Genomic DNA, 110190 nt, shown 5'->3' with positions numbered 1-110190 from the left:
GATGTGGCTCGACCTCAACGGCAAGCGCATGCAGACCGGAAACACCAAGACCATGATCTTCAGCGTCGCCAAGATCGTGAGCTATCTCAGCCAGTTCATGACCCTGATGCCGGGCGACGTGATCACGACCGGCACGCCGCCGGGCGTCGGCCTCGGCATGAAGCCGCCGCTCTTCCTGAAGAAGGGCGACGTCATGACGTTGGGGATCGAGGGTCTCGGAGAGCAACGGCAGGAAGTCGTCCCCTTCAAGCTCTGAACGTCTGAACGCGCGACGTATGGCGACGGCCTACTGATAAATCAGAAAGGTCGCGCTCCTGTCGAGAACAGGTCGCTGGTTCTATCGACGAGACTTGAAATTCCGCTCCAACCGCGTCTGTCGCGCTTGCGGGATTCCAAGTCTCTTCGGTCAGGATCAGCGCTCAAATGTTCTATTCCCATCGGCTCGCATTGGCGGGCCTCATCGCATTCAGCTCGGCAATGGCGCTGAGCGGGTGTGGTTCGCTGCTGAGCGAAAGCGCTTCGGCCGGAGCCGGTATTGCCGGCGGCGCAATCGCCGGTGCGCTCACGGACAACGCTGGCGTCGCAGCTGGCATTGGCATCGGCGTACAGGCGATCGCGCGCTCCGGCGTTCAGTACGGACAGCGAAAGATCCACGCAGAGGCGCAGCACCAGATTGCGCAGATCGCCGGGCCGCTCAAGATCGGCCAGGTCAAGCCTTGGAAGACGAAGCTTTCGCTCCCGCTCGAACCCGAAGAAGCCGGCCGCGTCACGGTCAGCCGTGTCATCAGTACCGGCGAGCTCGACTGCAAGGAGATCGTCGTTTCGGTAGAGCAGAGCGGCAGGAACGCGCTGCCGGCCAGTGAGTTCTATGTGGCGTCCATCTGCCGCAACGGCAGCCGCTGGGCCTGGGCATCAGCCGAGCCCGCGACAGAGCGCTGGGGATCGTTGCAGTGACCATCGATGTCCTTGCGCGTGGGGGATTGAAGCTGGCCGCCGTGATGGCGTGTCTTGCGGCTTTGAGTGCCTGCAAATCTGTCGGCGGCATTGCCGGCGCGGTCACAGGCGTGGCGTCCGGCGCTGCGGCTTCGAATCCGGCTGTGGGCGTGGCCGTCGGTATTGGCGTGCAGGCGGGCGTGAATGAATCCATCAACAGGTTCATGCGCCACTTGAGCCAGGAAGAGCAGGCGCAGATTGCGTCCGTGGTCGGCCAGATGGAAATCGGAGAGCGCCGTCCCTGGGAGATTCGGCACTCCGTGCCTTATGGCAATGCGCAAGGCGAGGTCACCGTCGCCCGAGCTTTCAAGACACCTCTGGCTGCTTGCAAGGAGGCGGTGTTTTCGGTCGACGACGCGGACGCAAAGAGCGCCGGAATCCCGCAGCCCCGCTTCGTGACCTTTGCTTGCCAAGGCGCGAATGGCTGGAAATGGGCAACTGCCGAGCCGGCGGTTTCGCGTTGGGGAACGCTGCAATAGGCCAAGCAGCAGGATGGGATGGGGCGGGATGAGAAAAAGACCCGCGACCATTGCGGGTCTTTGCACTTTCGGAGGACAGAAAAGTCCTGCAAAATAGAACGATCGTTCGTTTTATTTTGCAAGCCACGCAATGCCCGTGTCCTCCGCTTCCGCCAAGTCCGCCCGTGCGCCCCAGAAGGGACAGCAGACCAAGGCCGTCATCATCGATGCGGCGTTGAATCTCGCCGCCCAGATCGGCCTCGAAGGGCTTTCGATCGGCGCTCTTGCCGAAGTGACGCAGATGAGTAAGTCGGGCGTTTTCGCCCACTTCGGCTCGCGCGAGGAACTCCAGATTTCTGTCGTCCGTGAATATCACTCGCGCTTTGAACAGGAAGTTTTCTACCCAGCACTGCATGCTCCGCGCGGACTGCCGCGCCTGCGCGCCCTGTTCGCCAACTGGATGAAGCGCACGTCTGCCGAGATCGACTCGGGCTGCATCTACATCAGCGGCGCGGTCGAATTCGACGATCGGCCCGGACCGGTGCGCGACGCTCTCGCTGATTCGGTCAACACGTGGCTTGGCGCGATGTACCGAGCGGTCGTGCAGGCCAAGTCCGAAGGCCACCTGCGCGAGGACGCTGACGAGAAGCAGATCGCATTCGAGATCCACGCACTGATCCTGGCGCTGCACTACGAAGCGCGCTTTCTGCGCTCTCCCGATTCGCTCGCGCGAGCCAACGTCGGTTTCGACAACATCCTGGCACGCTGCGCATCGTCCGACGCTCCGACTGCCGCCGCGAACGCCCGCCCGGCGCGGCGTCGCTTGAAGACGGTTCCCTGAGCCGAAGGCTCGGCATCGTTTTTTCAGTTCCTGTTTCTCTCAATTCCTTCTTTCAATCCTTCTTTCAAATCCGGAGATCTCTACATGCCCGCCTACACCCCACCTCTTCGCGACATGCAATTCGTCATGCACGAGGTGCTGAAAGTCACCGAGGAATTCAAGGCGATGCCCAAGCATGCGGAAGTCGATGCGGACACCATCAACGCAGTGCTCGAAGAAGGCGGCAAATTTGCGTCCGAAGTGACCTTCCCGCTCAACATCAGCGGCGACGAAGAGGGTTGTGTGCTCGACAAGACCACGCACGAAGTGAGGACGCCCAAGGGATTCAAGGACGCCTACGCGAAGTACGTCGAAGGCGGCTGGGCGGCACTGTCCTGCGATCCGGCCTACGGCGGCCAGGGCCTGCCTTTCGTGGTGAACCAGTGCATCTACGAAATGCTCAATTCGGCCAACCAGGCGTGGACGATGTACCCCGGCCTGTCGCACGGCGCTTACGAAGCCCTCGTGGCGCACGGCACTGAATCGCAGAAAAAGACCTACCTGCCCAAGCTCACGACCGGCGAATGGACCGGCACCATGTGCCTGACCGAACCGCATTGCGGCACCGACCTCGGCATGCTGCGCACCAAGGCCGAGCCGCAGGCCGATGGCACCTACAAGCTGACCGGCAACAAGATTTTCATCTCGGCCGGCGAACACGACATGGCCGAGAACATCATCCACCTCGTGCTTGCCCGCCTGCCGGACGCGCCCAAGGGCAGCAAGGGCATCAGCCTTTTCGTGGTGCCGAAGTTCAACGTGAACGCCGACGGCTCGCTCGGCAGCCGCAACGGTATCTACTGCGGCGGCCTCGAACACAAGATGGGCATCCACGGCAATGCGACGGCGCAGATGGTGCTCGAAGCCGCCAGCGGCACGCTCGTCGGCGAACCCAACAAAGGGTTGGCCGCGATGTTCGTGATGATGAACGCAGCGCGCCTGGGTGTGGGTAACCAGTCGCTCGGCCTGACCGAAGTGGCTTTCCAGAACGCGCTGGCTTATGCCAAGGACCGCATCCAGATGCGCTCGCTCTCAGGCGTCAAGGCCAAGGACAAGGAAGCCGATCCGATCATCGTGCATCCGGACGTGCGCAAGATGCTGATGACTGCCAAGGCCTATGCCGAAGGCGGCCGCGCGCTGGCCATCTACTGCACGTTGCTGCTCGACAAGGAGCACAACCATCCCGACGAGAAGGTGCGCAAGGACTCGGGCGAAATCGTCGCGTTGCTCACGCCCATCGTGAAGGCCTTCATCACCGACAACGGCCACATCTCCACCAACGCCTGCATGCAGGTCTTCGGCGGCCACGGCTTCATCAAGGAATGGGGCATGGAGCAGTTCGTGCGCGACAACCGCATCAACATGATCTATGAAGGCACCAACACCATCCAGTCGCTCGACTTGCTTGGCCGCAAGGTGCTGGGCAACAACGGCGCGACCTTGAAGAAGTTCGGCAAGCTCGTGGGCAAGCTGGTGGAAGAAGAGGGCGTCAATGAGAAGATGAGCGAGTTCATCACGCCGGTGGCCGTGCTGGGTGAGCAGCTCACCAAGTTCACGACCGAGATCGGCTTCAAGGGCTTCCAGAACCCGGACGAAGTCGGTGCGGCGGCTGTCGACTACCTGCGCGTTGCCGGCCACTTCGTCTTCGGCTACCTCTTCGCGCTGATGGCGCGCACGGCGCTGCGCGAGATCGCCGCCGGCAACACCGACCCGTTCTACCAGGCCAAGCTGCAGACGGCGCGCTTCTACTTCGCCAAGCTCTTCCCCGAGACAGCGTCCCTGATGCGTACCGCGCGCGCCGGCGCCGCATCGCTCATGAACACGGACGCCGCACTGGCTTGAACGCCATGAGATCCCTGCTCGCAGTGATTTTCCTCGTGGCCGGCAGTGCGTCGGCATTGGCGCAGGTCAGCCCGGTCGGGCTCTGGCGCAGCGTCGACGACAAGACCGGCGAGGCGAAGGCGGAAATCCGCATCAGCGAATCAGGCGGCGCACTGCAAGGCCGCATCGAAAAGACGCTTAGGAAGGATGCAAAGCCTGACGCCGTGTGCGAGGAGTGCACCGATGACCGCAAGGGCAAGCCGATTGCTGGTCTGGAGATCATCCGGGGCGGCAAGAAAGCCGAGGGCAAGGACGTGTGGGAAGGCGGAAAAATCCTCGACCCCGAAAACGGCAAGGAATACCGCGCGAGCTTCACGCCGATCGACGGCGGGAAGAAGCTGGAAGTGCGCGGCTACCTCGGACCGTTCTGGCGCACGCAAACCTGGAACCGCATGTGAGGAGCCCACCGCCGTTGCTTGCTCACTTCGTGTAGCCGCCTTCCCCCTCGAGGGGGCAACACCGGTGGCCCGGCGGAGCCGGTTCCACGGTGTTCCACCAACCAATCGATCCTTTTTTTAGGTCCAGCTATGTCCAGATTCCAAGTGAAAAAGGTCGCCGTGCTCGGCGCCGGTGTCATGGGGGCGCAGATCGCCGCCCACCTCGTCAACGTACGCGTGCCCGTCGTTCTGTTCGACCTGCCTGCCAAGGAAGGCCCGAAGAACGGCATCGTCTCTCGTGCGATCGACAACCTCAAGAAGCTCAAGCCTGCGCCGCTCGGCGACGTGGCCGATGCTGGCCTGATCGAGCAGGCCAACTACGAGGACGATCTTGCCAAGCTCGGCGAATGCGACCTGGTGATCGAAGCCATTGCCGAGCGCATGGACTGGAAGCTGGATCTCTACAAGAAGATCGCGCCGCACGTGGCAAAGCACGCCATCCTTGCTTCGAACACATCGGGCCTGTCGATCACGAAGCTCAGCGAAGCGCTGCCGGAAGCGCTCAAGCCGCATTTCTGCGGCATTCACTTCTTCAATCCGCCGCGCTACATGTTCCTGGTCGAGCTGATCAACACACCGACCACAGAGCCGAGGGTGCTCGATGAGCTCGAAGCCTTTGTCACCAGCACGCTCGGCAAGGGCGTGGTGCGCGCGCACGACACGCCCAACTTCATCGCCAATCGCGTCGGCATCGCCGGCATGTTGGCCACGCTGAAGGAAGTCGAGAAGTTCGGCCTCACGTCCGACGTGGTGGACGACCTCACCGGCAAGAAACTCGGCCGCGCCAGCTCGGGTACCTTCCGCACGGCGGACGTGGTGGGCCTCGACACGATGGCGCACGTGGTCAAGACGCTGCAAGACAACCTCGACGAAAAGAGCGATCCGTTCTATGGAAACTTCGCGACACCGCCGGTGCTTGCCAAGCTGCTCGAACTCGGCAATCTCGGCCAGAAGACCAAGGCCGGCTTCTTCAAGAAGGTCGGTCGCGACATCCTGCGCTTCGATCTTGCCAAGGGCGAATACGTGCCTTCGGGCGACAAGGCGGACGAAGTCTACGGACGCATGCTCAAAAAGCCCGCGCCCGAGCGACTGAAGCTCCTGCGCGAGAGCGAAGGCGCCCAGGGCCAGTTCCTGTGGGCGATTTTGCGCGACAGCTTTCACTATGTGGCGGTTCACCTCGCGACCATCGCCGAAAGCGCGCGCGACATCGACTTCGCGATGCGCTGGGGCTTCGGCATGAAGCAGGGGCCCTTCGAGCTCTGGCAGGAAGCGGGCTGGAAGCAGGTCGCCACTTGGATTCAGGAAGACATCGATGCAGGCAAGGCGCTGTCGACCGCGCCGCTGCCGAAGTGGGTCTTCGAAGGCCCGGTGGCCGAAGCCGGCGGCGTGCATACGCCCGAAGGCTCGTGGAGTGCCTCGCAGAGCCGCTTCGTCGCACCGCGCCGCTTGCCTGTGCACGCGCGGCAGCTGTTCCCCGAGAGCGTCCTCGGCGCGAATGCTCCGGACGCGAAGCAGGCCGGCACGACCATCCAGGACGAAGGCGACGTGCGCCTCTGGACGCTCGATGGCGAAGTGCTCATCGTCAGCATCCATTCGAAGATGCACGCCATCAGCCCGGACGTCGCCGAAGCTTTGGCCGCGGGCGTCGAGCTTGCCGAGAAGGAATACAAGGCGATGGTCATCTGGTCGCCCGACGAGGTCTTCTCTGTCGGCGCCGATCTGCAAGCCATGCTCCCCGCCTTTGTGGTCGCAGGCATCGGTGCGGTCGAATCGGCCGAGCAAGAACTCCAGAACGTCATGCTCAAGATTCGCTACGCCAGCGTGCCGGTGATCTCCGCCGTTCGCGGCATGGCACTGGGCGGCGGCTGCGAACTCGCGGTCCACTCGGCAAAGCGCGTCGCAGCGATGGAAAGCTACATCGGGCTCGTGGAAGTGGGTGTCGGCCTCATCCCGGGCGCGGGCGGTCTGACCTACATCGCACGCCGCGCCGCAGAAAACGCGGCAGCCTCGACCGGCACCGACTTGCTGCCCTTCCTGACGGAAGGCTTCACAGCAGCGGCCATGGCGAAGGTCGGCACGGGCGCGCTCGATTCGAAGAAGCTCGGCTATCTGCTGGACAGCGACATCATCGTGCCGAACAAGGATGAGCTGCTCTACGTCGCCTTGCAGCAGGCCAGGTCCATGGCCGACGCCGGATGGCGCCCGCCGCTGCGCCGCACCTTCAAGGTAGCGGGCCGCAGTGGAGCAGCCACCATCAAGGGCCAGTTGGTCAACATGCGCGACGGCGGGTTCATCAGCGCGCACGACTTCCACATCGCCAGCCTGATCGCCGAAGTGGTGACGGGCGGCGACGTCGACGCCGGCTCGCTCGTGACCGAGGAATACCTGATGACGCTCGAGCGCAAGGCTTTCTGCTCGCTCATCGTGCATCCCAAGACGCAAGAGCGAATCATGGGCATGCTCAGCACCGGCAAGCCCGTGCGGAACTAAGGACAGACATCATGAGCAAACAAATTCAAGACGCCTACATCGTCTCCGCCACCCGCACGCCAATCGGTAAATCGCATCGCGGGTACTTTCGCAACTACCGTCCCGATGACCTGCTCGCGACCACGCTGAAGGCAGCGCTCGCCGCCGTGCCGGGGCTCGATCCGAAGGCGATCGAGGACATCATCTGCGGTTGCGCGATTCCCGAGGCGCAGCAAGGCCTGAACGTGGCGCGCATCGGCGCGGTGCTCGCGGGCCTGCCCAACAGCATCGGCGGGATCACGGTCAACCGTTTCTGCGCATCCGGCCTCTCGGCCGTGCAGATGGCGGCGGATCGCATCCGCGTCGGCGAAGCGGAGCTGATGATCGCGGCCGGCGTCGAAAGCATGAGCATGGTGCCGATGATGGGCAACTCGCCCTCGCTGTCGCCGTCGATCTTCGAGCGCGACGGCGACGTGGGCATCGCCTACGGGATGGGCCTCACGGCTGAAAAGGTGGCGCAGCAATGGAAGGTCAGCCGCGAGGCGCAGGACGCCTTCGCGCTGCAATCGCACCAGCGCGCGTTGGCCGCGCAGAAGGCTGGCGATTTCAGCGCCGAGATCACCCCGATCGAAGTGACCGACCGCATGCCCAACCTCGAGACGGGCGAAGTCATCTCGAAGGCCCGCACGGTCAGCCTCGACGAAGGTCCGCGTCTCGACACGTCGATCGAAGGCCTTGCCAGGCTGCGAACCGTGTTTGCTGCACGCGGCACGGTGACGGCTGGCAACAGTTCGCAGACTTCCGATGGCGCCGGCGCGCTCATCCTGGCCAGCGAGAAGGCTTGCAAGCAGTTCGACCTGAAGCCGCTCGCCCGCTTCGTGAGCTTTGCGAGCAAGGGCGTGCCGCCGCACATCATGGGCATCGGCCCGATCGAGGCCATCCCTGCGGCATTGCGCTACGCCGGGCTGACGCAGGACGCCATCGACTGGATCGAACTCAATGAAGCCTTCGCGGCGCAGTCCATTGCCGTGATGAACACGCTGGGCCTCGACCCGGCCAAGGTCAACCCGATGGGCGGCGCCATTGCGCTCGGGCATCCGCTGGGCGCGACCGGCGCCATCCGCTCCGCGACCGTGGTGCACGCGCTGCAGCGCAACAAACTGAAGTACGGCATGGTCACGATGTGCGTGGGCATGGGGCAGGGCGCGGCAGGGATCTTCGAGCGCGTCTGATGCCTGAGGGTTTGTGAGCAGTAGCAGGCGTCTCCCACACGACTGCACGACTCGTCGACACGGAGGCAAACTCGCGCCATGAACACACATCCCCTCGACAAGGCCCTCGCGCTGACGCACAGCGACATCCGCGCGGGGCTCTTCACCGGCGCGACCAGCCAGGACTACTGGAACATGGTCGGGCCATTCGGCGGCACGACCGCAGCGGTGATGCTGCAGGCCGTGTTGCGGCATCCCGAGTTGCTCGGCGAGCCCGTCGCGCTGACGGTGAACTATGCCGCCGCGTCAGGTGCGGGCGAGTTCGAGGTGCTTGCCATTCCAGTGCGCACCAATCGCTCGACGCAGCACTGGACCGTCGAGATGACCCAGGCCGACGCGGACGGCAGGCGGCACGTCACGACGACAGGGACGGTGGTCACGGCAGTGCGCCGCGAGACTTGGGGTGCCAACGACTTGCCGATGCCCGACGTGCCTTCTCCGGAGGCGGTGCCGCGCCTCACCATCGGTCCAGCCAAGGTGGAATGGCTCCAGCGGTATGAGATGCGCCCCATCAAGGGCGTCATCCCCACGAAATGGGACGGTACCGGTGACCATAGTGAAACGCTGATGTGGCTGCGCGACGATGCACCGCGCCCGCTGGATTTCGCATCGCTCGCCGCATTGAGCGATACGTTCTATCCTCGAGTCTGGCTTCGGCGTGCCACGCCGGTGCCGATCGGCACGGTATCGATCACGACCTATTTCCACACCGATTCCGCGTTGCTCGACCAGGTCGGCAGCGGCTACCTGCTGGGGCGCGCCACCGGACAGCAGTTTCGCAATGGCTACTTCGATCAGGCCGCCCAACTCTGGAGCGAAACGGGCGCCTTGCTGGCTACCAGCAACCAGATCGTCTACTTCAAGGAGTGATCGAACATGACCGCGCGATCCGTCGACTTCTATTTCGACTTCGGCAGCCCGGCCTCTTACCTCGGGGCCACGCAGTTGCCGAAAATTTGCGCCGATGCAGGTGCGGAACTGGTCTGGAAGCCGATGCTGCTGGGTGGCGTGTTCCAGGCCACGGGCAATCATTCGCCGGCAACGATCCCGGCCAAGGCGCCCTACATCTTCACTGACTTTGCGCGCTTTGCGCGTCGCTACAAGGTGCCGATCAAGTTCAACCCTCACTTCCCCATCAACACGCTCGTGTTGATGCGGGGCGCCACGGGCATGCAGATGCATGAGCCGGAACGCTTCCAGGCCTATGTCGATGCGGTCTATCGCGCCATGTGGGTCGAGCCGCGCAACCTGAACGACGCTGCAATCGTCGGCGCCGTGTTGCAGGAGGCGGGCTTCGACGCTGCGAAACTGCTCGCGCTGACCAACGCGCAGGACGTGAAGGACCGTCTCAAGGCGGTCACCCAGGAGGCGGTGGAGCGCGGCGTGTTCGGCGCGCCCACCATGTTCGTCGGCGACCAGATGTTCTGGGGCCAGGACAGGCTCGATTTCGTGCGCGAGGCGCTCGCCGCCTGACCCATTTTTTTGCAAGGACCCATCATGAGCGACATCCTCGTCCACACCGAAGCCGGTGTGATGACACTCACTTTCAATCGCCTCGACAAGAAAAATTCGATCACCAGCGCGATGTATGGCGAACTCGCCGACGCGCTGGCCAAGGCCGAGCAGGACAGCGCGGTGCGCGCCGTGCTGATCCAGGGCGATGCCACCATCTTCAGTGCCGGCAACGACATCGGCGACTTTCTCAATGCGCCGCCTTCGACGCAGGACTCGCCGGTGTTCCGCTTCCTGCGCGGCATCGTGGCTTTCCCGAAGCCGATCGTGGCCGCCGTCTGCGGTCCGGCAGTGGGCATCGGTACGACGATGCTGTTCCATTGCGACCTCGTCTATGCCGGCGACAACGCGGCGTTCTCGATGCCGTTCGTCAACCTCGGCTTGTGCCCCGAAGCGGCATCGAGCTTGCTGGTGCCGCAGATGTTCGGATATCACCGCGCCGCCGAGGCATTGCTGCTGGGAGAGCCTTTCATGGCCGAAGCGGCGCTCGAGGTCGGCTTGGTCAACCGCGTCGTGCCGCCGACCGAAGCCAACAGCATTGCCCAGGCACAGGCGCGCAAACTGGCGGCGAAGCCTCTGAGCGCGTTGATCGAAACCAAGCGCCTGATGAAGAAGTCGCAGCAGGCCGTACTGCTGGAGCGCATCGGTGAGGAAGCCCAGAGCTTCGGCCGCATGCTGCGCGAACCCGCGGCGCGCGAGGCGTTCAGCGCCTTCATGGAAAAGCGCCGCCCTGATTTCAAGGACCTTTGATCAGTCCGTGGCGATAGGCCGTGGGCGGCCGTTGTCGTCGATGGCGACATAGGTAAAGGTGGCCTCGGTCACCTTGATGTATTCGCCCTGCGCCTTGAAGCGCTCGGCGAAGACTTCGACCGTCACTGTGACGGACGTGCGTCCGATGCGGTCCAGCTTCGAATAGAACGAGAGGATGTCGCCCAGCCGCACCGGCTGCTTGAAGACGAATTCATTGACGGCGACGGTCGCCATCCGGCCTTTGGCATAGCGGGCCGGGATGACCGAACCCGCCAGGTCGCACTGGGCCATGACCCAGCCGCCGAAGATGTCGCCGTTGGCGTTGCAGTCGGCTGGCATCGGGATGACCTTGAGCACGAGCTCCATGTCGGCCGGAAGGCTTTTGAGCTTGGCGGCCACATTGGCACTGGAAGAAGCGGACATGGGCACAATCTGGATCAAATAACAGCCACGATTGTCTCCCATGCGCCGCAGCGGCGAAGCCATTTCTTCACACCACCACGTCTCGGCCAGCCAGCCGGCCCGCAGCGATCGCTCTGACTGGGCGACCCTGCGAAGGCTCTTTCCTTACCTGTGGAATTACAAATGGCGGGTCATGGCGGCGCTTGCCTTCATGGTCGGTGCCAAGGTCGCCAATGTCGGCGTGCCGGTGCTGCTCAAGAACCTGGTCGACGCGATGTCGATCAAGCCCGGCAGCGCCGCTTCGATGCTGGTGGTGCCCATGGGGCTCCTCCTGGCGTATGGGCTGCTGCGGCTCTCGACGGCAGTCTTCAATGAACTGCGCGAGTTGGTCTTCGCCAAGGCCACCGAGGGCGCGGCGCGCAGCATTTCGCTCGAAGTCTTTCGCCATCTTCATGCGCTGAGCCTGCGCTTTCACCTGGAGCGCCAGACCGGCGGCATGACGCGCGACATCGAGCGAGGTACGCGCGGCGTGCATTCGCTGATCTCGATGTCGCTCTACAGCATCGTGCCGACCATCATCGAACTGACGCTCGTGCTGTCGGTGCTGGGCGTGAAGTTCGACTCCGGCTTCGTCTGGATCACGCTGGCCGCACTGGTGGTCTACATCGGCTTCACTGTCACGGTGACCGAGTGGCGGACCAAGTTCCGCAAGACGATGAACGAACTCGACTCGAAAGCGCAAAGCCATGCGGTCGATTCGCTGCTCAACTACGAGACCGTCAAGTACTTCAACAACGAAGACTTCGAAGCCGGACGCTACGACGAGAGTCTGGAGCGCTACCGCAAGGCGGCGGTCAAGAGCCAGACCACCCTGAGCATGCTCAATGCAGGGCAGCAGTGCCTGATTGCCGTCAGCCTCGTCGCGATGCTCTACCGTGCGACGCAGGGCGTGGTCGACGGACGCATGACGCTGGGCGACCTGGTGATGGTCAATGCCTTCATGATCCAGCTCTACATCCCGCTGAACTTCTTGGGCGTGATCTATCGCGAGATCAAGCAGAGCCTGACCGATCTCGACAAGATGTTCGTGCTGCTTGAAAAAGAGCGCGAAGTGCGCGATGCGCCCGGGGCGAAGCCGCTGGCGGGCCTCGATTCGACCGTGCGCTTCGAAAACGTGAGCTTTGCCTACGAGCCCGCGCGGCCGATCCTCAAGAACGTCAGCTTCGAAATTCCGGCGGGGCAGACCGTGGCGGTGGTCGGACCTTCGGGATCGGGCAAGTCGACGATGGCACGGCTGCTCTATCGCTTCTATGACGTGCAGCAGGGCCGCATCACGATAGGCGGAGAGGACATTCGCCAGGTGACCCAGGCGAGCGTTCGGCATTCGATCGGCATCGTCCCGCAGGACACGGTGCTCTTCAATGACACGGTCGAATACAACATCGCCTATGGCCGGCCGGGCGCCGGTCGCGAGGAGGTGGAAGAAGCCGCGCGCGCCGCACGGATCCACGACTTCATCGTGCACACGCCCAAGGGCTATGAAACGACCGTGGGCGAACGCGGGCTCAAGCTCTCGGGTGGCGAAAAGCAGCGCGTTGCGATCGCGCGCACGCTGCTGAAGAATCCGCCGATCGTGATCTTTGACGAGGCGACCTCCGCGCTGGATTCGGCCAACGAGCGGGCGATCCAGTCCGAACTCAAGAGCACCGCGCGCAACAAGACCACGCTCGTGATTGCGCACCGGCTTTCGACAGTGGTCGATGCGCATGAGATTCTCGTGCTCGAAAGCGGCGTGATCGTCGAGCGCGGCACGCATGCCGACTTGCTGGCAAAGCAGGGCAAGTACGCGCAGATGTGGAGATTGCAAAAAATCGAGGCGGCGGAGCCCGTGCTGTGATTTGTTTTCAGGAGTGATTTGAATGTCCGGGAAGATTCCTCTTTTGGTGCTCAACAGCCTTTCGAGTGCCCACCAAGCGCAGATTGGAGCCGTCTACGACCTGACCTACGCGCCCACTCCGGAGCAGCGCGCCGCGGCCATCGCATCGCACGGCAGCAAGTTCCGCGCATTGCTGACCATCGGCGTCATCGGCATCACGCCCGAGGAAATTGCGGCGATGCCGAAGCTCGAACTCGTCTGTTGCATGGGCGCGGGCTACGAAGGCGTCCCACTCGAAGTCACGCGCGCACGCGGTATCGCAACCGCCAACGGCGCCGGCACCAACGACGACTGTGTGGCGGACCACGCGTTCGGGCTGCTCATCGGCATCGTGCGCCGCATCCGCACCCTGGATCGGCTGTGCCGCGAAGGCGTCTGGCGCGAGGTGATTCCGCATCCACCCAATGTGTCGGGCAAGAAGCTGGGCATCCTCGGCCTCGGCACCATCGGCCAGAAGATCGCCAAGCGCGCCGCGGGCTTCGACATGGAGATCGGCTATCACAACCGCAAGCCGAGAGAAGGCGCGGACCACCGCTACTTCGATAGCCTTCAGGCTTTGGCCGAATGGGCGGACATGCTGGTGGTCGCCACCCCCGGCGGCCCGGGTACGCGGCATCTGGTCAATGACCGGATCCTCGATGCGATCGGCCCGCAAGGCTTCCTGGTGAACGTCTCGCGTGGGAGCGTGGTCGACACCGAAGCCCTAGCGGCGGCGCTGCGGGACAACCGCATAGCCGGCGCCGGTCTGGATGTCTATGAGAGCGAGCCGCAGCGCCCGGAACCGCTTGTCGGGCTCGAGAACGTCCTGCTGACGCCGCACATGGCCGGCTGGTCGCCGGAGGCGACGCAAGCATCGGTCAACCGCTTCATGGAAAACGCCGAAGGGCACTTCGCCGGGCGGGGCGTCGTTTCGCCGATCTAAGTCGGCAGCTCGTCCAGGGCGGAGGGCCGGATGGCGCCCCAGCCGCATGCCTTGTCATAGGCGTCGCCCAGCCGCAGCACCGCGAGGTCGCGGTGGATCGGCCCGGCAATCTGCAGGCCCATCGGCAGACCGCCTTCGCCAAAACCTGCGCGGACATTGAGCGTGGGCAGCCCGGCGAGCGTGAAAGGCGTGACGATTTCCATCCAGCGGTGGTAGGTATCGCTCTGCACGTTGCCGACCTGGGCGGGCCACGCAAGCTTGGCGTCAAAGGGAAAGACCTGTGCTGTCGGTGCCACCACGAAATCGAAACTCTCGAAGGCGCGGACGAACGCGCGGTAGACGTTCGATCGATACAACGACGCCTGGTACAGCGCCGCAGCATCGAGCTGAAAGCTCTGCTCGACTTCCCATTGCGCTTCGGGCTTGAGCTTTTCGCGCAACGCCGGGTCGGCGAACGCCGCGCCCAGCTTGCCGCCCACCAGCAACTGGCGAAGGCGCAGCCATGCGGTCCAGTTCTGGTCGCGCGCCACATCCAGTTGGTGCGGCTCGACGGTGCAGCCAAGGTCATGGAAGGTCTGCAGCGCATGCTCGCAGAGTTCGCGTACGCCGGGAGCGAGTGGCAGATCGGGCCAGACGCTGCCTAGCCAGCCGATGCGAAGACCCTTCACTTCTCCTTCGAGCTGCAGAGTGTCTGGTGAAGGGAGCTTGTCTTGCAATGACAGCGGAACGCGATTATCAAAGCCCGCCTGCACGGCGAGAAGGCGCGCGGCGTCTTCCACAGTGCGCGCCATTGGCCCTTCGCAGCCGAGTTGCTGCATGAACAGTTCGTCGTCGGGCGACCCCGGCACACGCCCGCGGGAGGGCCGGAAGCCGATCACATTGTTAAAGGCCGCTGGGTTGCGAAGAGAGCCGCCCATGTCGCTGCCATCAGCCACCGGCAGCATGCCCAGCGCCAGCGCCACGGCCGCGCCGCCGCTGCTGCCGCCGGCGGACAGCGTGGGTTGATAGGCGTTGAGCGTTGTTCCGAAAACTGTGTTGTAGGTGTGCGAGCCCAACCCGAATTCCGGCGTGTTCGTCTTGGCGATCACGATGGCGCCGGCGCTGCGGGCGCGTGCCACGTGCAGGCTGTCCACTCGCGATGGCGAACGCGGCGCCAACGGCGAGCCCATGGAGGTCGGCAGCCCCGCTGCGTGGCTCAGGTCCTTCACGGCGAGCGGAAATCCGTGCATCCAGCCGAGCCGTTCGCCGCGCGCGAGTTGGGCATCCCGCTCGTTCGCTTCGGCAAGCAACTGCTCCGGATCGCGCAGCGAAACGATGGCGTTGAAGCGCGGATTCAAAGCGTCGATTCGCGCCAGGGAGGCCGCCATCAACTCGCGGCACGACACCTCTCGCGCTGCTATCCGACGCGAGAGACTCGTCGCATCGACTTCGAGGATCTCGTTGGGTTTCATGGCAAGCGTGATAGGAGTGGAGCGCCGAAGTATGTCGCAGCGCTCGCATAATGGAATCATGGAAACCAAGTGGCTTGAAGACTTCGTCAGCCTGGCCGAGACGCGCAGTTTCAGCCGCTCGGCGCAGTTGCGCCACGTGACACAGCCTGCCTTTTCCCGCCGCATCCAGGCGCTGGAAGGTTGGGCCGGCACCGACCTCGTCGATCGGAGTTCCTATCCGACGCGCCTGACGCCCGCAGGGCAGACGCTGTACGGACAAGCCATCGAGATGCTGCAGGCTTTGCAGAGCACGCGCGCCATGTTGCGAGGCCATTCGGCGGCGGGCCAGGATGTGATCGAGTTCGCCGTTCCGCACACGTTGGCCTTCACTTTTTTTCCGTCCTGGGTCACGAGCCTGCGCGAACAGTTCGGGCCGATGAAGAGCCGGCTGATCGCTCTGAATGTGCACGACGCCGTTCTGCGGCTGGTGGAGGGCAGCTGCGATCTGCTGATCGCCTATCACCATCCCTCGCAACCCCTGCCGCTCGATGCCACGCGCTATGAAATGGTGAGCCTTGGTGAGGAGGTGGTCGCGCCATGGGTCAAGCCGGACGCTGACGGCGCACCGCGTTTTCGCCTGCCGGGGCGTGCCGGGCAGCCGCTGCCGTATCTCGGCTATGCGCCGGGTGCGTACCTGGGCCGCGTGGTCGACCAGTTGCTCAAGGAATCCGGCACGGCCATTCATCTCGATCGGGTGTACGAAACCGACATGGCCGAAGGGCTCAAGGTCATGGCGCTGGAAGGTCACGGCATTGCCTTCCTGCCGCAGAGTGCGGTCCGGAAAGAAGCCCGTGCCCGCACGTTGGTGAGTGCGCTGCCGCCTGAAATCGATCGGCTCGAAGCCACCATGGAGATCCGTGCCTATCGCGAGCGCCCCGCCGCACCTGCCAAGGCCGTCGGCCGCAACGGCAAGAATGACGCGCCTTCGCCGCAGGCCAAGGGCACGGTCGAAGCGCTCTGGGCTTACCTGGTCGGTACGCAGCCGCGTTGAGACCTGCCCCAGGGGCCCGTCGGTTGTGCACGGCTGTGCGTTGTTGTGCGCTGCACAAATCTATAAGCCCGAGGCATGTCGGCAGCCGCATACGGCATTGGCGCGAGATATCCGGCTCCATTACAGTCCCGGCGCAGAACTGGGCACAAAGGCTGCTTAAGCAAGAGTGCCGATGCGCGACGCGTTGGGCGCACCAACGCGGCACTCCTGCACGCTGGAAGCGTTCGACGCCGGTGCGTCGCGCACCGGGTTGGTCCCGGTATCCCGCAGAATGTGAATGTCTAGAATCCCGACCTACCTTTAAGCACTCAGGAGTATTTCTATGAAGAAGCAGGTATTGGCATTGGCCGCATTGGCGCTCGCCATGAGCGGAGCGTTCGCACAGGCCAATGACACCCTCGCGAAGATCAAGTCGACCGGCACTGTCACCATGGGCGTGCGCGACTCGTCCGGTGCGCTGGCCTACACGATCGGCGACGGCAAGTTCGTCGGCTTCCACACCGAGATGTCCGAACGCATCCTGGCCGACATCCAGAAGCAGTTGGGCCTGCCCAAGCTGGACATCAAGCGCCAACTGGTCACTTCGCAGAACCGCATCCCCCTGGTGCAGAACGGCACGGTCGATCTCGAATGCGGCTCGACCACCAACAACGCGACCCGCCAGAAGGACGTGGCTTTCGCCGTGACCACCTACGTCGAGGAAGTGCGGATCGCCGTCAAGGCCAACTCCGGCATCAACTCGATCAAGGACCTGAACGGCAAGAACGTGGCCACCACCACCGGCACAACGTCGGTGCAGACGCTGCGCAAGAACGAACGCGCACAGGGCATCGACTTCAAGGAAGTGATGGGCAAGGACCACGCGGACAGCTTCCTGCTGCTCGAATCCGGCCGCGCCGACGCCTTCGTGATGGATGGCCAGATCCTCGCCGGCAACATTTCCAAGTCGAAGAACCCAGCCGATTTCAAGATCGTTGGCGAAGCGCTGTCGGTCGAGCCGATCGCGTGCATGGTCCGCAAGGATGATCCGGCCTTCCTGAAGGCGGTCGACGACAGCATCAAGCGCCAGATCGCCGACGGCTCGCTGGCCAAGCTGTACGACAAGTGGTTCATGCAGCCGATCCCGCCGACCAACACCAAGGTCGGCCTCCCGATGTCGGAAGCGACCAAGAACGCTTGGGCGAACCCGAACAACAAGCCGATGGAAGCGTACGTCGCCAAGTGATCGGCATGCACTGACATCAGACGCCCGCCCCTTGCGGCGGGCGTTTGTTTTCAAGAATCAAATTGGCAATAAAGGCCTGAGGAGGTCCGATGGGAAATTGGGATTGGCAAGTATTCCTGGAAGACCCGGGCGGCAAGATTCCGACGTATTGGCAATGGCTGGTCTCCGCCTGGGGCTGGACGGTCGCAGTGTCGCTTTGCTCCTTGGTCGTGGCCTTGGTGATCGGCTCCATCGTGGGCGTGATTCGCACGCTGCCGAACAGCCCTTGGCTGGTCCGCATCGGCAACGCCTGGGTCGAACTGTTTCGCAATATTCCACTGCTGGTGCAGATCTTTCTCTGGTACCACGTGGTGCCGAAGATCTTTCCGGTCTTTGCGGGCGTACCGCCATTTCTGCTGGTGGTCTTCGCGCTTGGCTTCTTCACGTCGTCGCGCATCGCCGAGCAGTTGCGCTCGGGCATCCAGGCGCTGCCGAAGGGGCAGCGCTACGCGGGCATGGCGATGGGCTTTACCACGCCGCAGTACTACCGCTACGTGATTCTGCCGATGGCATATCGCATCATCATTCCGCCGCTCACCAGCGAATCGATGAACATCTTCAAGAATTCGTCGGTCGCTTTCGCGGTGTCGATTCCCGAGATGATCCAGTTTGCGATGCAGGCCGGCGAAGAGACTTCGCGCGTGTCCGAGATGTACCTGGCGGTGACGGTGCTCTACATCATCTCGGCAATGATCATCAACCGGATCATGGCCTGGGTCGAGAAGAGGGTCCGCGTGCCTGGCTTCGTGGTGGCCGGCGGAACGGGAGGCCACTGAGATGAATCTCGATCTTTCATTCTTTACGTGGGCCACCGTCAGCAGCTATTTGCTCAAGGGCTTCTACTTCAGCGTGTTCCTGACGGTCGTTTCGACTGCCGGGGGCATCGTCTTCGGCACCTTGCTGGCGCTGATGCGGCTTTCGGGCAAGAAATGGCTGGACGTCCCCGCAGCCATCTACGTCAACGGCATGCGCAGCATTCCGCTGGTGATGATGATCCTGTGGTTCTTCCTGCTGGTGCCGAACATGATCGGACGACCGGTCGGTGCCGAATATTCGGCCATCATCACGTTCATTGCGTTCGAGGCTGCTTACTTCAGCGAAATCATGCGCGCCGGCATACAGTCGATTCCGCGCGGCCAAGTCTTCGCAGGCCAGGCCGTGGGCATGACCTACAGCCAGAACATGAAGCTGGTGATCCTGCCGCAGGCCTTCCGCAACATGCTGCCGGTGCTGCTGACGCAAACGATCATCCTGTTCCAGGACACCTCGCTCGTCTATGCCATCGGCGCCTACGATCTGTTCAAGGGCTTCGACACCGTCGCGAAGAATTTCGGGCGGCCCGTGGAGTCTTATCTGTTGGCCGCGGTCGTCTATTTCGTGCTCTGCTATTCGCTCTCGCGTCTGGTCAAGATGCTCCACAAGAAGATCGCCATCATCCGCTGAAGGAGAAAAAAGATGCCCGACAAAATGATTGAAATCAAGAACGTCTCTAAGTGGTATGGGCCCGTGCAGGTGCTCAACGACTGCTCCGTGAGCATCGCCAAGGGCGACGTGGTGGTGGTGTGCGGCCCTTCGGGCTCCGGCAAGTCCACGCTGATCAAAACCGTGAATGCGCTGGAGCCTTTCCAGAAGGGCGAGATCACGGTCAATGGCATTCCGCTTCATGACCCCAAGACCAATCTTCCGCAACTGCGCTCGAAGGTCGGCATGGTGTTCCAGCACTTCGAACTCTTTCCCCACCTTTCGGTGACCGAGAACCTGACGATCGCGCAGATCAAGGTGCTCGGCCGAAGCGCCGACGAAGCAAAGACCCGCGGCCTCAAGATGCTGGACCGCGTGGGCCTGATGGCGCACAAGGACAAATTTCCGGGTCAGCTTTCCGGCGGTCAGCAGCAGCGCGTGGCGATCGCCCGCGCGCTGAGCATGGATCCGATCGTGATGCTGTTCGACGAGCCGACCTCCGCGCTCGACCCGGAGATGGTGGGCGAGGTGCTCGACGTCATGGTCGCGCTCGCCAAGGAAGGCATGACCATGATGGTGGTCACGCACGAAATGGGATTCGCCCGCAAGGTTGCGAGCCGCGTGATCTTCATCGACGTGGGTGGCAGGATCCTTGAGGACTGCTCGAAGGACGAGTTCTTCGGGCATCCGGAAAACAGGCAGTCGCGAACGAAGGACTTCTTGAACAAGATCCTGGCGCATTGAGCTCGCCCCCAGGCTGCGCGCACTTCGTGTCGCTTCGCCTACCCCCTACCGGGGGCGCCGCTGGCGGCCCGGCGGAGCCGGTTCCGCGGCGGCTCTGGGATGGGGCTGTGCCTCCAGAGGGGGCGGAGCGCTTGAGATTTCAGGTCCAATGGCGGAATGGAAAATTTGCGCGATGCGGACCGCCGGCTGGACGAGTTGGAGATCAAGGCCAGCTTTACTGAGGATTTGCTGGATCAGCTGAATCTGACTATTTATCGGCAACAGCAACAGATCGATGCGCTATTGCTGCAGGTGGCGCAGCTTCGGCAACAGATTCCGGAGGGGAGCGCAGGGGGTGGATCGCGCAACCTGCGGGACGAGTTACCGCCGCACTACTGAAGGGTGGTGTCGCGCGCGCTGAGCACTGCGGCCGCGGCTTCTGCGAAGCCGGCGCCTCGCTCGTGAGTTGCGACGTAGCGGGGGAGATGCGGCAATGCGGCCTCGAAGCGTCGGACGTTGGCGACGCCGATGCTGTGTTCAAAGTGTTGGAACATGAGTGCGTCGTTGGTTGAGTCGCCGACATAGGCCCAGCGAGACATCTCCAGGTCCAGGCTGCGGTTCCAGAGTTCGCGCACGATCCAGCGGGCGCCGGCCAGTTTGTTGTGGTCGCCATACCAGCCGTTGACGTGAATGCTGCTCACCGTCGCGTGCATGCCCTCGCTTTGCATCAGTGCGACGACCGAGGCAATTTGCGAATCGCTGAGACTTGTGAATTCGCTGTGGTCTATGGCAATGTCGCATTCGCGTCCGGCGGAGTCCGTGGCTCGTTGCGCGCCCGGAATTTCACGCTCGATGCGCGCCAGCACGTCCTGCATGCGCTTGAAGTTGCGCTCGCGCGTGGCCGCGTCTTGCTGGTAGCGCTTTTCAAGTTCGCCAGTGGCAGACGGCACGAGAGCGACCGCGCCGTTCTCAGCAACGATCGCATCGATGGGCCATGCAGTGGCGAAAGGCTCACTCCAGCCGACGGGGCGGCCCGTCACCGCCACCACATGCAATCCTGCGGCCTTCAGTGCGGCCATGGACCGCAAGGCGTCTTGCGTGATCGCGCCTTCCGTTGTCAGCGTGTCGTCGATGTCAGTGAACACGCCAACCAACTGTCGCCGCGGTTGCCGGGGCCATTGATTCAGTGGCTGCATCCGCTGCTGGGCAGCATCCAATGTGGGCGTGCGCATCAGCCCGCCGTCTGCAGCGCGAGGCCGGCATGCTCCCGCAAGGGGTGGAAATGAATTTTCGGAAAGCGTTCCTGCGCGAGCCGAACGTCATAAGGCGAAGTGCACAGGAAGGCGAGCGTGTCGGCCGCGTCGCGCGCCATGCGTGCCGGATAGGCATCGACGAAGGTGCGCAGTTCGGCAGGCGTATCGGCGGTGATCCATCGCGCGCCGGTGTACTGGCAGCCTTCGAGGCGAATGTCGGCGTCGTACTCGGTCTTCAGGCGGTGCTGCACGACCTCGAACTGCAGTTGGCCGACCGCACCGAGCAGCATCGGGCCGCCGATTTCTGGCCGGAACACCTGGATCGCGCCTTCCTCGCCTAACTGCGCCAGGCCTTGCTGCAGTTGCTTGGTGCGAAGCGGGTTCTTCAGGATCACGGTCATGAACAACTCGGGCGCGAAGAAGGGCAGGCCGGTGAACTGCAGCGAAGCGCCATCAGTGATGGTGTCGCCCAACTGCACGCCGCCATGGGTCGTGAAACCGACGATGTCGCCTGCATAGGCTTCTTCGACGGCCTCGCGCCGCTGGCTCATGAAGGTCACCACGCTGGTCGGCCGCAGTTCCTTGGCGGTGCGCTGCACCTTGAGCTTCATGCCCGGCGTGTATCGGCCGGAAGCCATGCGCACGAAAGCGATGCGATCGCGGTGGTTGGCATCCATGTTGGCCTGGACCTTGAAGACCACGCCGGCGAAATCCTTGTCGTCCGGCAGGATCTCTTTCGTGACCGGTTGGCGGTTGACCATCGTCGTGCTGATGCGCGGTTGCGGCGGCGGCGCGAGGTCGACCAAGGCGTCGAGCACTTCCATCACGCCGAAGTTGTTGACCCCGGAGCCGAAGAACACAGGCGTCTGCTTGCCGGCGAGGAAGGCCTCGCGGTCCCAGGCGGGCGACGCGCCAGTGGCGAGTTCCATGCTTTCCATGGCGGTGTCGAATTCATGGCCGAAGCGCTTCTGCAGCGCCTCGCGGTCGGTCAATGGAATGGTTTCGAAATCCTGGGGAAGGCGCTCACTGCCGGATTCGAAAACGGTCATTGCGTGCGTTCGCAGGTTGACGATGCCGCCGAAGGACTTGCCCTGGCCGACTGGCCACGTCATCGGCACGCAAGGCATGCCCAGTTCGCGTTCGATCTCGTCGAGCAGCTCGAGCGGCTCGCGCACCTCTCGGTCCATCTTGTTGACGAACGTGATGATGGGCGTGTCGCGCTGGCGGCACACTTCGATCAGGCGGCGCGTCTGCGCTTCGACGCCGTTGGCAGCGTCGATCACCATGAGCGCGGAGTCGACCGCGGTAAGCACGCGGTAGGTGTCTTCGGAAAAGTCCTTGTGCCCGGGCGTGTCGAGCAAGTTGATGACGTGCTCGCGATACGCCATCTGCATCACAGAAGAAGCGACCGAGATGCCGCGTTGCTTCTCGATCTCCATCCAGTCGGAGGTGGCATGCCGGGTCGCCTTCCGCGCCTTGACCGAACCGGCGATCTGGATCGCGCCGGAGAACAGCAGCAGCTTTTCGGTCAGCGTGGTCTTGCCGGCATCGGGGTGGGAGATGATCGCAAAAGTGCGGCGGCGGCGGGTTTCGGAGGCGAATGTCATGGAGTGAACGCGATGCGCGCTCACGGGCGCGGGCGGCAGAAGGCAAAGCCCGCAATTTTACCGAGCGGCCCGCCTGCGCGCCGCTCGGTCTTGCATTTACATCGGTGGCGTAAAGCCGTTTCGGCCTACCAACAGGCTCGAGGCGGTCGGTTGTCCGTCCTTGAGCTGGGCGGTAACGACGACCTTCGCGCCCTGGACCAGCAATGCCGACTGATCATCCTGGGCGGGCTTGAACGTGACGATCGGCGTGCCGGGTGGGACGATCACGGTCTTTTCGCCCTCCGGGTATTTGAGGCTCAGCTTGAGTCCGCCGCGGCCTGACGAGGGTGCCGCGCCCAGCGACGAAACAGTGGCGTTGGTCATGGTGCCATTGGGCATGTAGTCCCAGGGACGGAAGCCTTCGCCGGTCCCGCGCATGGATTCGGGGAACACCAGGACTTCAATGGCCCGCTGGGTGCCATCGGGTTGCGGCAGCGAACCCGCTCCGACAAAGCTGTTGGCCTTGATCGCGGCCGGGGTCAAGGGGAGCACTTCCAGGACCCGCAGGTTGGCAGGGCGCACCATGGTGACCACTTCGCCGCTGCGGTCCTTGACGGTCAGCGACTTTGCATCGACATGCACGATGACGCCTCGTACGCGAACTGCCTGATTGGCTGAAGGCGCCGACGTCTGCGCCGAGGAGGCCGCCGGCAGCGCGCCAATGGCGGCAGAGGCGGCAATCACGAACGAAGTGGCAAGAGCTCGAGCTTTGGACATGTTGTAGACGCCTGTCGGCGACGTTGATGGTTGCAGGGGCGTGTTGGAGGTATTGGAGTCTAGGACGGATCAAAAAAGGCTGTTGGCGAGGTTTTGCGAGCAAGCGCTAAAATCCGCCGTTCCGAGGAGCGTTGCAGCGCCGCCAGGCGTGAGGCTCGGACCACCATCGCAACCACGCTCACCCGCTGTCTCGCGGTGAGTCCTTTTCCCCGAACGCAGTGGCATCTTTCAAACTCGCTTTGGAGCCAACATGAGCGCCGTTCTCAAGACCCCGTCTTCCTCCGACCAGGCCATTGCCGACATTTCCCTCGCCGCCTGGGGCCGCAAGGAAATCCGCATCGCCGAAACCGAAATGCCCGGCCTGATGGCCATCCGCGAAGAGTTCGCCAAGAGCCAACCGCTGAAGGGCGCCCGCATCACCGGATCGCTGCACATGACGATCCAGACGGCCGTGCTGATCGAGACCCTGCAGGCGTTGGGTGCCAACGTGCGCTGGGCTTCGTGCAACATTTTCTCGACGCAGGACCACGCCGCCGCCGCCATTGCCGCTGCTGGCACGCCCGTGTTTGCGATCAAGGGCGAATCGCTCGAAGACTACTGGGACTACACCCATCGCATTTTCGACTTCGGCCCCAAGGGTTCGGCCGGCGAAGGCCCCAACATGATCCTGGACGACGGCGGCGACGCAACGCTGCTGATGCATCTCGGCCAACGCGCCGAGAAGGACCAGAGCGTCCTGGCCAACCCGACCAGCGACGAAGAGCGCATTCTCTATGCGGCCATCAAGGCGAAGCTGGCGGTGGATGCCACCTGGTACACCCGCAAGTCGGCTGAAATCATCGGCGTGACCGAGGAAACCACCACCGGCGTTCATCGCCTGAACGAGATGAGCGCCAAGGGCACGCTGCTGTTCCGCGCGATCAACGTCAACGATTCGGTCACCAAGAGCAAGTTCGACAATCTCTACGGTTGCCGTGAATCGCTGGTGGACGGTATCAAGCGCGCCACCGACGTGATGATCGCAGGCAAGGTGGCGTGCGTGGCCGGCTACGGCGACGTGGGCAAGGGTTCGGCCCAGGCACTGCGCGCATTGAGCGCCCAGGTGTGGGTCACCGAAATCGACCCCATCAATGCACTGCAGGCCGCCATGGAAGGGTACAAAGTCGTCACCATGGAATACGCCGCTGACAAGGCCGACATTTTCGTGACCACCACGGGCAACCGCGACGTGATCCGCCACGAGCACATGCAGGCGATGAAGGATCAGGCGATCGTCTGCAACATTGGGCACTTCGACAACGAGATCGAAGTGGCGTCGCTGGACAAGTACGAGTGGGAAGAAATCAAGCCGCAGGTCGACCACATCACCTTCCCTGATGGCAAGAAGATCATCCTGCTGGCCAAGGGCCGACTGGTGAACCTGGGCTGCGGCACGGGTCACCCGAGCTTCGTGATGTCTTCGTCTTTCGCGAACCAGACCATCGCGCAGATCGAACTCTTCACCAAGCCGGACGCCTACAAGGCAGGCAAGGTTTATGTGCTGCCCAAGCACCTCGACGAAAAGGTCGCACGCCTTCACCTGAAGAAGGTCGGCGCCATGCTGACCGAGTTGACCGACGCTCAGGCCGCCTACATCGGCGTCGACAAGAACGGCCCTTACAAGCCGGACACCTACCGCTATTGAGCGGGCACGGACGTAGCGGTTTGCGCGCGGATCAGTTGCTCGTCGAACGCGGACTTGCCGCGTCGCGCTCGCAAGCAGTTCGGCTCATCGCGGGCGGGTTGCGGTGGCGCGACGGCACGACCTGGCGCGTGGTCGGCAAGAACCGGGACGAAATCCCCGATACGGCGGAGCTTGAACTGCTCGATCCGGCCGAGGCACGCTACGTTTCCCGAGGCGGGCTCAAGCTCGAAGGAGCGCTGGTCTCGACGGGGATCCAGCCTCGCGGCAAGCGCTGTCTCGATGTCGGGCAATCGACCGGTGGCTTTACGGACTGCCTGTTGCAGCAAGGCGCCGAACACGTGGTCGGAGTCGACGTAGGACACGGTCAGCTTCATCCACGCATTCGTGAGGATGCGCGTGTGACTGCAGTCGAAGGCGTCAACGCTCGCGCGCTTTGTGCCGAAGACTGGGAATCGCCTGAATCAGCTGAATCGTCCGAAGATTCGGCGTTCGACCTGATCGTGGGCGATTTGTCTTTCATTTCGCTCACTCTCGTACTGCCTGCTTTGACGCCATTGCTCAAGGCCGATGGCGACTTGCTGATGTTGGCAAAGCCACAGTTCGAGCTGCAGCCCGGCCAGGTTGGCAAGGGCGGGATCGTGCGCGATCCCTTGCTGTACGGCGTTGTCGAGCAGCGGCTTCGCGATGCTTGCGCAGCGCTCGGCCTGCGAGTGGAGCGCTGGCTCGACAGCCCAATTGCGGGTGGCGACGGCAATCGCGAATTTTTCATCCATGCCGTTCATGCGAATGGCAAACAGGGAGCCGGCCGTGCGCCTTCCGCTGAGTTTTGAATTCTTTCCACCCAAGACGCCCGAAGGCGCGATCAAGCTGAGAGCCGTTCGGCAGCAGCTCTATGCGCGCGAGCCCCAGTTCTGCTCGGTCACCTACGGTGCGGGTGGGTCCACGCACGAGGGCACGTTCGGCACGGTTCGCGAGATCCTGGGCGAAGGCGTCGACGCCGCTTGCCATTTCTCGTGCATCGGGGCGACGAAGTCGACCATTCGCACGCAACTGGCGGAACTGAAGGCGATGGGCGTCAAGCGCCTCGTCGCTCTGAGGGGCGACCTGCCCAGTGGCTACGGCATCGGCGGCGAGTTTCTCTACGCGAGTGATCTCGTCGCCTTCATTCGTGCCGAGACCGGCCGCGATTTCCACATCGAAGTGGCTTGCTATCCCGAAGTGCATCCGCAGGCCCGTTCGCCCGAGGCGGATCTGCAGGCTTTTGCGGCCAAGGTGCATGCTGGTGCGGATTCAGCCATCACGCAGTATTTCTTCAGCGCCGACGCTTACTGGCGCTTCGTCGACGATGCACGTGCCATGGGCCTGGACACGCCGATCGTGCCGGGCATCATGCCGATCACGAGTTCGACGCAACTGATGCGTTTCTCGGACGCTTGCGGCGCCGAAATCCCACGCTGGGTCCGCCTTCGGCTGCAAAGCTACGGCGACGACCTCGCGTCGATCAAATCTTTTGGCCTGGACGTGGTTGCGGCCTTGTGCGAGCGCCTGCGCGTAGGTGGCGCTCCCGCGCTGCACTTCTACACAATGAATCAGTCGGTCGCGACGCTGGGCGTTCTGCAGCGTCTCGGTTGGAGCGAATGAGGGCCAGCGTCCGCTTTGCAAGACAAGCGGCGGCGGTGATCGCGGCAGTGTTGCTTGCAGCCTGCTCGACCCAGAGCGCCGCGCCAGACGTCGATGGCGCCCCGAGCAAGCTACGGCCGCTGGCGAAGCAGCCCGCGCTGCCGGCTGGCGCACCACCTCGGTCGCAGGTGCCGTCCGTGCGCTACGACCTGGCAGTGTCCGGCGCGGGCGAACTGGCACCGGACGATGGCATTCCGGGCGACCGCGAGATCTTCGAGCGAGGCGGGGCATCGTGGTACGGCATTCAGTTTCATCAACGCAAGACTGCGAACGGCGAGCGCTTCGACATGACCGCAATGACGGCAGCGCACAAGACCTTGCCGTTCAATACGCGCGTGTGCGTCCGCAGTCTTGTGAATGGGCGCGAGGTGCTGGTCCGAATCAACGATCGGGGCCCGTATGCGTCCGGACGAATCATCGACCTGAGCCGCGCCGCAGCCGAGTCGATTGGCTTGCTGGGGCTTGGAATCAAGCAGGTCGCCCTGTCGATCATGGACAAGGAAACCGGCAGCTGCGGCGGCGCGGCAGTCGGCGCCAGCGACCCGCCGCCAAGTACATCGGAGAACGCGGCACCCAGGGCAACACGTAAGGTCGCCCCGCGCAAGCGGCGCTAAAGGCGGAAGGGCGGAAGGGGTGGCTCGAGCGCGAGGAAGTCAGCCGCCGCTGTCCAGCGAAGAGCCCGCGTGACGATCTTGCGCAAGGCGCTCCGCCATCTCGGGCAAGGCCGCTGCCAGCAAGGGCTTCAGCGTGTACGGCGGGTTGATGAGGAACATTCCGCTGGCGGGCAGCCCCGGACGATGTTTTGCGCCCGAATCGTCGGTCAAGATCTTGCTCGACTTGACGGTCAAAGTGGCGTGCAGCCACGATTTGCCGGCCTTCGTGGCCAGCGTCTTCAGCCGCCGCGGCAGGTCGTGCGCCTCCGGGCGCGGGATGATCGGATACCAGACGGCATAGGTGCCGGTCGCGAAACGCTTGAGCGCTTCGGCCACGAAATCGAGAACGCGCCCGTAGTCGCTCTTGATTTCATAGCTGGGGTCGCAAAGCACCAGCGCGCGGCGCGACGGCGGCGGCAGGAACTTCGTCGCGCTGCCGAAACCATCGTCGCGCAGAACGGTGATCTGGCGCCCAGCTTCGAGTTGGGCGATGTTGGCGTCGAGCGTGCGTGCGTCCGTCGGATGCAGTTCGAACAGCTTCAGCTTGTCGTAATCGCGCAGCAGATGGTGCGTGATGAACGGAGAACCTGGGTAGATGCGCGCCCCGCCCTTGGGATTGAAATCGCGCACCACTTCAAGATAGCGGGCGAGCGCATCGCTGACGGGAGAGGCGCTCGCAGCGCCTGGTGTTGCTGGCGCGGAAAGCAGTCGAAGGACCCCGTCGACAGCTTCGCCGCTGGTGCCGGCGTAGTCCCCGTCCAGGCGGTAAAGTCCGGCGCCGGCATGAGTGTCGACGACGGTGAGCGCGGCCTCTTTTTCGAGGAGGTGGTCGAGCGTGGCAATCAGCACCGTGTGCTTGAGCACGTCCGCGTGATTACCGGCGTGAAAGGCGTGGCGGTAGCTGAACATCCCCCGATGGTAATGGGCCGGCTCTGAAACTGCGCCAATATTGCTGCTTGACAGCAATATTTCATATAATCGCGGGCTTCGCAGCGTTTTGTGGCCCCGCGGCGAAGGCGAAACTCCCCACCTAAGAGATTCCCACCAGAGGAACACCGACCGTGGAAAAGGGCCTGCCAAACCCTCTTCAAAGAGAAACTCATGACCAAAACGTTCAGCGCGAAGCCCGCTGACGTGACGCACGAGTGGTTTGTGATTGACGCGACCGACAAGGTCCTCGGACGAGTAGCCAGCGAAGTTGCTCTCCGTTTGCGCGGCAAACACAAGGCCATTTACACGCCTCACGTCGATACCGGCGACTTCATCGTCATCATCAATGCAGCCCAGCTGCGTGTCACCGGCGCCAAGCCGCTCGACAAGGTGTACTACCGCCACTCGGGCTACCCGGGCGGCATCACGGCCACCAACTTCCGCGACATGCAAGCCAAGCACCCTGGCCGCGCCCTGGAAAAGGCCGTCAAGGGCATGCTGCCCAAGGGCCCCCTCGGCTACGCGATGATCAAGAAACTCAAGGTGTACGGTGGCGCAGAGCACCCGCATACCGCCCAACAGCCCAAAGTGCTGGAACTGTAAGGAGCCTTGAGAATGATTGGTGAATGGAACAATGGCACCGGCCGTCGCAAATCGAGCGTCGCCCGTGTGTTTCTGAAAAAAGGCAGCGGCAAGATCACGGTCAACGGCAAGGACATCCAAGAGTTCTTTGGCCGCGAAACCTCGATCATGATCGCCAAGCAACCCCTCTTCTTGACGAACAATGTCGAAACCTTCGACATCATGGTCAATGTGGCTGGCGGCGGTGAGTCGGGCCAAGCTGGCGCGACGCGCCATGGCATCACCCGCGCCCTGATCGACTACGACGCGTCGCTCAAGCCGGCGCTGAGCCAAGCTGGCTTCGTGACGCGTGACGCGCGCGAAGTGGAACGCAAGAAGGTCGGTCTGCATTCCGCACGCCGCCGCAAGCAGTTCTCCAAGCGTTAAACCACAGCGCTTTTGGGCTTGTTGCCCGAACAGTCAAAAAACCGCCTTCGGGCGGTTTTTTATTGGTTGAAGTAGCATCCACCGATCGGCCGCGTGTTCGGCCCCATAGGAGTCCTCTCAAATGAGCGCCGTTGCAGAAAATATTCAAACCCAGATGCCTGAGCCGATCGTCTTCACTGATAGCGCGGCTGCCAAGGTTGCCGACCTGATCGCCGAAGAAGGCAATCCCGACCTCAAGCTGCGCGTGTTCGTGCAAGGCGGGGGTTGTTCCGGCTTCCAGTATGGCTTCACATTCGACGAAATCACGAACGAAGACGACACCACGATGACCAAGAACGGGGTGTCCTTGCTGATCGACGCGATGAGCTACCAGTACCTCGTGGGCGCCGAGATCGACTACAAGGAAGATCTCCAGGGTGCGCAATTCGTCATCAAGAATCCGAATGCCACCAGCACTTGCGGCTGCGGATCGAGCTTCACTGCTTGACCAAGTGACCGGACATGTGACCGGAACTTCAGCAACTTTCTCAAAGCCGCCTTCAGGCGGCTTTTTGCTGCCTGTCCTTCCGTAGGCCAATGACCGCATCGGAATCCCCGCCCAAGAGCCTGCTTTGGCTGGTGGCCATCGGCTTTTTCATGCAGACGCTCGATGCCACCATCATCAACACTGCGCTGCCGGCCATGGCGGCCAGCCTTGGGGAAAGTCCGTTGCGCATGCAGTCCGTGGTAGTGGCCTACGCGCTCACGATGGCCATGTTGATTCCCGCTTCGGGTTGGCTGGCGGATCGCTTTGGAACGCGGCGGATTTTCTTTTTCGCGATCGTGCTGTTCGTCGCGGGCTCGGTGCTATGCGCCTTTTCGCGCGACATTGCGCAACTGGTGGCTTCACGCGTGGTTCAGGGGATGGGGGGTGCGCTCCTGCTGCCTGTGGGGCGATTGGCATTGCTTCGATCCGTGCCCCGCGCGCAATTCCTGGCGGCCATGAGCTTCGTGGCGATCCCTGGCCTCATCGGCCCGCTCCTGGGGCCAACCTTGGGCGGCTGGCTCGTGCAATACGCGTCATGGCACTGGATTTTCCTCATCAACGTTCCTGTGGGCCTGATCGGGTGTTTTGCGACGGTGCGGGTCATGCCGGACCTCCGTGCGGCCGATCGGCGCCGTTTTGACATGGTCGGTTACGCGCTCCTGGCTTTTGGCATGGTCGCGATTTCGCTTGCGATCGATGGAGTGTCCGGCCTCGGATTGCGACAGGTGGGGGTGCTGGTGCTTCTGGTGTTCGGATTCGCGAGCATCACCGCCTATTGGCTGCATGCTGTGCGGCGTCCATATCCGCTGTTCGAGCCGGCTCTGTTCGGCATTCCGACGCTCAGCATCGGTTTGCTGGGCAACCTTTTTTCGCGTCTGGGCAGTGGCTGCATGCCGTTTCTGATCCCGCTGCTGCTCCAGGTGTCGATGGGCTATTCACCCTTGGGGGCCGGGCTCATGATGCTGCCAATCGCGCTTGCCGGCATGGCGATGAAGCGGTTCGCGACGCCGCTGATCACGCGCTATGGCTACCGGACCGTTCTGGTCGTCAACACGTCGCTCGTGGGCCTCACGATGGCGAGCTTCGGCCTTGCGACGCCGAATCAGCCGGTTGCGCTCCACATCTTTCAATTGATTGCGTTCGGAGCAGTCAATTCACTGCAGTTCACGGCCATGAACACCATCACGCTCAAGGATCTGGACGGAAGCATGGCCAGCGCCGGCAACAGTCTCTTGTCCATGGTGCAGATGCTGGCGATGAGCATGGGCGTGGCCGCCGCCAGTGCGGTCCTGTCGGGCTACAGCGGCATGTTCGGCAGTGCGACGCCGCTCGCAACACTGCATGCGTTCGAAGCCACGTTCGCCAGCATGGGACTGGTCACTTTGGCTTCGGCACTGATCTTCTGGAATCTTCCGCCGGAAGCGCGAGCGGTTCAGCCGGCGCAGCCCGAAGTTTCCGGACAGGGCTGAAGTCGTCGCGCGTCAAGGTCAGGCCGGGTAGATCGCGCCAAGGACGCGCGCGCCGCGCGCACCAGTCACGCTGGCAAGGTTTCCAGCTTCGCCTCGTAATGTGCTGCGTGCCAGCCATGCAAAGGCCGCCGCTTCAACCTCCTGCGGAGGCAGCCCGCGCTCTGCGGACGACACCACTTCCACCTTCGGCAGCAGCGTCCTGAGCCGGGCGAGCAGATGATGGTTCAGGGCACCGCCGCCGCAGACGATCAACAACTGGCTGTCGGCCCCGTGGCGTTGCAGATGCTCCACGCATGCGCGTGCGGTCAGTTCCGTCAGCGTCGCCTGGACGTCCGCAGGATTCGCCGTCGACGTGCCGCCAAGTCGGGACGCCAGCCAATCGGGATTGAACAGGTCCCGTCCGGTGCTCTTCGGAGGTGCCTTGGCGAAGTAGGGATCGGCGAAAAGGCGCTCGAGAAGTTGCGGCAGCACCTTCCCGCTCGCCGCCCATTGGCCTGCGGCATCGAACGGCTGCCCGATATGGGTTTGGCACCAGTGATCGATCAGGGCGTTGCCTGGACCGCAGTCGAATCCCAGCACCGTGCCAGCGCCCGGCGGGAGGACACTGAGATTGGAGATCCCCCCGATATTCAGTACAGCGACAGTCAAGTCGCTGCGGGCGAACAGCGCCCGGTGAAAGGCGGGCACCAAGGGGGCGCCTTGCCCGCCGGCAGCAAGGTCCCGGCTGCGGAAGTCCGCGACGACGGAGATGCCCGTCAGCTCAGCCAGCAAGGACGGATTGTTGATCTGCAGGGTGTAGCCGACCTCATCGAACTCCCCGGGCCGGTGCCGAACCGTCTGTCCATGGGCGCCGATGGCCGTCACGGCATCGGAAGAAAGTTCGGCATCCGTCAGCAACTCCCGCACGACGCCTGCGTAGACGCGAGCCAATCCGTTGCCAGCGAGTGCGGCGCGATGAAGCTCGTTGTCTCCGCCGGGCGTATTGAGCGCCATCAGTTCGGCGCGCAAGCCCACGGGAAATGGCGCGGCAGCGTACCCGTGCACCGTGATTCGGCCTTCGGAGAAATCGGCCAGGACACCGTCGACTCCGTCCAGCGAAGTGCCAGACATCAGGCCGATGAAGAGTTCAGCCATTTGATGGGGCGGTCGAGCGGCCGAGCCGTGTTCAGTCGGCGCTGGCCTGGACCACCGAGAAGGCGGCCGAGAGTTCGGCCTGGGTCGCGGTGGCAAGACGCTCGAACGCGCGTCGCGACGAAGCCGCGATGGGCATGCCGCCGCCTTGTTGGGCGATCGTGGATGGGTCCTGGTACTCGCCGTTCACCCGGAATTCGAAGTGAAGATGCGGCCCCGTGGCCCAGCCGGTGGAGCCCACGGCGCCCAGGGTCTGGCTCTGGCTGACGCTTTGCCCGACCTTGACGTCAATGCGGCTCAGGTGCGCGTACGCGGTTTCCTGGTCGCTGCGGTGCTTGAGGATCACGATGTTCCCGTATCCGCTTTGCTGGCCGGCGAATTCGACGGTGCCGTCGCCCACTGCGCGGACAGGCGTGCCGCTGGGCGCGGCGAAGTCGATACCGTGGTGTTGGCGCCAGGAATTCAGGATGGGGTGCAGCCGCATCGCAAAGCCGCTGGACACTCTCGAAAACTCCACAGGCGAGGAAAGATACGCGCGCCGGAGGCTGTCGCCGTTGGGGCGGTAATAGCCACCCTTCTGACCCGGTTCCTGATACCAGAGAGCCTGGTAAAGCTTGCCGTTGCTCTCGAACTCGGCCGAGAGAACTCGACCGTTGCGCAATGTCTGGCCGTCGGCTTCGAAAGTCTCATAGACGATGGCGAAGCGGTCACCCTTGCGCAGCGATCGGAAATCGACGTCGCCGGAGAAGATGTCGGCCAGCTGGCTTGCCACGGAATCGGGGATTCCTGCGTCGTCCGTCGCCGCGAAGAGGGAGGTGCGCACCATGCCGCTTGCGAGCCGCGTTCCGGGGGTCAGGGTGTCGGACTCGGTGCGTGCCGTGAATCCCGCAGGTGTCTTCTCGATGACGAGCTTTTTGAAGCCACCGTCACTGCCCGGAATCCAGCGAGCGCTGAGTTTCTCGAGCGCATTTTCTTGTGTGGCTTCCGCGGTCACCGTGCGGCCCGGGCGGCTCAACAAGGCGGCGCGGGCTTCGGGGTTGGCGCGGACGAATGCTGCAGCCGATGTGTCGGCAATGCCGAGGCGCTGGAGCAGGGCTTCTGCGGTATCGCTCGAGCGGGTGATCTCTGTGCGGAACAGCGTGAAACTATGACTGTCCAGGGCCTTCGTTTGCTCGGCAAAAGAAAGAGGCGTCACCGCCTCGAATACTTGCTTGACAGGTATCTTGGATGCGTCGGGGCCCAACGAGGCGACAGCATAGGCACCGCCACCCGCGGACAGGAGCAGCGCGGCAATTGCAGCCGTGATCTGCTTTGGATACGTCCGGAATGTGTAAGCCACGCGCGAAGCAATCAGCTCCTCGGCGGCAAGTATGCCGTTGATCAAAACTTCGAATTCCAGCTCAGGTTCAGCAAATCCGTGCTGCGGAGGCCGTGTCGAACGGGCGGCAGGACGGTGCGGCAAAAAAGCGCCGCTTAGAATTCGGCGCTTGAGAAAGTCGGGCTGAGTATAGCTTCGGCTATAGAAAAAACTGCCCGTTTAGCACATGAACACCCCTGCTGTTACAAGCGTAAATCTCTCTGAAGGCGTAGGACGAGCCCTCGAGATTTCACTTCGCGGAACCGACGAACTGCTCCCCCAGGACGAATGGGTGCGAAAGCTCCAGCGCTCGGAGGCGACGGGCACGCCGTTGCGCATCAAGCTGGGCCTGGACCCTACGGCGCCGGACATACACATCGGCCACACAGTGGTGCTGAACAAGATGCGTCAGCTGCAGGATCTCGGTCATACGGTGATTTTCCTGATCGGCGACTTCACGACCACCATTGGCGATCCGTCGGGCCGCAACAGTACGCGTCCGCCCCTGACGCGCGAGCAGATCGAAGCCAACGCCCAGACCTACTATCGTCAAGCCAGCCTCGTACTCGACCCGGCCAGGACCGAAATTCGCTACAACTCCGAGTGGAGCGATCCTCTGGGCGCACGCGGGATGATCCAGCTGGCCGCCAAATACACCGTGGCGCGAATGATGGAGCGCGACGATTTCAGCAAGCGCTTCAAGGCCGGCCAATCCATTTCGGTCCATGAGTTCCTCTATCCGCTGATGCAGGGCTACGACTCGGTGGCGCTCAAGTCCGATCTCGAACTGGGGGGCACGGACCAGAAGTTCAACCTCCTGGTCGGCCGGCATCTCCAGCAGGAATATGGTCAGGAGCCGCAGTGCATACTCACTATGCCACTGCTGGAGGGGCTGGACGGCATCGAGAAGATGTCGAAGAGCAAGAACAACTACATCGGGATCAGCGAGGAACCGAACACGATGTTCGCCAAGGTGCTGTCCATTTCCGACACGCTCATGTGGCGCTGGTACACGCTGCTGAGCTTCAGATCATTGGCCGAGATCGCAGCCCTCAAGACCGAAGTCGAGGCAGGCCGCAATCCGAAGGACGCCAAGGTTGCCCTGGCCAAGGAAATTACCGCGCGCTTTCACAGCGCAGCTTTGGCTGAGGCCGCCGAGCAGGACTTCATCAACCGCAGCAAGGGCGGCGTGCCCGAGCAAATCCCAGAAGTTGCCTTGAGCGGGGCTCCACTGGGGATTGCGCAGTTGCTGAAGCAGACCGGTCTTGCGTCGTCGACGTCCGAGGGCAACCGCCTGATCGATGGTGGCGGCGTGCGTGTCGATTCAAGTGTCGTCAGCGACAAGGCCTTGAAGCTGAACGCAGGCAGTTACGTCGTGCAAGTCGGCAAGCGCAAGTTCGCGCGCATCAACCTGACCTGATCAGCGGACTTCGATGGTCACGCGGCGGTTGCGTGATTCATCGACCTCGTCCTGGGTCTGGACCGCGAGTTCGCGTTCACCCCGTCCGACGGCTTCGATGCGGGCCGACGGGAATCCGCGCTCCAGGAGGATCTGTCGAATCTGGGCGGCCCGATTGCGAGACAGTTCGTCGTTGCGCGCTACGGTTCCGATCGTGTCGGTGTGGCCCGTCACGACGATCTCGCCTCCGCTTCGCGCCAAGGCGGCAGTGAGCGCCTCGTTCATGACCGCTTGCGACTGTGCGGTAAGTACCGTCTCGCCTGGCTCGAAATAGACCGTATAGCGCTGCATCGGCGGCGGCATGAGATCGAACAGTTCCTTGTTCCTGGACTTGACTTGGGCGGGATCGGCTTCGTCGACCACCGGCGCGCCTCGTGCCCCAGCGGCTGCCGTTGCTCGCTGGTACGGCTTGGAAAGTGTTTCTTCGCCGTCCTCGGTACTGACGACGACGGCGGAAGGCTTCCCGTCCCCTTGCGGCAGCAGTACGACACGGGTGCCGGGGGTCGAGCAGGCGGCCATCAGCGCTGACAGCGCAATCGCCACGATCGATGAAAAGCGACTGATCATCACGGTTGAGCGTCCGCTTCGACGATGAAGTCCGTCCCACGGATGCCGATCACGGCAGTGGGCGTCTCGACCCGCACCGCGTCCGGATGCGCCTTCCCAATCAGGCCTGTGATCATGCGCAGCGAACCCCGCAACAGCGAGACCAGCATGCCGCCCTCCTGCGTGGTTGCATCAAAATGGAACTCCTTGACGTCCAGGCGAGAAGAGGGCCCGACAACCATCTTGGTGCCGTCGCGCAAAACCACGCTCGCGCCGGAATCGACTCCGGTGACCACTCGATCGATGGGGGCCAGGAGGTCGCCCGCGCTTGCGGTCCGCGACGATCCATTGGCGCTCAGCAAGTGGACGTCGCCGCGCACCGTCTTCATGATGCCCGCGTGCGCATCGATCGCGGCCGGGCTCGGCGTGGTCATGGCGGAAGATTGGGTCGGGGAAGACTGCGCGTGTACGCCAACGCCCGCACAGGAAAAAGTGAGGCCGCACAGGCCCATGGCGAGACTTTTGATCACGTATGATTTCGCTTTGATTCGTGTACGCGCGCAGATACTACGCGAGTATTTGCCCGAGCAGGATTGCAAGGGCGCCCCAAGATCGGCCGCGGTTTTCAGCCTCTTCAGCCTCTTCCCGGCACTCGTTCTTGTCATCGAACCCGCATCTCCTGAAGCTTGCCGCATTGAGCCCGCGGACCCTCCTCGGCGTCTCGGTCGCCGTGGCGGTCGTCACCATTCTCCTGAAAGGTTGGGCGGCGTACATCACCAATTCCATGGGGCTCATCTCGGACGCCATGGAGTCCTTCGTGAATCTTGCGAGCGCGACCTTTGCGCTGGCCATGGTCACGATCGCGGCACGGCCCGCCGATGAAGATCACCCGTACGGGCATCACAAGGCGGAGTATTTTTCGTCTGGCTTCGAAGGCATTCTGATCATCGGCGCGGCCGTCGCCATCATCTGGGCGGCCCTCGTGCGGCTGCTTTCGCCACAGCCGCTCGAACAGGTCGGCTGGGGCTTGGCGCTCTCGGTCCTGAGTTCGGTATTCAACGGCGCATTGGCATGGGTGCTGTTCAGGGCCGCGCAAACACATCGTTCGATCGCGCTGGAAGCGGACGCAAGGCATCTGCTGAGCGACGTGTGGACCTCGGGCGCGGTGCTGGTGGGCGTCGCAGCCGTCGCGCTGACCGGATGGTTGTGGCTGGACCCCCTGCTTGCCATCGGCGTGGCGCTCAACATCGGGCGAGAAGGTGTGAAGCTCGTCTGGCGATCGTCGCAGGGTCTGATGGACGAGGCGCTCGATCCCGGGGACCAGGCCCAATTGAAGGCCACGCTCGAACGCTTCGCGGCAACCGTGCCCGAAGGCGCACAGCTTCGCTTCGACGACATCGTCACCCGACGAGCGGGCCAGAGGCGCTTCGCCGACTTGCACATGCATGTGCCTGGGGCATGGCCGCTCCAACGCGCCGCAGCCCTGCGCGACGCACTCGAGCAGGCGCTCATGGATGCCATACCGGGTCTGAGAGTGACCATCCAACTGCTTCCGCTGGGGATGGAAGCGCGCGCAACCCAAAAGGACCAGGCTTCATGAAGGCACTGCTGCAACGCGTGGCTGATGCCCGCGTCGAAATCGACGGCCGCATTGCGGGCTCGATCGATGCGGGTCTGCTTGTCCTGCTATGCGCCGAACGCGGCGACGGCGACGCACAGGCCGATCGCATGCTGGCGAAGATCCTCAAGCTGCGCATCTTCTCGGACCCCGCCGGCAAGATGAATCTCAGCGTCCAGGACGTCGGCGGAGGATTGCTCGTGGTGAGCCAGTTCACGCTTGCGGCCGACGTCAGCGGCGGAAATCGCCCGAGCTTCACTCAAGCGGCAGCACCCGACGAAGGCCGGCGTCTCTACGACTACTTCGTAGCGCAGGCGCGCGCTGCACATCCGGTCGTCCAAACGGGTGAATTCGGTGCCGACATGAAGGTACACCTTCTGAACGATGGCCCAGTGACCATTCCGCTGCAGATGTCCCCTTGACCTTGAGGGAACCTGGGGCGCCGGTCAGTAGGGATTCCTGATGCCAAGCCCAGCGAGGATCTCGATTTCGCGGGCCTCCATCGCTTCGGCGTCTTCGTCGCTCGTTTCGTGATCCCAACCTTGCGCGTGCAAGGTGCCGTGTACCAGCAGGTGCGCATAGTGCGCTGCCAAGGTCTTGCGCTGCTCCTTGGCTTCGCGTGCGACCACGGGTGCACACAACACCAGGTCGGCCATCACGACCGGCGTCTGCGTGTAATCGAAGGTGAGCACGTTCGTGGCGTAGTCCTTGCCCCGAAACTCGCGGTTGAGTCGCTGGCCTTCGTCCGCGTCGACGATCCGGATGGTGATCTCGCCGTCCACGTCCAGCGCGTGGCGGATCCAGCGCGCTACGCTGTGGCGGGGAAGGGCGGTGCGATGTCGATCCACGCCCTTGAATTTCCCGAATTGCAAGGACAGCGACAAGCTGGCGAGCGCCACGTCAGCTCGCAGCGCGCGTCTTGCGCGACTTGTCATAGGCATCGACGATGCGCGCCACCAACGGATGCCGAACGACGTCGGCGCTCGTGAAGTGCGTGATGGCGATGCCATTGACCCGCTTGAGCACGCGCTCTGCGTCGATCAGCCCGCTCAGTTGCGCCTTCGGAAGGTCGATCTGGCTGACATCGCCAGTCACCACCGCCTTGGCGCCAAATCCGATGCGCGTGAGGAACATCTTCATCTGCTCGGGCGTGGTGTTCTGCGCTTCATCGAGGATCACGAAGGCATTGTTGAGCGTGCGGCCCCGCATGAAGGCCAGCGGCGCAATTTCCAGCGCATTGCGCTCGAAGGCTTTCTGGACGCGATCGAACCCCATCAGCTCATAGAGCGCGTCGTACAGAGGGCGCAGGTACGGGTCGACCTTCTGCGTCAGGTCGCCCGGCAGGAAGCCGAGCCGCTCGCCGGCCTCCACCGCAGGCCGCGTCAGGACGATACGCTGCACGGCGCTGCGTTCCAGCGCGTCGACGGCGCTGGCCACCGCCAAGTAGGTTTTGCCGGTTCCGGCCGGACCGATGCCGAGCGTGATGTCGTGGTCCGCGATGTTCTGAAGATAGACGCTCTGGTTGGGCGTGCGTGCGCGCAGGTCCGCGCGCCGCGTGGCGAGGAGCAGGGCGCCGTCTTCGGCTTCCGTCATCGAGCCGTCGCCGGCGAGGGTCAATTGCACGACGGCCGCATCGATCGGACGCTGCGCGATTTCGTAAAGCGCCTGAAGCACGTCCATCGCCCGCTCCGCGTTGGCCTTTGGGCCGTCGATCTTGAACTGCTCGTGCCGGTGAGCGATCTTGACGTTGAGGGCCTCTTCCATGCGCCGCAGGTTCGCGTCCAGCGGGCCACAGAGGTGTCCCAGGCGCGTGTTGTTGGGCGGGGCGAAGGTGTGTCGCAGAATCACGCGGATTTCATTTCAAAAGCGTAAAGGGCATCCATGATAGGCAAACTCACCGGCATCCTGGCCGAACGCAATCCCCCCCAAGTGGTGGTGGACTGCAACGGCGTCGGCTATGAAGTCGATGTGCCCATGAGCACCTTCTACAACCTGCCGACGGCCGGCGAGCGCGTGTCGTTGCTCACGCACTTCGTGGTGCGGGAGGATGCGCAGGTCCTGTACGGCTTCGGCACCGCGCCCGAACGCGCGGCGTTTCGCCAGCTCATCAAGATTTCCGGTGTGGGGCCGCGGACCGCGTTGGGTGTGCTGAGCGGCATGAGCGTGAGCGAGCTGGCGCAGGCCATCACGCTGCAGGAAGCCGGTCGTCTGGTCAAGATTCCCGGCATCGGCAAGAAGACCGCGGAACGTCTTTTGCTCGAGTTGAAAGGCAAGCTCGGCGCAGACATTGCACTGCCTGCGCACGCGGCCACGGATTCGCAGGCCGACATCCTCCAGGCGCTGATTGCGCTTGGCTACAGCGACAAGGAAGCCGCAGCGTCGCTCAAGGCATTGCCGAAAGACGTGGCGGTCGGCGAAGGGATCAAGCTGGCGTTGAGGGCCCTGGCGAAGTAGCTTCGGACAGGCTCAGCGCCAGTCCTGCAAAGCCAGGCCCATCGCAAAGGCCACTGTCTGCACAGTCACCGCAATGCCGTGCCGCTGCATCAGTTGGCGGGCCAGCACGATGCGCTCTGCCAGCGGTCTCGACACGTCGGCCGCGCGCCGGAGCCCGAGTTTTTCGAGGCCGCCGTCGAGATTGGCCAGCGAATTGATTGCGCCTCGTGCAAGGCTCGCAAACACCTCGGCGTCCAGTCGAAGGCGAAGCGCCATGTAGCGCTCAGGGATTCCGATCAGCGCGACCACCGCGTACGCGGCCCACGCCACCGACGGCAGCGAGCGGCCGGTCAGCGCGAGCACCAGGCCAGCAATGAACGAAAGCGCCAGTCCCCACATGGCAAGCGATCCGCTCGCGCGCAAAAGTCCGGCAGTGGTGGCGCACAGCGCGCGATCGTTGTCGTTCATGATCTGCACATGACAGGCTCATCGCCCCTTTCCCGGTGGCGCATTCTGCCGCAGGGCCGACTAAACTGCGCCCTCAGCCTATCGCCCGATGACCATCCAGACCGACGACTTCGCCCCGGCCCCACAGCGCGTGGTGTCCGCCGCACCCGCCTCACCCAATGAAGAGGCGATCGAGCGGGCGCTGCGACCCAAGCTGCTTGACGAATACGTCGGGCAAGCCAAAGTCCGCGAACAGCTTGAAATCTTCATCGGGGCAGCGCGCCATCGCGCCGAAGCACTCGACCACGTGCTGCTGTTCGGCCCTCCAGGCCTGGGCAAGACAACGCTGTCGCACATCATCGCGGCCGAGCTTGGCGTCAACCTGCGCCAGACTTCCGGGCCGGTGCTTGAAAAGCCCAAGGACCTCGCCGCGCTGCTGACGAACCTCGAGCGCAACGACGTGCTGTTCATCGACGAGATCCATCGGCTCTCGCCTGTCGTTGAGGAGATCCTCTACCCGGCGCTGGAGGACTACCAGATCGACATCATGATCGGCGAGGGCCCGGCGGCGCGAAGCATCAAACTCGACCTGCAGCCCTTCACGCTCGTCGGTGCGACCACACGTGCGGGCATGCTGACCAACCCGCTGCGCGATCGCTTCGGCATCGTCGCACGGCTGGAGTTCTATACCGCCGACGAACTGGCGCTCATCGTGCGGCGAAGCGCGGGGCTCCTGGCGGTGCCGATGGACGATGCCGGCGGGCTCGAGATCGCCCGCCGATCGCGCGGCACGCCGCGCATTGCCAATCGGCTGCTGCGCCGCGTGCGTGACTACGCGCAGGTCAAGAGCGATGGCCGCATCACTTCAGACGTGGCGCACAAGGCGCTCGCCATGCTGGACGTCGATCCACAGGGCTTCGACCTGATGGACCGCAAGCTGCTCGAGGCAGTGATCCATCGCTTCGATGGCGGCCCGGTCGGGCTCGACAACATCGCCGCGAGCATCGGCGAGGAGTCCGGCACGATCGAGGACGTGATCGAGCCCTACCTGATCCAGCAAGGCTATCTGCAGCGCACGCCGCGCGGGCGCATTGCCACGTTGGCAGCCTATCGGCACCTGGGGGTCGCTCCGCCACAGCGCGACGGCGACATATTCGGCAATTGAGCCGAGCGGCGGCTCAGCGCGTTGCTGCGGTGCGCATCAGGCGGACCTTGGCGGCAATCAGCCACTGCGCCGCGTAGTAGCTGGCCAGCACCCACAGCGATGCGACGGGCAACGGATGCACGAAGCGGTTGGTCGCCAGCAGTGCGTCGCTCAGCATGAAGAGACAGGCCCCCAGCGCAACGTGCCGGGCGGGCGTATCGCCCAGCACGGCCGCACGCCCCAGAGCCTGAGCTGCCATGCAGGCGATCACCAGCACATACATTCCAACCGGTATGCGCAGGGCCGCCGGCAGCCCGCCCCACCACAGGAACGCGTACATGAGCCCGCCGACCGAAAGCGTCGCGCCGAGCGCGCCGCGCCGCGGAAACGTGCCCACGCCCACTGCAAAGAGCGCGATGTATGCAAGGTGTGCTAGCAAGAAGCAGACGAGCCCTGGCACGAACAACTGCGGCCACATCAGCAACACGTCGCCCGCCAAAGAGGCCACGAGCCCGGCCAGCAGCAGCAAGAAGCCGCGAGGAGCGGTCATTGCGCGCACACGCGTCCAGGCAAAGGCGATGAGGATCATCAACGCCAGTGGCTTGAAGACGACATGCAGGCTTGCAATCGACAGCGCGCCGCTTGCCGTGGCCAGCGCGGCGGCATCGACGAAGAGAACCTCCACTACGGTTAGGCGGCTTTGGAGCACCGCGCCGGTTGCCCAAAGGCCGGCAGTCAGCGCCGCGAGCCATACCACTGCCGAGCCGAACGCAAGCCCATCCGAATACCAAAGGAAAATGGTCGTGCCCGCCAGCAGGGCAACGAACTGCGCAGTGGCGAAAGCCTGCACGCCACGCGACGCCGGCGGCTCGTAGCGATGTACCCGGGTGATCTCGAAAGCAGGTTTGGGATCGAGCACCGCAAGGTCCGCCGGCCGCCAACCCGGTGGCTTGAGCCAGAGCCGCACCTTGTCGCTCCAGCGACCCGTGCGCCAGGTGTCGCGGGCCAGCGCCCAATACACCTCGGCATTGGCCCAGATCGGGTCCCAGCTTTGAAGCGGGCTGCGAGTGCCATAGACGCAGCGTTCGTCTTCCTCCTGAAAGGTCCCGAACAGGCGATCCCAGATGATCAGCACTCCACCGTAGTTGCGATCGACGTAGCGGTCATTCACCGCATGGTGCACCCGATGGTTCGATGGGGAGCAGAACCATCGATCGAACCACCCCAACTTCCCGACCTGCTCCGTGTGGACCCAGAACTGATAAAGCAGGTCAATCAGTGCGACCACGCCGAAAACCAGCGGCGGCACGCCGGCGACAGCCATCGGCAGATAGAAGATCCAACCCAGCAGCGCTCCGCTGGAAGTCTGGCGCAGGGCGGTCGACAGGTTGTAGTGCTGGCTTTGGTGATGCACCACGTGCGCCGCCCACAGCACTGCGCTTCGATGGCCGAAGCGATGCAGCCAGTAATAGCAGAAGTCGTAGAAGACCAGTGCCAGCAGCCACCCGTACCACTGCATCCAGAAGTCTTCCTTCGGAAATAGCGCGAAGGCGGACCAGCACGCCGTATAGATGCCGATGCGCAGCAGTCCGGTCAGCACGGCAGTGATCTGGCTCAGCATGCCCAGGCCGATGCTGTTGATCGTGTCCGAAAGGCGGTAGGCGTCCGGGCCGGTGCCGCGGCTGGCGCGCCTTCTGGCGACGAAGAACTCGATCCCGATCAGCAGGAAGAAGATCGGGGTTGCAAGAACGATGATCTGGCCAGGACGCATGACGCCGATTGTCTGGCGCACCTCGCCGTCCATTGCGCGCGACCTGTCATGGTTTGCCCGGAGATCGATCGGCGCGAAAGGAGCGTGAGCTTGTTGGCGCGATCGATGCGCCGATCAAACCCGCGCCGGGGAGGTCTCGTGCGTCCGGTCGAATTCGGCGAGCAGTTCGGGCGTTGTCATGAGACGTAAAGCGTCTGTCGAGAAATGATGCTCGCTGGCGAGGAACCGCAGCTTGAAAGAGCCGATCGAGATTTCATCGCCGGCAGCCAAGGCGTGGGATGCCACACGAATGCCGTTGACGAACAGGCCGTTGCGGCTTCCGAGATCGTTGATCGTGACCACCGAGCCGGAAATCGTCACGATGGCGTGTCTGCGGCTGACGTGCATGGAATCGAGCACAACGTCGTTGGTTGATCCTCGGCCAATGGTGGTTTCGGTCGGGTGCAAGGCGACCTGTTTGGTCGCGGCGGAACCCTTCATCAGGATCAGATTTGGCATGCGTCCTCCGGCGCTCGATTTGTAACACGTAATTGTTACATTGAGTACGACGCGTGCCTGAGCGGAAACTGAACGAATCGGGCGTTGAACCGCGTGCAGACCTGAAAAAAGCCGGTAAGCGGACCCTGGAAGGGGCGCTTACCGGCTTGATCTCGGTTTGACTGGTGGCTCTTCACGGACTCGAACCGCGGACCTGTGGATTATGATTCCACAGCTGAAACGATTCGCCGCGATTCGTTGTCGTTGATACACTCCTCAGAAACCGACTGAAATCAACGGCTTACCGCAGGCATCAGCTTTTCTGGCGTTGATCAGGATTGGTTAGTTTTTGGTCAAACTGCTTACATGGCTGCTTACATGGCCACCATGTAACCGCTGGAGTTGTATGGAGCGAGTCAATTTCACCGCCGGCCGCGTCGCTGCTTTCAAGTGCCCTGATGGCAAGGAGCAGGGCTTCCTTTGGGACAGCGGCGTACCGGGCCTAGCTCTCAGGGTCACCGCCAACGGCAGCAGGGCGTATGTTTTTCAGAGCCGCTACCAAGGCAAAACGGTTCGCATGACCATCGGAAGCCCCGATGTTTGGCGGATCGGCGATGCGCAGGAAAAGGCCCGAGAACTTCAGCGCCAGATCGACGAGGGAAGGGATCCGCGGGCGGTGAAGGCCGAGACGATCGCGACCGATGTTGCCAAGCGAAAAGCCATTGAGGGCGAGGCGCTCACCGTCGGTGAAGTCTGGAAGGTCTACCTTGCCGACCGTAAGGAACGATGGGGCGACGTCCACTACAACGACCATGTGAAGCTGTCCAAGGCCGGCGGCGAGAAGGCAAAGAGGGGCACGAGGGGGCTGGGAGTAACGATCGCCGGCCCTCTCTACCCGCTTATGGCCGTGCGCCTGCGCGAGCTTGATTCGCCGACGATCGAGCGATGGGCCACGACGCAGACCAAGACCCGCCCAGCCTCGGCGCGGCTTTCCTGGCGGCTGCTGCAGGTGTTCCTCACTTGGTGCAGCGAGCAACCGGAGTATGCGCATCTCATCCCAGCAAAGAACCCCGCGAAGACTCAAAAGACGCGCGAGACGCTTGGCACCTCGGGTGTAAAGAAGGATGCATTGCAGCGCGAGCAACTCAAAGCTTGGTTTGAGGCAGTTCGGGGGCTCGGTAGCCCTCTGATCTCCACCTACCTTCAGTGTCTATTGCTGGTCGGGAGCAGGCCGGGGGAATTGCTTGTGCTTCGGTGGGAGGACATTAACTGGCAGTGGAAGTCGATGGTGATCCGCGACAAGGTCGAGGGCGCGAGAGAAATCCCGCTGACACCCTATGTGGCCAGCTTGCTGCAGGCGCTTCCTCGATACAGCGGCTTTGTCTTCGCGAACTCAAAGGCGAAGGGGCTAATGACGGAGATCGAGAAGGAAAGGTACGGGGCCATGGCAGAACCGCGGGACATGCATGCGCGTGCTTGTCGTGCGGCGGCGATCCCGAAGATCACACAGCACGGGCTGCGGCGATCTTTCAAGAGCCTGAGCGAATGGATGGAGATCCCTGCCGGTGTGGTTGCCCAGATCCAAGGGCACAAGCCGAGCGCGACGGCAGAGAAGCACTACACCGTGCGCCCTCTGGATCTTTTGCGCGTCCATCACGAGCGGATCGAAGGGTGGATTCTTGAGGAGGCCAAGGTGCCATTCACGCCGAACCAGGATGGCGCTCGCCATGCTTGAGGCCGCAATCGGTGGTCTTGTTGGCGCTAAGTGGCGGCGCTTCTCGTCTCACAGTACCAAGTCTGGTGGACCCAAACTCCAGCAGAGGCGCGCTCCACGCCTGAAAAGCTGATCGTGTCGCTGAACAATGCAGCGATCACCGGACGATAGAGCAGTCCATAGGGCTCCTGCTTTTGCCCTGGTCCGCTCTCGTACAACCCAATGGCGTCCAACCCGGCCTGTCGCGTGAGTTGGAGCATTCCGAGGCTCCAAGGCTGTTCCGAGAACTCCTGCGGCGAGAGCTTCCGGCCGCCTCTGTAGCGACGTTTCATTCGGACTCTCATACTGGATAAGCATACAGCTTTTGCTTTCCTGATGGCATGAAACGAGCCGACAGGATTCCTGTTGGCGCCCACCAGTCTGCAGCGACAGTGGCGCACAGTGGACCTCGACCAGCTTGACCCGTCGCGGAGTTGCCGCTCTGCCAACAATCCACAGCCCCCATGGGCACGGAGGGGTACGAGCAGGCGCCGGTCAGGGTCTGCATACGAGCCGATGCAACGTTCATCAGGGATTAGGGAAGTGTGGCCACTAACATTGAGGTTTTACGATGCGCCCGCATCTGCTGTCAAAATGGGGATCGCACTTTTTGCCCTAGTTAAAAATGTCCTGAAATCCCCGGTTAGCAACGGAGCTCTCGCAAACCGTTATTAACGGTGCTACGAAATCAGGCAGAATCTAGCGAAGAGAGATATCGATCGTTAGTAGAACTGCTGCAGAAGCAGTGAAGAAACTACCAGCGGCGCCGATACCTCTAAAGGTAAGCGAGCTGCACAGCTTGCAGGATGACTGGCTCTCCATCGAGCCACGATTAGGAAGAAGAGCATCATGCTCACACTTGAACAACTCAAGATGCGGGCCCAGAACGGGCATCGCGTCATGATCCGTCCAAGGGTCGAGGTGCGTGCACATACGCCTGCGCAAAAGCGCCAGGTCCTCGACGCGGCGCGTCACGTAATCAACGAACACCGCGAAGTCCTTGTCGCGCTGAAGGATCGTTGATTGCTTGATGTCGATTTCGTCGTGACAGTGCACGACGAAATCATTCGCGACCTGGGAGGCCTTCCCGGGTTTGCGGGCGGCGGTCGGGAAGGCGTTATTTCCGCTCTAGGGCGCGTCGAAAATCATGCGCTCTACGCTGGGCTGGACGATGTGTTCGGCATTGCGGCGATGTATGCCGTCGCCCTCGCTAGGGGCCACGTTTTCAATGACGCCAACAAGCGCACCGCGTTGGCGTGCGCTCTGGCGTATCTGAAAGAGCAAGGGATCGACATCCCAGCGCACCCGCAGCTAGAGGATCTGACTGTCGATCTTGCGACGGGCGCGTTTACGAGCGACGAGTTTGGCTACGTCCTGAGCCTCATGGCTGGGGGTGACGGAGGCGATCAAGACTGATGGGCCCGTCCGTCTGCGCGGGGAATCTGCGGGACTGACCCGTCAGACTCTCTGCAGAACAGTACATGATCGAGCGACGAGCGACGAACCAAGGGGTCGCGGGTTCAATTCCTACCAGCCGCACCATCTCATGAAGGGTTAGCTCAGCTCGTTAACGCGAGCTAACCCTTTTCCTTTGGCGGCGGCCGTGTCGGCAGGTGCTTCCCGGCGCCGCGCCATCACCTTGATATCGGGGTGGCGCCGCTTGATATAGCGCAACACGTCGATACCCGAGTCCTGCGTGGCCCACGAAGACCAATCCCGGAACGCACTGCAGCCAGCGGGCGAAGCTCTGCTGTATCGCAACTGAATCGTTCACCAACAGCACCCTCAAGGCTTCACCTCACGTTTGGTCGCGATCGTGAGCAATTTTGCCGGGTGCGATCGTGTGCCAATTGCGGTTCCTCAACCGTTTCGATGCGGGTGGTCGGTGTCGCCAGAAGTGTCCGGGATGACGCTACAAAAGCTACAAAACCCTCTTTCGTAGCTTTTGTAGCCACGCGGCCATCGGTGCTGTCGGAAACAAGCTGCTGTGGATAACTTTGTGCCGAACACCAACCGGTGTGTTGCTCAAAAACTAAGCGGACGACGTGGCTGCCCGCTGTGATTGGAGAGAGGCGACTTGCACCAAGAAGTTGTCCACAACGCCGAAACCATGCAACGGGCGTTATGTCAAATATGAGTACGAAATAAAATAAATTGTACGCATCAAGGGAGCATCTGCTACATTGCCTCCATGGCGAACGAAGCAGCAGACGAGCACATGACGCCGGACCAATTCGCGTCCGCTCTGCAACAACTGGGGTGGAAACAATCCGACTTCTGTCGAAAGACCGGCGTTGACAAGAACACCCCCAGTCGATGGATGAACAGCATCACGCCGATTCCGGCATGGGTGCCCGCGTACTTGGGTGCGATGGGAGAAATCAAGCGGCTGCATGCGACCTACGTAGAGCCGAAATAGATCCGCCGCGCGTCAGGGCGGAAGGCGGCACCGGGTGCCGTCTTCTCTGAGGCAATCAAGGCGCCGGCCAAGGTGGTGGAACACCGAGACCGGCTAACCAGAACAACCTGTTAAGGAGGTGATCATGGCTTCTCGCATTGTCGCGCACGCTGCGACTTTTCCTCATTCTCTGCCCGGCGTCGCGATTGCTTCGCGCTGGTCCTGCGACATCTACCGGGGCAACGCATGCGACCTCATTGCCGCCGGTCTCATGAAAGCCGAGCAGCTTCTTGCGCAGAAGGGTCGCGTCGATGGGTACACGGCCTTCCTGCCGACCGGTGAGCCGGTGGCGCCGAAGCAGAGAGTCTGTTGGCGTGAGCCTGGATTCACCGCTATTCGTCAGCACGATGACGGCACGGTCACCATCGAGATCACTGTCCCCAAGGACGTACAGTTGGCGCGGCGCAAGGCAGAAAGAGCCGCCGAGTTCGAGGCGGAGCAGGAGCGCATCAACGATGAGATTGTTAAGAACGGGCACAAGTACCGCGACTGGGTTCTAAAGAAGGACTTTGGCGGTATCGCTGAAACGTGGGAAGGCACCAAGGCTCAACTTCAAGCTGCGGGGCTCGGAGTTGGTTTGAGGTTTCCGGGTGAACCCGGCGGACCAAGAGAGTTGCGCTGCAAGTGCCCTCTTGGCTTCGATTTCCTCGTTCGTGTTCATTCTTACGATCGTGCTCGCAATGCCGCTGGCATCTACACCGCGCATAGCTGGTACGACCGGGGCGAAGTCCATAAGCAATTGATTCCTCACGCGCCAGGCGTTGAGCGCGAGGCTTGGACACCTGACGGCTACAACTCAAGTTCGGACGTCTACTACGGTTCCGCAAAGGCGCTCGTCGCTGCAGGGCTGGTCCCCGACCTGACCTACTTCCCGGGGCAGCCAGGGAGGAACAAGGTGCAGGTCACTCACACAAAAGATGGGAGCGGGCAGGATTGGAGTGGGACCATTCGCAAACGCGGTAGGTCCGGCCTATTTTGCGTCGAAGTGCCTGTGTCCAAGGCGGACGCTCATTGCCGAACCTTGCTGCGCAAAGAGCGCGAGGAAGAGCGGAAGCGAAACGAACTCAGGCTCTCAGCCGAACGCCGAGCCCTCCGGCAGGGTGCCGATCGCACGGACAAATCAGACTCGGTGTTCCGTGCCGAACGGGCTAAGTTGGTTGACGTTCTCATCAACCTGATCTGGTCTGAGGTGTTCGTTACGTCAGACGGTGCATTGAGCTTTGATGTCCCAAAGGACGGCGAGCTGCGGGACAGCTTGGCAGATGCCTTCCAGGCCATCAGGGATGCGGTTAAAGAAGCCGAGATCGCGAGAGACGAGGGCATCCAGACGGCGGCAGAGACTCGTCTCAAGGCGGTGGCGGCCCGCAACGACAAAGGCTTGCAATCCATTTTGCGCGAAGCTAAGGGCTTGCGATTGGTGCGCTCTGCCCCGGACGAAGATGCGAGTTGAGCATGTCAAAGGATCGCCTGCTGCAACGACCCATCTACGGAGGCGTCTTCGGGGAGGAGGGTCAATATGCTTTGGCAAGCATGACCGGTGTCTCACGCGGCCTGCATACGACGCGCTACATGGTGATCCATCCGCAGGCAGGCGTGGTCCTCAGCGTCTCGGACGACAAGGTGCAAGCTCTCGCGGCAGCACGTCGTCGCCTGAATGCTGCGAACGACAAGCGGGTGGCTTTGCCGAGCATCACGGTTCAGAGCGAGTTTTGGCCCGATGAGCCGCTTTTGACCTCCCCGCCCGCGCCACTGCGGTACGTTTCTCGCCGGAGGCGAGATATCTTCCAGCACTCAGACGGCAAATGCCACTACTGCGGCGCAAAGCTGGATCTCACGGGGAAGTGGCACGTAGAACACCAGCTCCCGCGGGCTCTCGGTGGCGGCGATGACGCGCTGAACCTCGTTGCAGCCTGCGTCCCATGCAATCTCGGTAAGAGCGACAGCAGCGCAATCGAGTTTGTTGCTCGCGGCGGGCGACCATCGGCGGATCGATAAACTAGTTTTTGCCAGCCCTAGGCTGATCACCAAAGACCCGTTCCCTGACGGGCTGGGCTGGCACCTTTTTCAGGGCTGCGCTGTGAGGGGGTGCAATGGGTCAGATCGATTGGAAACACTGGTCGGCGCTAAAAGAGGTCAGGATCTCGGAAGCGGTCGCGTTGTCGCTGAACATCGACCCAGATGATCTGGAGTGGGACGACTACGACGAGAGCTTCAACCAAGGCAAGGACTTCGATAAGCGTCTCAGGCTCCTGAAGAGCGGCGCGTCCGATCGGGCCCACTTCACCGCATGTACGCTAGACATGACCTATAGCTGGGCGTGCTGCATCCGATTGATCGAAGCCGGTGTATGGTTTGAGATGAACGAACTGGCTTTGCCGGAAGGATTTCCGCGACCGGTTCGGCCAGTGATTAAGCGATACATCGAACTCCCGGAGAACGTGCCGATTCCATTCGGCGACTTGGCTCTGAAAATGGCGGAAGCCATGTGGCCAGACCGAGGCGAGACTGATGATCGGATGGACTTTGGGGTCGCGTTGGTCAACTTGGAGGGAGAGCTTCGGGGAGCGGCAGAGAGTGGCACCCTCACCGTTCGAAATGCGTCAACGCTGAAAAAAGAGACCTTCATTGCCGGCGCGGCGTTGAAGAGGACGGTTGTACTCCCCCGGGAAGATCTCGCCCCATTTCTGAAGGAACGCGGAGGCATTGACCTTCGCCTGCTCCCCCATGGAACGGGCCCAGACTACTGGACCATCGAGAACGCATCGAATGCCATTGCAGAGCAACTGAGTTGGCACAAAGGCTCACGAGAAGCCTTGGTGCGGCAGATGATCTCCGCCGCTCAGGCTGGGGACTTGATCGTGCGAGACCCGCAGTCGTCCCTGCCAGATCGGCCCACGGTCGTTCGTCCGTACTACGAGCTTTTGACTCCTGAGGATGTGAATGCCTGGTTAGGGCGGCAATCGGCACCCTATAGATGGACGCTGAAAAGCGGCTACACGGCCGCATGGTTCGAACAGATTTACGAGGCGAGCGTCTGGTGGGGCTTGGCGAACATATCCGTTGACGAAGCAGCAATGCTGCTGTCCGGAGCGAATCCCCACGATCCTCATGCTGACCCGATGAGCACTACACACGAGGACGGCACCGGGCCGAAGGACTACGCAATCCTGCGGCGCGTCTTCGAAGATGTCGCTGGCGACGGAGTAAAGCGATCGCTAGGGCTGTGGCTCGCTGTCGCTGAAGAAAGGGGACTCCGTTACCACTCGTGGATCGGTGAATGGTTGGGCGCCCGCGGTGAATCCGTGAAGAAGGTCCTTGAGCTGGTTGCCAAGGGGAAAGCGGCCCAAAGGGTGGATACCGAGCTGGATACCAAGCCGGCCAACATGGTTAGCGACCAAGTTAGCGCGATCGAGGCGGTCCTCACAAAGAAGGCGCTAACCGACCAATATGCAGGGCGCTGGCCGTCGGTTGTTGCAGATTTGGCAGACGCGAGCAAGAACGGCTTGGCGGCGTGCGCGAAGGCGGGCGCGCGCGGTTGGAAAGAACTCTCAGCGATCGAATGGGCTCGGACACGTGGCAAGCTCAAGGAGCCCAACGCTGCAGCCGAACTGTCCTCGGTGATGAGGCAGCTCCCACGACGTCAGCATCGCATGGGCGACTAATTCTCGGCTGGTTCTCGGCATTTTCTTGGACCTATCTCGGCGGTTTCTCGGTTCGAACGATCTGAAAAGAATTGGGTTCCATACGTCGCCATTCGGAGGCGTTTTGGAGCATCTATGCAAACCGCTACGCCTCAGGGCGCAGAGTCAACGCAAGCCGAAAACCACGCTGCGTTTGTCCCTCTCGATCGTGAAACCCGGCCAGCAGTCGATACAGCGGCCGCCGCGCATTACCTAAACCGCCGTCCACAAACCCTTCGCGGCTGGGCGTGTTTGGAGAACGGCCCCCTGCGTCCTAATCGGGTGAACGGCCGCTTGGCTTGGCCCGTTGCTGAGATCCGAAAGCTCATGGGCGCCGTCCCTTCAGAAGGGGGCGCCAAATGAATAACCCGACTGAATCTACGACAACTCAGCCGGGTTACGAGGGGAACATCACTGGCCTCGATTTTACGGCTGTCGAGGCTGCTCTGGGGACGCCCTTTCGGTTTCATCTCGATCGCAAAGCCCAGCACCAGATCATCCTGAAAGCTCTTCGTACAGGCGCCAAGACGACTGACCAGCTTCGCGCACTCGGCTGCTTTCAAGCCCCGACCCGGATCTTCGAACTGCGCGAGCAGGGTTACTCGATCGACACCGATCTCGTGACCGCATGGGCGGCTGATGGTCGCCCACATCCCCGCATGGCGCTCTACACGCTCAACGAGCCGGAGGACGCATGACGGAGACCGAATCAAAGCAGTTCGCCACGTTGGCAGCGGAGTACGCGATGCTCGGTCACGCGCTGATCAAGGCCCAGCCAAGCGACACCGAAGCCCCGTACTACGCGGCAAAGTGGGGCTGGCTCAAGCCCCTTCACAACATCGAGGCGGCGCAGCAGTTGCTCGACCAGATCAAGGGCAGCCAATGACCGACCCAGTAGACCTCTTCCGCAGAGCAATGGACGCTGCAGGCATAACGCCTCCCGATGAAATCCATGCTGACGGCCGGCTTCACCGCTTCAGCCCCACCGGGAAGCGCAAGGATGATGCGGGCTGGTACGTGCTTCACCTCGACAACCTACCGGCCGGCACCTTTGGTGACTGGAGATCCGGCGAAGCGCAGAACTGGTGCGCCAAGTCCGACAACGAACTCAGCACTTCGGAGCGGCAAGCAATCCGAGAGCGCATCAAGGCCGCGCAACGTCTGCGCGATCGTGAGACGGCTGACCGCAACACTTCGGCGGCTGTGAAGGCGGCAGATCTCTGGGCTGCGGCGATGCCGGCTATTGCGCACCCGTATTTGACGGCGAAAGCGGTGAAGTCATTTGGACTGCGGACCGGGAAGTGGCCGCGTTGGGATGGTGAAACCGGCGAGATCACCACGATCGACAACGTGCTGATGATCCCGATGCGAGACACCGTTGGGAAGCTCTGGAGCCTTCAAGGAATCAACGCAGAGGGCGACAAGCTGTTTCTCTCAGGAGGCAAGGTCAAGGCCTGCTATCACTCCATCGGACGTCCCAGCGGTCGCCTGATCCTCGGAGAGGGCTATGCGACCTGCGCGACCGTCCATGAAGCCACCGGCGACGCTGTCGCAGTGGCGTTCAACTCCGGCAACCTGGAGCCCGTCGCACGCGCTCTTCGGGCGAAGTATCCCTGCCTCTCGATCGTCATCGCGGCGGACGACGACTGGAAGACCAAGGACATAAGGACTGGTGAACTCAAGAACCCCGGACTCACCTGTGCGCGCCTCGCGGCTGCGGCGGTTGGGGGCTCTGTCGCAGTGCCAGATTTCTCGAGTCTCGCGCGAGGTCCAAGGGACACGGACTTCAACGACCTGATGCGGCTTGCCGGCGCTGTGAAGATCGGGGGTGCGGCATGAATGCGGCCGTATCGAACTTGGCTCTTTCGGCCGTGCGTGGCTCCATTGATTCCGCAAAGCCCGTCCTCGATGGCTGGAGCGAGCCAATGCCGCTGCCGGATGCACTCCCTCCTGTGATGGCGTTCGATCCCGAGCTTCTGCCGGAACAGATCCGCCCGTGGGTGATGGACATCGCGCACCGCATGCAGTGCCCGCCTGACTTTCCCGCGGTCGGCGCGATCACAGCGATCTCAAGTTTGATCGGCGCGCGTGCTGTCGTGCAGCCGAAGGCGAAGGACGATTGGCAAGTGGTGCCGAATCTATGGGGCTTGATCATCGGTAGCCCCGGTGTCATGAAGTCACCGGCATTGAGCGAGTCACTGCGTCCCCTGAACCGGCTGGAGGGGAAAGCCCGGGAAGCCTGGGAAGCCGAGCACGAGGCGTGGGAACTCGATGCCAAGGTCGCCGAGATGGCGGATGACGCCAACGACAAAGAGGCGCGGAAGGTTGCGGCCAAGGACCCGGAGAAAGCGCGTTCCCTGCTCAAGCCAACTGAGGTGCCTCCGTGCCCACCCGAGCGGCGATTCATCGTGAATGACGCCACAGTCGAAAAGTTGGGCGAGTTGATGAGCGCAAACCCCTGGGGCTTCATGGCCTACCGGGATGAGATTCACGGCTTGCTCAAAGGCATGGACCGCGAAGGCCAGGAAGGGGCACGAGCGTTCTATCTGCAAGCCTACGACGGCAATCAAGGCTACACGTTTGATCGCATCGGCCGCGGCACTGTGCGCATTCCTCGGGTCTGTCTCGCCATGCTCGGCGGCATCCAGCCAGGTCGGATCCAAAGCTACGTCCGTGATGCCGTCTCCGGTGGCGCTGGTGACGACGGGCTCTTGCAGCGTTTCGGACTCACGGTCTGGCCCGATATAGGAGGCGAGTTCAAGAACGTCGATCAGTGGCCCGACACCCCCGCAAAGCAGTTGGCGGGCGACGTCTTCGATCGGCTCGGAGAACTGGATACAGCCGACGAGCCGCGTGTTTGGCGTTTCGACGATGGGTCACAAGCCCTGTTCAACGAGTGGCGCGAACCTTTCGAGCGCGAAATCCGAAGCGGCAACATGCACCCGGCTTTGGTGGCGCATCTTTCAAAGTATCGAAAGCTGATCCCGGCGCTTGCCCTAGTCTTCACCATGATCGACTCACCGGAGGCCGGCACGATCACCGAGCAGCACCTTCTGCGCGCGCTGGCGTGGAGCGAATACCTCCGGAGCCATGCAGAACGGCTCTACAGCGCCGCTGTGATGCCGGAGACGGGCGCCGCTAAGACTTTGCTCGCCAAGGTAGCTGCGGGGGCTCTGGGAGGCTCATTCACGCCCCGTGAGGTGGCCGTGAAGCACTGGGCGGGGCTGGCTACTCCCGATGCCGTACGGAAGGCGGCAGAGGTGTTGGCGGACTATGACTGGCTTCGACGTGACGTCATCCAGACCGGCGGACGCCCAAGCGAGCGGTACGACGTGAACCCCCGGGGGGCGGCATGAACTGGCTGGCGCGGCTCAAGAAATCCGGCGAGAGAGCCCAGGAGGACGCTACGAAAGCTACAGAAGCCCCTTTTGTAGCTTTTGTAGCCCCGTCCCCCGCACCTTTGCAGAATTTCGAGGTGTCGGCGGACCTGGTGAATGATCCGGAGTTCGATCCCGGGGACATGGATCGGTGGTGCTGGCCGCACAGTGACGCGATGACGGGCGCTGAGATCGACCGCATGTCTGCTAGGTCGGTGTTGTTCTCGAAGCGCGGCTTGCGCGTCGAACAGTCTGAGCGACTGGCCGACGCCTTGGTGAAGCGAGATCGGGAGTTGGACGACCGGCGCATGTGCATCGAGTGTGCCAACTTGAGCGGCAAGCATTGCTCTGCTTGGCAAGCGGCGGGCGCCGGAAGAGTCGTCGAGGCGCTCATCCAAATGCCGCAACGGTGCCCGGCGTTCCAGGCGGTCGCAGTGCTATGAGAAGCGACGCAGACCCGGCAGCCGTCCAGACGACAGCGGACCAACTTCACGCCGCCGCCCTGCAACGTGAGCTGATCATTTCCGCGGACCTTCGTGTGAATGAGAAGGATGCTGCGGGCCTACTCGGCTACGCGGCTGGTTACCTCAAGCACATGCGCCAAGAGGGCCGAGCGCCGAAGCACTACACCCGAGGCGTCGGGGGAGGTCGGATCAGCTATCGCCTCACCGACATTGCGATATGGATCGAGCACCGTCGAGAGGATTGGTAAGGGGACAAATCGGCACTCGGCGGCATCGAGAGATTGGACTTGAAATCCGACCATACTTCCATGTTCAAAGACGTCCAACCCAGTGCAACCACGGCCAGCTACGGCCCTGCCGCTGACGACGCAGACGAGGGGATTCGCATCCTTCGATTGCCGGCGGTGCTAAGGCGAGTCGGCTTGTCGCGGTCGTCGATCTACAGCCGCATCCGCCGCGGCACTTTCCCTCGCTCCGTGAGGCTTGGCGATCACGCCATCGGCTTTGTCGAGCATGAAATCAGCTCTTGGATCAAGTCGGCGATCGAACATCGCAGCCCCCAATGAAACATCTCCTCGACATTCCTGGTCTTGATCCTCGCGCATTCGCTCCGATTGCAGGACGCATGCGGCTATACGGAAAAAGCAGCGCCCCCGAGGCGCCCGACTATGTCGGCCAAGCTCAAGCCCAAGCTGCAGGGAATCTCCAGGCCGCTCGTGCGCAAACGTCAGCCAATCGGATTGATCAGGTCACCCCCTACGGGACCATCAAGTATTCGCAGGGCAACGGATTCGACCAGGCTGGCTATGACGCTGCCATGTCGAAGTACAACAGCCAGCAACAGCAAATTCAGCAGAACGCAGGTCTTCAGGAGTACTACGGCAAGACAGGGCAACTGCTGGCCGCGCCTGATAAGAACTCGTTCACGACCGATCCTGATCACTGGTCCTCGGAGATCCAGTTGTCGGACACTGGGCAGCAGTTGCTCGATGCGTACAACCGCACGAGCCTTGGTCTTGCTGACCTTCAAGGTTCGGCGATGGATCGAGTGCGCGACACGCTCTCGCAGCCCTTGGATATGTCCGCCCTCCAGGACTTGACGACCGACAATTCTGCGCTGGTCAACGGCTACAACGACTACGTCAGGAGCTTGCAGGGCGGCATCAACGATTACAACGATTACGTCAAAAGCCTGGAAGGCGGGGTGGATGCCAACACTGGGATGGATGCATGGGATAAGGCAACCGACCTCATCCGCCAGCGCCAAAACCCACAGCTTGACCAACAGCAAGCAGCACTCGATGCCAAGCTGGCGAATCAGGGTCTGACGGCTGGGTCAGAGGGCTGGGGCATCCAACAGCAGAACTTCGGCAAGACGCGCAACGATGCCGACATTGCCGCGCAGCTTGCCGGGTTGCAGGCTCAGAAGCAATTCTTCGATCAGGCCACGACCAATCAAGGGCTCAAACAAAATGTGGCCGGATTGTTGGGACAGGGCATCAACTACGGAAGCCAACAAGCTGGCCTCTTGGGTCAGGGGGTTGGCTACGGATTCCAGAATGCTGGTCTGAACAACGCCGCACGTCAGCAGCAATTGACGGAACGGACAACGCTGAGAAATCTGCCGTTGCAGGAATTGAACGCGCTGCGATCCGGCTCGCAGGTTACCAACCCGAACTTCAGCACGCCCGGGCAGCAGGGCCAAACCGCTGGTCCCGATCTGCTCGGCGCTACAAGCGGTCAGTACAACGCTCAGCTTGCCGGCGTGAACGCAGAAAACGCCGCGGCGGCAGGACAAACGCAGGCCGGCGTGAGCGCAGCAGGCCTCGCGGCTATGGGCTATGCCGCCTACTCCGGCGCGGCATTCTTCTAGGAAATCTCAATGCTCGACCATCTCGCATTCTGGTATCAGGTCATCATCGCCAGCGAACTGCTGCTCGACGAGGCAATCTATCTGTTGCAGGACGAAGGCTTTGAGGGCGAACTGAAGGCCTTCTTCGCCAAGCATCTCGAAGACGAGCGAGGCCATGCCAAGTGGCTCAAGGAGGATCTTGGAGATCATCCGATCGAGTTGCACTTCACGGCCGCGGCGCTTGCAGGGACCGCCGGGTATCTGGTTCGCCATGTTCACCCGGTTGCCTTGCTCGGCTACATGATGGCGCTCGAAGGTGGACATCCGATCCCAATCGAGTACGTCGAAGCAGTAGAGAAGGCGCACGGCAAATCAACGGCACGCACGCTTCGTCTACATGCAGAGGAAGACCCAAAGCACATTGCGGAGCTACTAGCCTTCAAGGTGCCGCCTGAACATCGGAACCTCGTTGATTCCACACGCACGCAAACCATGCTCTACATCGAGAGCCTCAAGCCCGCGATGTCTGGGCCGAACGCTTCATCGTTTCACTGACATGGGCGCGCGAGACAAGGTTTCCGCGTTGCCGAGTGTGCCGAGCAACCCCAGGAACGTCCTGAAAGTGGCGCTGCACCAGGACGAGGACAGCGATGCTGCTATGGCGCGGGTCGTGGCTCGCCCTCAGGTCCAAGCTGCCGTCACCATCCAGATGTTCGAGGGCAGCAACCTTGAAGTGAATGCGCTGGTGAAGGAGCTGTCCGACCAAGTCGAGGCGGTGAATCGAGGAAGCCTTGTGCGCGCCGAGGGGATGCTGATCTCGCAGGCTCACACGCTGGACGAGCTCTTCAATAATCTGGCACGGCGCTCTCACCGGAACATGGAGGGCGGCTTCCCGCAGGCTGCAGAAACGTACCTGCGGCTCGCGTTGAAGGCTCAGACACAGTGCAGGGCGACGCTTGAGACCCTTGCCGCAGTGAAGAACCCGCCCGTGTTCGCAAAGCAAGCCAACATCAACAACGGCGGGCAACAGCAGATCAACAACGGCGTTCCCGCGCCCGCGGGTGAAAAGCCAATCCCTGAAATCAAAAAATTGGAGAAGATCGATGGCGAATGGCTGGACACCGGAACGCAGGGCGCGACAGTCGGAGCTGATCCGCACCTGGCGACCGTGGGAAAAGACAACCGGCCCCAAGACGCCCGAAGGCAAAGCAAAGGTCTCGCGTAACGCCTATACAGGCGGGCACTGGCGCGAGTTGCGCGAGATCACGAAGACGATGAACGCAGCTCTCCGCGGCCAACGCGAGGCGCTGTGAGCGCCTTTGTAGCGGTCACTTGCTCAGCATGTACACGAGCAAAAAGAGCGAAGCCACAGCCAACCAGCCTTTGGTTCTTCGGCTGATTCCAAGTCGCCCGATTCGTTCTTCATACGCAACCCGCGCTAGTGCCTCATGTCGTGCCCGAGAAATCGACTCCTCCAACGAAATGCGAAGATCCCCTGGAGGCTGCGGCGGTCGAGCTATCTTGGTGTCTTGATCAGCCATGATCTTTCCGAAGTCTGTTCACGACGAGCGGTTCGGCCCACTTTAGGGCAAGGCTCGCCAGTCTGTAAAGGACGAACTACGATCGGCGCTACGTGGAATCAGTCAACCCGTCTCCAAGAGACATCGCTATGGCTACCTCAAATAGATTGATCAGACGCTCTTCGCCAACCAAGAAACGCTTCGTTGAAGGCGAATTTGAATGGATTGAGAAGAACGGGATCGAGAACCTGAAGGGGCGCGCCGCGACAGCGGACATGCTTGCCAAGGAAGCATCTACGACTCTCACCGTTTTGCTGGCCGGCGTTGGTGGCTCAGTTGCCTATGCGATCAAAGTTGCAGGAGATCATTCAGGGGCCGTGGTGGCCGGCACCTTCGTCTGTGTGTACCTGATGGTCTTGAGCGCGCTCTTGGTCTACCGCTGCATGATGATCAACCCGATCCCAGCCGTGTACTCGCAGCCTGGCGGATTGCTGGAACGCATCAAGCACGATGCGTCATTCGACGAATGGCGGGAGGGCGAGTTGCTGAACATCGAAGACCGCATCATTGGGGCGACGAAGCGAAATGAGTTCGTTGCCAAGAAACTCAATCTTGTACGGCAGCTCGCGATCTGCACGCCGATAGTCGGGCTCGCGGGTTTCTTGTTCGCTACGAAATCCTAGGGTTGGGCCAAGGGCCCTTTCCTGGGATCGGAGGGATCGGACCACGTCGTTCCGGCTCAGGTTGAGGGGGGCGATGAAACGGAAAGGATTGCATGAAGCGCCTCTATTTCTTATTCGGTTGACGGACTTCGACCTTCGGTTCCGCTGCCTTCTTCTTGAATGAGATCGAAGATTTTGCGGGCCTAGTCGCCCTCAGTTCTGGCTTCGGTTGTGGCGGTCGTTTGGACGGTTTCTTTGGGGTGCTCATTTGTTCTGCCCTGCAATCAGGTCGTACTTCCTGCCAGCCCCATCTACGCAATCGCCAACAGCCTCCTGTGCCCCAGCGGCGAACTGGCAGCGCAGCACCTGGTTGTCCGCTGAAACCAAGACGGCGCGGGCATTGCTCGATACAGTGCTGCCGCCTCCGAAGCCGCTCGCGGTCGATTGTCCGTTTGTAGCGAAGCCAGCCCCGACGCTCCGGGTTGAGTCAAGGGCATAGGTGCCCTTGTACACGCGGCCGTCGATGTTCACGTCCATCGAGCTGGTGCGCTTGTCGTAGGAGCCGGTGTACGCCTTGCCGTCTGCGAGCATGCGCAGGGGGCCGCTGGTTGCTGCACAGCCGGCGAGAACAATGGCCAACGCGGCGAAGGCGAGTTGCTTCATGAGCTTGTTCCTTGCGATGAAGAAGGCAGGGCCTTGCACTGAACCATGATGCTGCGGCTGACAGCAGACCCACCGAACCCGCTGAACGATCCGCCCGATGTATTGGCGTAGCCGCTAGAGATGCCGAATGGGGTGGCTGTTCCTTCCTGCATCAGGAGGTCGTATCCAGCCTTACCGCAAATGTCGCCGGCCTTGTCGAAACAGTTGCTGATACTGTTCATCGCGCCTTTGCAGGAAATCGTGTGCGCAATCTTTCCAGTGGGCCCATAGGTCTGATTTGAGATCGCACATCCGCTTGTGAGGGCGGCCAGAATGATCGGCGCAATTAGCTGAGCGTTCATCGTGTCGTTCATCTCGTTTGTTGTGGGCGCTGGAGTCACGCCGCCGCTTACTCGGCAAAAGGCTGCCACGAAACAATCTCGTACTCGGTTCCGTTCGACGCCTTTCGCTTGCCCGCGCTCAAGACCCAGGTCTTTCCGTTTAAGCTGTCCAAGAGGAAGGTGTGCCGTGCGGCGAGTCCCGAGGAAAAGATCTGGAAGCGGGGACGGGTGCTGTCCGCCAGCGGGATGGATGCGGCGACTGGCATTTCTTCCCAAGCGTTTTCATCGTCCTTGGTTCGTACGAGTTGCCACACGCGCCCTGCAAAGCGATCAAGCTTGAACGTCCACTTGGCAGCCAACGGGGACTGAATAAGTTCGAACCTGGCGCCCGATGGTGACGTGGTGCTTTGATGAGGGGGTGATGCGGTTTCTTGAGCCCAACAGCAAGAGCTGCTCAGGGCAATGAATGCGATCAACAGGGTCTTCATTGAATCTCTTTCCCACTGGGCTACTGCGTTGAACACTGGTTTGCGGACAGTTCTGCGCGAAGCCCTCGCATCCGTTGCTGATCGGGGTTGATGACCTCCGGCGGCTGCCATTGCCAGTTCGTGTATCGGCTTTCGATCTTGTTGCGTTCGGCCACGAGTTGGGCGCATCGGATCGATCGCTGAGATTCCCCGGTACTAGCTTGCGCCTGTTGAGAGCGAGCAGCCTTCCCTTGCTCGGCCTGCTGCACCTGCTGTTCCCATGGCACGTCGGCAACATGCTCAATGCGTTCAATTAGGGCGTTGTGCTGGCTGCAGTGCGCTTGGGCCCAGAACGTCGAACCGTTGTAGGCCCTGCAAAGATAGATCGTGCCTGCGTGTGTTGACCCCGCCAAAAGCGCCACGGCGCAGATTCCCCATGTTTTCATCTCTCGCTCCTGGCGCGGAGTCTAGGCGGCTTCAAGCAATCCGAGCGCAGCTTCTATCCAAGGATCCGGGGAATAGTTGGCAAGTGGGACTGGAACCGGGGTTGTGGCGAAAGCCGCGAACGTAGTAGTAGCCGTGGCGAACTGAAAAAAGGATTGTGTGTTTGCGGTCCAACTGGTTAGCCAACCGGTAATCCGATCGGCCTCCCTTATGTGATCGCCGCTACCTTCAGGGTCCTCAACCGCGCTCAATAAATTTGAAGGAGCATGGTGGACGCCGGACCATTGGCTTTTGTAGCTTTTGTAGCGTGCCCTGGGGCGGGTTTGGCAGAAATCAGTTGGCCGCGCGATCCGACTGGGGTTGTGCCGCTTAGTATCCAGCGCATGCAATTCGCCGATCTTCCCGTAGGTGCCAAGTTCAGGTTCTGGCGGCGCGGCAGGGTGCTGACGAAGACCGGCAAGTCCACTTACACGGGGGAGACCGGCGAGAAAAAACAATCAGCGCCGGATGTCGAGGTGCGGCCTGAAGACGATGACGCCCCACCCGAGCCGCCAGAACGTCTCAAGCGCGACGACACCGAGGTGATCTCGAAGGCGCTAGATCTGTTGGAGGCGAAAGTCGGGCGATCGGAAGAGTTGACGGCGGCCCGTGATGCGCTGCGCCGGCTGTCGGCTTTGTCAAAGTTGAAGACTGGTCATTGAGCGCGGGAACCTCAATCGCCCTCAAATTAGTTGAGTCGAGTTGAGAACCGAGACGACCTTCGGGCGCCTTTCGTAGCGTGCCGTATGGGGCTCTTGGGATTTTCAGCCCTTCGAGCGCATGGCCTGGCCACTAGGCCTTAGCGTTGGCAGAAACGTCCAGTACGCGCGCGCGAGCCCGGGCAGACTTTTGTCTCCGCTCGCAGACCATCGGAAAGTTTTTGGGGCTGCCGGTTGCGGATGCGCGGCGACAGCGGCAAGCGTCGTTCTTGAGGGATTTGCTTACAGGGGCGCTTACATGAAAAAGCCGGCAAGCATCATGTGAGTAGACGCTTACCGGCTTGATCTCGGTTTGACTGGTGGCTCTTCACGGACTCGAACCGCGGACCTGTGGATTATGATTCCATCGCTCTAACCGACTGAGCTAAAGAGCCGAGCCCAAAATTATAGCTGTTTCCGAGCTGTCCTATAGCGCTCGATGGGGATGCGGACTCTTTCGGCGAGCGCACGACAGCCTCGCGAGTTCAACGTGAGGTAAAAATCAGCGGATGCTTGCGCCCGACGCGATTTCCGTTTCCCTTGAAGCCCTGCCAGACGATCAACTGACGCTTGCCTATGTGGGCGGCGACACGTCGGCCTTCGACTTGCTTTACGCACGACATGAAAGCGCGTTGTATCGGTTCGTCCGGCGCCTGTTGGGCATTCGGCTCGCGCCTGAGGCGGACGAGGTGTTCCAGGAGACCTGGACGCGCATCATCTCCGAGCGCGAGAGTTTTTCGCCGCAAGGCATCGCTTGGCGCACCTGGGCCTTCACCGTCGCGCACACCCTTGCCATCGAGCGGCTGCGGATCAGTGGTCACGAGGTCGCCTTCTATGCGCACGACGAAGACGGCGACGGACTGGAGGCGGCTCGGCTGTTCAGCCGTGGACTGCTGCAAGGCGGCAGCGAGTCTGCCGATGCCTCTTCCCCTTCAATGGAAGAGCTTGCGTTCTGGCGCGCGGCAGGCCGCCGGCTGCTGGCCTGCCTGAACGAACTGCCCGAGGACCAGCGTGCCGCCTTCCTGTTGCGCCATGAGGCCGGCTTTACGTTGGAAGTGCTGGAGACCACGCTCGACGTCGACATCGAAACGGTCAGAAGCCGGCTGCGCTTCGGCCTGAAGAAGCTTCGTGCTTGCATGGAACGGTACCTCTCGGTTGTCGACGCTGATGCCGACGAGGGAGCAGACGATCTGCACGATCGTCAGGTGTGGCGGGCGCTTGAACACGCGCCGGACCACAGCGTCGTGCCCGACTGGCGGCTGCGCAAGGGCATCCTGAGGAGGGCCTACGATGCCGTGGGTGCGCTGGATCCTGAAGAGGCCGAGGCTGAGCTCGAACGTGCGGCGCATTCCGGATGGGGAAGTGTGTTCGTCCAAAGGGGCAGAGGCAAAGGCTCACGCCTGCTTCGAAGCGCGGCTGTCGTTGCGGTGCTGCTTGCCGTCGTCGCATTGTTCTTCTTGCAGCGCGACCCCGTTCCGATTCCGCGTCCTGTCAATGAAGCACGGGTGGTTGCACCGACGCCGCAGGCCGAGCAGCAGTCAAACACGCTTCCCCTTTCAGGTGACATCGGATCAGTCAACCACTCCGCGCCGCTTGCTGAACTCGCCCAGCCGGCGGAGCCAGCGTCAGCGCCAGTAAGCATCGCCCCTCAGCCGACGCCTCGACCAGAGCCGCCGCGCCCAGCCACCGCGGAAAATCAGCGAGCCGGAAGCCCGCTCCCTCCGACCAAGCCTGCGCCGGTGCCGCCGTCGAACACCGTCGCGCGGCTGGTTTTGCCAGATTCGCCACCCGGCACGCCCCCGAAGGGAGCTGAAACATCCGCGCCAAGGCCCGCCGATGCCCCACCGCCGCCCGCAGCCCCTGCGGCGAGCCGCCCGTCGTCTTCATCGGTCCGAACCGAGGCGACCGATCCTCCTACCTTCGCGGCCCTCTCACAATGGAGTCGGATCACGATCAGCCGGCGCGGCGGAGAGTCTCACAGTTTCTCGCGTGAAGAGGCACGCGACCTGAATGCCCTGCTTGGATCCGCCGCCATATCGGCGGTCGGCGCTCAGACACTGAAAGCAGCGCCCGAGTGGCGGGTGTCGCTGGAGCGCAAGGGCGAAGTGCTCGCCGTCTTCGAAATCGCGGGCTCGCAGGTGCGTTGGCGCGAGGGGAAGACGCCGCCGGCGACGGGAATGCCTTCCAGTCCGTCGCTGTCCGCGTTGCGGGACGCGCTCAGCCATGCCGTTCAGCAGCCAGAGGCATCGGCAGCGCCTGAGTCGCCGCAGACGCCCTGAGTGCGCACACCGATGCTTGATGCTACTGATGCTTGAAATCAGGAGCGCGCTTGTTCAGGAACGCATCCATGCCTTCCTTCTGATCCGCCGTTGCGAACAGCGCATGGAACAACCGCCGTTCAAACATCACACCATCTGACAAGCCGCTTTCGAAAGCGCGGTTGACCGACTCCTTGGCGGCCATCACGGCAATCTGCGAATAGCCTGCGATCACCAGGGCAGCACCAAGGGCTTCCTCGGCGAGTTTGTCGACGGGAACGACGCGGCTCACCAGCCCGGCGCGCTCCGCTTCGGCCGCATCCATCATTCGGGCCGTGAGCGCCATGTCCATGGCCTTGGATTTGCCGACCGCGCGTGGCAGCCGCTGCGTGCCGCCCGCGCCGGGGATCACGCCGATCTTGATTTCGGGTTGCCCGAACTTCGCGTTATCGGCCGCGATGATGAAGTCGCACATCATTGCCAGTTCGCAACCGCCGCCAAGCGCAAAACCCGCGACCGCAGCGATCACCGGCTTGCGAATCTGCCGGATGATTTCCCAGTTGCGTGTGATGAAGTCGCCTTTGTAGGCATCCAGGAAGGTGTACTTGGCCATGGCGGAGATGTCCGCACCGGCCGCGAATGCGCGCTCACTGCCGGTGACGATGATGCAGCCTATGGCGGAATTCGCGTCGAAGTCCTTCAGTGCCTGACCCAGCTCGGTCATCAACGCGTCGTTGAGCGCGTTCAGTGCCTTGGGGCGGTTGAGCGTGATGATGCCGACCTTTTCGGCTTCGACCCGCACTTCGATGTTCTCGTAGTTCATGCGTATCTCCTTTGTTTGAACAGTCCGCAGGCGGCGACAGGCCGTAAGCCTAGGCGCGACTCAGCCAGCCGGAAAGCTTGACGGAATCCTGCGCGAAAAGGCGCCACGTCGTCACGCCCGTGGGCATTGTGAGCGGCAGGCGCAGCAAGCGGCGATCACGTGCCACGAGCGCTGTCAGCTTCCTGGCCGTGCCCAGGTACAGGGCAAGATCGTCGAGGCGAGCGAGCCGCCATGCCTGAGCCGGCCGCCCCTTGCTCGCCGGCAATTCGATCCCGATCCATTCGTCGTTGGCCGAAAAGCCCGCTTGCTCGGCCGCGCCGCCGCGCAGCACGGTCTTGACTTGCACGCTGCCGTTCGACTCGGCCACTCTCAGGCCGAGTTCCTGCGCGCGTTGGGCCGGGTCGTCGAGCGTGGCCACGCCGTGCGCCCGCAGCAAATCGGACAAGGGCAATTCGTCCGTCGAATGGACCCAGCTTGCGATTTCCGTAGCAAATGATCGGCCGCCGACCGCTTCGAGCGCGGCGGCGAAGTCGTCTTCATCGATGGGGCCGCCATCGCTGTTCTTCCACAGCAGACGCATGGCCTGGTCGAGCGTGCCCTTGCCTTCGGAGCGAAGCGTGAGGTCGAAGCACAGCGCGACCAGCGCGCCCTTCGTGTAGTAGCTCACGGTGGTGTTGGCTGTCTGCTCGTCCTGTCGGTAGTACTTGACCCACGCATCGAAGCTCGCCTCCGCCACCGACTGAACGACCCGCCCCGGCGTCTGGAGCACCTGGTTGATCGTCTTGTTGAGCAGCTTGAGATAGCTCGCGTCGTCGATGCGACCGGCGCGGCGCAGCAGCAGGTCGTCGTAGTAGCTGGTGAAACCTTCGAAGAGCCACAGCAGGCGCGTGTAGTTTTCGTGCGCGTAGTCATAGCGCGAGAACTCGGCCGGCCGCATGCGCTTCACGTTCCAGGTGTGGAAGTACTCATGGCTGATCAGGCCGAGCAGCGTGGTGTAGCCATCGGGCTGCTTGCGGGCCCCGACTTGCGGCAAGTCGCGGCGCGTGCAGATGAGGGCTGTCGAGTGTCGGTGCTCAAGGCCTCCATAGCCGTCGTCCACCGCGTTGAGCATGAATACGTAGCGGTCATGCGGCGGCTTCGGTCCGTTTCGTTTGCCGACCTTGTCGCCATGCCAGAAGCGCATCTGCGTCTCGCAGATCGCCTGGGCGTCGGCCAGCAGCCGCTCGCCGTCGAAGGAAGCCGGCGCGCCAGCGACGACGAAGCGATGCGGTACGCCGCAGGCTTCGAATTCGGCACTCCAGAACGCGCCCATTTCGACCGGGCTGTCGGCCAGTTCGTCGTAGCCGGATGCGAGATAGTTGCCGAAGCCGTGGCGATCGATCCGCTGGGGCTTCAGCGCCGTGGCGCACGACCAGCGAGCGCCGTCCTTCGGCGTCGCGGGCGCAACCACGTCGATCCCGTGTGGCACCTCGGTCAGGCCCTCGACCCTCAGGCAGAGGCTGGTGCCGTTGAAGAACCCGCGATCGGCATCGAGCCATGCGGTGCGCACGGAGTTGTCATAGGCGCAGACCTCATAGCGCAGCTCCAGAGCCTTTTCGGGCACGCATTCAATCTGCCAACTGCATTTGTCGATCTGGTGCGTCGCAAGCTTGCGCCGCCCCTGCGTGGCCCGCAGGTTCTGCAGGTTCTTCGAGAATTCGCGCACCAGGTAGCTGCCCGGAATCCAGACCGGCAACTCGACGCGCTGCAGCGCGGCCGGCTTATCGATCGTCAATGTGACGCTGAACAGATGCGCGCTCCGATCCGCGCACTCCACGCGGTAGTGGATGGCCGGCGAAGCCATCAATTGAGAGCGGCGAGTTGCTTTTCGACCTGCGCGGCCGGGATGGCACCCGGTGCACGTGTGCCGTCGCTGAAGATGAGCGTTGGCGTGCCGGTGATGTTGTATTTCTGGCCGAATTCCCGATTGCGCGTGAGTGCCGCGGTGTCGCATTCGCCGGCGTCAGGTGTCACGCCGCGTTGCATCCAGTCGTTCCAGGCCTTGGCCTTGTCCTTGGCGCACCAGATGTTGCGTGCCTTGACGACCGAATCCGGACCCAGCACCGGGTACAGGAAGAGTTGGATGGTGACGTTGTCGACCTTGGTCATGTCGCGCTCGAACTGCTTGCAATAGCCGCAATTCGGGTCCGCGAACACGGCCAGCCTGCGCTTTCCGTTGCCGCGCACGATCTTGATGGCGTCCTTCATCGGCAGCTTGTCGAAAGCGACTTCGCTGAGCTTTTCGACCCGCTCTTCGGTGAGGTTCCTGCGTTGCTTCACATCGATGAGATTGCCCTGCAGCAGGTAATTGCCCTGCTCGTCGGTATAGAAGATCTCGAAGCCGTTGACGCGCACTTCATAGAGGCCCGGAACCGGCGACTTGGTGACTTCGTCGATCTTGGCGAACTGCGGAATGCGCTCTGCCAGGTTCTTGCGGATTTCGGCTTCCCCGGCGGAGGCCGTCAACGCGTGGCCCAAGGCAAGGAAGGCCATTGCCGAGAGGAGAGGACGAAAAAGAGGGCGCGCGAGTGGTTTCATGAGGGTGTTCCGACGTTCATTGCAGGCCCATGGCCTGACGTGCGATCCAGTTCTTGACGAGCCGTGTGCGGTCGAACCCGCGCATGCCCCAGTTACGCAGCGCCGGCAAAGGATCGGCGCTGTGGGCGAAGAGTTGTTGAAGTCCGTCCGTGGCGAGGCTCATCGACAGCACGTCGGTGCGGCGCGAACGTTCGTAGCGGCGCAACAGCCGTGCGTCTCCGACGCCGCGCCAATAGTCGCGCGTCTTGATCACTTCCGCCAGCGCGGCCACGTCGGCAAGGCCGAGATTCAGGCCCTGGCCTGCGAGCGGATGCACGGTGTGCGCTGCATCGCCGGCAAGCGCCCAGGCCGACCCATCGCCGAGCCGCCCCGTCCATCGGCCGGCGATGGCGCGTTGCAAGGGCCAAGCGGCGCGTTGGCTGTTGAGTGTGAGCGCACCGAGCGAGTCATGAGTGGCTTCGCGCAGGGCGGCGCTGAATTCGTCCTCTCCCTGGGCGAGTAGAGTGGGCGCTCTCAGTTGGTCGACCGACCATACCAGCGCCAGCGAGCGGTCAAAGGCGTGCGCGTCTGCGGCGCGGTTCGCATCCGCGAGCGGCAGCAGCGCCAGCACTTCGCCCTTGTCGTTGAACCACTGGCGTGCAATGCCGTCGTGCGGCCTGTCGGCTTCGAGCCGTGCTGCGATCGCGTGTTGGGGATAGCGCGTGACTTCGTAGCTCACCCCGAGCGTTTCGCGAGTGGCGCTTGCGCGCCCTTCGCATACCACGGTGAGGGACGCCGGCACCGGCTCCGTCACGACTTCGATGCGGGGCTGAAAGCGCACTGCATCGCTCAATTGCTGTTCGAGCGCCGGGACGTCGACGATCCATGCCAGGGCGTCGACCTTCTGGCGCGCCGCGCTGAACTGAACGCGGCCGCCTTCGTCACCGTAGACGAGCATCTCGCGTACCGGCATGGAATGCGCCGCGTCGGGCCAGGCCCGCAGGGACTCGAGCAGGGTCTTCGAAGCCGTGTTGAGCGCATAGGCGCGCACGTCTTCCGTGGCTGGCGCAGCGGCAGGCGCTACCAGCGCCACGCGCACGCGCTCGCGGGCCAGCAGCAACGCCAGTGTGCGGCCGACGATGCCGGCGCCGCGAATGCAAACTTCGGGAGGAAGAGCCATCGCGGCATTGTAGGAGGAGCCTTTGCCAGTGCCGCCGTGCGGGAGAATCGCGGCTCTTGACCATGGACCCAAGGAACCGCCCGTGAATATCTCCGACTTTGATCTCCAGGCCAGAATCGCGCGCCTCTTCGTCTATCCGGTGAAATCGTGCGCTGGCGTGGAGGTCACGGAAGCGCTCGTCATCGAAACAGGGCTTGAGTTCGATCGCGCCTGGATGGTTGTCGACGAGGCAGGCGAATTCGTGACACAGCGCGAATTGCCGCGCATGGCGCTGATCAGGCCGCAACTCAGGCACACCGAAATGGTGCTGCGGGCGCCTGGCATGCTGGCCTTGCACATTGCCTTCGACCGCGTCGAAGCGCCGACGCGCGTGCGTGTCTGGAAGGACAAGATCGCCGCCTACGACATGGGCGATCTCGCTGCGCAATGGTTCAGCGACTTCCTCTCGGAACCAGGCCAACCGCGAAAGCTGCGCATGGTCCGTTTCGATCCGGAGCAACGGAGGCTGTCGAGCCTCGACTGGACGGACGGTATCGAGGCCCTCAACCAGTTCGCCGACGGTTATCCCTTGCTCGTGATCAGCGAAGGATCGCTTGCCGAACTGAACGCAAGACTCGCGGCCGCGGGCCATGCCCCGGTGGGCATCGAGCGCTTCCGGCCCAATCTGGTGCTCGCGGGTACCGAGGCGCATGACGAAGACCGCGTCGATGCAATGCATGTCATCACGGGCGAAGGCGAGGTCAACCTCCGGCCTGTCAAGCCGTGCACACGCTGCTCGATTCCCGACATCGATACCGAAACAGGCGTGAGCAGCCCCGAGGTGAGCGACGCGCTGCGGACGTATCGCGCCGACGCGCGCGTGAACGGCGCCATCACCTTTGGCATGAACGCAATCGTGTTGCAGGGCGTTGAGCACACCTTGCGGGTCGGGCAGCCCGTGGGCGCCAATCTCCGCTTCGAATGAGGACGGGCGCGGGCGTTCGGCTCGCTAAAGGCGGCGCGCCTAAAATCGCCGATTCCCCCAAAGATTTCTGAAAGCCCCCGCCATGAGTCTCCAGTGCGGCATCGTCGGCCTGCCCAACGTCGGCAAGTCCACCCTCTTCAACGCGTTGACCAAGGCAGGCATCGCGGCTGAAAACTATCCCTTCTGCACGATCGAGCCGAACGTCGGCGTGGTCGAGGTACCAGACCCGCGGCTCGCCGAATTGGCGGAGATCGTGAAGCCCGAGCGCATCGTGCCGGCCATCGTCGAGTTCGTCGACATTGCGGGGCTTGTCGCGGGCGCAAGCCAGGGCGAAGGACTTGGCAACCAGTTCCTCGCCCACATCCGCGAAACCGACGCGATCGTGAACGTCGTGCGCTGCTTTGAAGACGACAACGTGATTCACGTCGCCGGCAAGGTCGACCCCATCTCCGATATCGAGGTGATCCAGACCGAACTGTGCCTGGCGGACCTGTCGACCGTCGAGAAAGCCTTGCACCGCCACACCAAGACCGCGCGCTCGGGCGACAAGGAGGCGATCAAGCTCGTCGCGCTGCTCGAAAAATGCCAGGCCGCGCTGAACGAGAACAAGCCGGTTCGTGCCGTCGAATTCAGCAAGGAAGACAAGCCGCTGATCAAGCAGTTCTCGCTGATCACGGCCAAGCCTGCGATGTTTGTCGGCAACGTCGCCGAAGATGGCTTCGAGAACAACCCGTTCCTGGATCGCCTGCGCGAATATGCGGCAGCCCAGAATGCGCCGGTCGTTGCCATCTGCGCCAAGATCGAGGCCGAACTCGCGGACATGGACGATGAAGATCGCAAGATGTTCCTTGCCGAGATCGGCCAGGAAGAGCCGGGCCTGAATCGCCTCATCCGCGCGGCTTATACGTTGCTCGGATTGCAGACTTACTTCACCGCTGGCGTGAAGGAAGTGCGAGCCTGGACCATCCACATCGGCGACACGGGCCCACAGGCGGCCGGCGTGATCCACACCGATTTCGAGAAGGGATACATCCGGGCCCAGACGATTTCCTTCAACGACTTTATTGCGTGCAAGGGTGAACAGGGCGCCAAGGACGCGGGCAAGATGCGCGCGGAAGGCAAGGAATACGTGGTCAAGGATGGCGACGTGATGAATTTCCTGTTCAGTTCCTGAAGCCTGCGCAGCATCAAGGCATTCATGATCACGGTCCATCACCTCAACAACTCGCGCTCGCAGCGCGTCCTCTGGTTGCTGGAAGAGCTGGCGCTTCCTTACGACATCGTGCATTACCAGCGCGACACCGAGACGATGCTCGCACCGCCGTCCCTGCGCGCAGTGCATCCGTTGGGGAAGTCGCCGGTGGTGACGACCGACGATGGGTTGACGCTCGCTGAATCGGGCGCCATCGTCGAAACCTTGATCGAGCGCTATGGCAACGGCAAGCTCGCTCCGGCCGCTGGCTCGCCTGAAGCCGTGCGCTATCGCTATTGGCTTCACTATGCAGAAGGTTCGGCCATGCCGCCGCTTCTGCTCAAGCTGATGTTCGACAGGGTCGAGAAATCCAGGATGCCCTTCTTCGCGAAGCCGATCGCAAAGGCCATCGCCCAAAAGGCCAAGACGGCGTTCATCATGCCGAACATCAAGAGCCATCTGGACTTCATGGAAGGTGAGCTCGGCAGGAGCGAATGGTTTGCAGGCGACGCGTTCACTGGGGCCGATATCCAGATGAGTTTTCCGGCGGAAGCCGCCGCCGTGCGCGGCGGGCTCAATGGCTCGCGACCCAGGCTGATGTCCTATCTCGAGCGCATTCATGCGCGGCCGGCCTATCAACGCGCGCTGGAGCGCGGTGGTCCGTACGGGCTCTTGAGCTGATCACGGCCTCAGCTCGGCCACATGTGCAGCAGCGCGACGGTCATTGTGATGTAGCGCGCGAACTTGCCAATGGCCATGTAGCCGAGGCAAGGCCAGAAGGGCAGCTTGAGCCAGCCGGCGACTGCGCAAAGGGGATCGCCGACGATCGGTAGCCAGCTCAGCAGGCACGCTTTCGGCCCGAGGCGTTCCAGCCAACCGAGCACGCGCAGATGGTGTTTCGAGTGCGAATATTTGTCGGCAACCTTGTGCGCGCCATAGCCCATCCACCAGTCGACGCCGCCGCCCAAGGTATTGCCGAGCGTCGCAATGAAGATCGCCGGCCAGAACAGTTCGGGGTTGAGCTTGAGTAGCCCGAACAGCACCGGTTCCGACCCGACGGGCAGCAATGTCGCTGATACGAAAGCGGCGATGAATACCGTGCTCAACCCATATTGAGGAAGCGCCAGGAGCGCCATGAGTGAGTCGAGCCAGTCTTGCATGTGCGCTGCAGTATAGAAAGCCGCAGACACAACGGCGTGTAGGTGCAAGTATGGATGCCAGGTGTTGCAGACACGCCATCTGGCCCCGGTCAAGGTGCAAATCGTTTCAGCCGGCACACCGCGCGGCCGCTACAATCGTGCCTCATTTTTCAGCAGCCCAGCGCGCGCGACTTCTCCCAATGACCTTGCACATCGGCAACATCGCGCTGGAAAACCGCCTGTTCGTCGCGCCCATGGCGGGCGTCACCGATCGGCCGTTTCGCATGCTGTGCCGCGAGCTCGGCGCAGGCTATGCAGTCAGCGAGATGGTCACGTCGCGCAAGGAACTGTGGGGCACTCTCAAGACCTCGCGCCGTGCAAATCACGATGGCGAGCCCGGCCCGATCTCGGTGCAGATCGCCGGCACCGACGCCGACATGATGTTCGAGGCCGCGCAATACAACATTGACCGTGGCGCACAGATCATCGACATCAACATGGGTTGCCCTGCCAAGAAGGTGTGCAACAAGTGGGCCGGTTCGGCGTTGATGCGCGACGAGCCGCTGGCGCTCGAGATTGCCGAAGCCGTGGTCAAGGCTGCTGCACCGCACAACGTCCCTGTCACGCTCAAGATGCGCACCGGATGGAGCGACGATCGTCGCAACGCGGTGACGCTGGCGCGGCGATTCGAGCAGGCCGGCGTGAAGATGCTCACCGTTCATGGGCGCACGCGCGAGCAGGGCTACAAGGGGCATGCGGAGTACGACACGATCGCGGCGGTCAAGGCAGCGGTGTGCATTCCGGTCGTTGCCAACGGCGACATCACATCACCGGAAAAGGCGCGCGACGTGCTTGCCGCCACCGGCGCCGATGCGGTGATGGTCGGCAGGGCCGCGCAAGGCCGGCCCTGGATCTTTCGCGAGATCGCGCATTTTCTGGAAACGGGAACGCACCTTGCGCCGCCGCTGATCGCGGAGGTAAGGCGCCTGATGCTCGAGCATCTCCAACAGCACTACGCCCTCTACGGCGACTACAGCGGCGTTCGCACGGCGCGCAAGCACATCGGTTGGTATGTGCGTGCGCTTCCGGGCGGCGAGGAATTCCGCAGTGCGATGAACGCCATCGAAGATTGCGACGCGCAGCTGCGCGCGGTGGCCGGATTCTTCGACACGCTGGCAACCCGGATGGATCGCATCCCGCTTGCCGCGCGTGACGCGCTCGAGCCCACGGACGAGCAGGCGGTCGACGCGCTGGCGTGAAGCAGGCAAGAACAAGAGGAGAAGAAGAGAAGGCCATGAGCAAGAAACACATTGAAGACTGTGTACGAACCAGTCTGGACAGCTATTTCCGAGATCTGCGAGGAACCGAGCCCGACGGCATGTACGACATGTTGGTTCGTGTCGTTGAAAAGCCGTTGCTCGACGTCGTGATGACGCGCGCAGAGGGCAATCAATCCAAGGCCGCGCAATGGCTCGGCCTGAACCGCAACACGCTGCGCAAGAAGCTGGTCGAACACAAACTGCTGAAGTAACTCCTGATGAATGCACTGATTTCCGTTTCCGACAAGACCGGCATCCTCGAATTCGCCCAGGCGCTGCACGCGCTTGGCATCAAGCTGCTGTCGACCGGCGGCACCGCCAAGCTTCTGGCCGATGCCGGCCTTCCGGTCACGGAAGTGGCCGAGCTGACGGGCTTTCCCGAGATGCTCGACGGTCGCGTGAAGACCCTGCACCCGAAGGTGCATGGCGGCCTGCTCGCGCGCCGCGACGTGTCCGCGCACATGGCGGCCCTGAAGGAGCACGGCATCGACACCATCGACCTGCTGGTGGTCAATCTTTATCCGTTCGAAGCCACGGTAGCCAAGCCGGGTTGCACGCTGGAAGACGCGATCGAGAACATCGACATCGGCGGCCCGGCAATGGTGCGCAGCGCTGCCAAGAATTGGAAGGACGTCGGTGTGTTGACTGATGCATCGCAGTATCCGCGCGCACTGGCGGAGCTCAAGGCCGACGGCAAGCTCAGCGACAAGACCAAGTTCGCGTTTTCGGTCGCGGCCTTCAATCGCATCAGCCAATACGACGGGGCGATCAGCGACTATCTTTCGCGGATCCAGGAAGACGGCAATCACGCGTTGTTTCCGGCGCAAAGCAATGGCCGCTTCGTCAAGCTGCAGGATCTGCGCTATGGAGAGAATCCTCACCAGCAGGCCGCGTTCTACCGTGACCTGTATCCGGCACCGGGTTCGCTGGTCACGGCCACGCAGTTGCAAGGCAAGGAGCTCAGCTACAACAACATCGCCGACGCCGATGCCGCCTGGGAATGCGTGAAGAGTTTCGACACGCCCGCGTGCGTGATCGTCAAGCACGCCAATCCTTGCGGGGTCGCAACGGGCAACGATGTCCTGGACGCATACAGCAAGGCCTTCAAGACCGATCCGACATCGGCCTTCGGCGGCATCATCGCTTTCAATCGCCCCTTGGACAGAGCGACCGCCGAGGCTGTCAGCAAGCAGTTCGTCGAAGTGTTGATGGCGCCGGGCTACGCGCCCGAAGCACTCGAAGTGTTCAAGAGCAAGGTCAATGTGCGCATCCTGCAGATCGCGCTGCCGCCTGGTGGCAAGACGGACTGGGACAACGGCCGCAACGCAGTGGACGTGAAGCGCATCGGGTCGGGGCTCTTGATGCAGACGGCCGACAACCGCGAACTGTCCATCGACGAACTCAAGATCGTGAGCAAGAAGCAGCCCACACCGGAGCAGATGCAGGATCTCCTGTTCGCATGGAAAGTCGCAAAGTTCGTGAAGAGCAATGCGATCGTCTTCTGTGCGCAGGGCATGACGATGGGTGTCGGCGCAGGGCAGATGAGCCGGCTCGACTCGGCGCGCATCGCGAGCATCAAGGCGCAGCATGCGGGTCTTTCGCTTTTGGGCACCGCGGTCGCAAGTGATGCCTTCTTCCCATTCCGCGACGGACTCGACGTGGTCGTCGATGCGGGCGCCACCTCGGTCATCCAGCCCGGTGGCTCGATGCGCGATCAGGAAGTGATCGATGCCGCCAATGAGCGCGGCGTCGTGATGGTGCTCTCAGGCGTGCGTCACTTCAGGCACTGAGCTAGTCCTGGGCGGCGCCGAAGCGGTATTTCAGCTGAAAGCTGATTCCGCCGTAGAGCCGGTCCTTGATGCTGGGGATGATCGCCACGTTCAGACCCCAGTTTCGACCTTCGATCGCGGCAGTGGGAATCACCGCCGCGAACCACCCGCCGTTATTGGTCTTCGGGTAGCCATCAAAGCCGCCCACCACGGCACCGAGCTTCACGCCGTGGAATTCGAACGGCATGATGTACAGCCCCGCGTAGTGCGAGCGCTCGCGGTCGCTGTTGCGGAACAAGCCCGCGGTCAACGAATACGTTTCGTTGATCGGCCATTCGATTCCGACGCCTGGGTTTGCATCCTCCAGATCCTTGTTGCGATCGAAGTGCAGTGTGTAGAAGCCCGGATTGATCCAGACTTTGCCAAGATCCAACTCGGCACAGGCCAGGCCGGGCATGAGCAAGCTCGCGCCTGCAATCAGCGACAGCAGCTTCATGCGGCTACAGCGCCGCAAAAATCTGGCGTGCGGACTCGATGGTCTGCGCGATATCGGCGTCGCTGTGCGCAGCGCTCACGAAGCCTGCCTCGTAGAGCGCTGGCGCGATGTACACGCCGCGGTCGAGCAAGCCGTGGAACAGGCTGTTGAACCTGGCGCCATCGCTCTTCATCACGGCGGTGTAGTTCTGCGGCAGTGCATCGAGCAGGAAGAAGCCGAACATCCCGCCTTCGCTGTCGGCGCTGAACGGAACTCCTTCAGCGGCCGCCGCAGCCTTCAGTCCGTCGACAAGCGTGCGCGTCTTCTGCGACAACGCATCGAAGAAACCGGGCTTGGCCACTTCTCTCAACGTCGCGAGCCCGCAGGCCGTTGCCACAGGGTTGCCCGATAGCGTGCCGGCCTGGTACACCGGCCCGAGCGGCGCGAGCTGTTCCATGATCGCGCGAGGTCCGCCGAATGCAGCCAGCGGCATGCCGCCGCCGATGACCTTGCCCAGCACCGTGAGGTCGGGCGTGATCCCCAGCACGCCTTGCGCGCCGCGAGGGCCGACGCGAAAGCCCGTCATGACCTCGTCGAAGACCAGCAGGGCGCCGTTCTGAGTGCAAAGCTCACGGCATCGTTTCGCGAAAGCGGCGCTTGCGCGAACAAAGTTCATGTTGCCTGCGATGGCTTCGATCATCAGGCAGGCGATCTCGTGGCCGTGCAGCGCAAAGGCTTCCTCGAGCTGAGCGAGATTGTTGTATTCGAGCACCAGCGTGTGTTGCACGACTTCGGGCGGCACGCCGGCAGAAGTCGGATTGCCGAAAGTCGCCAGCCCCGAACCCGCCTTGACCAGCAGCGCGTCAGCATGGCCGTGATAGCAGCCTTCGAACTTGATGATGTATTTGCGGCCCGTGGCTCCGCGTGCGAGACGAAGCGCGCTCATCGCCGCTTCGGTCCCCGAGCTCACGAGGCGCACCATTTCCATGGACGGCACCAGCGCAAGGATGGCTTCGGCAAGTTCGATCTCGCGCTCCGTCGGCGCACCGAACGAAAAACCTTCGGTCACCGCGCGCTGTACAGCGTCGACCACGGTCGGATGCCCGTGCCCCAGAATCATCGGCCCCCAAGAGCCGATGTAGTCGATATAGCGCTTGTCGTCCGCATCCCAAAAATAAGCGCCCTGTGCTCGCTTGACGAAGCGCGGCGTCCCTCCGACCGCCTTGAACGCGCGCACCGGCGAATTCACGCCCCCCGGAATGACCGCGCGAGCGCGCTCAAAAAGAATCTCGTTCTGATCAGAATGTGCCATCCCCCAAGTATCTTCCAAGCGAACCAGCGAGCACCAGAAACACCGCGGAACCGGCTCAGCCGGGCCGCAGGTGTTGCCCCCGGTCAGGGGGAAGGCGAAGCGACACGCAGTGCGCGCAGCCTGGGGGCGAGCAACACCTAGTGCCGAGTGTCGTGCGGCGGCAGCGCAAAGTCCGACGGAGAGGCTGGGTCGGCGTCCTCTTCTTCATCTTCAGGCTGCGCCCAGAAGAGGCGATCCGGAAGCACGTGGCCCATTCCCGGACGAAAGCCGGCGTCCAGACAGCGATCCATGTAGCTCAGCGCCTCGCTTGCGGCGGCGACGAGGTCCGTCCCGCTGGCGAGCAGTGCCGAGAGAGCGGCCGACAGCGTATCGCCCGCGCCTGCGAACACGGCATCGAGTCGCTCGTACTTCTCGCTCGCCAGAACCGATTGCGGCGACGCCAGCACGTTGTCGATGAACTGTTCGGGCAGGACCAGTCCGGTGACCAAGGTGTACGGAACCCCGAATTCACCCGCCGCCTTTGCCACATCGCGGGCCGTGGGCGGCCGCTCCCCGCTCCAGTCGGGCAGCAGCCAGCGCCAAAGAGTGCTGTGATTGCCGACGAGGACCGTCGTCTGCGGCAGCACCAGTTCGCGGAACGCATCGAGGTAGGCGTCGATCTGGTCGTCTTGCCACCACGAAAGGTTCGGCATGTAGGCGACGACAGGAACCTCCGGATAGTCCGTCGCCGTCTCGGCGACTGTGCTCAGGTTTTCCGGAGAGCCCACGAAGCCGATCTTGATCAGTTGCACTTCCACGTCTTCGAGGATCGATCGCGCCTGTTCGGCCACGGCTTCCTCGTCGAAAGCGAAGTGATCGAATATTTCGGCTGTGTCGCGCGCGTAGGCTCCGGTCACGACCGGCAGCATGTGGGCGCCGACGGAAGCCATCGCCACCGCGTCCGCGCCAAGGCCGCCGGCACCGCTTGGGTCGCTGGCATTGAAAACCAGCACGCAAGGCGGATTCAAATCGCTCTCTTCCGCGGCTTCATCGTTCGAGGGGTCGGTAAGATCGCTCACTTTGATCGTGCTCTGTTGGTAATGGGGAAGTCTTCATACTCAGGCAGGGCTCACCGGGATGGTGGCATATCTGAGACGCTTGTCACGAGTTTCTCGATACGTTTGGATACGATCGTTGCATTTGATGAACAGGGACCTTAAGCTGCGATGAATACGAAAACCTGGATGTGCCTGATTTGTGGGTGGATCTACGACGAAGCGGTCGGAGTACCAGAAGATGGTATTGCGGCCGGTACGGCGTGGGCAGATGTCCCGATGAACTGGACCTGCCCCGAGTGTGGGGCCCGCAAGGAAGACTTTGAAATGGTTGAGATCTAGAAGCATGGCATAGGGCCGCGCTTCCTGTGTTCCTTGTGGGAGCGCAGCGGTCTTCAAAGGTGTCAAAGAGGAGCGGTGCCAACAATGAGCGCGACTGGATCTGGTTACAAGGTGCTTGTCATCGACGACAGCAACACCATTCGGCGCAGCGCCGAGATCTTCCTCAAACAAGGCGGCCACGAAGTCCTCCTCGCGGAGGACGGCTTCGACGCTCTCTCCAAGGTGAATGACCACAAACCCCACCTGATCTTTTGCGACATCCTGATGCCACGCCTGGACGGCTATCAGACTTGCGCCATCATCAAGCGCAACTCGCATTTCTCGAATGTCCCTGTCGTGATGCTGTCTTCCAAGGATGGCGTCTTTGACAAGGCGCGTGGTCGGATGGTCGGCTCACAGGACTATCTCACCAAACCCTTCACAAAAGACCAACTGCTTCACGCCGTGCAGCAGTTCGGTATCGTTCAGGAAGCGCAGTAAATGCCCATTCGCAAAGTGCTCGTCGTCGACGATTCGAAGACCGAGCTGGTATTTCTTTCAGACCTTCTTCAGAAGAATGGCTTCTCGGTGAAGACGGCCGAAAACGCGGACGATGCCATGCGTCGCCTCGAAGAGGAGCAACCGGATCTGATCCTGATGGACGTTGTCATGCCGGGCCAGAACGGCTTCCAGCTCACCCGCGCGATTGCTCGCAACCCGCAATACGCGTCGGTTCCGATCATCATGTGCACCAGCAAGAACCAGGAAACCGACCGTCTCTGGGGCATGCGCCAAGGTGCAAGGGACTACATCGTCAAACCGGTCAATCCGGCTGAGTTGATCGCGAAGATCAGCGCGCTGGCCTGATTCCCGCAAGCGTTTCAACCATTCCATGGCCAACCGCGACGCTCTTCGCGCATTTCAGTCCCGGCTCGCCGGCCGTCTCCAGGCGGCGCGTACGTCAGGCGTCTCCGCATCGTGGCTTGCGGTCGAAGCGGGCGACGCAAATTACCTGTTTCCGCTCGGGCATGCGGGCGAGATTTTTCCGTGGACGTCTCCCGAGCCGGTGCCCTATACCGAGCCCTGGTTCCTCGGCGTGGCCAACCTCCGTGGTGGGCTGTTCGGTGTCATCCAGCTTTCTGCCTTCGTTTCGGGCGCAAACGCTGCCCCGGTCGCTGCCCCCGTCGCCAACGATGGCGCGCGCCCCCAGTCGCGGCTCGTCGCACTCAATGAAATGCTTGAAGTCAACTGCGCGTTGCTTATCGATCGGCTGGTTGGCTTGCGCGGTGTCGATGCTTTTGTTGCATCGCAAGCGCCGGAGGCGGACGGCCCGGCTTGGCTGGGCCATTCATATACAGACGCCGCTGGAGCGCGCTGGCAGGAAATCAACCTGCAAGCGCTCTCCCAGCAACCTCAATTTTTGAGCATAGGCGCCTGAGCGCTGCGCCCAGTACCGAATACAACCTGAAGGAACGACCGTGAGCTCGATCGCCGACAAGTTCAAGAAATTCCTGCCTGTCGCCGGCGGCGACGTCCGCATGGGGGCCGACAACGGCGCCACCCTGGCGCTCGACGGCATTGACACGATGCAGCCCCAGGACGAAAAAACGATGCTGATCCACAGGGACACGCCAGCGCCCGAAATGACCACGCACTCATCCGACGCCGAAACCACCGCGACACCCGCTGAAGATCCGGCGCCGCCGGTCGAAGCGACGCCGGACGTTGCCGCTGCGAGCCCCACGCGAACCGAGCGCTCGAGGCGCACCCAGCGTTCGAATCCCGCCCGGCAGCAACGGATTCTCGCGTTGGCACTGGCCGCCGTGGTGCTGTTGCTGCTGCTGGTTGCCGGCTCCGCCATCCTGCGCGCCGAACGGCTTGCGCAACAGGTGGCCGCCACCGGCCAATCGCTCATGCAATCGCAGCGGCTGGCCAAATCCGTCTCCCAGGCCCTCGTGGGCAACGTGGCTGCCTTCGCCGAAGTGAAGGACAGCTCGGATGACCTGACGCGCCGCGTACAAGGTCTCGCAAACGGCGACGACGCCATCAAGCTCGAGCGCGTCGGCAGTCAGTACGACGCCGAACTGGGCAAGATCACGCCGCTGGTCGAGCGGGCGGACAAGAGCGCCAAGGCCGTGTTGGCTCAGCAGCAGATCCTGACGCAGGTCGGCAACGCCTTGCGTGACATCAATCGCCAGTCTTCGGATCTTCTGGAAATGGCTGAAACCGTGGCCTCGCTCAAGATGCAGCAGAACGCCACGTTGCCCGAGATTTCCGCTGCAGGCCAGCTTGTGATGCTGACGCAGCGCATCGGCAAGTCGGCCAACGAATTCCTCACTGTCGAAGGCGTGAGCCCCGATGCCGTGTTCCTGCTCGGCAAGGACCTGAACTCCTTCCAGGAAATCTCGCGGGGCTTGCTTGACGGAAGCGCGCAGCAACGCCTGCCTGGTACGCGCGACCCGCAGACGCGTCAGCAGCTCGAAGCCATCTTGAAAACGTACGAACAGACTCGCACGCAAGCCAGCGCGATTCTGGGCAATCTGCAAGGCCTGGTCGCCGCTCGCGAAGCGCAAGCGGCCATCCTTGCAGACAGCGAACCCCTTCGCACTTCGCTTGGCGACCTGCAGGACAAGCTCTCGGCACGCACCGGCCTTGGCGCGGGTACCGTCGTCATGCTGTTCGTGCTGTCGCTGGCCGCACTGGCCCTCGCGGGCGCAATCGGTTTCGTGCAGGTTCGCGAAGGCCGCGAACGTGCCGCCGCAGCCGAGCGCGACCGGCTCGAAGCCGAACGTGCGAGCGAAGATGCCACCCGCGTCAATGCGGCGAACCAGGCGGCGATCTTGCGTCTCATGAACGAACTGCAGACGGTTGCCGAGGGCGACCTCACGCAGGAAGCCACGGTGACCGAGGACATCACCGGCGCCATCGCCGATTCGGTGAACTACACGGTGGAAGAACTTCGCTTGCTCGTTGGCAACGTTCAGAACACGGCCACACGCGTGGCGCAAACGACCTCGCAGGTTGAAAGCACGTCGACCGAACTGCTTGCCGCCTCAACCGAACAGCTGCGCGAGATTCGCGAAACGGGCCAGTCGGTGCTCACGATGGCCGAGCGGATCAACGGAGTGTCTTCACAAGCGCAGGAATCGGCCACGGTGGCGCGCCAGTCGCTGCAAGCCGCTTCGTCGGGCTTGCAGGCCGTGCAGAACGCAATTGGCGGCATGAACTCGATTCGCGATCAGATCCAGGAAACCTCCAAGCGGATCAAGCGCCTGGGCGAATCGTCGCAAGAGATCGGCGAAATCACCGAGCTGATTTCAGACATTACTGAGCAGACGAACGTGCTGGCGCTCAACGCAGCCATCCAGGCGGCTTCCGCCGGCGAAGCGGGCCGCGGCTTCTCGGTGGTTGCCGAAGAAGTGCAGCGACTGGCTGAACGTTCCGCTGACGCCACGCGCCAGATCTCGGCGCTCGTGAAGGCGATTCAGACCGACACACAGGATGCGGTCGGCGCCATGGAGCGCTCCACGCAGGGTGTGGTCGAAGGGGCCAAGCTTTCCGACAATGCGGGTACCGCGTTGTCCGAGATCGACCGTGTGTCGCGCCGCCTTGCGGATCTGATCGAGCAGATTTCGCAATCGGCCTCGCGCGAAGCTGATTCCGCCAATGTCGTGGCTGCCAACATCCAGCACATCTTTGCCGTGACCGAGCAGACCGGTGAAGGCACTCGCACCACTGCACAGCAGGTCCGCGAGCTTTCGCACATGGCTGAGGAGTTGCGCCAGTCCGTGTCTCGTTTCAAGATTTCGTAAAAACGCAGAGCCCCCAACGTGTCGATTCAAAGCCCTGCAACCGCCCACACCGCCGGCAACGCACCGGCGACAGAGGATCTTGGGCCGTTGGCCTGGGTCCTTGGAGAAATCCAGAAATCGCTCGACGGTGTAGGCAAGTCTCTGCGGCGCTTCGCCCGAGACGCCGCGGCTGCCGCGCCTGGAACCGAGATCGACACGATGCCCGTGCGGCTGGCACGCCAGCAACTGCATCAGGCCGTCGGCGCATTGCAGATGGTGGGCCACACCGCGCCTGCACTCGTGCTGGGTGCGATGGAGTTCGCAGTCCAGAGCTTTGTGACCGAGCCTTTGCGCTGCACCGAAGCGGCAGTGGTCAAGATCGATCGCGCGGGCTTCGCGGTCGCGGACTTCCTGAACGCGGTGATTGCAGGCAAGGTCGTCTCTTCGGTCGCTCTTTTCCCGCAATACCGCGAAGTGCTGGAACTGGTCGGCAACGAGCGCGTGCATCCGGCCGATCTCTGGAGCATGAGCTGGCGCTGGGTCGAGATCAAGCCGGCACCGACGCAGACTGCATTGGTGTATGACCCCGCCGTCCGGTCGAAGCTCGACCGCGAAGTGCTGCAGGTGGTCAAGAGCGGCGACGACCATGCCGCGCGCCGACTTCAGGCCTTGTGCCTCGGACTCGGCCGAGGCGCTTCGATGCCGAGGGTCGCCAGTTTCTGGACGCTTGCCGCAGGCTTCTTCGAGGCACTCGCGCTGGCACTCATTCCGGCGGACAGTCACGTCAAGCGCGCAGCATCGCGCGTGCTTCTGCAATACGCCACTCTTGCTCGCGGGGACAACACTGTCTCGGATCGCCTCGGACAGGACCTGTTGTTCTTCTGCGCCCAGGCGGTTCCTGGGCCGAAGGACGAAGCCGCCACCCTGCGCGCCGTTCGCGCTGCCTGGGGTGTCGCCAACGAACAGACGGTCGACTACACGATCGAGCAATTCGGCCGCTTCGATCCGCTGATGCTGGCGCAAGCGCGCAAGCGCATCGAAGCCGCCAAGGAAATGTGGTCGGCTCTGTCGGGCGGCGACGTGACCCGGACGCGGCAGGTGGTCGACACTTTCGCGCAACTCGGCGAATCGCTGCAGAAGCTGCATCCACCGAGCATGCCGATGGTGCAGGCGCTCAACAACGCTGTCGACGCATCCATGAGAAGCGGCCAGGCACCCAGCACCGAACTCGCGATGGAAGTCGCCACGTCCGTTCTGTACCTGGAAGCAGCTTTCGAGGATCTCGATCCGCAGGATCGGCAGCTGACCGCGCGCACCGTGCAACTCGCCGGACGGATCGAACGCGCGCGCGATGGCGGCCGTTCGGAACCGCTCGAGCCCTGGATGGAGGAGCTCTATCGCCGCGTGAGCGACCGCCAGACGATGGGCACCGTCGTCAGCGAGCTTCGCAGCCACCTGAGCGAACTTGAAAAATCGCTCGACCAGTTTTTCCGCCGCCCCACCGAAAAGGGCCTGCTCCGCACAGTGCCCGGGCAGCTCCTGCAAATGCGCGGGGTGTTTTCGGTCCTCGGTCTGGATCAAGCGGCGCAAACGGTGCAGCGCATGCGCGAGAACGTCGATCAGCTTCTTGCTGAAGAGTCGCCAGTGGACGAGATCCGCGCCTTCGATTCGCTCGGCAACAACCTGGGCGCCCTAGGTTTCCTGATCGACATGCTGAGCTACCAGCCCGCGCTGGCCAAGCGGCTGTTCGTGTTCGACTCTGAAATCGGCGAGCTCAAGCCGCTCATGGGGCGGCAGGGCGCCGAAGGCGGCGCAACGGAAGCGGCGGCACCGGTGTCGTTCGCGTCCGCGTCGGGCACAGTCGCTCCCACCGAGGCTGTCTTGAGTGTCGAGGAAGTCGACGCCCAGATCGCGGCCAAGCTCGCCGCGCTTGCCTCACCCGGCACGCGCAAGCCGCCGCCTTCGCCCATCGAGGAATTCAGCCGGGCAACCACCAGCTGGACCTCCAAGATTACCGGCCCCGCGCCACTGGAAGCGCTGCCCGATACCGAAGTCACGGAGCTGGAGGAAGACGATCTCCAGAACATCTTCCTCGACGAAGCGCGGGAAGTGCTCCACAACGGATTGGCGGCAGTCTCGGCGCTTGGCGCACGGCCGACCGACGAAGGCGAACTGACCGTCCTGCGGCGTGCATTCCACACCCTCAAGGGCAGCTCGCGCATGGTCGGGCTGATGGACTTCGGCGAAGCCGCCTGGTCGCTGGAGCAGGTGCTGAATACCTGGCTGGCCGACGAGCGCCCGGCGACGCCCGAATTGCTCGAGGGCACCCGTACCGTGCTGCGCGATTTCGCGACGTGGGTCGAGGCTATTGCCTCGGGCGAAGCTCACGAATGGCATTCGGCGCCCTTCATCGCCATCGCCGAGGCGCTGCGCACAGGCGAGCCGCTCGCTCCGCCGGCTCGCGTTGCGGACGTGGACGCATTGGTCGCGGCCGCGCGCCACATCGCTGCTGAATCCGAGCCGGTTCCGGCGCCGGCGGCCGAACCGCTGCCGCTGCCCGCAATGCCGGTGATGCCCGATCTGCCGGACCTCAGTCTCGACTTCGGTGCGCCCGAGGAGCTTGGCGAACCGCCGGCTGCAGAGGGCGCCGAACACGCGGAACGCGCGGAACGCATTGAAGAGCCGAATTCCGACAACGGCTTTGCTTCGACTGATTTTCTCGACTTCGATGCGAAGCCAGAGCCGCCGTCCGAAGAAGCGACCCCGCTGGGAGACATTGAAGACGTCGACTTTCTCGAGACCATGCACACATCGATCGAGCCTTCGCTCGCCGGTGTGGCTCGCTCGGAGAGTGCAGCACCTGAGCCCGAAGCCGAAGCCGAACCCGAGCTCCAACCCGAATGGCTGGCTGTGCCCGAGACGGCACAAGCCCCGGCGATGGAACTTGCCGCGGAAACTCCGAAGCCCGACTCTGCGGCGGAGCTGTCTTTCGAGCTGACCCTGGAGCCGGAGGCCGAGGCGCTGCCGGAGCTGGCGTCCACGCCGGTGCCCGAACCGGAGCCGGAAGCATCGATAGAACCCGCCGTCGAGACGTTGCCTGCAGAGGTCGAGACTGTTTCGACGGACGCCCAGGCGCCGATCGAGGCTCCGCCGGAGGCACCTTCGATTGCCGCCGCGCCGAGCGCGGAGGAGCAGGTCAAGGTCATTGGACCTTTGCGCATCGGCATCGCGCTCTACAACGTCTACCTGAACGAGGCCGACGAGTGGTCTCGCCAACTCGCAACCGAAGTCGGCGAATGGGCGCTCGAGTCCCATCAGCGCGTGTCCGACTCGACCATCGGTCTTGCGCATTCGCTGGCCGGGAGTTCCGCAACGGTCGGCTTCCATAGCCTGTCTGGCATGGCGCGTTCCTTCGAGGCCGCGCTGCAGCATCTGCAGATGCAAGGCAGGGGAACGCCGGCACAGGGTGCTGTGCTTGTGGCTGCGGCCGAAGAACTCCGGCGCCTGCTCCACCAATTTGCGGCAGGTTTCCTCAAGGATCCAGCCGAAGCAACGCTGCTGGCCTTGCGCGACGTCGCGGCCTCGCAACTCGCCGCAGAGCCGCCAGAAGTCAAGGCTGTGCCGCCGCTGCACATCGTGCGCGAGGCTGCAGCCGATGTAGCGCTGGATGATTCCGACGAAGGCCTGGACGTCGCGGACGCAGTCGACACTGACTTGTTCCCGATCTTCGAGGAAGAGGCTGCCGAATTGCTGCCTCAACTCGGCGGCGCGCTGCGGGAGTGGTCTCAGCGTCCTGACGATGCGGCGTCGCGCTCCTCGGCGTTGCGCACGCTCCACACGCTCAAGGGCAGCGCACGCCTCGCTGGTGCAATGCGCCTGGGCGAACGGGCCCACCGCATGGAGTCCGAGATCGAGGCGATCGCCCTCGACGGGGCCGACCAGCGGTCGATCGAGCAACTGTTGACTCGCTTCGATGCTTTGCAAGCAACCTTCGACAGCCTGCGGGCTGAGGACGATGCCATCCAGACGGACCTGGTCCGGCGCGCCATCGTCGCGACGCCCGAGCACAAGGTCGACGAACACGAGCGGGAGCATGCCGCCGAGGCCCAGCCGTCTGTCGCAAAGACAGAAGCAGGGACTGAAGCGGAAAGCGCGGCGATCGCCGTACCCGCAGACCGCTCGGGCGTTGCCATACCTTCGCCTTCGGCGCTCACGCCGTTGCGCGCAGTGTCCAGCCAGGCGGTGCGCATCCGCACCCACCTGCTCGACCGCTTGGTCGCACAGGCCGGCGAAGTCATCATCACGCGTTCGCGGCTGGAAGCCGAACTGGGACAGTTGCGCAGTTCGCTGAGCGACCTGACCGGCAACCTGGACCGCCTGCGGCAGCAGTTGCGCGACATCGAGGTCCAGGCGGAAAGCCAGATGCAATCGCGTCTGGCCCAGGCGAAGGATTCACAGCAGGGCTTCGATCCACTCGAATTCGACCGGTTCACGCGCGTGCAAGAACTGACTCGCATGATGGCCGAGTCGGTCAACGACGTGGCGACGGTTCAGCGCACGCTCCAGAAGACGGTTCAAGCAACCGAAGACGACTTGAGCGCACAGGCGCGCCAGACGCGCGAACTGCAGCGTGGCCTGCTGCGCACGCGCATGGTGGAGTTCGAAGGCATCTCGGAGCGCCTCTACCGCGTGGTGCGCCAAGCGTCCAAGGACACCGGCAAGCAAGTGCGGCTGGACATCACCGGCGGCTCGATCGAAATGGATCGCGGCGTTCTCGACCGCATGACGCCGGCCTTCGAACACCTCCTGCGCAATTGCGTCGCGCACGGTATCGAGGATGCCGCGGCTCGCGAAAGCGCCGGCAAGGATGCAAGCGGGCTGATCACCATCGAACTGCATCACGAGGGCAACGACGTCTCCGTGAGCTTCCGGGATGACGGCGCCGGACTCAACTACGAGCGCATCGCTATTCGGGCTCGCGCCTTGGGGCTCATTGCGGACGGTCAGCAGCTCAGCCATGACGAAGCGGCTGAGTTGATTTTCCAGCCCGGCTTCTCCACGGCCGCCCAGGTGTCGGAACTGGCCGGCCGCGGAATCGGCATGGATGTCGTGCGGGCGCAGGTGGCAGCGCTTGGCGGACGGATCGAAACTCACAGCAAGTCGGGCGAGGGCACCACCTTCAAGCTGGTGCTGCCGCTGACTACCGCCGTGACGCACGTGGTCATGATGCGTGCCGGCACCGTCACGATCGGTGTGCCTTCCAACTTGATCGAACTGGTGCTGCGCGCGAACGCATCCGATCTCGAAAAGGCGTATCTGGATCAGCGCTATGCCTTCGGTGGCGAGCAGGTGCCGTTCTTCTGGGCGGGCGCGCTGTTGCAGTCCTCGGCGGGCAGCGACCGCGCTGCGGGCAAGGCCAACACCATCGTCATCGCCCGAAGCGCCGCACAACGCGTCGCGCTCCACGTGGACGAAGTTCTGGGCAACCAGGAAGTGGTCGTCAAGAATCTCGGGCCGCAGCTTTCTCGCCTGCCAGGGATGGCCGCGATTTCGGTGCTGACCTCGGGTGCCGTCGCGTTGATCTACAACCCGGTCGCACTCGCCGCGATCCACGGTGAAAGAGCCCGCGCGCTGCAGGCGACCGCCGGCCGCCATGGGGCGTCCCAGGACGGACGCGGGGCGGAACCCGCTGCACCTGCAGCCAAGGCTCCATCGCAAGTCCCGCTGGTGCTGGTAGTGGACGATTCCATCACGGTGCGGCGCGTCACCCAGCGTTTGCTGCAGCGCGAGGGATATCGCGTGTCGCTCGCGGCCGACGGTCTGCAGGCGCTCGAACGCCTGCAGCAGGAGCGGCCTGCCGTCGTGCTGTCGGACATCGAGATGCCGCGCATGGATGGCTTCGACCTGGCGCGCAACATCCGTGCGGACGCTTCGCTGGCCGATCTGCCGATCATCATGATCACTTCGCGCATCGCTGAAAAGCATCACGACCATGCGCGCGCGCTGGGCGTCAACCACTATCTGGGCAAGCCGTACTCCGAAGAGGAGCTGTTGCGTCTGGTGCGCAGCTACACCGGCGTCGACTTGCCGGTCGCCTTGGCCGCCTGACGCGTCAGCGCGTCTCGTGCGGCGTCTGCCGCACGACGGCGTAGCGCTGCAGCGTTCGCTCACGCGCTTCAGCGTGGTCGACGATGGGCTTGGGGTAGTCAACCCCAAGCTTCAACCCTGCGGCCTCCAGTTCGAGCGGCTTCGCTTCCCATGGCGCATGGATTGAGGCGTTGGACAGCTTTGCGAGTTTCGGCAGGTACCGGCGGATGAACTTGCCTTCAGGGTCGAAGCGCTCGCTCTGGGTGACCGGGTTGAAGATCCTGAAATAGGGTTGCGCGTCGCACCCGCTCGAACTCGCCCACTGCCACCCGCCATTGTTCGATGACAGCTCGAAGTCATTGAGATGCACCGCAAAGTAGTGTTCGCCGCGCCGCCAGTCGATACCGAGGTCCTTGCAGAGAAAGCTGGCAACCACCATTCGCAGCCGGTTGTGCATGTAGCCGGTCTGGTTGATCTGAGCCATTGCCGCGTCGATCAGCGGATAGCCGGTTTGTCCGTTGCACCATGCGTCGAACTGGGCGTCGGCGTGCTTGCCGTGGTGCCACTGGATCTTGTCGTATTCGGGCCTGAAGCTGCGTGATTCTCCATTGCTCGCCACATGCGGGTTGTGCGCCAGGATCTGAAAATAAAAATCGCGCCAGATGAGTTCGCCGAGCCATGTCGCGGCGCCCTCGTTGCCTTGGAGCGAAAGCTGGTGCGCAACGCCTGCAAGCTGGCGGATCGAGACCGTGCCGAAGCGCAGGTGCACGCCCAGGTAGCTCGGGCCGCGCACGGCGGGGTAGTCGCGCGCCGCGCGGTAGCGATCCATGCGCTGAACGAAATCATTGAACAGCGCAGCGCCGCCCTGGCTGCCGGTCGGAATGTCGATGTCCGCGAGATTGCTTTTCTCGAAGCCGAGCTCAGTCAGCGTCGGCACCGGCGACTGAAACCTTTCCGGCGCGACAGTCAGCGCGTCAGCGTGGCTGCGGGTCGGATACGGCTTCAGATAGAAGTCGTCGAGCTTGGCGAGCCATGCACGCTTGTAAGGCGTGAAGACCGTGTACGGCTGCCCGGCATGCGTCAGCACCTCGTCACGGTCGAAGATGGCCTGGTCCTTGTAGCTATGAAAGGCGATTCCGGCGTTGGCCAAGGCGCCCAACACCTTGGCGTCGCGTGCAAGCGCCGCCGGCTCATCATCGCGATTCGCGAAGACGGCCTGGACTTCGAGCGAACGCGCCAGCTCCGGGATCTCGTCCTCTGCTGTTGCATGGCGAACGATCAGCGATCCGCCCTGGGCGCGAAGCTCCGTTTCGAGCTCGACCAGCGATTCGCGGATGAACTCGACGCGGCGATCCACGCGCGGGAGCGGATCGAGGATCGGGCGGTCGAAAACGAACACGCAGACGACCTGCCGGCACGTTCGCAGCGCCTGGTAGAGCGCGGCGTTGTCGTCCAGACGCAAATCGCGGCGAAACCACATCAACCCCTTCGGATAGATCTTGTCGACGGCCAGTAAAATCGGTGGCATGGCTTTCGATTCTGCCCCGATGAACCTTACGCATCATTTCCTGATTGCGATGCCGGGTCTGGAAGACAAGGCCTTCAATCGCAGCGTTGTCTATCTCTGTGAGCACAGCGAGCGCGGCGCGCTCGGCCTCGTGATCAACAAGCCCAGCGACATCAATCTCGGCGTGCTGTTCGAGAAGATCGAACTCCATCTCTCCAGCCCGGAACTCGGTAACGCACCCGTGTTCCAGGGCGGCCCCGTGCAGACCGAGCGCGGCTTCGTCCTCCATGAACCTGTCTTTGCCCACGAGGACAAACCGAACGAGTCCGTCTATGCATCGACCATGACCATCCCTGGCGGCCTGGAAATGACGACGTCCAAGGATGTGCTGGAGGCGCTCGCCACCGGCGCGGGGCCGCGCAAGGTGCTGGTGTCGCTCGGTTATGCCGCCTGGGGCGAAGGCCAGCTCGAATCCGAACTGGCCGAGAACAGCTGGCTGACGGTCGGTGCCGATCCGGCCGTGATCTTCGATACGCCCATCGAGCAACGCTACGACAAGGCCCTGTCACTTCTGGGCCTCCAGGCTTGGACCCTGTCACCCGACGCGGGGCATGCATGAGCGTTTCGGCGATGCCTGACGCTGCCCCTTCGGTTCCTTCCCATTTTCAAACCTTCCTGGCTTTCGATTACGGCCAGAAGCGCACCGGCGTCGCCAGCGGCAATCGTTTGCTGAAGACTGCGACGCCGCAGCCGACCATCAAGGCCGAAGGCGACGCGCGCTTTGCACAGGTGCAGGCGCGCATCGGCGAATGGCAGCCGGATGCGCTGGTGGTTGGCGTTCCCTATCATCCCGACGGCGCACCGCATGAAAACACCCGTGCCGCCCAGCGCTTCGCGCGTCAATTGCACGGCCGCTTCAAGCTGCCGGTGTACGAGGTCGACGAACGCTACAGCACCACGGAGGCGCTCGCCTCGGGTGCGCGCGATGCCGACGCCGCGTCGGCCTGCATCATTCTTGAACAGTTCCTGAGGAGCCTTCCGTGAACTCCATCCCTGACGCCGAAGCGCTCTACCTCGGGTTGCTGCGCGGCGTGAAATCCCTGATGCGCGAGGACACTCGCCTAGTCGGCATCACATCGGGCGGCGCCTGGCTCGTGGAGCGCCTGCAAAAAGACCTGGGCCTGCCCGGCGCGCCGGGTGTGATTTCGTCGGCCATGCACCGCGACGATTTCGCCCGGCGCGGCTTGTCCGCAAGCGCGCAGACGTCGCTCCCTTTCGATGTCAACGGCGCCGATGTGCTGCTGCTCGATGACGTGCTCTACACCGGACGGACGATTCGGGCCGTGCTCAATGAATTGTTCGACTTCGGCAGGCCGGCGCGCGTACGGCTGGCGGTGCTGATCGATCGCGGCGGCCGTGAGCTACCTGTGGCCGCTGATTTCGCCGCCCAGAAGCTCGAACTGCCTGCCACGCAGTTGCTTGCACTGGCCCGCGGCAACACCGGTGCCTTCAGTTTCAAGGTGGAGGAGAACGCTTGATGCTCTACAAACGAAATCCCCAACTCAACAAGAACGGCGAACTGATTCACCTGCTCTCGATCGAGGGTTTGCCCAAGGACATCGTCACCCATATCCTCGACACCGCCGCGAACTTCACCAGCGTGAGCGACCGCGAGGTCAAGAAGGTGCCATTGCTGCGCGGCAAGAGCGTGTTCAACCTGTTCTTCGAGAACTCGACTCGCACGCGGACCACTTTCGAGATCGCGGCCAAGCGCCTGTCCGCGGATGTCATCAATCTCGACATCGCGCGGTCCTCGGCGACCAAGGGCGAATCGCTGCTCGACACCATCGCCAACCTGAGCGCGATGGCGGCCGACCTGTTCGTCGTGCGCCACAGCGAGTCCGGCGCGCCTTACCTGATCGCGCAGCATGTGGCGCCGCATGTGCACGTCGTGAATGCCGGCGATGGTCGTCATGCGCACCCGACGCAGGGGCTGCTCGACATGTACACGATCCGCCACTACAAGAAGGACTTCGCGAACCTCACGGTTGCGATCGTCGGCGACGTGCTGCATTCGCGTGTGGCGCGCTCCGATATCCATGCGCTCACCACGCTGGGCTGCGCTGAAGTTCGGGTGGTCGGCCCAAAGACGCTGGTGCCCGGCGATCTTGCGCAGATGGGTGTCCGCGTCTGCCACACGCTCCAAGAAGGCATCAAGGACTGCGACGTCGTCATCATGCTGCGGCTGCAGAACGAGCGCATGAGCGGTGCGCTGCTGCCTTCGTCGCAGGAATTCTTCAAGACCTACGGCCTCACCCCCGAGAAATTGCAGTTGGCAAAGCCTGATGCGATCGTGATGCATCCGGGGCCCATCAACCGCGGCGTGGAGATCGACTCCGCGGTGGTCGATGGCCGGCAAAGCGTGATCCTGCCGCAGGTCACTTTCGGCATCGCGGTCCGGATGGCCGTGATGAGCATCGTTGCAGGGAACGAAGCATGAGCAATCTTCTGATCACCAACGGTCGCGTCATCGACCCTGCCTCCAAGCTTGATCGCATGGCTGACCTCGCAATTGCCGACGGAAAGATTCTCGCCATCGGGAACGTCTCCAGCGAGTTTCGCGCCGACCGCACGCTCGATGCCCAAGGGTGTTGGGTGGTGCCGGGTCTGGTCGACTTGGCTGCGAGGTTGCGCGAACCCGGCTACGAGCACGAGGGCATGCTCGAAAGCGAAATGGCCGCAGCAGTCGCTGGCGGCGTCACGAGCCTGGTCTGTCCGCCCGACACAGACCCGGTGCTCGACGAGCCGGGCTTGGTCGAGATGCTCAAGTTCCGCGCCGAGAAACTGCAGAGAGCTCGCCTCTTCCCGCAGGGAGCGCTGACGCGCGGGCTGGCCGGCGAAGTGTTGACCGAAATGGCCGAACTGACCGAGGCCGGCTGCATCGGCTTCGGCCAGGCCGAAGTCCCTTTCGGCAACACACAGGTACTGCAGCGCGCGCTGCAGTACGCCAGCACCTTCGGATACACGGTCTGGCTGCGCCCCCAGGAACGCGATCTGGGCAGGGGCGTTGCTGCCAGCGGCCCGCTGGCGACCCGCCTCGGCTTGGCGGGAGTGCCGGTGGCAGCCGAGACGATCGCCATCTTCACCATCATCGAACTCATGCGCAGCACGGGAGCACGCGTGCACCTGTGTCGCCTGTCGAGCGCCGCCGGCGTGGAGCAGGTGCGCGCGGCCAAAGCCGAAGGCCTGGCGCTGACCTGCGATGTGAGCATCAATTCTCTGCATCTGGTCGATACCGACATCGGCTATTTCGACAGCCGGGCGCGCCTCAATCCGCCATTGCGCCAGCAGCGGGATCGCGACGGGTTGTCGGCTGGGTTGGCCGACGGAACCATCGACGCCCTGGTGTCCGATCACACGCCCGTCGAAGCGGACGCCAAGACCCTTCCCTACGCCGAGAGCGAGGCCGGTGCGACAGGCCTTGAATTGCTGCTGCCGCTCGCGTTGCAGTGGGGCGAGCAAAGCGGTGCGGGGCTGTCGCGTGCGATCGAGGTCGTCAGCGCCGCGCCCGCGCGCCTGATCGGCCTCGCAGGTGCGGGTCGCCTGGCCGAGGGTGGTGCCGCTGATTTGTGCGTGGTCGACCCCGCTTACGAATGGCAAGTCACGCCCGACGCGCTCAGAAGCCAAGGCAAGCACACGCCCTTCGGCGGCTATGCCATGCACGCACGTGCCCGCTACACGCTGGTGGACGGACGCGTCGTTCACGGCTGACCCGCACGATGCAGGCCCTGTCCGCGAGCCTCAGGCTGCTGCGAGCCCTCGCGCATGTGTTCGGAGGCTGGTGGACCATCCGGACCCGGTTTCCGCATCTATCGGCGGCCGAGCGCGAAGCCCGCGTGCAGCAATGGGCCGAGCGAATGCTGAACCTGATGGGGATCAGCTTGACGGTGCAAGGTACGCCGCCGACGCACGGGCCGGTGCTGGTGGTCTGCAATCACCTCTCGTGGCTCGACATCCTGACGATTCATGCGGCGAGGCATGTGCGCTTCGTTTCCAAGTCGGTCGTGCGGCACTGGCCGGTCATCGGCACGTTGTCGACTGGGGCCGGATCGCTCTACATCGAGCGTGAGCGGCGACGCGACGCCATGCGCGTGGTGCATCACATGACGGAGGCGTTGCGCAAGGGGGACGTGATCGCCGTCTTCCCGGAGGGAACGACCAGCGACGGCCATGGCTTGCTTCCTTTTCATGCGAATCTTCTACAAGCAGCCATCTCCTCCGGTGCGCCGGTGCAACCCGCCGCCCTGCGGTTTGCCGATGCGGCTTCGGGGGAGACCAGCTATGCGCCGCGATACATCGACGACGACAACCTGCTCACGTCCGTCTGGAATACGCTGAAAGCACCGCCGCTGCTTGCAATTGTCCGATTCGGAGAGCCCCAGCCGTCGCATGGACGCGAGCGGCGTGAGTGGGCGCGAAGCCTTCACGCGGACGTCCAGACGCTTCGCCGTGATCTGAAATAGCGTTCTTTGCTTCCGGGCCTGATGGCGGGCCCGTCCAAAAAACAGCGCCCGGGAGGGCGCTGTGCAACGGCGCCATGAGCGCCGGGAGGAGGAAATCGTCGTCGGGGGGCGGGCCTGAGCGGCCAACGCGCCTCGGGAGTTTCGCGAAGGGCTCTTTTTAATGCCTAGGTATTCACCTTAGGCCGCGCTTGGGCGTTTCGCTGCCGGAGAAGGCTGCGGGCGGACGTCGTCCGCTGCCTACAGCAATCCCTGGCGCGGCAAAAGGGGCAACAGGCCGAGGTAGTGGTCGAGCATCTGGAAGTGATCATCCAGAAAACGATCTTCCCGCTCCAGCAGGTGTGGGATCGGCACCCAGTCGGCGGCCGCCGCATCGTCGTCCGCCTGCAAGGATGGGAGCTCGCGCTCTCCGAGATCGAAGAAATGACCGTGGGTGATGGTGCGTCCGCGCTGGCTCCGGTCGGGCCGGTCGAACACGTCGTTGGCTCTCAGGGCCGCGCGCAGCGTGGCAGGCGGAAGTGCGAGGTGCGTTTCTTCGTCCAACTCGCGCAAGGCGGCCTGTAGGGTCGTTTCGCGCTGTTCCAGGAATCCTCCCGGCACGGCGAGCAGTCCTTTGCCAGGCGCGTGCCCACGTTCGATGAGCAAGACCTTGTCCTGACACTTCACCACACAGTCGACGGTTACCAGCACCGGCGGATAGGGTGCCGATGCCCACGATGCGTCGTATTCGCGAAGCACCGCAGCCTCTTGCTGGAGCGCCTCGAAGAGGCTTTGTGCACTCCAATCCCTCAGGAAGTCCGCAGTGCTTGCGGGAATCTCCTTCGCCAGTTCGACAAGAGCCTTCGATGGCGCAGCGAATATGGCATCGCGCATGGCGCTCGCGGGGCGAATGGGCAGGCTTTCTCCAAGCTGAAGTGACCATTCTGGAAATTCGCGGAGGTATTCGCGCGTGGCGTCCCGGATGTGTCCAACCAGCACGGTCGAAGACGGTTTTTCAACGCTGTGCTCAGCCAGGGCCTGCGCTACGCCTCGTCGGACTGCCGCCAACCATCGCGCCTCGTTGAAATAGTCCCGCACCGGCACGAACATGACGCGCTGCTGTTCCAGTGCAGGCAGGGCCCGGCGCACCATCTCCGCTCGCTCTTCCCAGGTGAATGGGTGCTTTGGCGAGCGGGCCTGAAATGCCGAGCCGATCACCACGACCACATGGGTGGCCGCGTCGAGCGCCTGCCTCAGAAGGGAAAGATGGCCCTCATGAAATGGCTGGAAGCGGCCGATGAGAACAGCGAGATCGCGCGTCGAAGAATGCGAGGAAGTCATATTGAATGCGAGAGCATAGGGCGTTCTACTTTGCGAACGCCCCGCTCGCGCAATTTGATTCCTGCGACGCACTCAAGTCCACATCAAGAGCGCTTTGCCAGCATGCTTCCCAGCGCGAAAACCGAATTCGGCGCGTTAATGGGCGCCGGCTTCACGCGCGCGGCGGGCACGACAACGCGGCGACCCGGTCTTTCGACTTCCACACCGCGCGCGATCTGTTCGTCGACCAGGCTCTGCAGCGTGATCGAGTCGAGAAATTCCACCGCGCGATGGCGGACGGAGGCCCAGAGTTCGTCTGTCGCGTGGCGATCCACCGCGCCTGGCACATCACCCGACAGGGGCCTTGCCGTGTCGTCCGCGATGCCGTCGATCGCCATGATGATGCTCGCGACGGTGATCTCCGCTGGCTTCTTGCCGAGCGAATATCCCCCGCCGGGGCCGCGGGTGGACTCGACCAGGTTGTGGCGGCGCAACTTGGCAAAGAGTTGTTCGAGGTGCGACAGCGAAATCCGCTGTCGGCGGCTGATGGAGCCCAGGTTGACGGGGCCCGCGGCGCCTTGCAGTGCCACATCGATCATGGCGGTGACTGCAAATCGGCCCTTGGTGGTGAGACGCATGGTGATTCTTCCTGTACGGGGAGCGGCTGTCGCCGCCGGATAAGCACATCGGGCGCACGGATGCGCGATGCAGGCGCTCGCATCGAGAGAAAAGCGGAGCCAAAGGCTCTCGAGGCGGCGAGGCTTAGACGGGGAGGGCGGTGCTGCGAGGTGGCCGCTTGGGCCGCTCGAGCCAGGGAGAAGGCGAGCTGTTCGCGGCCGATCGGGGCGGCCATGCGGACGCGATTGCCTCGACCACCAGCGGTTGTCCGCCGGTCAGGCATTCGGTGAAGTCGGGGCTTGCCTCATCCAGGCCCGCCGTCTCATCGTTCGCGTCAGGGTTGAGCGGATCGCCCATGGAAGAGGCGTCTTGCACTACGGTCACGAGCTTGCTGGTGCCGTCGTGCGGCTCGCTCCCTCCGGCTTGCGCGATGGTCGCGAAGCCGTAGCAAGACAGCAGAAACGCAAAGAAGGAGGCAATGAGCCAGCGTGGCATGGGCGATGGATTTTAACTTTGCGCCGAAGGGCGGTTTATTCCCACCTCGGGAGGTCTTGCAACGCGGTGTTGGGCCGGTCGGTCAGGTCGACGCTGGTGATTTCCTTTCCGCTCGGCCCAAGCTCAACGTCCCAGGTGATCTCCCAGGTGTGATCTTCGGTGCGGCGAACCAGGCAAATTTCTTCGCCGGCCGCAAGAAGTTGGAGGCACTCGTCGAGGCTGATGCGCTGCGCAGAGCCGAGAGCCAATCCGCTCGAGCCCAACTCTTTGTGGACCACCGGGTGGATGGCGACGAGATCGATTTTCCCGTCCTTGTAGTGGACAGCAGAAATTGCGTGCTGGGCCATGAGGTGACCTCCTTCCTGGGGCGGATGCAGTATGGCGCCAGCGTCGGTCTGCCTGTCGCGCAAATGGGTATGCGGTGACGGGCAGCGGCGCCGGCCGGGTCGATTCTGGCTCGAAAAACTGAAAACTAAAGTGTGCGATTTTTCCTTGGGCGTCGGCGTAGGCCATCAAGACAATCGATCCATGGCGAAATCATCAACCGACATGCAGAATTTCAGTACCTTTGCGGCCCTGCACCGTGCAGACTTGACGCACGAGCCTCTGAAGGCCATCGGATCGGGGGTGCCTTGGGGACGAATTGCACTGATCGCGATCGGGAGCGTTGTCGCCGCGGTGGTGCTGCGTGTGCTGGCGGCTTGGTAAGCGGCGGTTCTCCGCGGTGGACTCGGACACGTGAGGAGGCACATGGTGCCCTCGACAGGAATCGAACCTGTATCTGAGTCTTAGGAGGACCCCGTTCTATCCATTGAACTACGAGGACGAGAGCGGCTGCAACTTTACCAGTTCAGTCGAACCGCACCGTGTAGATCAGGTCGAGCCCGCTCGGTTGCCCCGCTTGCCCGCGCAGCGTGAGGCGCTGGGTAAGGTCATAGAAGATGAAGAGCGTGCCCAACGTGCCGGCAAGGCTGCGTTCATAGGTGATGTAGAAATCGCGCGCAAAGCGTTTGCCGACGGTAACTGCCGATTCGCGCACGTCGCCGCCATTGCCCGGGCCCTTGAAGCCGATCTCGTCCAGGCCGAAGCGGCTGGCGAGTCCGCCGCCTGTTCCGCCGCTGCCCAAACCCCCGAGAAGGGCCAGCGCAGCCTGTTGCAACAGGACGGATTCGCCGCCACTGGTGGCTGACGCGCGTCCGAGCATGAGCCATGAGAGCGTCTCCTGGTCCGACAGCTGCGGTTCGGAATACAGCCGCACGCGGGGTGATTGCGCTGTACCCGTGATGGCAACGCCGGCGCGCTGCTGGATATTCGGCCGGATGGCGAGGATGTCCAGTTGCGGATTGTCGACCGGGCCATTGAAGCGCGCGATGCCGGTCTCGACGGTGAGTTGCTGGCCGTAGGCTCGGAATTGACCGCTGACGGTCCTGACCTCGCCCGTGACACGCGGCAGCGCTTCCAGTGCGGTGCTGTGAATGTCGAGCTTGCCCGCCAGCCGCGTGGTGAGGCCATGCCCCTGCACGGCGAAATCGTTGCCGAGGTCGAAGCTCACCCTGATGTCCGGCGGCTTGGCGGTCCGTGCAGTGGCAACTTGGCCCCCGTTGGCTTCGGCCTGCCGCTTGGCTTCCTCCTGTGCTTCGCGGTCGCGCGCCGCCGAGCGGATCACCACATCGCTGCCCAGGTTCGGCGCGGTCTGCTCGGGCAGGATGATGACGGCGCGGTCGGTTTTGAGGTCGCCGCGGACGGTGAACTGGCCGTTGTCGAGCTTGGCTTGCAGGTCGCCCGAAAGCGTCACTTGCCGATCCGAGCGCACCAGCACGCGCAGCGACCGAACCTGCGCCTGCATGGCCATGCGGATTCCCGACCCTGCTCCAGCCGTTGGCGCGGAGCCCCATGCGATCTGGCCGCTTGCCGAAAGGGTGCCGCCGTCGCGCGACGCTTCGCTCGCTGCGGTGCTGATGTTGCCGCTCTGGCCGGGAATGCGAGTCTGGCTGCCCAGGCCGCCCTTCAGGGTGAACTCGGTGACGTCGACGTGGTTGCCTGCCAGCGTGGCTCGCAGGCGTCCGGCGCGCAGGTCGAGCCCTTCGACGAGTGCGCGCAACGCAAGCTCGTCGGCGCCGAGCGTGCCGTTCCACAGTGGCTCTGCCCGGTTGCCGGAAAGGGTGGCGTCGGCCTGGAGCGTGCCGGCAATACGCCATCCCGGCGGCGCCAGCATCGACCAGACGCCCAAGTTGGGCATTCGCGCCGTGACGCGACCGGCGAGCGGCGCGTTCGACGCCCACTGCCAGCCGTCCGGGCGCTTCTGCAGCCGGGTGCTGGCCTCGACGCGGATCTCGCCGGCGCGCTGGCTGTCCCACGCCAGGCTGCCACGCACTGTGTCGCCTTCGGCGTCGAGCTTGAGTTCGGCTTGCCGCAGCCCTGCGGGCGTGCTGACGCCGGGGCCTGCGGCATCCATCGTGATTTCGCTTGCTGCGCCGGTTCCGTGGCTGGTAATTCGAGTGACCAGTGCCGCTTCACCTGCCTGTACGCGAATGTCCCCACTCTCGCGCGTGACGCGGGCGTGCGCGCGCAGGGTGTCGCCGGCGTCGACGTCCCATTCGCCGTTGAAAAGCAAGTCGCCGCTGAATCCGATCCGGGCGAGTGCATCCGTTTCGCCAGCCGCCTCGAGCCAGGCCATGGGCAGGCCTTTCAGCGTTCCCTTCGACTGAAGGCGGATGGCGCGCGCATCGCCCGATCCGCTGCTGCTGAAGCGCAACGGCTGCCAATCGACCGTCACCGTGCCGGGCAGCGGGCCGTGCAGTTCCGCCGTAGCGCCCGACGCTTCGATTTCAACGTGCGAAGAGTTGGCATCAACGGTGCGAACGGTGGCGCTGACGGCGCGGCGAAGTTCCACCGTCCAAGGGCCGGGACGCTCGCTGTCGCTGATCTGTGCGCGCAATGTGGCGATGGCGGCGTGCCACTGGTTGGCACGCTCGATGCCGCCGCTCGCGCGCGTGTCGAGAGTGATTTTGCGAGTACCGCTGGTGGCCTCGCCATTGAGCGTCAGCGTGGCCTGTGCGAGGCTGCCGGACAACTCGGCGCGCAGCCCGTTGAGCGCGACTGAAGTCGCGTCCCCGGTCTGCGGTGGCGGAAGCCGGAGGTCGAGCTTGGGAACCGTCAACGTGGCCTGCACCGTCGGCTCCACGCTGCCTCGCGGTGCGGGCTCGCTCGCGTTCTGCAACCGGCGCTGCACGGCCTGCCATCCGCCTTTCCAACTGGCATCGAGCCGCGCATTGCCCTGCATGGCCGCGCCGGCAAACACGCTTTCCAATTCGGGCAGCCCTTCAATCCAGTGCTGCAGGCTGGCTGCGTCGTTGATCTGCGCGCTAACCTGGCCGTCGCCGGTGGTGCGCGCAATGCGCCCTCGCAACTGCGCAGTGCCGCCAGGAACGATGAGATTCAGGTTGCCGCTGCCGGCTTGCTCCGCGACCCGCGCTTGCAAGCGGCCATCGATGCTGGCGTGTTGCGCTTCGATGCGCATCGACTTCAGATCGAGCACCTCGTTCCGCCACTGTCCTTGTGCGATCGCGCGTTGCAGGCGCAAGCCCTGCAGGCCGACACCGCCCGCGGCGCGCAGCGCGACGTCGAAGCGGATCGCGTCGCCTTGCTGATCGGCCGTGACCGTGCCATTCAAGGGTGCGCCGGCAAGCTCGGTGTGCAATTCGCCGAGCTGCACTCCGACCACGCTGGCATGCGCCTTCCAGGGCTCCGGCGCGGGGCTCCAACTGCCTTTGAGCTGAATACGACCGCTGCCCAGATGCACTGTTGCGTCGGGAAAAGTCCAGCTCTTGCCGTCGAAGCCGGCTTGCGCCTCGATCTGCTCGACGGGCAACTTGCCGGTGTCCCAGGGTCCGGCAATTGCATTGCGAATGTTGGCATGGGCTTTCCAGTTTTTCTCGCCGGCGGCCGCATCGGGTCCGGCCTCGACCTCACCCGTCAGCAAGCTCGCAGGCGCTTGCGGCCATAGGGTGGAAAGGTCGATGTTCTCGAACTCCGCGTGAGCGTCGATCACGGGCTGCGGCTGCCACGGCGCGATGTTCGCCTGCAACTGCGCGCGCATCGGCGACTCCGCGCTTTCCTCCACGGGCTGGAGCTGCGCATCGACAGCCAGACGGGCATCGGCTCCGGCCAATGTCCCTTTGACGGACGCTTCGGCCAGGATGTCGATGGACCGATCTTCGGGCAGGAGCGCGCGCACGCGTCCCTTCAAACTGGCATCGAGCGCCATGGGCGCTGGTCCCTGAAGATCGACGTGCGCACCGTAATGGCCATCAGCCACGTCGACGCCGGCGACTTCGAGCACGTGATGCTCGTTGACGTAGCGATAGCTACCCTCGAGCTTCGTGGCTTGCAGAGCCGGCGGACCGGCCCATTGCAACAAGTCGACGGAAAAAGGCACCTCGATTTCGACCGGCAGCACGATCTGCTGAAGCGGCTCAACAGGTTGGTCCGTGGTCGGCCCGCGCTTTTCGATCAGCAAGCGGTCGGCATGTACTTCGCCCAATTGCACCCTGCGCTTCAGCAGCGGCGCGAGCCGCCAGGAGATTCGCGCCCCATTCACTTCCACCGCGAGCGTCTCGCTTTGCCAGCGCAACCATCCGATGCGTCCTCCGGCTCGCAAGGAGCCCGACACGTCGCGGCTCTCAAGACTCTGGCCGGCCGGCAGGTAACGCGCGGTTCGCGCCAGTGCAAAGGCAAGCGATTCGTCAGTCCCGAGCCACCACCAGGCACCGGCGGCGAGCGCCAGCACCAGCGTCACCAGCCCCGTCACCGCCCATGCAATGACGCGCAGCATGCGCCGCCCACGCGGGCGCCGGGCAGGCGAGGCTGGCGCTTCTTGCATCTCGGATGGTTCAGTCGGCATAGGCTCTGAGGACCTCAGAAAGTGAAACCCAGGCGCAGATGCAGCCTGAAGGACTTCACCTGCACGCCGTAGGCCACATCGATCTGGACCGGCCCGATGGGGCTTCGCCATCGAGCCCCGACGCCCACCCCCACCTTGGCCTGCATTTCGCTGGGCTGGTCGGCCACTGCACCCACGTCGACGAAGGCCGCGCTTTCCCAATCGGTGAATTTGCCGTCATAGACGAAAGGGCGCTGGTACTCGATGCTGCCTACGCCGAGATAGCGTCCGGCGATGATCTGGCCGTCCGGCTTGACTGCGCCGATGGATCGGAACCCATAGCCGCGCACGGTGGTGTCTCCGCCGGTCAGGAAGCCCAGTGTCGATGGAATTTGCGCGGTGTCCTTTGCGACGACTGCCCCAGCCTCGGCACGCAATTGAATGCGCGCCTGGCGTGCCGGCGTGCCGCTGTCGCCAGCCTGTACGCTGCCCGCGGGCAGGAAGCCGACCCACCGCGCATAAGTCCGCGTGAAGGGATCGCGTTCGCCACTGAGCGTGTAGCCCGCGCCCAGCTCCAACGAGATTCCGTAGCCTCGAGTCGGCGCGGCGGCGTTGTCGAAGTAGCGGCCGGTCCAGCCCCAGTTCAGACTCAGTGCGGACGCCGATGGCGGTGGATTGAAGCCGTGATTCACCGCGTAGTCGTATTGCAGGAAGTAGCTGCGGTCGATGTGGTCGCTGTTCTGATTGCGCCCGCCGCGCAGGCGCCCGCTGTCGACCGTGTAGCTGCCCGAGACTTCGCTTTTCAGTCCGGCCGACGTGAACGAGCGCCAGCCATCGTCGCCCGGAATGGCGCTCCATTCGGTTCCGAGCGATTTCTCGTCCTTGTCGAGCGAAAGCTTGGAGACTGCTCTCCAGCCGAGCAGCGGCATGCTGTTGTGGATGTGGTCGAGCGACAGCCGCAATCCGCTGTCGGTCGTGAAACCCACGCCTGCGACCACTCTTTGAAAGGGTGCTTCACGCAGCTGCGCAATGACCGGTGCGAGCAGAGGGTCGGAGTCGTGCGTGTCGAGCGTGAGGAACACCGATTCGAAGAACCCGCTGCTCGCCAGGCGCTGCTGCGCATCGAGCAACTGCTGCTGGTCGTAGTCCGAGCCTGTCGGAACGCGCGCGATCCTCCGGATGCTGTCGGCGTCGTAGCGCTTGTTGCCCTGGAGCACGAGCGGGCCGAAGCGGTAGGCTGGCCCCGACGCATACGCCGCGCTGAGCTTGGCTTCACCGCGATCGGCGTCGATTTCGGCCCGGCTCGAGACGATGCTGCCGGTGGGATAGCGCCGGGCGGTCAGGCTGCGGAGCGCGGCCGCCTTGGCGTTGTCCCAGGCTTGTTGATTGAAAGGCTGGCCCTGGCGCAGCGACCAGCCGGAGCGGATTGCTTCACGGCGCGCTTCGGACTTCGGGTCTTCAGCGATCGGCCCGCTGAAATCGATGCGGACATCGCTGACGCGCGTGAGTTCACCCGGCTCGACGGTGATCTTGACGTTGCGCGGCGTCTTGGCGCCGGGCGTTTCCTGCATTTCGAGCGTGAGACGTGGCGTGAAGTAGCCCAGTGTGTTGAGCAGCTCACGCGCGTTGCCCTCTGCGGCGACCATCAGCCGCGAGAGTTCGACAGCGCCCAAGTCGTCGAGCTTCTTGTAGCGCTGGATCTCGAGGTTGCGCACGAGGAAGTCGCGGACTGAATCAGGCGCCTGCACTTCGACGGAGAAAGAGCCGCTGCCCGATTCGCTGGAAGCGCCCGCGACCGGGAGGGCCGACGTGTCCGTCGCTTCAGTTTGTTTTTGCGGCAGAAGGCTGCATCCCTGAAGAAGAAGGATGCTTGCAAATAACAACGCCGGCATCCAAGCCGGCGTGAGAGATCGGACCGCCCAACGCATGCGGCCATTCTGACAGCATGGGCATGGGCCGCCCCGGGGCGATGCCCGTCGTCAGCGACCGAAAAGCTTGCGGCCCAGTGCCCAGACGATCGGCGGGACGATCATTCGCGCGATGGCCTTGGCTTGGTCCATCCGTTCGGTGTGCATGAACTTCGATGCGGATTCATCGCCCAGGCGTTTGCCGGCTGCGGGGCTCGTATAGAAATACGCGGCGACGGAACGCCTTGGACGACTGTCGGGGGTGCGAAGCGGCTTAGTGTGCCCGTGGTAGCTCATGGGGCCGTGCGGCATCACGATCGTCCGGCCAAATTCGGGCTGGATCGAAGTCACGCAGCGGTCGGCCTTCTTGTCCCAGAGCTCCAGTGCCGAGCCCCATTCGGGGTCCCATCCCTTGTTCAGGTAGGTGATGAACACCATTGCATTGCGCAGGCCGATGTCGCGGTGGCGGCTGAAATCGCGGTGCACCGCGAACGTCGCGCCTTCCCTGCTTTCATGGAGCCCGCCTCCCACCAGTTTGGGGTCGGGCAGCAAATAAGAAACGCCGGTGACCGACGACAGCCATTCCGTAAACCAGCCCGAGTTCACGATGTCGAAATACAACTGGGAAGCTGGGTGGAGCGATACGCCGGGGACCGATCGCCGTGTCGACTCGTACTTGGTCCTGACGTCGGTCCATTCCGAACTGGGGAGCTCGTCGAACTCGGCGGCCACAAGTTCGAGCAGTGCCGGATGAAAAAGGCCATCGAGCACGAGGTAGGGGAAAGGTTGGGCGCCGGCGAGTTGATCGCGAAGTTGCTTGCAACGCTCCGGCTCGAAGAACGAGCGGTCGACCAGATTGTCGAGTGGGAGTTGCACTCCGCGAATACAGACGTAGTCCATGGAGGAACGAAGCATGGCATCCATGCAGTCCGACGACCAGGGTTGCTCGTGAAGCTCGCTATTGAACGCTTGCAAAGGTCGTGCAGACATCGATGACTCCTAGGATTCTGGAGTTGTACGTATTGAATCCTTAAGGCGTCACTTTAGAGCAAAGCGGGTTATCCGTGACAAATTTTTTACGAATTTGTCCAAATGTAAGCACGCGATGTGGTGCCGATGTGGTGCCGATGTGTGCCGATGTGGCGCCGGGGTGGCGCGGCTACTTCGAGAGCAGCCGCATCGCGTCTTCAAGCCCCCGCAGCGTGAGCGGATACATGCGGTGCGACACGAGTTGCTGCATCACCGCGATGCTCTGGCGGTACTGCCACACACCGTGCGGCTCCGGGTTGATCCAGGCGAACTTCGGAAAAGCGTGCGTCAGCCGCTGAATCCACTCGGCGCCGGCTTCTTCGTTGTTGTATTCGACACTGCCGCCAGGCTGCAGGATCTCGTAGGGGCTCATGGTCGCGTCGCCGACGAAGATGAGCTTGTAGTCCTTGTTGTACTTGCGAATGATGTCCCAGGTCGCGAACTTCTCGGAGAAGCGGCGCCGGTTGTTCTTCCACATGAAGTCATAGACGCAGTTGTGGAAGTAATAGAACTCCAGGTGCTTGAACTCCGTCTTGACGGCCGAGAACAACTCTTCCACCCGCTGGATGTGCTCGTCCATCGTCCCGCCCACGTCCATGAGCAGGAGCACCTTCACGTTGTTGTGCCGCTCCGGGACCATCTTGATGTCGAGGTAGCCGGCGTTCGCTGCCGTCGAGCGGATGGTGTCGTCCAGATCCAACTCTTCCTCATGGCCTTCGCGGGCGAACTTGCGCAGCCGGCGCAATGCGACCTTGATGTTGCGTGTGCCGAGTTCCTGACTGTCGTCGTAATCTTTGTACGCCCGCTGGTCCCATACCTTGACCGCGCTCTTGTTCTTGCCTGCGCCGCCGATCCGCACGCCCTGCGGGTTGTAGCCCCCATGGCCGAAGGGCGAAGTGCCACCGGTGCCGATCCACTTGTTGCCGCCTTCGTGACGCTCCTTCTGCTCCTCGAAGCGCTTCTTGAGCGTTTCCATGAGCTCGTCCCAGCCCATCTTCTCGATCTTGGCTTTTTCTTCAGCCGTGAACTCGCGTTCGAGCGTCTTGCGCAGCCAATCGAGCGGCACTTCCTTGGTGAAGTCCGCCAGCATCTCGACGCCCTTGAAGTAGGCGGCAAAGGCACGATCAAACTTGTCGTAGTGTTTCTCGTCCTTCACGAGCGAGGTGCGCGACAGGTAGTAGAAATCGTCGAGGCTGAAGGCGCCGTCGGAGTTGGGGCCGACGACGTCGGCCTGCAGCGCCTCGAGCAGCGTCAGGTATTCCTTGACCGAGACCGGCAGCTTCGCCGAACGCAGCGTGTAGAAGAAGTCGATCAGCATGGCGAATCACTCCTGGGGCGGTGGGCTCGAGCGGGGCTTGTCCAGCAGGTAGAGCAATTGGGCGCGCACTTCGGGCCACTCCCCCGAGCGCAGGCTGTACATCACCGTGTCGCGAATGGTGCCGTCGCGGCGCAGTGCATGGCCCCGAATCACGCCGTCTTTCTTCGCACCCAAACGCTCGATGGCGCGCTGCGAGGCGTGGTTGAAGTTGTCGGTGCGCCAGCCCACCACGTGGCAACCCAGCGCATCGAAAGCATGCGTGAGCATCAGCAGCTTGCAGGTGGTGTTGACGTGCGTGCGCTGGCAGCGGCTGGCGTACCACGTGTAGCCGATTTCGACGCGTTTCACGGCGGGCAGGATGTCATGAAAGCTCGTGGTGCCAAGCACAGTTCCGCTGGCTTCGTCGGTCACGGCAAACGCGAAACGGTTGCCCGCTTCGCGCATTTGCAGTGCGCTTTCGACGTAGGCGCGCGTGTCCTTGGGCTCCGGCACCGAAGTCACTCGAAGGTTCCACAACTCGCCGTCGGCGGCCGCTTCGCGCAGCCCTTCCTCATGGTCGAGCGACAAGGGCACGAGGGCGATGCCGCGCGCCCGGAGCGTGATGGGTTCAACGAAAGCCATCTTCAGGTCCTCAGATCCTCATATCCGCACATCGTGGAAGCGCCTCAGCGGTTGTTCCGCTGCATGAAGACGAGTTTTTCGAACAAGGTGACGTCTTGCTCGTTCTTGAGCAACGCACCGACGAGCGGGGGAACCGCGACCTTGTCGTCCTTGCTCTGCAGTGCTTCGAGCGGAATGTCTTCCGCGACCAACAGCTTCAGCCAGTCGAGCAGTTCGGACGTCGACGGCTTCTTCTTGAGCCCAGGCAAGTTGCGCACGTCGTAGAAAGTCTTCATCGCGGCGGTGAGCAGTTCCTGCTTGAGGCCGGGGAAGTGCACCGCGACGATGCTCTTCATCGTCTCCGAATCGGGGAACTTGATGTAGTGGAAGAAGCAGCGGCGCAGGAATGCGTCCGGCAGCTCTTTTTCGTTGTTGGAGGTGATGAACACCACCGGCCGGTGCTTGGCGCGAATCAGTTCGCGCGTCTCATAGCAATAGAACTCCATGCGGTCGAGTTCGCGCAAGAGATCGTTCGGGAATTCGATATCGGCCTTGTCGATTTCGTCGATCAGCAAAGCAACCGGCTCGTCGGCGGTGAAGGCTTGCCACAGCACACCCTTGACGATGTAGTTGTGAATGTTCTTGACGCGCTCACCGCCGTCGACGTCCGCCAATTGCGAGTCGCGCAGCCGGCTCACCGCGTCGTATTCGTACAGGCCCTGCTGGGCTTTCGTCGTCGATTTGATGTGCCACTGGAGCAGCGGCAGATTGAGCGCCTGCGCGACCTCTTCGGCAAGCATCGTCTTGCCGGTACCGGGCTCGCCCTTGACGAGCAGCGGTCGTTTGAGCGTGATGGCCGCATTGACCGCGAGCATCAGATCCTGTGTGGCGACGTAATTGTCTGAACCCTTGAATTTCATGGATGGCATTGGGAAGGGTGGTTGAAAGAACACAACATCGATCTGTGCTGCGAGCACTTCGACTGCTTCGCTCATGAGGCCTCGCGAAGAGCCCCCATATAATCAAATGTTGATTTGAACCTTGTATCTCCACGAGATTGTGCGCGCAAAATGAACAAGTTGTTGACCACGATGTTTGCCTTCGCTGTCGCTTGCGTGACGGTCTCGGCCCAAGCCCAGAAGATCACGGGCAATGCCGAAAATGGGGCCAAGAAGACCGCGATGTGCATGGGTTGCCACGGCATCATTGGTTACCAGGCGAGCTTCCCCGAGATTCACAAGGTTCCGATGATCGCGGGCCAAAGCGCTACGTACATCGTTTCGGCGCTCACCCAATACAAGGGTGGCGAGCGCAAGCACCCGACCATGCGCGCCATCGCCGACACGCTGAGCGAGCAGGACATGGCTGACCTGGCCGCCTACTACAGCCAGCTCGGACTCAACGAAGGCGTCGCGCCGCCCGCGACGCCGAAGGCGCCGAGCGAACACGTGCAGGCGCTCATTTCACGCGACAAGGACAACGCCTGTACCAAGTGCCATGGCGCCAACTTCAATACACCCAACGACGGTTCCGTTGCCAAGCTCGCGGGCCAGCATGCCGATTACCTCTACGTCGCGCTGAAGTCGTACAAGGTGCCAAATCGTCCGAACGTCGGCCGTTCGCATGCCGTCATGGGCGGCCAGGCCAAGAAGTACAGTAACGACGAACTCAAGGAACTCGCCACCTACATCAGTTCGCTTCCTGGCGATCTGAAGACGGTGCCGGAATCGCGCTTCCATCACGAAGACTGACAGCGTCCACAGCGTCTAAGGCGCATACAGCGCCTCCCGCCCATCAACGACAAAGCCCGCTCGAGCGGGCTTTGTCGTTTGGGGTCGCGTCGTTCGATCAGACGTCGAAGAAGACCGTCTCTGCCGGACCCTGCATGTGGATGTCGAAGCGGTAGGTCACCGCGCCGCCTGTTTCGGTGCGCTTGGCGACGAGCGTATTGCGACGCTCGGCCGGCACGCTGTTGAGCACGGCATCCTTGGCGTTGGCTGCGGATTCGTCGCTGAAGTAGACGCGCGTGAAAGCGTGCAGCAGCATGCCGCGCATCATCACGATCATGTTGATGTGCGGGGCTTCGCCGGGCGATTCCGCGCCGGGCTTGACAGTGTGGAACACGTAGCGGTTCTGCGCGTCGGTCCCCGTGCCGGCGCGGCCGAAGGCGCGAAAGCCGATTTCGGTTGCGTTGTCGACCGACTGCGGATAGGCGCCGGTGCCGTCGGGCTGGCTGATCTCGATCAGGGCGTCGTTGATCGGATTGCCGTCTCCGTCGATGACACGGCCTTCAAGGCGGATGCGCTCGCCGCGCGCGCCATCAAGTGCGACGACCGCATCGAAGGGTTGGTCGAAGTCATAGCCGTACTGGGTGGCCGCGAGGCCGTAGGCGAAGTAGGGGCCGACCGTCTGCGATGGGGTCTGGCCGAAATTGGTTTCGAGTGCGCTCATCATGATGCGGGTCTCCTCAGCGGGTTTCGAAGGGCGTCTCGCCGGCGCCGCGCAGCACGATGTCGAACACGTAGCCGAGCGCGTAGCCGTCCTCGGTGACGTCGAGGCTGAAGTCCGAGACCAGTCGGTTGCGCACCTTCTCGGGCGTGCCGGTGATCATCGGGTCGTATTGCATGAGCGGGTCGCCTGGGAAATACATCTGCGTCACCAGCCGGCTGCCGAAGTGCTCGCCGAAGAGCGACACGTGGATGTGCTGCGGCCGCCATGCGTTGGGGTGGTTGCCCCATGGGTAGGCGCCGGGCTTGATCGTCAGGAAACGATAGCGGCCTTCGTTGTCCGTGAGGCAGCGACCTGCGCCCAGGAAGTTCGGGTCGAGCGGCGCGTCGTGCTGGTCCACCTTGTGGACGTAGCGGCCCGATGCATTCGCTTGCCAGATCTCGACCAGGGTGTTGCGAACGGGGCGGCGGCGATCATCGAGGACCTGGCCGGTGAGGATCATTCGTTCGCCGAGCGGCTCGCCGTTCTTGCGCGCGTTGCGCGTCAGGTCGTGGTCGAGTTCGCCGATGCTGCTGTGGCCGTACACCGGCTGGCGCAATTCGCCAAGGGATGCCTTGAGCGGGACCAGCGACTGTGTCGGGCCGCGCTTGACCGTCGAGCGGTAGCCCGGATAGACGTAGGAGGGTTGACTCGGCCAGTCGCGTGGCGTCAGGCCCGCAGCCTTGGTGGCCTTGGATGTCGAAGTGGAATCGGACATTCGGTTTGTCTCCAGTTTTCGAATGGGATGACCGCCACTCTATTCATGCGCATTGCTGATGTAAATTGACGGATCAACGATTTTTCATAACCAGCAGTAATCAGATGCCGAGTTCTTCCGAAGTCTTTCTCCGAGGCGTTCAACTGCGGCATCTGCGCTGTCTGGTGGCCGTCGCCCAAGAGCGACATCTGGCGCGTGCCGCCGAGCGGTTGGCACTGAGCCAGCCCGCGGTTTCGAAGACCTTGGCCGAGCTCGAGGAACTGTCGGGAGCGCGGCTCGTCGAGCGCGGCACCGCCGGCCGGCGCGGCATCCAGGGGTTCACCGCCGCGGGCGAGCATCTGCTGGCGCACGCGCTGCGGGTGCTCGATGCCCTCGATGCAAGCGCCCAGGCCGTGATTCCGGCG

General features: G+C 62.9%; 113 protein-coding genes, 2 tRNA genes and 1 riboswitch (2 of these 116 only partly in view). Of the genes, 73 read left to right on the top strand and 42 right to left on the bottom strand.

Translation table 11 applies throughout. The features are described 5' to 3' along the window. From AC1DMA_RS10085 to AC1DMA_RS10035, 11 genes are all read left to right on the top strand, one after another. Nucleotides 1-256: the end of a fumarylacetoacetate hydrolase family protein gene (locus tag AC1DMA_RS10085; protein ID WP_478144086.1), read on the top strand. Its footprint begins 593 nt before the window's first position; 256 of the gene's 849 nt are visible here — the last part of the coding sequence; the start codon falls outside the window, past its left edge; the stop codon is at nt 254-256. A 167-nt stretch (nt 257-423) separates the two neighbouring features. Then, a complete protein-coding gene (locus AC1DMA_RS10080; protein ID WP_478124919.1) occupies nt 424-954 on the top strand; it encodes a hypothetical protein in 531 nt (176 codons plus the stop codon). Further along, complete coding sequence (locus tag AC1DMA_RS10075) at nt 951-1472, top strand: hypothetical protein (RefSeq protein WP_478124918.1); 522 nt, start codon at nt 951-953, stop codon at nt 1470-1472. The genes AC1DMA_RS10080 and AC1DMA_RS10075 overlap by 4 nt, the downstream gene beginning before the upstream one ends. Before the next feature lie 130 nt (nt 1473-1602). Next, nucleotides 1603-2292, top strand: a complete 690-nt coding sequence (locus AC1DMA_RS10070; protein ID WP_478124917.1) for a TetR/AcrR family transcriptional regulator — start codon at nt 1603-1605, stop codon at nt 2290-2292. A gap of 84 nt (nt 2293-2376) precedes the next feature. After that, the gene (locus AC1DMA_RS10065) at nt 2377-4173 is read left to right on the top strand and encodes an acyl-CoA dehydrogenase C-terminal domain-containing protein (protein ID WP_478124916.1); all 1797 of its coding nucleotides are present in this window, start codon (nt 2377-2379) and stop codon (nt 4171-4173) included. A 5-nt stretch (nt 4174-4178) separates the two neighbouring features. Then, on the top strand, nt 4179-4610 hold the full coding sequence (locus AC1DMA_RS10060) for a DUF2147 domain-containing protein (protein ID WP_478124915.1): 432 nt from the start codon (nt 4179-4181) through the stop codon (nt 4608-4610). A gap of 129 nt (nt 4611-4739) precedes the next feature. Beyond that, nucleotides 4740-7139, top strand: coding sequence for a 3-hydroxyacyl-CoA dehydrogenase/enoyl-CoA hydratase family protein (locus AC1DMA_RS10055; protein ID WP_478144085.1), 2400 nt, complete (start codon nt 4740-4742; stop codon nt 7137-7139). Nucleotides 7140-7150: 11 nt separating this feature from the next. Continuing rightward, the gene (locus AC1DMA_RS10050; protein ID WP_478144084.1) at nt 7151-8350 is read left to right on the top strand and encodes an acetyl-CoA C-acyltransferase; all 1200 of its coding nucleotides are present in this window, start codon (nt 7151-7153) and stop codon (nt 8348-8350) included. Nucleotides 8351-8428: 78 nt separating this feature from the next. After that, on the top strand, nt 8429-9259 hold the full coding sequence (locus AC1DMA_RS10045) for an acyl-CoA thioesterase (RefSeq protein WP_478144083.1): 831 nt from the start codon (nt 8429-8431) through the stop codon (nt 9257-9259). A gap of 6 nt (nt 9260-9265) precedes the next feature. Continuing rightward, nucleotides 9266-9862 (top strand): DsbA family protein, encoded by a 597-nt coding sequence (locus tag AC1DMA_RS10040; protein WP_478124911.1) that lies wholly within the window; start codon nt 9266-9268, stop codon nt 9860-9862. A gap of 24 nt (nt 9863-9886) precedes the next feature. Beyond that, the gene (locus tag AC1DMA_RS10035) at nt 9887-10651 is read left to right on the top strand and encodes an enoyl-CoA hydratase (RefSeq protein ID WP_478144082.1); all 765 of its coding nucleotides are present in this window, start codon (nt 9887-9889) and stop codon (nt 10649-10651) included. On the opposite strand, the gene AC1DMA_RS10030 is transcribed toward AC1DMA_RS10035, so the two are convergent. Next, a complete protein-coding gene (locus tag AC1DMA_RS10030) occupies nt 10652-11074 on the bottom strand; it encodes an acyl-CoA thioesterase (protein WP_478124909.1) in 423 nt (140 codons plus the stop codon). A gap of 40 nt (nt 11075-11114) precedes the next feature. On the opposite strand from AC1DMA_RS10030, the gene AC1DMA_RS10025 reads away from it, so the two are divergent. Continuing rightward, on the top strand, nt 11115-12950 hold the full coding sequence (locus tag AC1DMA_RS10025; RefSeq protein ID WP_478144081.1) for an ABCB family ABC transporter ATP-binding protein/permease: 1836 nt from the start codon (nt 11115-11117) through the stop codon (nt 12948-12950). A 22-nt stretch (nt 12951-12972) separates the two neighbouring features. After that, on the top strand, nt 12973-13911 hold the full coding sequence (locus AC1DMA_RS10020; protein WP_478124907.1) for a 2-hydroxyacid dehydrogenase: 939 nt from the start codon (nt 12973-12975) through the stop codon (nt 13909-13911). Here the strand turns inward: AC1DMA_RS10020 and AC1DMA_RS10015 are convergent. After that, nucleotides 13908-15362: an amidase gene (locus tag AC1DMA_RS10015; protein ID WP_478124906.1), complete on the bottom strand. Its 1455-nt coding sequence runs from the start codon at nt 15360-15362 to the stop codon at nt 13908-13910. The genes AC1DMA_RS10020 and AC1DMA_RS10015 overlap by 4 nt on opposite strands. A 58-nt stretch (nt 15363-15420) precedes the next feature. On the opposite strand from AC1DMA_RS10015, the gene AC1DMA_RS10010 reads away from it, so the two are divergent. The 6 genes from AC1DMA_RS10010 to AC1DMA_RS09985 all read left to right on the top strand — a co-directional run bounded on the left by AC1DMA_RS10010 (nt 15421) and on the right by AC1DMA_RS09985 (nt 20239). Continuing rightward, complete coding sequence (locus tag AC1DMA_RS10010) at nt 15421-16392, top strand: LysR substrate-binding domain-containing protein (protein ID WP_478124905.1); 972 nt, start codon at nt 15421-15423, stop codon at nt 16390-16392. Between the two features lie 322 nt (nt 16393-16714). Beyond that, complete coding sequence (locus AC1DMA_RS10005; RefSeq protein WP_478124904.1) at nt 16715-17617, top strand: amino acid ABC transporter substrate-binding protein; 903 nt, start codon at nt 16715-16717, stop codon at nt 17615-17617. Nucleotides 17618-17706: 89 nt separating this feature from the next. Then, entirely contained in the window at nt 17707-18432 is a 726-nt protein-coding gene (locus AC1DMA_RS10000) for an amino acid ABC transporter permease (RefSeq protein WP_478124903.1), read from the top strand. A 1-nt stretch (nt 18433) separates the two neighbouring features. Then, nucleotides 18434-19099 carry an amino acid ABC transporter permease gene (locus AC1DMA_RS09995; RefSeq protein ID WP_478124902.1) on the top strand — a complete coding sequence of 222 codons (666 nt, stop codon included), beginning with the start codon at nt 18434-18436 and terminating at the stop codon, nt 19097-19099. 24 nt (nt 19100-19123) lie between these two features. Then, on the top strand, nt 19124-19861 hold the full coding sequence (locus AC1DMA_RS09990; RefSeq protein ID WP_478125278.1) for an amino acid ABC transporter ATP-binding protein: 738 nt from the start codon (nt 19124-19126) through the stop codon (nt 19859-19861). 156 nt (nt 19862-20017) lie between these two features. After that, entirely contained in the window at nt 20018-20239 is a 222-nt protein-coding gene (locus AC1DMA_RS09985) for a SlyX family protein (protein ID WP_478124901.1), read from the top strand. Here the strand turns inward: AC1DMA_RS09985 and AC1DMA_RS09980 are convergent. The 3 genes from AC1DMA_RS09980 to AC1DMA_RS09970 all read right to left on the bottom strand — a co-directional run bounded on the left by AC1DMA_RS09980 (nt 20233) and on the right by AC1DMA_RS09970 (nt 23456). Beyond that, complete coding sequence (locus AC1DMA_RS09980; protein ID WP_478124900.1) at nt 20233-21072, bottom strand: HAD-IIB family hydrolase; 840 nt, start codon at nt 21070-21072, stop codon at nt 20233-20235. The two genes, AC1DMA_RS09985 and AC1DMA_RS09980, sit on opposite strands and share 7 nt — an antisense overlap. Continuing rightward, on the bottom strand, nt 21072-22700 hold the full coding sequence (locus tag AC1DMA_RS09975) for a peptide chain release factor 3 (RefSeq protein WP_478124899.1): 1629 nt from the start codon (nt 22698-22700) through the stop codon (nt 21072-21074). The genes AC1DMA_RS09980 and AC1DMA_RS09975 overlap by 1 nt, the downstream gene beginning before the upstream one ends. 96 nt (nt 22701-22796) lie before the next feature. Next, complete coding sequence (locus tag AC1DMA_RS09970; protein WP_478144080.1) at nt 22797-23456, bottom strand: hypothetical protein; 660 nt, start codon at nt 23454-23456, stop codon at nt 22797-22799. 117 nt (nt 23457-23573) lie between these two features. After that, nucleotides 23574-23643, top strand: a riboswitch (S-adenosyl-L-homocysteine riboswitch). 63 nt (nt 23644-23706) lie between these two features. Here AC1DMA_RS09970 and ahcY point away from each other — a divergent pair. From ahcY to AC1DMA_RS09950, 4 genes are read left to right on the top strand one after another with little or no spacing between them, the layout of a single operon-like run. Then, a complete protein-coding gene (gene ahcY / locus AC1DMA_RS09965; protein WP_478144079.1) occupies nt 23707-25140 on the top strand; it encodes an adenosylhomocysteinase in 1434 nt (477 codons plus the stop codon). Nucleotides 25141-25160: 20 nt separating this feature from the next. Next, nucleotides 25161-25970, top strand: coding sequence for a TlyA family RNA methyltransferase (locus AC1DMA_RS09960; protein WP_478124896.1), 810 nt, complete (start codon nt 25161-25163; stop codon nt 25968-25970). Further along, complete coding sequence (gene metF, locus AC1DMA_RS09955; RefSeq protein ID WP_478124895.1) at nt 25948-26781, top strand: methylenetetrahydrofolate reductase [NAD(P)H]; 834 nt, start codon at nt 25948-25950, stop codon at nt 26779-26781. The genes AC1DMA_RS09960 and metF overlap by 23 nt, the downstream gene beginning before the upstream one ends. Further along, entirely contained in the window at nt 26778-27434 is a 657-nt protein-coding gene (locus AC1DMA_RS09950; RefSeq protein WP_478124894.1) for a septal ring lytic transglycosylase RlpA family protein, read from the top strand. Before metF ends, AC1DMA_RS09950 begins: the two co-directional genes overlap by 4 nt. A gap of 39 nt (nt 27435-27473) precedes the next feature. On the opposite strand, the gene AC1DMA_RS09945 is transcribed toward AC1DMA_RS09950, so the two are convergent. Beyond that, nucleotides 27474-28382, bottom strand: a complete 909-nt coding sequence (locus AC1DMA_RS09945; RefSeq protein ID WP_478124893.1) for a 23S rRNA (adenine(2030)-N(6))-methyltransferase RlmJ — start codon at nt 28380-28382, stop codon at nt 27474-27476. A 192-nt stretch (nt 28383-28574) separates the two neighbouring features. Between AC1DMA_RS09945 and rplM the strand changes: the two genes are divergently transcribed. The 4 genes from rplM (at nt 28575) to mdtD (ending at nt 31406) form a co-directional block, all read left to right on the top strand. After that, a complete protein-coding gene (gene rplM / locus AC1DMA_RS09940) occupies nt 28575-29006 on the top strand; it encodes a 50S ribosomal protein L13 (RefSeq protein ID WP_028249522.1) in 432 nt (143 codons plus the stop codon). 12 nt (nt 29007-29018) lie between these two features. After that, nucleotides 29019-29411: a 30S ribosomal protein S9 gene (rpsI, locus tag AC1DMA_RS09935; RefSeq protein ID WP_478124892.1), complete on the top strand. Its 393-nt coding sequence runs from the start codon at nt 29019-29021 to the stop codon at nt 29409-29411. 121 nt (nt 29412-29532) lie between these two features. After that, a complete protein-coding gene (gene erpA, locus AC1DMA_RS09930; RefSeq protein WP_307699061.1) occupies nt 29533-29898 on the top strand; it encodes an iron-sulfur cluster insertion protein ErpA in 366 nt (121 codons plus the stop codon). Nucleotides 29899-29987: 89 nt separating this feature from the next. Continuing rightward, on the top strand, nt 29988-31406 hold the full coding sequence (gene mdtD, locus AC1DMA_RS09925; RefSeq protein WP_478144078.1) for a multidrug transporter subunit MdtD: 1419 nt from the start codon (nt 29988-29990) through the stop codon (nt 31404-31406). Nucleotides 31407-31424: 18 nt separating this feature from the next. Here mdtD and AC1DMA_RS09920 read toward each other — a convergent pair whose 3' ends face one another. Together AC1DMA_RS09920 and AC1DMA_RS09915 are read right to left on the bottom strand one after the other, a co-directional pair. Further along, on the bottom strand, nt 31425-32540 hold the full coding sequence (locus tag AC1DMA_RS09920) for an anhydro-N-acetylmuramic acid kinase (protein WP_478144077.1): 1116 nt from the start codon (nt 32538-32540) through the stop codon (nt 31425-31427). Nucleotides 32541-32571: 31 nt separating this feature from the next. Continuing rightward, complete coding sequence (locus AC1DMA_RS09915; protein ID WP_478124889.1) at nt 32572-33921, bottom strand: peptidoglycan DD-metalloendopeptidase family protein; 1350 nt, start codon at nt 33919-33921, stop codon at nt 32572-32574. Between the two features lie 160 nt (nt 33922-34081). Here AC1DMA_RS09915 and tyrS point away from each other — a divergent pair, with 160 nt between their 5' ends. Beyond that, nucleotides 34082-35314 (top strand): tyrosine--tRNA ligase, encoded by a 1233-nt coding sequence (gene tyrS, locus AC1DMA_RS09910; RefSeq protein ID WP_478144076.1) that lies wholly within the window; start codon nt 34082-34084, stop codon nt 35312-35314. Here the strand turns inward: tyrS and AC1DMA_RS09905 are convergent, their stop codons facing one another. Continuing rightward, entirely contained in the window at nt 35315-35920 is a 606-nt protein-coding gene (locus tag AC1DMA_RS09905) for an OmpA family protein (RefSeq protein WP_478144297.1), read from the bottom strand. Then, a complete protein-coding gene (locus AC1DMA_RS09900) occupies nt 35920-36333 on the bottom strand; it encodes a FecR family protein (protein ID WP_478124887.1) in 414 nt (137 codons plus the stop codon). The genes AC1DMA_RS09905 and AC1DMA_RS09900 overlap by 1 nt, the downstream gene beginning before the upstream one ends. Nucleotides 36334-36593: 260 nt before the next feature. On the opposite strand from AC1DMA_RS09900, the gene AC1DMA_RS09895 reads away from it, so the two are divergent. Both AC1DMA_RS09895 and dtd read left to right on the top strand, forming a co-directional pair. After that, complete coding sequence (locus AC1DMA_RS09895; protein WP_478144075.1) at nt 36594-37499, top strand: cation diffusion facilitator family transporter; 906 nt, start codon at nt 36594-36596, stop codon at nt 37497-37499. Then, nucleotides 37496-37939, top strand: coding sequence for a D-aminoacyl-tRNA deacylase (gene dtd, locus AC1DMA_RS09890; protein ID WP_478144074.1), 444 nt, complete (start codon nt 37496-37498; stop codon nt 37937-37939). The genes AC1DMA_RS09895 and dtd overlap by 4 nt, the downstream gene beginning before the upstream one ends. A gap of 24 nt (nt 37940-37963) precedes the next feature. Here dtd and ybeY read toward each other — a convergent pair whose 3' ends face one another. Then, entirely contained in the window at nt 37964-38416 is a 453-nt protein-coding gene (gene ybeY, locus AC1DMA_RS09885; RefSeq protein WP_478124884.1) for an rRNA maturation RNase YbeY, read from the bottom strand. Between the two features lies 1 nt (nt 38417). After that, nucleotides 38418-39365: a PhoH family protein gene (locus AC1DMA_RS09880; RefSeq protein WP_478124883.1), complete on the bottom strand. Its 948-nt coding sequence runs from the start codon at nt 39363-39365 to the stop codon at nt 38418-38420. 33 nt (nt 39366-39398) lie between these two features. On the opposite strand from AC1DMA_RS09880, the gene ruvA reads away from it, so the two are divergent. Next, nucleotides 39399-39971 carry a Holliday junction branch migration protein RuvA gene (ruvA, locus tag AC1DMA_RS09875; protein ID WP_478124882.1) on the top strand — a complete coding sequence of 191 codons (573 nt, stop codon included), beginning with the start codon at nt 39399-39401 and terminating at the stop codon, nt 39969-39971. A 12-nt stretch (nt 39972-39983) separates the two neighbouring features. Here the strand turns inward: ruvA and AC1DMA_RS09870 are convergent, their stop codons facing one another. Then, nucleotides 39984-40418, bottom strand: a complete 435-nt coding sequence (locus AC1DMA_RS09870; RefSeq protein WP_478124881.1) for a hypothetical protein — start codon at nt 40416-40418, stop codon at nt 39984-39986. An 88-nt stretch (nt 40419-40506) separates the two neighbouring features. On the opposite strand from AC1DMA_RS09870, the gene ruvB reads away from it, so the two are divergent. Continuing rightward, nucleotides 40507-41562, top strand: coding sequence for a Holliday junction branch migration DNA helicase RuvB (gene ruvB / locus AC1DMA_RS09865; RefSeq protein ID WP_478144073.1), 1056 nt, complete (start codon nt 40507-40509; stop codon nt 41560-41562). A 13-nt stretch (nt 41563-41575) separates the two neighbouring features. On the opposite strand, the gene AC1DMA_RS09860 is transcribed toward ruvB, so the two are convergent. Beyond that, on the bottom strand, nt 41576-43312 hold the full coding sequence (locus AC1DMA_RS09860) for a lysoplasmalogenase family protein (RefSeq protein WP_478144296.1): 1737 nt from the start codon (nt 43310-43312) through the stop codon (nt 41576-41578). Nucleotides 43313-43426: 114 nt separating this feature from the next. Further along, nucleotides 43427-43810 (bottom strand): FHA domain-containing protein, encoded by a 384-nt coding sequence (locus AC1DMA_RS09855; protein WP_478124879.1) that lies wholly within the window; start codon nt 43808-43810, stop codon nt 43427-43429. Nucleotides 43811-44195: 385 nt separating this feature from the next. On the opposite strand from AC1DMA_RS09855, the gene AC1DMA_RS09850 reads away from it, so the two are divergent. Next, nucleotides 44196-45524 (top strand): tyrosine-type recombinase/integrase, encoded by a 1329-nt coding sequence (locus AC1DMA_RS09850; protein WP_478144072.1) that lies wholly within the window; start codon nt 44196-44198, stop codon nt 45522-45524. Between the two features lie 26 nt (nt 45525-45550). Here the strand turns inward: AC1DMA_RS09850 and AC1DMA_RS09845 are convergent, their stop codons facing one another. Continuing rightward, entirely contained in the window at nt 45551-45835 is a 285-nt protein-coding gene (locus AC1DMA_RS09845) for a hypothetical protein (RefSeq protein WP_478144071.1), read from the bottom strand. Nucleotides 45836-46391: 556 nt separating this feature from the next. Between AC1DMA_RS09845 and AC1DMA_RS09840 the strand changes: the two genes are divergently transcribed. From AC1DMA_RS09840 to AC1DMA_RS09760, 17 genes are all read left to right on the top strand, one after another. Then, nucleotides 46392-46565, top strand: coding sequence for a hypothetical protein (locus tag AC1DMA_RS09840; protein ID WP_478144070.1), 174 nt, complete (start codon nt 46392-46394; stop codon nt 46563-46565). Continuing rightward, on the top strand, nt 46566-46958 hold the full coding sequence (locus tag AC1DMA_RS09835; RefSeq protein ID WP_478144069.1) for a type II toxin-antitoxin system death-on-curing family toxin: 393 nt from the start codon (nt 46566-46568) through the stop codon (nt 46956-46958). Between the two features lie 775 nt (nt 46959-47733). Further along, the gene (locus AC1DMA_RS09830; protein WP_478144068.1) at nt 47734-47961 is read left to right on the top strand and encodes a hypothetical protein; all 228 of its coding nucleotides are present in this window, start codon (nt 47734-47736) and stop codon (nt 47959-47961) included. Nucleotides 47962-48085: 124 nt separating this feature from the next. Next, nucleotides 48086-49450 carry a hypothetical protein gene (locus AC1DMA_RS09825; RefSeq protein WP_478144067.1) on the top strand — a complete coding sequence of 455 codons (1365 nt, stop codon included), beginning with the start codon at nt 48086-48088 and terminating at the stop codon, nt 49448-49450. 2 nt (nt 49451-49452) lie between these two features. Continuing rightward, entirely contained in the window at nt 49453-49995 is a 543-nt protein-coding gene (locus tag AC1DMA_RS09820) for an HNH endonuclease (protein WP_478144066.1), read from the top strand. Nucleotides 49996-50090: 95 nt separating this feature from the next. Continuing rightward, nucleotides 50091-51662 (top strand): hypothetical protein, encoded by a 1572-nt coding sequence (locus tag AC1DMA_RS09815; RefSeq protein WP_478144065.1) that lies wholly within the window; start codon nt 50091-50093, stop codon nt 51660-51662. 377 nt (nt 51663-52039) lie between these two features. Continuing rightward, a complete protein-coding gene (locus AC1DMA_RS09810; protein ID WP_478144064.1) occupies nt 52040-52378 on the top strand; it encodes a helix-turn-helix domain-containing protein in 339 nt (112 codons plus the stop codon). Continuing rightward, nucleotides 52375-52566, top strand: a complete 192-nt coding sequence (locus AC1DMA_RS09805; protein ID WP_478144063.1) for a hypothetical protein — start codon at nt 52375-52377, stop codon at nt 52564-52566. The genes AC1DMA_RS09810 and AC1DMA_RS09805 overlap by 4 nt, the downstream gene beginning before the upstream one ends. Then, nucleotides 52563-53519, top strand: a complete 957-nt coding sequence (locus tag AC1DMA_RS09800) for a toprim domain-containing protein (RefSeq protein WP_478144062.1) — start codon at nt 52563-52565, stop codon at nt 53517-53519. The genes AC1DMA_RS09805 and AC1DMA_RS09800 overlap by 4 nt, the downstream gene beginning before the upstream one ends. An 86-nt stretch (nt 53520-53605) precedes the next feature. Then, the gene (locus tag AC1DMA_RS09795; protein ID WP_478144061.1) at nt 53606-55036 is read left to right on the top strand and encodes a YfjI family protein; all 1431 of its coding nucleotides are present in this window, start codon (nt 53606-53608) and stop codon (nt 55034-55036) included. Continuing rightward, nucleotides 55033-55500 (top strand): hypothetical protein, encoded by a 468-nt coding sequence (locus AC1DMA_RS09790; protein WP_478144060.1) that lies wholly within the window; start codon nt 55033-55035, stop codon nt 55498-55500. The genes AC1DMA_RS09795 and AC1DMA_RS09790 overlap by 4 nt, the downstream gene beginning before the upstream one ends. Beyond that, nucleotides 55497-55769: a hypothetical protein gene (locus AC1DMA_RS09785; protein ID WP_478144059.1), complete on the top strand. Its 273-nt coding sequence runs from the start codon at nt 55497-55499 to the stop codon at nt 55767-55769. The genes AC1DMA_RS09790 and AC1DMA_RS09785 overlap by 4 nt, the downstream gene beginning before the upstream one ends. Before the next feature lie 60 nt (nt 55770-55829). Then, nucleotides 55830-56087: a helix-turn-helix transcriptional regulator gene (locus AC1DMA_RS09780; protein ID WP_478144058.1), complete on the top strand. Its 258-nt coding sequence runs from the start codon at nt 55830-55832 to the stop codon at nt 56085-56087. Then, nucleotides 56084-57394, top strand: a complete 1311-nt coding sequence (locus tag AC1DMA_RS09775) for a hypothetical protein (RefSeq protein WP_478144057.1) — start codon at nt 56084-56086, stop codon at nt 57392-57394. The genes AC1DMA_RS09780 and AC1DMA_RS09775 overlap by 4 nt, the downstream gene beginning before the upstream one ends. 9 nt (nt 57395-57403) lie before the next feature. Then, the gene (locus AC1DMA_RS09770) at nt 57404-57928 is read left to right on the top strand and encodes a hypothetical protein (RefSeq protein WP_478144056.1); all 525 of its coding nucleotides are present in this window, start codon (nt 57404-57406) and stop codon (nt 57926-57928) included. Nucleotides 57929-57995: 67 nt separating this feature from the next. Continuing rightward, complete coding sequence (locus AC1DMA_RS09765) at nt 57996-58598, top strand: hypothetical protein (RefSeq protein WP_478144055.1); 603 nt, start codon at nt 57996-57998, stop codon at nt 58596-58598. Between the two features lie 444 nt (nt 58599-59042). After that, nucleotides 59043-59576 (top strand): hypothetical protein, encoded by a 534-nt coding sequence (locus AC1DMA_RS09760; RefSeq protein ID WP_478144054.1) that lies wholly within the window; start codon nt 59043-59045, stop codon nt 59574-59576. Between the two features lie 243 nt (nt 59577-59819). On the opposite strand, the gene AC1DMA_RS09755 is transcribed toward AC1DMA_RS09760, so the two are convergent. The 3 genes from AC1DMA_RS09755 to AC1DMA_RS09745 are packed head-to-tail and all read right to left on the bottom strand — an operon-like array spanning nt 59820 to nt 61026. Further along, on the bottom strand, nt 59820-60218 hold the full coding sequence (locus AC1DMA_RS09755) for a hypothetical protein (RefSeq protein WP_478144053.1): 399 nt from the start codon (nt 60216-60218) through the stop codon (nt 59820-59822). Further along, nucleotides 60215-60571 carry a hypothetical protein gene (locus tag AC1DMA_RS09750; protein WP_478144052.1) on the bottom strand — a complete coding sequence of 119 codons (357 nt, stop codon included), beginning with the start codon at nt 60569-60571 and terminating at the stop codon, nt 60215-60217. Before AC1DMA_RS09750 ends, AC1DMA_RS09755 begins: the two co-directional genes overlap by 4 nt. A 35-nt stretch (nt 60572-60606) precedes the next feature. Next, nucleotides 60607-61026: a hypothetical protein gene (locus AC1DMA_RS09745; protein WP_478144051.1), complete on the bottom strand. Its 420-nt coding sequence runs from the start codon at nt 61024-61026 to the stop codon at nt 60607-60609. Nucleotides 61027-61832: 806 nt separating this feature from the next. On the opposite strand from AC1DMA_RS09745, the gene AC1DMA_RS09740 reads away from it, so the two are divergent. Further along, on the top strand, nt 61833-62150 hold the full coding sequence (locus tag AC1DMA_RS09740; RefSeq protein ID WP_478144050.1) for a hypothetical protein: 318 nt from the start codon (nt 61833-61835) through the stop codon (nt 62148-62150). Between the two features lie 354 nt (nt 62151-62504). Here AC1DMA_RS09740 and AC1DMA_RS09735 read toward each other — a convergent pair. Further along, nucleotides 62505-62581, bottom strand: a tRNA-Met gene (locus AC1DMA_RS09735). Between the two features lie 114 nt (nt 62582-62695). Here AC1DMA_RS09735 and AC1DMA_RS09730 point away from each other — a divergent pair. Further along, complete coding sequence (locus AC1DMA_RS09730; RefSeq protein WP_478124847.1) at nt 62696-64465, top strand: sigma-70 family RNA polymerase sigma factor; 1770 nt, start codon at nt 62696-62698, stop codon at nt 64463-64465. 22 nt (nt 64466-64487) lie between these two features. On the opposite strand, the gene AC1DMA_RS09725 is transcribed toward AC1DMA_RS09730, so the two are convergent. From AC1DMA_RS09725 to AC1DMA_RS09710, 4 genes are read right to left on the bottom strand one after another with little or no spacing between them, the layout of a single operon-like run. After that, nucleotides 64488-65267 (bottom strand): enoyl-CoA hydratase, encoded by a 780-nt coding sequence (locus tag AC1DMA_RS09725; RefSeq protein WP_478124846.1) that lies wholly within the window; start codon nt 65265-65267, stop codon nt 64488-64490. A gap of 49 nt (nt 65268-65316) precedes the next feature. Continuing rightward, nucleotides 65317-67110: a M61 family metallopeptidase gene (locus AC1DMA_RS09720; protein WP_478144049.1), complete on the bottom strand. Its 1794-nt coding sequence runs from the start codon at nt 67108-67110 to the stop codon at nt 65317-65319. Continuing rightward, nucleotides 67110-67844 (bottom strand): DsbC family protein, encoded by a 735-nt coding sequence (locus tag AC1DMA_RS09715; RefSeq protein ID WP_478144048.1) that lies wholly within the window; start codon nt 67842-67844, stop codon nt 67110-67112. Before AC1DMA_RS09715 ends, AC1DMA_RS09720 begins: the two co-directional genes overlap by 1 nt. Nucleotides 67845-67860: 16 nt before the next feature. Further along, on the bottom strand, nt 67861-69003 hold the full coding sequence (locus AC1DMA_RS09710) for an FAD-dependent monooxygenase (protein ID WP_478144047.1): 1143 nt from the start codon (nt 69001-69003) through the stop codon (nt 67861-67863). A gap of 82 nt (nt 69004-69085) precedes the next feature. Here AC1DMA_RS09710 and AC1DMA_RS09705 point away from each other — a divergent pair, with 82 nt between their 5' ends. From AC1DMA_RS09705 to AC1DMA_RS09695, 3 genes are all read left to right on the top strand, one after another. Next, nucleotides 69086-69967: an MOSC domain-containing protein gene (locus AC1DMA_RS09705; RefSeq protein ID WP_478124842.1), complete on the top strand. Its 882-nt coding sequence runs from the start codon at nt 69086-69088 to the stop codon at nt 69965-69967. Nucleotides 69968-70049: 82 nt separating this feature from the next. Continuing rightward, on the top strand, nt 70050-71141 hold the full coding sequence (gene ychF / locus AC1DMA_RS09700) for a redox-regulated ATPase YchF (RefSeq protein WP_478124841.1): 1092 nt from the start codon (nt 70050-70052) through the stop codon (nt 71139-71141). A gap of 24 nt (nt 71142-71165) precedes the next feature. Continuing rightward, nucleotides 71166-71840, top strand: a complete 675-nt coding sequence (locus AC1DMA_RS09695) for a glutathione S-transferase (protein WP_478124840.1) — start codon at nt 71166-71168, stop codon at nt 71838-71840. 8 nt (nt 71841-71848) lie between these two features. Here the strand turns inward: AC1DMA_RS09695 and AC1DMA_RS09690 are convergent, their stop codons facing one another. Continuing rightward, complete coding sequence (locus AC1DMA_RS09690; RefSeq protein WP_478124839.1) at nt 71849-72319, bottom strand: YqaA family protein; 471 nt, start codon at nt 72317-72319, stop codon at nt 71849-71851. 179 nt (nt 72320-72498) lie between these two features. On the opposite strand from AC1DMA_RS09690, the gene dusB reads away from it, so the two are divergent. Genes dusB through purH form a run of 3 tightly spaced genes read left to right on the top strand, consistent with a single transcriptional unit; the run spans nt 72499 to nt 75407 of the window. Continuing rightward, entirely contained in the window at nt 72499-73557 is a 1059-nt protein-coding gene (dusB, locus tag AC1DMA_RS09685) for a tRNA dihydrouridine synthase DusB (RefSeq protein WP_478144046.1), read from the top strand. Nucleotides 73558-73592: 35 nt separating this feature from the next. Then, nucleotides 73593-73829 carry a Fis family transcriptional regulator gene (locus AC1DMA_RS09680; RefSeq protein ID WP_093205644.1) on the top strand — a complete coding sequence of 79 codons (237 nt, stop codon included), beginning with the start codon at nt 73593-73595 and terminating at the stop codon, nt 73827-73829. Between the two features lie 6 nt (nt 73830-73835). Continuing rightward, entirely contained in the window at nt 73836-75407 is a 1572-nt protein-coding gene (purH, locus tag AC1DMA_RS09675) for a bifunctional phosphoribosylaminoimidazolecarboxamide formyltransferase/IMP cyclohydrolase (RefSeq protein WP_478144045.1), read from the top strand. Between the two features lies 1 nt (nt 75408). Here the strand turns inward: purH and AC1DMA_RS09670 are convergent, their stop codons facing one another. From AC1DMA_RS09670 to thiD, 3 genes are all read right to left on the bottom strand, one after another. Next, nucleotides 75409-75882 (bottom strand): hypothetical protein, encoded by a 474-nt coding sequence (locus tag AC1DMA_RS09670; protein WP_478124836.1) that lies wholly within the window; start codon nt 75880-75882, stop codon nt 75409-75411. Nucleotides 75883-75886: 4 nt separating this feature from the next. Continuing rightward, nucleotides 75887-77173 (bottom strand): glutamate-1-semialdehyde 2,1-aminomutase, encoded by a 1287-nt coding sequence (gene hemL / locus AC1DMA_RS09665; RefSeq protein ID WP_478144044.1) that lies wholly within the window; start codon nt 77171-77173, stop codon nt 75887-75889. Between the two features lie 137 nt (nt 77174-77310). Then, nucleotides 77311-78231, bottom strand: a complete 921-nt coding sequence (thiD, locus tag AC1DMA_RS09660; protein WP_478144043.1) for a bifunctional hydroxymethylpyrimidine kinase/phosphomethylpyrimidine kinase — start codon at nt 78229-78231, stop codon at nt 77311-77313. Nucleotides 78232-78378: 147 nt separating this feature from the next. Here thiD and AC1DMA_RS09655 point away from each other — a divergent pair, with 147 nt between their 5' ends. The 6 genes from AC1DMA_RS09655 (at nt 78379) to AC1DMA_RS09630 (ending at nt 88427) form a co-directional block, all read left to right on the top strand. Then, on the top strand, nt 78379-78549 hold the full coding sequence (locus AC1DMA_RS09655) for a rubredoxin (RefSeq protein WP_007838397.1): 171 nt from the start codon (nt 78379-78381) through the stop codon (nt 78547-78549). Between the two features lie 84 nt (nt 78550-78633). After that, nucleotides 78634-79029, top strand: a complete 396-nt coding sequence (locus tag AC1DMA_RS09650; RefSeq protein ID WP_478124833.1) for a response regulator — start codon at nt 78634-78636, stop codon at nt 79027-79029. Next, on the top strand, nt 79030-79395 hold the full coding sequence (locus AC1DMA_RS09645) for a response regulator (RefSeq protein WP_478124832.1): 366 nt from the start codon (nt 79030-79032) through the stop codon (nt 79393-79395). Nucleotides 79396-79420: 25 nt separating this feature from the next. Further along, on the top strand, nt 79421-79966 hold the full coding sequence (locus AC1DMA_RS09640) for a chemotaxis protein CheW (RefSeq protein WP_478124831.1): 546 nt from the start codon (nt 79421-79423) through the stop codon (nt 79964-79966). Between the two features lie 205 nt (nt 79967-80171). Further along, the gene (locus AC1DMA_RS09635) at nt 80172-82340 is read left to right on the top strand and encodes a methyl-accepting chemotaxis protein (RefSeq protein WP_478125275.1); all 2169 of its coding nucleotides are present in this window, start codon (nt 80172-80174) and stop codon (nt 82338-82340) included. 18 nt (nt 82341-82358) lie between these two features. Beyond that, the gene (locus tag AC1DMA_RS09630; protein ID WP_478144042.1) at nt 82359-88427 is read left to right on the top strand and encodes an Hpt domain-containing protein; all 6069 of its coding nucleotides are present in this window, start codon (nt 82359-82361) and stop codon (nt 88425-88427) included. Nucleotides 88428-88431: 4 nt separating this feature from the next. On the opposite strand, the gene AC1DMA_RS09625 is transcribed toward AC1DMA_RS09630, so the two are convergent. Beyond that, nucleotides 88432-89934, bottom strand: a complete 1503-nt coding sequence (locus tag AC1DMA_RS09625) for a cryptochrome/photolyase family protein (protein WP_478144041.1) — start codon at nt 89932-89934, stop codon at nt 88432-88434. Between AC1DMA_RS09625 and AC1DMA_RS09620 the strand changes: the two genes are divergently transcribed. Genes AC1DMA_RS09620 through AC1DMA_RS09595 form a run of 6 tightly spaced genes read left to right on the top strand, consistent with a single transcriptional unit; the run spans nt 89933 to nt 94436 of the window. Continuing rightward, a complete protein-coding gene (locus AC1DMA_RS09620; RefSeq protein ID WP_478124828.1) occupies nt 89933-90532 on the top strand; it encodes a YqgE/AlgH family protein in 600 nt (199 codons plus the stop codon). The two genes, AC1DMA_RS09625 and AC1DMA_RS09620, sit on opposite strands and share 2 nt — an antisense overlap. Nucleotides 90533-90543: 11 nt before the next feature. Next, the gene (gene ruvX / locus AC1DMA_RS09615) at nt 90544-90957 is read left to right on the top strand and encodes a Holliday junction resolvase RuvX (RefSeq protein ID WP_478144040.1); all 414 of its coding nucleotides are present in this window, start codon (nt 90544-90546) and stop codon (nt 90955-90957) included. Next, nucleotides 90954-91451, top strand: a complete 498-nt coding sequence (pyrR, locus tag AC1DMA_RS09610; RefSeq protein WP_478124826.1) for a bifunctional pyr operon transcriptional regulator/uracil phosphoribosyltransferase PyrR — start codon at nt 90954-90956, stop codon at nt 91449-91451. The genes ruvX and pyrR overlap by 4 nt, the downstream gene beginning before the upstream one ends. Next, a complete protein-coding gene (locus AC1DMA_RS09605) occupies nt 91451-92413 on the top strand; it encodes an aspartate carbamoyltransferase catalytic subunit (RefSeq protein ID WP_478144039.1) in 963 nt (320 codons plus the stop codon). The genes pyrR and AC1DMA_RS09605 overlap by 1 nt, the downstream gene beginning before the upstream one ends. After that, entirely contained in the window at nt 92410-93684 is a 1275-nt protein-coding gene (locus AC1DMA_RS09600) for a dihydroorotase (protein WP_478144038.1), read from the top strand. The genes AC1DMA_RS09605 and AC1DMA_RS09600 overlap by 4 nt, the downstream gene beginning before the upstream one ends. 8 nt (nt 93685-93692) lie before the next feature. After that, nucleotides 93693-94436 carry a lysophospholipid acyltransferase family protein gene (locus AC1DMA_RS09595; protein WP_478144037.1) on the top strand — a complete coding sequence of 248 codons (744 nt, stop codon included), beginning with the start codon at nt 93693-93695 and terminating at the stop codon, nt 94434-94436. Between the two features lie 237 nt (nt 94437-94673). Here AC1DMA_RS09595 and AC1DMA_RS09590 read toward each other — a convergent pair whose 3' ends face one another. The 4 genes from AC1DMA_RS09590 to AC1DMA_RS09575 form a co-directional block, all read right to left on the bottom strand. Then, nucleotides 94674-95753, bottom strand: coding sequence for an NUDIX domain-containing protein (locus AC1DMA_RS09590; protein WP_478144036.1), 1080 nt, complete (start codon nt 95751-95753; stop codon nt 94674-94676). An 83-nt stretch (nt 95754-95836) separates the two neighbouring features. Next, nucleotides 95837-96370, bottom strand: coding sequence for an Rrf2 family transcriptional regulator (locus tag AC1DMA_RS09585; RefSeq protein ID WP_478124821.1), 534 nt, complete (start codon nt 96368-96370; stop codon nt 95837-95839). 124 nt (nt 96371-96494) lie between these two features. Beyond that, nucleotides 96495-96845, bottom strand: coding sequence for a hypothetical protein (locus AC1DMA_RS09580; protein WP_478124820.1), 351 nt, complete (start codon nt 96843-96845; stop codon nt 96495-96497). A gap of 35 nt (nt 96846-96880) precedes the next feature. Then, on the bottom strand, nt 96881-97192 hold the full coding sequence (locus AC1DMA_RS09575; protein ID WP_478124819.1) for a hypothetical protein: 312 nt from the start codon (nt 97190-97192) through the stop codon (nt 96881-96883). A gap of 181 nt (nt 97193-97373) precedes the next feature. On the opposite strand from AC1DMA_RS09575, the gene AC1DMA_RS09570 reads away from it, so the two are divergent. Further along, entirely contained in the window at nt 97374-97553 is a 180-nt protein-coding gene (locus AC1DMA_RS09570; protein WP_478144035.1) for a hypothetical protein, read from the top strand. A gap of 43 nt (nt 97554-97596) precedes the next feature. Here AC1DMA_RS09570 and AC1DMA_RS09565 read toward each other — a convergent pair. From AC1DMA_RS09565 to AC1DMA_RS09535, 7 genes are all read right to left on the bottom strand, one after another. Continuing rightward, nucleotides 97597-97671: transfer RNA gene (locus tag AC1DMA_RS09565), tRNA-Arg, on the bottom strand. A gap of 24 nt (nt 97672-97695) precedes the next feature. Beyond that, nucleotides 97696-101727 carry a translocation/assembly module TamB domain-containing protein gene (locus AC1DMA_RS09560; RefSeq protein WP_478144034.1) on the bottom strand — a complete coding sequence of 1344 codons (4032 nt, stop codon included), beginning with the start codon at nt 101725-101727 and terminating at the stop codon, nt 97696-97698. A gap of 35 nt (nt 101728-101762) precedes the next feature. Beyond that, a complete protein-coding gene (locus AC1DMA_RS09555; RefSeq protein ID WP_478144033.1) occupies nt 101763-103655 on the bottom strand; it encodes an autotransporter assembly complex protein TamA in 1893 nt (630 codons plus the stop codon). A gap of 51 nt (nt 103656-103706) precedes the next feature. Then, nucleotides 103707-104624 carry a 2OG-Fe(II) oxygenase gene (locus tag AC1DMA_RS09550; RefSeq protein ID WP_478124815.1) on the bottom strand — a complete coding sequence of 306 codons (918 nt, stop codon included), beginning with the start codon at nt 104622-104624 and terminating at the stop codon, nt 103707-103709. A gap of 169 nt (nt 104625-104793) precedes the next feature. Continuing rightward, complete coding sequence (locus AC1DMA_RS09545; RefSeq protein WP_478124814.1) at nt 104794-105981, bottom strand: vWA domain-containing protein; 1188 nt, start codon at nt 105979-105981, stop codon at nt 104794-104796. Nucleotides 105982-105987: 6 nt separating this feature from the next. After that, the gene (locus AC1DMA_RS09540) at nt 105988-106602 is read right to left on the bottom strand and encodes a GNAT family N-acetyltransferase (RefSeq protein ID WP_478124813.1); all 615 of its coding nucleotides are present in this window, start codon (nt 106600-106602) and stop codon (nt 105988-105990) included. Between the two features lie 44 nt (nt 106603-106646). Then, nucleotides 106647-107501 (bottom strand): AAA family ATPase, encoded by an 855-nt coding sequence (locus tag AC1DMA_RS09535; RefSeq protein ID WP_478124812.1) that lies wholly within the window; start codon nt 107499-107501, stop codon nt 106647-106649. 150 nt (nt 107502-107651) lie between these two features. On the opposite strand from AC1DMA_RS09535, the gene AC1DMA_RS09530 reads away from it, so the two are divergent. Further along, on the top strand, nt 107652-108332 hold the full coding sequence (locus AC1DMA_RS09530; RefSeq protein ID WP_478124811.1) for a c-type cytochrome: 681 nt from the start codon (nt 107652-107654) through the stop codon (nt 108330-108332). Between the two features lie 97 nt (nt 108333-108429). Here the strand turns inward: AC1DMA_RS09530 and pcaG are convergent, their stop codons facing one another. Together pcaG and pcaH are read right to left on the bottom strand one after the other, a co-directional pair. Then, the gene (gene pcaG / locus AC1DMA_RS09525; RefSeq protein WP_478144032.1) at nt 108430-109035 is read right to left on the bottom strand and encodes a protocatechuate 3,4-dioxygenase subunit alpha; all 606 of its coding nucleotides are present in this window, start codon (nt 109033-109035) and stop codon (nt 108430-108432) included. 13 nt (nt 109036-109048) lie between these two features. Further along, entirely contained in the window at nt 109049-109786 is a 738-nt protein-coding gene (pcaH, locus tag AC1DMA_RS09520; protein ID WP_478144031.1) for a protocatechuate 3,4-dioxygenase subunit beta, read from the bottom strand. A gap of 104 nt (nt 109787-109890) precedes the next feature. Between pcaH and AC1DMA_RS09515 the strand changes: the two genes are divergently transcribed. Next, nucleotides 109891-110190: the start of a LysR substrate-binding domain-containing protein gene (locus AC1DMA_RS09515; RefSeq protein ID WP_478144030.1), read on the top strand. The gene runs 660 nt beyond the window's last position; the window shows 300 of its 960 coding nt (coding positions 1-300); the start codon lies at nt 109891-109893; the stop codon falls past the right edge of the window.

The organism is Variovorax sp. 05N34 (assembly GCF_056397405.1).
Note: the sequence above shows the minus strand (reverse complement) of the source record. Positions and strands in the feature narration are given on the sequence as shown.

What these genes read in the sequence shown, in the direction of transcription:
- AC1DMA_RS09850 (WP_478144072.1), top strand. Translation starts at nt 44,196, where the DNA reads ATGGAGCGAGTCAATTTCACCGCCGGCCGCGTCGCTGCTTTCAAGTGC.
- erpA (WP_307699061.1), top strand. Translation starts at nt 29,533, where the DNA reads ATGAGCGCCGTTGCAGAAAATATTCAAACCCAGATGCCTGAGCCGATC.
- AC1DMA_RS09985 (WP_478124901.1), top strand. Translation starts at nt 20,018, where the DNA reads ATGGAAAATTTGCGCGATGCGGACCGCCGGCTGGACGAGTTGGAGATC.
- AC1DMA_RS10065 (WP_478124916.1), top strand. Translation starts at nt 2,377, where the DNA reads ATGCCCGCCTACACCCCACCTCTTCGCGACATGCAATTCGTCATGCAC.
- AC1DMA_RS09790 (WP_478144060.1), top strand. Translation starts at nt 55,033, where the DNA reads ATGAACTGGCTGGCGCGGCTCAAGAAATCCGGCGAGAGAGCCCAGGAG.
- ahcY (WP_478144079.1), top strand. Translation starts at nt 23,707, where the DNA reads ATGAGCGCCGTTCTCAAGACCCCGTCTTCCTCCGACCAGGCCATTGCC.
- AC1DMA_RS09530 (WP_478124811.1), top strand. Translation starts at nt 107,652, where the DNA reads ATGAACAAGTTGTTGACCACGATGTTTGCCTTCGCTGTCGCTTGCGTG.
- AC1DMA_RS10055 (WP_478144085.1), top strand. Translation starts at nt 4,740, where the DNA reads ATGTCCAGATTCCAAGTGAAAAAGGTCGCCGTGCTCGGCGCCGGTGTC.
- AC1DMA_RS09770 (WP_478144056.1), top strand. Translation starts at nt 57,404, where the DNA reads ATGCTCGACCATCTCGCATTCTGGTATCAGGTCATCATCGCCAGCGAA.
- AC1DMA_RS10030 (WP_478124909.1), bottom strand. Translation starts at nt 11,074, where the DNA reads ATGTCCGCTTCTTCCAGTGCCAATGTGGCCGCCAAGCTCAAAAGCCTT.
- AC1DMA_RS09595 (WP_478144037.1), top strand. Translation starts at nt 93,693, where the DNA reads ATGCAGGCCCTGTCCGCGAGCCTCAGGCTGCTGCGAGCCCTCGCGCAT.
- AC1DMA_RS09800 (WP_478144062.1), top strand. Translation starts at nt 52,563, where the DNA reads ATGACCGACCCAGTAGACCTCTTCCGCAGAGCAATGGACGCTGCAGGC.
- mdtD (WP_478144078.1), top strand. Translation starts at nt 29,988, where the DNA reads ATGACCGCATCGGAATCCCCGCCCAAGAGCCTGCTTTGGCTGGTGGCC.
- AC1DMA_RS09645 (WP_478124832.1), top strand. Translation starts at nt 79,030, where the DNA reads ATGCCCATTCGCAAAGTGCTCGTCGTCGACGATTCGAAGACCGAGCTG.
- AC1DMA_RS09795 (WP_478144061.1), top strand. Translation starts at nt 53,606, where the DNA reads ATGCCGCTGCCGGATGCACTCCCTCCTGTGATGGCGTTCGATCCCGAG.
- AC1DMA_RS09950 (WP_478124894.1), top strand. Translation starts at nt 26,778, where the DNA reads ATGAGGGCCAGCGTCCGCTTTGCAAGACAAGCGGCGGCGGTGATCGCG.
- AC1DMA_RS09650 (WP_478124833.1), top strand. Translation starts at nt 78,634, where the DNA reads ATGAGCGCGACTGGATCTGGTTACAAGGTGCTTGTCATCGACGACAGC.
- AC1DMA_RS09600 (WP_478144038.1), top strand. Translation starts at nt 92,410, where the DNA reads ATGAGCAATCTTCTGATCACCAACGGTCGCGTCATCGACCCTGCCTCC.
- ruvX (WP_478144040.1), top strand. Translation starts at nt 90,544, where the DNA reads ATGCCTGACGCTGCCCCTTCGGTTCCTTCCCATTTTCAAACCTTCCTG.
- AC1DMA_RS09640 (WP_478124831.1), top strand. Translation starts at nt 79,421, where the DNA reads ATGGCCAACCGCGACGCTCTTCGCGCATTTCAGTCCCGGCTCGCCGGC.
- AC1DMA_RS09815 (WP_478144065.1), top strand. Translation starts at nt 50,091, where the DNA reads ATGGGTCAGATCGATTGGAAACACTGGTCGGCGCTAAAAGAGGTCAGG.
- AC1DMA_RS09720 (WP_478144049.1), bottom strand. Translation starts at nt 67,110, where the DNA reads ATGGCTTCGCCGGCCATCCACTACCGCGTGGAGTGCGCGGATCGGAGC.
- AC1DMA_RS10000 (WP_478124903.1), top strand. Translation starts at nt 17,707, where the DNA reads ATGGGAAATTGGGATTGGCAAGTATTCCTGGAAGACCCGGGCGGCAAG.
- AC1DMA_RS09655 (WP_007838397.1), top strand. Translation starts at nt 78,379, where the DNA reads ATGAATACGAAAACCTGGATGTGCCTGATTTGTGGGTGGATCTACGAC.
- AC1DMA_RS09535 (WP_478124812.1), bottom strand. Translation starts at nt 107,501, where the DNA reads ATGAAATTCAAGGGTTCAGACAATTACGTCGCCACACAGGATCTGATG.
- AC1DMA_RS09715 (WP_478144048.1), bottom strand. Translation starts at nt 67,844, where the DNA reads ATGAAACCACTCGCGCGCCCTCTTTTTCGTCCTCTCCTCTCGGCAATG.
- AC1DMA_RS09605 (WP_478144039.1), top strand. Translation starts at nt 91,451, where the DNA reads ATGCTCTACAAACGAAATCCCCAACTCAACAAGAACGGCGAACTGATT.
- AC1DMA_RS09575 (WP_478124819.1), bottom strand. Translation starts at nt 97,192, where the DNA reads ATGGCCCAGCACGCAATTTCTGCTGTCCACTACAAGGACGGGAAAATC.
- AC1DMA_RS10010 (WP_478124905.1), top strand. Translation starts at nt 15,421, where the DNA reads ATGGAAACCAAGTGGCTTGAAGACTTCGTCAGCCTGGCCGAGACGCGC.
- AC1DMA_RS10060 (WP_478124915.1), top strand. Translation starts at nt 4,179, where the DNA reads ATGAGATCCCTGCTCGCAGTGATTTTCCTCGTGGCCGGCAGTGCGTCG.
- purH (WP_478144045.1), top strand. Translation starts at nt 73,836, where the DNA reads ATGAATGCACTGATTTCCGTTTCCGACAAGACCGGCATCCTCGAATTC.
- tyrS (WP_478144076.1), top strand. Translation starts at nt 34,082, where the DNA reads ATGAACACCCCTGCTGTTACAAGCGTAAATCTCTCTGAAGGCGTAGGA.
- AC1DMA_RS09730 (WP_478124847.1), top strand. Translation starts at nt 62,696, where the DNA reads ATGCTTGCGCCCGACGCGATTTCCGTTTCCCTTGAAGCCCTGCCAGAC.
- AC1DMA_RS09995 (WP_478124902.1), top strand. Translation starts at nt 18,434, where the DNA reads ATGAATCTCGATCTTTCATTCTTTACGTGGGCCACCGTCAGCAGCTAT.
- rpsI (WP_478124892.1), top strand. Translation starts at nt 29,019, where the DNA reads ATGATTGGTGAATGGAACAATGGCACCGGCCGTCGCAAATCGAGCGTC.
- AC1DMA_RS09560 (WP_478144034.1), bottom strand. Translation starts at nt 101,727, where the DNA reads ATGCAAGAAGCGCCAGCCTCGCCTGCCCGGCGCCCGCGTGGGCGGCGC.
- AC1DMA_RS09970 (WP_478144080.1), bottom strand. Translation starts at nt 23,456, where the DNA reads ATGTCCAAAGCTCGAGCTCTTGCCACTTCGTTCGTGATTGCCGCCTCT.
- AC1DMA_RS09725 (WP_478124846.1), bottom strand. Translation starts at nt 65,267, where the DNA reads ATGAACTACGAGAACATCGAAGTGCGGGTCGAAGCCGAAAAGGTCGGC.
- ruvA (WP_478124882.1), top strand. Translation starts at nt 39,399, where the DNA reads ATGATAGGCAAACTCACCGGCATCCTGGCCGAACGCAATCCCCCCCAA.
- AC1DMA_RS09945 (WP_478124893.1), bottom strand. Translation starts at nt 28,382, where the DNA reads ATGTTCAGCTACCGCCACGCCTTTCACGCCGGTAATCACGCGGACGTG.
- AC1DMA_RS09845 (WP_478144071.1), bottom strand. Translation starts at nt 45,835, where the DNA reads ATGAAACGTCGCTACAGAGGCGGCCGGAAGCTCTCGCCGCAGGAGTTC.
- pcaG (WP_478144032.1), bottom strand. Translation starts at nt 109,035, where the DNA reads ATGATGAGCGCACTCGAAACCAATTTCGGCCAGACCCCATCGCAGACG.
- AC1DMA_RS09690 (WP_478124839.1), bottom strand. Translation starts at nt 72,319, where the DNA reads ATGCAAGACTGGCTCGACTCACTCATGGCGCTCCTGGCGCTTCCTCAA.
- AC1DMA_RS09635 (WP_478125275.1), top strand. Translation starts at nt 80,172, where the DNA reads ATGACCACGCACTCATCCGACGCCGAAACCACCGCGACACCCGCTGAA.
- AC1DMA_RS09785 (WP_478144059.1), top strand. Translation starts at nt 55,497, where the DNA reads ATGAGAAGCGACGCAGACCCGGCAGCCGTCCAGACGACAGCGGACCAA.
- AC1DMA_RS09570 (WP_478144035.1), top strand. Translation starts at nt 97,374, where the DNA reads ATGGCGAAATCATCAACCGACATGCAGAATTTCAGTACCTTTGCGGCC.
- AC1DMA_RS10040 (WP_478124911.1), top strand. Translation starts at nt 9,266, where the DNA reads ATGACCGCGCGATCCGTCGACTTCTATTTCGACTTCGGCAGCCCGGCC.
- AC1DMA_RS09830 (WP_478144068.1), top strand. Translation starts at nt 47,734, where the DNA reads ATGGCGAACGAAGCAGCAGACGAGCACATGACGCCGGACCAATTCGCG.
- AC1DMA_RS09980 (WP_478124900.1), bottom strand. Translation starts at nt 21,072, where the DNA reads ATGCGCACGCCCACATTGGATGCTGCCCAGCAGCGGATGCAGCCACTG.
- AC1DMA_RS09840 (WP_478144070.1), top strand. Translation starts at nt 46,392, where the DNA reads ATGCTCACACTTGAACAACTCAAGATGCGGGCCCAGAACGGGCATCGC.
- AC1DMA_RS09550 (WP_478124815.1), bottom strand. Translation starts at nt 104,624, where the DNA reads ATGTCTGCACGACCTTTGCAAGCGTTCAATAGCGAGCTTCACGAGCAA.
- AC1DMA_RS09620 (WP_478124828.1), top strand. Translation starts at nt 89,933, where the DNA reads ATGGCTTTCGATTCTGCCCCGATGAACCTTACGCATCATTTCCTGATT.
- AC1DMA_RS10045 (WP_478144083.1), top strand. Translation starts at nt 8,429, where the DNA reads ATGAACACACATCCCCTCGACAAGGCCCTCGCGCTGACGCACAGCGAC.
- AC1DMA_RS09990 (WP_478125278.1), top strand. Translation starts at nt 19,124, where the DNA reads ATGATTGAAATCAAGAACGTCTCTAAGTGGTATGGGCCCGTGCAGGTG.
- AC1DMA_RS09855 (WP_478124879.1), bottom strand. Translation starts at nt 43,810, where the DNA reads ATGCCAAATCTGATCCTGATGAAGGGTTCCGCCGCGACCAAACAGGTC.
- AC1DMA_RS09580 (WP_478124820.1), bottom strand. Translation starts at nt 96,845, where the DNA reads ATGCCACGCTGGCTCATTGCCTCCTTCTTTGCGTTTCTGCTGTCTTGC.
- pcaH (WP_478144031.1), bottom strand. Translation starts at nt 109,786, where the DNA reads ATGTCCGATTCCACTTCGACATCCAAGGCCACCAAGGCTGCGGGCCTG.
- AC1DMA_RS10035 (WP_478144082.1), top strand. Translation starts at nt 9,887, where the DNA reads ATGAGCGACATCCTCGTCCACACCGAAGCCGGTGTGATGACACTCACT.
- AC1DMA_RS10015 (WP_478124906.1), bottom strand. Translation starts at nt 15,362, where the DNA reads ATGAAACCCAACGAGATCCTCGAAGTCGATGCGACGAGTCTCTCGCGT.
- AC1DMA_RS09860 (WP_478144296.1), bottom strand. Translation starts at nt 43,312, where the DNA reads ATGCGTCCTGGCCAGATCATCGTTCTTGCAACCCCGATCTTCTTCCTG.
- ychF (WP_478124841.1), top strand. Translation starts at nt 70,050, where the DNA reads ATGAGTCTCCAGTGCGGCATCGTCGGCCTGCCCAACGTCGGCAAGTCC.
- AC1DMA_RS09775 (WP_478144057.1), top strand. Translation starts at nt 56,084, where the DNA reads ATGAAACATCTCCTCGACATTCCTGGTCTTGATCCTCGCGCATTCGCT.
- AC1DMA_RS09625 (WP_478144041.1), bottom strand. Translation starts at nt 89,934, where the DNA reads ATGCCACCGATTTTACTGGCCGTCGACAAGATCTATCCGAAGGGGTTG.
- AC1DMA_RS09670 (WP_478124836.1), bottom strand. Translation starts at nt 75,882, where the DNA reads ATGAAGCTGCTGTCGCTGATTGCAGGCGCGAGCTTGCTCATGCCCGGC.
- AC1DMA_RS09820 (WP_478144066.1), top strand. Translation starts at nt 49,453, where the DNA reads ATGTCAAAGGATCGCCTGCTGCAACGACCCATCTACGGAGGCGTCTTC.
- ruvB (WP_478144073.1), top strand. Translation starts at nt 40,507, where the DNA reads ATGACCATCCAGACCGACGACTTCGCCCCGGCCCCACAGCGCGTGGTG.
- AC1DMA_RS10020 (WP_478124907.1), top strand. Translation starts at nt 12,973, where the DNA reads ATGTCCGGGAAGATTCCTCTTTTGGTGCTCAACAGCCTTTCGAGTGCC.
- AC1DMA_RS09810 (WP_478144064.1), top strand. Translation starts at nt 52,040, where the DNA reads ATGAATAACCCGACTGAATCTACGACAACTCAGCCGGGTTACGAGGGG.
- AC1DMA_RS10050 (WP_478144084.1), top strand. Translation starts at nt 7,151, where the DNA reads ATGAGCAAACAAATTCAAGACGCCTACATCGTCTCCGCCACCCGCACG.
- rplM (WP_028249522.1), top strand. Translation starts at nt 28,575, where the DNA reads ATGACCAAAACGTTCAGCGCGAAGCCCGCTGACGTGACGCACGAGTGG.
- AC1DMA_RS09545 (WP_478124814.1), bottom strand. Translation starts at nt 105,981, where the DNA reads ATGCTGATCGACTTCTTCTACACGCTGCGTTCGGCGAAGCTGCCGGTC.
- AC1DMA_RS09900 (WP_478124887.1), bottom strand. Translation starts at nt 36,333, where the DNA reads ATGACCACGCCGAGCCCGGCCGCGATCGATGCGCACGCGGGCATCATG.
- AC1DMA_RS09680 (WP_093205644.1), top strand. Translation starts at nt 73,593, where the DNA reads ATGAGCAAGAAACACATTGAAGACTGTGTACGAACCAGTCTGGACAGC.
- AC1DMA_RS09905 (WP_478144297.1), bottom strand. Translation starts at nt 35,920, where the DNA reads ATGATCAGTCGCTTTTCATCGATCGTGGCGATTGCGCTGTCAGCGCTG.
- hemL (WP_478144044.1), bottom strand. Translation starts at nt 77,173, where the DNA reads ATGGCACATTCTGATCAGAACGAGATTCTTTTTGAGCGCGCTCGCGCG.
- AC1DMA_RS10080 (WP_478124919.1), top strand. Translation starts at nt 424, where the DNA reads ATGTTCTATTCCCATCGGCTCGCATTGGCGGGCCTCATCGCATTCAGC.
- AC1DMA_RS09540 (WP_478124813.1), bottom strand. Translation starts at nt 106,602, where the DNA reads ATGGCTTTCGTTGAACCCATCACGCTCCGGGCGCGCGGCATCGCCCTC.
- AC1DMA_RS09750 (WP_478144052.1), bottom strand. Translation starts at nt 60,571, where the DNA reads ATGAACGACACGATGAACGCTCAGCTAATTGCGCCGATCATTCTGGCC.
- AC1DMA_RS09585 (WP_478124821.1), bottom strand. Translation starts at nt 96,370, where the DNA reads ATGCGTCTCACCACCAAGGGCCGATTTGCAGTCACCGCCATGATCGAT.
- AC1DMA_RS09825 (WP_478144067.1), top strand. Translation starts at nt 48,086, where the DNA reads ATGGCTTCTCGCATTGTCGCGCACGCTGCGACTTTTCCTCATTCTCTG.
- AC1DMA_RS09590 (WP_478144036.1), bottom strand. Translation starts at nt 95,753, where the DNA reads ATGACTTCCTCGCATTCTTCGACGCGCGATCTCGCTGTTCTCATCGGC.
- AC1DMA_RS10070 (WP_478124917.1), top strand. Translation starts at nt 1,603, where the DNA reads ATGCCCGTGTCCTCCGCTTCCGCCAAGTCCGCCCGTGCGCCCCAGAAG.
- AC1DMA_RS09760 (WP_478144054.1), top strand. Translation starts at nt 59,043, where the DNA reads ATGGCTACCTCAAATAGATTGATCAGACGCTCTTCGCCAACCAAGAAA.
- AC1DMA_RS09695 (WP_478124840.1), top strand. Translation starts at nt 71,166, where the DNA reads ATGATCACGGTCCATCACCTCAACAACTCGCGCTCGCAGCGCGTCCTC.
- AC1DMA_RS09710 (WP_478144047.1), bottom strand. Translation starts at nt 69,003, where the DNA reads ATGGCTCTTCCTCCCGAAGTTTGCATTCGCGGCGCCGGCATCGTCGGC.
- AC1DMA_RS09755 (WP_478144053.1), bottom strand. Translation starts at nt 60,218, where the DNA reads ATGAAGCAACTCGCCTTCGCCGCGTTGGCCATTGTTCTCGCCGGCTGT.
- AC1DMA_RS09870 (WP_478124881.1), bottom strand. Translation starts at nt 40,418, where the DNA reads ATGAACGACAACGATCGCGCGCTGTGCGCCACCACTGCCGGACTTTTG.
- dusB (WP_478144046.1), top strand. Translation starts at nt 72,499, where the DNA reads ATGACCTTGCACATCGGCAACATCGCGCTGGAAAACCGCCTGTTCGTC.
- AC1DMA_RS09975 (WP_478124899.1), bottom strand. Translation starts at nt 22,700, where the DNA reads ATGACATTCGCCTCCGAAACCCGCCGCCGCCGCACTTTTGCGATCATC.
- AC1DMA_RS09740 (WP_478144050.1), top strand. Translation starts at nt 61,833, where the DNA reads ATGCAATTCGCCGATCTTCCCGTAGGTGCCAAGTTCAGGTTCTGGCGG.
- AC1DMA_RS09745 (WP_478144051.1), bottom strand. Translation starts at nt 61,026, where the DNA reads ATGAAGACCCTGTTGATCGCATTCATTGCCCTGAGCAGCTCTTGCTGT.
- dtd (WP_478144074.1), top strand. Translation starts at nt 37,496, where the DNA reads ATGAAGGCACTGCTGCAACGCGTGGCTGATGCCCGCGTCGAAATCGAC.
- AC1DMA_RS10005 (WP_478124904.1), top strand. Translation starts at nt 16,715, where the DNA reads ATGAAGAAGCAGGTATTGGCATTGGCCGCATTGGCGCTCGCCATGAGC.
- AC1DMA_RS10025 (WP_478144081.1), top strand. Translation starts at nt 11,115, where the DNA reads ATGCGCCGCAGCGGCGAAGCCATTTCTTCACACCACCACGTCTCGGCC.
- AC1DMA_RS09555 (WP_478144033.1), bottom strand. Translation starts at nt 103,655, where the DNA reads ATGCGTTGGGCGGTCCGATCTCTCACGCCGGCTTGGATGCCGGCGTTG.
- AC1DMA_RS09780 (WP_478144058.1), top strand. Translation starts at nt 55,830, where the DNA reads ATGTTCAAAGACGTCCAACCCAGTGCAACCACGGCCAGCTACGGCCCT.
- AC1DMA_RS09805 (WP_478144063.1), top strand. Translation starts at nt 52,375, where the DNA reads ATGACGGAGACCGAATCAAAGCAGTTCGCCACGTTGGCAGCGGAGTAC.
- AC1DMA_RS09920 (WP_478144077.1), bottom strand. Translation starts at nt 32,540, where the DNA reads ATGGCTGAACTCTTCATCGGCCTGATGTCTGGCACTTCGCTGGACGGA.